The 115,343-nt window shown below is 66.5% G+C and carries 99 protein-coding genes (2 of these 99 only partly in view); 40 read left to right on the top strand and 59 right to left on the bottom strand.

Annotated features, from left to right (window positions below; all coding sequences use genetic code 11):
- On the top strand, positions 1–1,283 hold the 3' portion of the coding sequence (locus tag CFB47_RS33810) for a TolC family protein (RefSeq protein ID WP_089463820.1). It extends 118 nt beyond the left edge of the window; only the last 1,283 of its 1,401 coding nucleotides appear in the window; the start codon falls outside the window, past its left edge; it ends in the stop codon at positions 1,281–1,283.
- 100 nt (positions 1,284–1,383) lie between these two features.
- Here the strand turns inward: CFB47_RS33810 and CFB47_RS33805 are convergent, their stop codons facing one another.
- Positions 1,384–3,822, bottom strand: coding sequence for an AsmA family protein (locus CFB47_RS33805; protein WP_089463819.1), 2,439 nt, complete (start codon positions 3,820–3,822; stop codon positions 1,384–1,386).
- A gap of 253 nt (positions 3,823–4,075) precedes the next feature.
- Here CFB47_RS33805 and CFB47_RS33800 point away from each other — a divergent pair, with 253 nt between their 5' ends.
- Complete coding sequence (locus CFB47_RS33800) at positions 4,076–5,881, top strand: alkaline phosphatase (RefSeq protein ID WP_089463818.1); 1,806 nt, start codon at positions 4,076–4,078, stop codon at positions 5,879–5,881.
- A gap of 16 nt (positions 5,882–5,897) precedes the next feature.
- Here the strand turns inward: CFB47_RS33800 and CFB47_RS33795 are convergent, their stop codons facing one another.
- Complete coding sequence (locus CFB47_RS33795; RefSeq protein WP_076841491.1) at positions 5,898–6,044, bottom strand: DUF3096 domain-containing protein; 147 nt, start codon at positions 6,042–6,044, stop codon at positions 5,898–5,900.
- Between the two features lie 904 nt (positions 6,045–6,948).
- Here CFB47_RS33795 and CFB47_RS33790 point away from each other — a divergent pair.
- Complete coding sequence (locus CFB47_RS33790; RefSeq protein WP_089463817.1) at positions 6,949–7,824, top strand: phytanoyl-CoA dioxygenase family protein; 876 nt, start codon at positions 6,949–6,951, stop codon at positions 7,822–7,824.
- Positions 7,825–8,418: 594 nt separating this feature from the next.
- Positions 8,419–9,687, top strand: coding sequence for an aminotransferase class III-fold pyridoxal phosphate-dependent enzyme (locus CFB47_RS33785; RefSeq protein ID WP_089463816.1), 1,269 nt, complete (start codon positions 8,419–8,421; stop codon positions 9,685–9,687).
- Between the two features lie 305 nt (positions 9,688–9,992).
- Here the strand turns inward: CFB47_RS33785 and CFB47_RS33775 are convergent, their stop codons facing one another.
- The 5 genes from CFB47_RS33775 to CFB47_RS33755 all read right to left on the bottom strand — a co-directional run bounded on the left by CFB47_RS33775 (position 9,993) and on the right by CFB47_RS33755 (position 14,386).
- The gene (locus CFB47_RS33775; protein WP_089463815.1) at positions 9,993–10,289 is read right to left on the bottom strand and encodes an EthD family reductase; all 297 of its coding nucleotides are present in this window, start codon (positions 10,287–10,289) and stop codon (positions 9,993–9,995) included.
- 51 nt (positions 10,290–10,340) lie between these two features.
- Entirely contained in the window at positions 10,341–11,030 is a 690-nt protein-coding gene (locus tag CFB47_RS33770) for a hypothetical protein (protein WP_089463814.1), read from the bottom strand.
- Positions 11,031–11,234: 204 nt separating this feature from the next.
- Positions 11,235–12,383, bottom strand: a complete 1,149-nt coding sequence (locus CFB47_RS33765) for an MFS transporter (RefSeq protein WP_256946821.1) — start codon at positions 12,381–12,383, stop codon at positions 11,235–11,237.
- A 245-nt stretch (positions 12,384–12,628) separates the two neighbouring features.
- Positions 12,629–13,507 carry a phytanoyl-CoA dioxygenase family protein gene (locus tag CFB47_RS33760; RefSeq protein WP_089429440.1) on the bottom strand — a complete coding sequence of 293 codons (879 nt, stop codon included), beginning with the start codon at positions 13,505–13,507 and terminating at the stop codon, positions 12,629–12,631.
- A gap of 21 nt (positions 13,508–13,528) precedes the next feature.
- Positions 13,529–14,386: an NAD(P)-dependent oxidoreductase gene (locus CFB47_RS33755; protein WP_256946820.1), complete on the bottom strand. Its 858-nt coding sequence runs from the start codon at positions 14,384–14,386 to the stop codon at positions 13,529–13,531.
- 778 nt (positions 14,387–15,164) lie between these two features.
- Between CFB47_RS33755 and CFB47_RS33750 the strand changes: the two genes are divergently transcribed.
- Entirely contained in the window at positions 15,165–15,794 is a 630-nt protein-coding gene (locus CFB47_RS33750) for a TetR/AcrR family transcriptional regulator (RefSeq protein WP_089464282.1), read from the top strand.
- Between the two features lie 579 nt (positions 15,795–16,373).
- Complete coding sequence (locus CFB47_RS33745; RefSeq protein ID WP_089463811.1) at positions 16,374–16,973, top strand: TetR/AcrR family transcriptional regulator; 600 nt, start codon at positions 16,374–16,376, stop codon at positions 16,971–16,973.
- 142 nt (positions 16,974–17,115) lie between these two features.
- Here CFB47_RS33745 and CFB47_RS33740 read toward each other — a convergent pair whose 3' ends face one another.
- Positions 17,116–18,576 carry an aldehyde dehydrogenase family protein gene (locus CFB47_RS33740; RefSeq protein WP_089464281.1) on the bottom strand — a complete coding sequence of 487 codons (1,461 nt, stop codon included), beginning with the start codon at positions 18,574–18,576 and terminating at the stop codon, positions 17,116–17,118.
- Positions 18,577–19,105: 529 nt separating this feature from the next.
- Here CFB47_RS33740 and CFB47_RS33735 point away from each other — a divergent pair.
- The 5 genes from CFB47_RS33735 (at position 19,106) to CFB47_RS33715 (ending at position 26,926) form a co-directional block, all read left to right on the top strand.
- Positions 19,106–20,086, top strand: coding sequence for an aminotransferase class IV (locus CFB47_RS33735; RefSeq protein ID WP_089463810.1), 981 nt, complete (start codon positions 19,106–19,108; stop codon positions 20,084–20,086).
- Between the two features lie 399 nt (positions 20,087–20,485).
- Positions 20,486–21,805, top strand: a complete 1,320-nt coding sequence (locus CFB47_RS33730; RefSeq protein WP_046196886.1) for a DUF1329 domain-containing protein — start codon at positions 20,486–20,488, stop codon at positions 21,803–21,805.
- A gap of 16 nt (positions 21,806–21,821) precedes the next feature.
- The gene (locus CFB47_RS33725) at positions 21,822–23,528 is read left to right on the top strand and encodes a DUF1302 domain-containing protein (RefSeq protein ID WP_089463808.1); all 1,707 of its coding nucleotides are present in this window, start codon (positions 21,822–21,824) and stop codon (positions 23,526–23,528) included.
- 7 nt (positions 23,529–23,535) lie between these two features.
- Positions 23,536–25,935 carry an RND family transporter gene (locus CFB47_RS33720; protein ID WP_373453169.1) on the top strand — a complete coding sequence of 800 codons (2,400 nt, stop codon included), beginning with the start codon at positions 23,536–23,538 and terminating at the stop codon, positions 25,933–25,935.
- Between the two features lie 16 nt (positions 25,936–25,951).
- On the top strand, positions 25,952–26,926 hold the full coding sequence (locus CFB47_RS33715) for a YCF48-related protein (protein WP_179259034.1): 975 nt from the start codon (positions 25,952–25,954) through the stop codon (positions 26,924–26,926).
- A gap of 341 nt (positions 26,927–27,267) precedes the next feature.
- Here the strand turns inward: CFB47_RS33715 and CFB47_RS33710 are convergent, their stop codons facing one another.
- The 9 genes from CFB47_RS33710 to CFB47_RS33670 all read right to left on the bottom strand — a co-directional run bounded on the left by CFB47_RS33710 (position 27,268) and on the right by CFB47_RS33670 (position 39,609).
- Positions 27,268–27,957 carry a response regulator transcription factor gene (locus CFB47_RS33710; RefSeq protein WP_089463806.1) on the bottom strand — a complete coding sequence of 230 codons (690 nt, stop codon included), beginning with the start codon at positions 27,955–27,957 and terminating at the stop codon, positions 27,268–27,270.
- 560 nt (positions 27,958–28,517) lie between these two features.
- Complete coding sequence (locus CFB47_RS33705; RefSeq protein ID WP_089463805.1) at positions 28,518–30,146, bottom strand: GMC family oxidoreductase; 1,629 nt, start codon at positions 30,144–30,146, stop codon at positions 28,518–28,520.
- A 222-nt stretch (positions 30,147–30,368) separates the two neighbouring features.
- Positions 30,369–31,319: an alpha/beta hydrolase gene (locus tag CFB47_RS33700; RefSeq protein WP_089463804.1), complete on the bottom strand. Its 951-nt coding sequence runs from the start codon at positions 31,317–31,319 to the stop codon at positions 30,369–30,371.
- Positions 31,320–31,351: 32 nt separating this feature from the next.
- Entirely contained in the window at positions 31,352–32,842 is a 1,491-nt protein-coding gene (locus tag CFB47_RS33695; RefSeq protein ID WP_089463803.1) for an NAD(P)/FAD-dependent oxidoreductase, read from the bottom strand.
- Positions 32,843–33,173: 331 nt separating this feature from the next.
- Positions 33,174–34,157, bottom strand: a complete 984-nt coding sequence (locus CFB47_RS33690) for an alpha/beta hydrolase (RefSeq protein ID WP_089463802.1) — start codon at positions 34,155–34,157, stop codon at positions 33,174–33,176.
- 12 nt (positions 34,158–34,169) lie between these two features.
- Positions 34,170–35,633 carry an NAD(P)/FAD-dependent oxidoreductase gene (locus tag CFB47_RS33685; protein WP_089463801.1) on the bottom strand — a complete coding sequence of 488 codons (1,464 nt, stop codon included), beginning with the start codon at positions 35,631–35,633 and terminating at the stop codon, positions 34,170–34,172.
- A gap of 52 nt (positions 35,634–35,685) precedes the next feature.
- Positions 35,686–36,852 (bottom strand): iron-containing alcohol dehydrogenase, encoded by a 1,167-nt coding sequence (locus CFB47_RS33680; protein ID WP_089463800.1) that lies wholly within the window; start codon positions 36,850–36,852, stop codon positions 35,686–35,688.
- A 29-nt stretch (positions 36,853–36,881) separates the two neighbouring features.
- The gene (locus CFB47_RS33675) at positions 36,882–38,375 is read right to left on the bottom strand and encodes an NAD-dependent succinate-semialdehyde dehydrogenase (RefSeq protein WP_089464279.1); all 1,494 of its coding nucleotides are present in this window, start codon (positions 38,373–38,375) and stop codon (positions 36,882–36,884) included.
- An 838-nt stretch (positions 38,376–39,213) separates the two neighbouring features.
- On the bottom strand, positions 39,214–39,609 hold the full coding sequence (locus CFB47_RS33670) for a hypothetical protein (RefSeq protein ID WP_256946819.1): 396 nt from the start codon (positions 39,607–39,609) through the stop codon (positions 39,214–39,216).
- A 118-nt stretch (positions 39,610–39,727) separates the two neighbouring features.
- Between CFB47_RS33670 and CFB47_RS33665 the strand changes: the two genes are divergently transcribed.
- The 4 genes from CFB47_RS33665 to CFB47_RS33650 all read left to right on the top strand — a co-directional run bounded on the left by CFB47_RS33665 (position 39,728) and on the right by CFB47_RS33650 (position 44,336).
- A complete protein-coding gene (locus tag CFB47_RS33665) occupies positions 39,728–40,432 on the top strand; it encodes a hypothetical protein (RefSeq protein ID WP_089463799.1) in 705 nt (234 codons plus the stop codon).
- A gap of 577 nt (positions 40,433–41,009) precedes the next feature.
- Positions 41,010–42,416, top strand: a complete 1,407-nt coding sequence (locus CFB47_RS33660) for a zinc ribbon domain-containing protein (protein ID WP_089463798.1) — start codon at positions 41,010–41,012, stop codon at positions 42,414–42,416.
- 19 nt (positions 42,417–42,435) lie between these two features.
- The gene (locus CFB47_RS33655; RefSeq protein ID WP_256946818.1) at positions 42,436–43,119 is read left to right on the top strand and encodes a hypothetical protein; all 684 of its coding nucleotides are present in this window, start codon (positions 42,436–42,438) and stop codon (positions 43,117–43,119) included.
- A 29-nt stretch (positions 43,120–43,148) separates the two neighbouring features.
- Entirely contained in the window at positions 43,149–44,336 is a 1,188-nt protein-coding gene (locus CFB47_RS33650) for a zinc ribbon domain-containing protein (protein ID WP_089463796.1), read from the top strand.
- Between the two features lie 223 nt (positions 44,337–44,559).
- Here the strand turns inward: CFB47_RS33650 and CFB47_RS33645 are convergent, their stop codons facing one another.
- Both CFB47_RS33645 and CFB47_RS33640 read right to left on the bottom strand, forming a co-directional pair.
- Positions 44,560–45,174: a pyridoxamine 5'-phosphate oxidase family protein gene (locus CFB47_RS33645; RefSeq protein ID WP_256946817.1), complete on the bottom strand. Its 615-nt coding sequence runs from the start codon at positions 45,172–45,174 to the stop codon at positions 44,560–44,562.
- A gap of 93 nt (positions 45,175–45,267) precedes the next feature.
- Positions 45,268–46,575: an NtaA/DmoA family FMN-dependent monooxygenase gene (locus tag CFB47_RS33640; protein WP_089463794.1), complete on the bottom strand. Its 1,308-nt coding sequence runs from the start codon at positions 46,573–46,575 to the stop codon at positions 45,268–45,270.
- 326 nt (positions 46,576–46,901) lie between these two features.
- On the opposite strand from CFB47_RS33640, the gene CFB47_RS33630 reads away from it, so the two are divergent.
- The 7 genes from CFB47_RS33630 to CFB47_RS33600 all read left to right on the top strand — a co-directional run bounded on the left by CFB47_RS33630 (position 46,902) and on the right by CFB47_RS33600 (position 55,374).
- The gene (locus CFB47_RS33630; protein ID WP_089463793.1) at positions 46,902–48,053 is read left to right on the top strand and encodes an MsnO8 family LLM class oxidoreductase; all 1,152 of its coding nucleotides are present in this window, start codon (positions 46,902–46,904) and stop codon (positions 48,051–48,053) included.
- Positions 48,050–48,625, top strand: a complete 576-nt coding sequence (locus CFB47_RS33625; protein WP_089463792.1) for a GNAT family N-acetyltransferase — start codon at positions 48,050–48,052, stop codon at positions 48,623–48,625. The genes CFB47_RS33630 and CFB47_RS33625 overlap by 4 nt, the downstream gene beginning before the upstream one ends.
- 92 nt (positions 48,626–48,717) lie before the next feature.
- Positions 48,718–50,358, top strand: a complete 1,641-nt coding sequence (locus CFB47_RS33620; RefSeq protein ID WP_089463791.1) for an ABC transporter substrate-binding protein — start codon at positions 48,718–48,720, stop codon at positions 50,356–50,358.
- Positions 50,359–50,411: 53 nt separating this feature from the next.
- Positions 50,412–51,431, top strand: a complete 1,020-nt coding sequence (locus CFB47_RS33615) for an ABC transporter permease (RefSeq protein WP_089459963.1) — start codon at positions 50,412–50,414, stop codon at positions 51,429–51,431.
- Positions 51,432–51,444: 13 nt separating this feature from the next.
- Complete coding sequence (locus CFB47_RS33610; protein WP_089459962.1) at positions 51,445–52,314, top strand: ABC transporter permease; 870 nt, start codon at positions 51,445–51,447, stop codon at positions 52,312–52,314.
- Entirely contained in the window at positions 52,311–54,011 is a 1,701-nt protein-coding gene (locus CFB47_RS33605) for an ABC transporter ATP-binding protein (RefSeq protein WP_089463790.1), read from the top strand. The genes CFB47_RS33610 and CFB47_RS33605 overlap by 4 nt, the downstream gene beginning before the upstream one ends.
- 28 nt (positions 54,012–54,039) lie before the next feature.
- Positions 54,040–55,374, top strand: a complete 1,335-nt coding sequence (locus CFB47_RS33600) for an LLM class flavin-dependent oxidoreductase (RefSeq protein ID WP_089463789.1) — start codon at positions 54,040–54,042, stop codon at positions 55,372–55,374.
- A gap of 103 nt (positions 55,375–55,477) precedes the next feature.
- Here the strand turns inward: CFB47_RS33600 and hutC are convergent, their stop codons facing one another.
- The 9 genes from hutC to CFB47_RS33555 form a co-directional block, all read right to left on the bottom strand.
- Positions 55,478–56,233, bottom strand: coding sequence for a histidine utilization repressor (gene hutC, locus CFB47_RS33595; RefSeq protein WP_089443948.1), 756 nt, complete (start codon positions 56,231–56,233; stop codon positions 55,478–55,480).
- A 56-nt stretch (positions 56,234–56,289) separates the two neighbouring features.
- Entirely contained in the window at positions 56,290–57,783 is a 1,494-nt protein-coding gene (gene hutH, locus CFB47_RS33590; protein ID WP_089463788.1) for a histidine ammonia-lyase, read from the bottom strand.
- Positions 57,784–57,790: 7 nt separating this feature from the next.
- Positions 57,791–58,582, bottom strand: a complete 792-nt coding sequence (locus CFB47_RS33585) for an ABC transporter ATP-binding protein (RefSeq protein ID WP_089443946.1) — start codon at positions 58,580–58,582, stop codon at positions 57,791–57,793.
- A 27-nt stretch (positions 58,583–58,609) separates the two neighbouring features.
- Entirely contained in the window at positions 58,610–59,356 is a 747-nt protein-coding gene (locus CFB47_RS33580; RefSeq protein ID WP_039353366.1) for an ABC transporter permease, read from the bottom strand.
- A gap of 10 nt (positions 59,357–59,366) precedes the next feature.
- A complete protein-coding gene (locus CFB47_RS33575) occupies positions 59,367–60,089 on the bottom strand; it encodes an ABC transporter permease (RefSeq protein WP_039353368.1) in 723 nt (240 codons plus the stop codon).
- 92 nt (positions 60,090–60,181) lie between these two features.
- Positions 60,182–61,042, bottom strand: coding sequence for a transporter substrate-binding domain-containing protein (locus CFB47_RS33570; RefSeq protein WP_039353370.1), 861 nt, complete (start codon positions 61,040–61,042; stop codon positions 60,182–60,184).
- A gap of 358 nt (positions 61,043–61,400) precedes the next feature.
- Positions 61,401–62,537 (bottom strand): TIGR03364 family FAD-dependent oxidoreductase, encoded by a 1,137-nt coding sequence (locus CFB47_RS33565; RefSeq protein WP_373453175.1) that lies wholly within the window; start codon positions 62,535–62,537, stop codon positions 61,401–61,403.
- Between the two features lie 262 nt (positions 62,538–62,799).
- Entirely contained in the window at positions 62,800–64,713 is a 1,914-nt protein-coding gene (gene ftsH, locus CFB47_RS33560; RefSeq protein WP_089463787.1) for an ATP-dependent zinc metalloprotease FtsH, read from the bottom strand.
- Positions 64,714–64,756: 43 nt separating this feature from the next.
- Positions 64,757–65,404 carry a BON domain-containing protein gene (locus tag CFB47_RS33555; protein WP_089463786.1) on the bottom strand — a complete coding sequence of 216 codons (648 nt, stop codon included), beginning with the start codon at positions 65,402–65,404 and terminating at the stop codon, positions 64,757–64,759.
- Between the two features lie 279 nt (positions 65,405–65,683).
- Here CFB47_RS33555 and CFB47_RS33550 point away from each other — a divergent pair, with 279 nt between their 5' ends.
- Positions 65,684–65,872: a DUF2964 family protein gene (locus tag CFB47_RS33550; protein WP_089444038.1), complete on the top strand. Its 189-nt coding sequence runs from the start codon at positions 65,684–65,686 to the stop codon at positions 65,870–65,872.
- Positions 65,873–66,214: 342 nt separating this feature from the next.
- Positions 66,215–67,618 carry an MBL fold metallo-hydrolase RNA specificity domain-containing protein gene (locus tag CFB47_RS33545; RefSeq protein WP_089463785.1) on the top strand — a complete coding sequence of 468 codons (1,404 nt, stop codon included), beginning with the start codon at positions 66,215–66,217 and terminating at the stop codon, positions 67,616–67,618.
- Positions 67,619–67,689: 71 nt separating this feature from the next.
- Here CFB47_RS33545 and CFB47_RS33540 read toward each other — a convergent pair whose 3' ends face one another.
- From CFB47_RS33540 to CFB47_RS33520, 5 genes are read right to left on the bottom strand one after another with little or no spacing between them, the layout of a single operon-like run.
- Positions 67,690–68,730 (bottom strand): zinc-dependent alcohol dehydrogenase family protein, encoded by a 1,041-nt coding sequence (locus CFB47_RS33540; protein ID WP_089459955.1) that lies wholly within the window; start codon positions 68,728–68,730, stop codon positions 67,690–67,692.
- A 41-nt stretch (positions 68,731–68,771) separates the two neighbouring features.
- Positions 68,772–69,764, bottom strand: a complete 993-nt coding sequence (locus CFB47_RS33535) for a bifunctional enoyl-CoA hydratase/phosphate acetyltransferase (protein ID WP_089463784.1) — start codon at positions 69,762–69,764, stop codon at positions 68,772–68,774.
- Positions 69,761–71,575: an alpha/beta hydrolase gene (locus CFB47_RS33530; RefSeq protein WP_089463783.1), complete on the bottom strand. Its 1,815-nt coding sequence runs from the start codon at positions 71,573–71,575 to the stop codon at positions 69,761–69,763. Before CFB47_RS33530 ends, CFB47_RS33535 begins: the two co-directional genes overlap by 4 nt.
- The gene (locus CFB47_RS33525; protein WP_089463782.1) at positions 71,572–72,318 is read right to left on the bottom strand and encodes a beta-ketoacyl-ACP reductase; all 747 of its coding nucleotides are present in this window, start codon (positions 72,316–72,318) and stop codon (positions 71,572–71,574) included. Before CFB47_RS33525 ends, CFB47_RS33530 begins: the two co-directional genes overlap by 4 nt.
- Entirely contained in the window at positions 72,308–72,844 is a 537-nt protein-coding gene (locus tag CFB47_RS33520) for a hypothetical protein (RefSeq protein ID WP_089463781.1), read from the bottom strand. The genes CFB47_RS33525 and CFB47_RS33520 overlap by 11 nt, the downstream gene beginning before the upstream one ends.
- 153 nt (positions 72,845–72,997) lie before the next feature.
- On the opposite strand from CFB47_RS33520, the gene CFB47_RS33515 reads away from it, so the two are divergent.
- From CFB47_RS33515 to CFB47_RS33500, 4 genes are all read left to right on the top strand, one after another.
- Positions 72,998–73,837 carry a universal stress protein gene (locus tag CFB47_RS33515; RefSeq protein WP_089463780.1) on the top strand — a complete coding sequence of 280 codons (840 nt, stop codon included), beginning with the start codon at positions 72,998–73,000 and terminating at the stop codon, positions 73,835–73,837.
- An 8-nt stretch (positions 73,838–73,845) separates the two neighbouring features.
- A complete protein-coding gene (locus tag CFB47_RS33510; protein ID WP_089463779.1) occupies positions 73,846–75,045 on the top strand; it encodes an acetate/propionate family kinase in 1,200 nt (399 codons plus the stop codon).
- Positions 75,046–75,114: 69 nt separating this feature from the next.
- A complete protein-coding gene (locus CFB47_RS33505) occupies positions 75,115–75,618 on the top strand; it encodes a universal stress protein (RefSeq protein ID WP_089443932.1) in 504 nt (167 codons plus the stop codon).
- Positions 75,615–76,448: a universal stress protein gene (locus CFB47_RS33500; protein WP_089463778.1), complete on the top strand. Its 834-nt coding sequence runs from the start codon at positions 75,615–75,617 to the stop codon at positions 76,446–76,448. The genes CFB47_RS33505 and CFB47_RS33500 overlap by 4 nt, the downstream gene beginning before the upstream one ends.
- 48 nt (positions 76,449–76,496) lie before the next feature.
- On the opposite strand, the gene CFB47_RS33495 is transcribed toward CFB47_RS33500, so the two are convergent.
- A complete protein-coding gene (locus CFB47_RS33495) occupies positions 76,497–76,967 on the bottom strand; it encodes a universal stress protein (RefSeq protein WP_089463777.1) in 471 nt (156 codons plus the stop codon).
- 322 nt (positions 76,968–77,289) lie between these two features.
- Between CFB47_RS33495 and CFB47_RS33490 the strand changes: the two genes are divergently transcribed.
- Positions 77,290–77,937, top strand: a complete 648-nt coding sequence (locus CFB47_RS33490; protein WP_089459948.1) for a response regulator transcription factor — start codon at positions 77,290–77,292, stop codon at positions 77,935–77,937.
- 337 nt (positions 77,938–78,274) lie between these two features.
- Positions 78,275–79,048, top strand: a complete 774-nt coding sequence (gene fnr / locus CFB47_RS33485) for a fumarate/nitrate reduction transcriptional regulator Fnr (protein ID WP_089463776.1) — start codon at positions 78,275–78,277, stop codon at positions 79,046–79,048.
- A gap of 32 nt (positions 79,049–79,080) precedes the next feature.
- Here fnr and CFB47_RS33480 read toward each other — a convergent pair whose 3' ends face one another.
- Entirely contained in the window at positions 79,081–80,070 is a 990-nt protein-coding gene (locus CFB47_RS33480) for a zinc-dependent alcohol dehydrogenase family protein (protein WP_089463775.1), read from the bottom strand.
- A gap of 174 nt (positions 80,071–80,244) precedes the next feature.
- On the opposite strand from CFB47_RS33480, the gene CFB47_RS33475 reads away from it, so the two are divergent.
- Genes CFB47_RS33475 through CFB47_RS33465 form a run of 3 tightly spaced genes read left to right on the top strand, consistent with a single transcriptional unit; the run spans position 80,245 to position 82,669 of the window.
- A complete protein-coding gene (locus CFB47_RS33475) occupies positions 80,245–81,246 on the top strand; it encodes a nitroreductase family protein (RefSeq protein WP_089463774.1) in 1,002 nt (333 codons plus the stop codon).
- Between the two features lie 45 nt (positions 81,247–81,291).
- On the top strand, positions 81,292–81,627 hold the full coding sequence (locus tag CFB47_RS33470) for a c-type cytochrome (RefSeq protein WP_089443926.1): 336 nt from the start codon (positions 81,292–81,294) through the stop codon (positions 81,625–81,627).
- Positions 81,628–81,649: 22 nt separating this feature from the next.
- Positions 81,650–82,669, top strand: a complete 1,020-nt coding sequence (locus CFB47_RS33465) for an LOG family protein (RefSeq protein ID WP_089463773.1) — start codon at positions 81,650–81,652, stop codon at positions 82,667–82,669.
- Between the two features lie 110 nt (positions 82,670–82,779).
- On the opposite strand, the gene CFB47_RS33460 is transcribed toward CFB47_RS33465, so the two are convergent.
- The 7 genes from CFB47_RS33460 to CFB47_RS33430 all read right to left on the bottom strand — a co-directional run bounded on the left by CFB47_RS33460 (position 82,780) and on the right by CFB47_RS33430 (position 87,231).
- Positions 82,780–83,019 carry a hypothetical protein gene (locus tag CFB47_RS33460; protein WP_089459942.1) on the bottom strand — a complete coding sequence of 80 codons (240 nt, stop codon included), beginning with the start codon at positions 83,017–83,019 and terminating at the stop codon, positions 82,780–82,782.
- 50 nt (positions 83,020–83,069) lie between these two features.
- On the bottom strand, positions 83,070–83,720 hold the full coding sequence (locus CFB47_RS33455; protein ID WP_089443923.1) for a BON domain-containing protein: 651 nt from the start codon (positions 83,718–83,720) through the stop codon (positions 83,070–83,072).
- Between the two features lie 257 nt (positions 83,721–83,977).
- On the bottom strand, positions 83,978–84,412 hold the full coding sequence (locus tag CFB47_RS33450; protein WP_089443922.1) for an Hsp20/alpha crystallin family protein: 435 nt from the start codon (positions 84,410–84,412) through the stop codon (positions 83,978–83,980).
- 180 nt (positions 84,413–84,592) lie between these two features.
- Entirely contained in the window at positions 84,593–84,868 is a 276-nt protein-coding gene (locus CFB47_RS33445) for a DUF1488 domain-containing protein (RefSeq protein ID WP_089443921.1), read from the bottom strand.
- Positions 84,869–84,933: 65 nt separating this feature from the next.
- The gene (locus CFB47_RS33440) at positions 84,934–85,404 is read right to left on the bottom strand and encodes a universal stress protein (protein WP_089463772.1); all 471 of its coding nucleotides are present in this window, start codon (positions 85,402–85,404) and stop codon (positions 84,934–84,936) included.
- 143 nt (positions 85,405–85,547) lie between these two features.
- Positions 85,548–86,021 (bottom strand): hypothetical protein, encoded by a 474-nt coding sequence (locus CFB47_RS33435; protein ID WP_089463771.1) that lies wholly within the window; start codon positions 86,019–86,021, stop codon positions 85,548–85,550.
- A gap of 328 nt (positions 86,022–86,349) precedes the next feature.
- Positions 86,350–87,231 carry an endo alpha-1,4 polygalactosaminidase gene (locus CFB47_RS33430; protein ID WP_089463770.1) on the bottom strand — a complete coding sequence of 294 codons (882 nt, stop codon included), beginning with the start codon at positions 87,229–87,231 and terminating at the stop codon, positions 86,350–86,352.
- A 773-nt stretch (positions 87,232–88,004) separates the two neighbouring features.
- On the opposite strand from CFB47_RS33430, the gene CFB47_RS33425 reads away from it, so the two are divergent.
- Together CFB47_RS33425 and CFB47_RS33420 are read left to right on the top strand one after the other, a co-directional pair.
- Entirely contained in the window at positions 88,005–88,964 is a 960-nt protein-coding gene (locus CFB47_RS33425; RefSeq protein ID WP_256946815.1) for a GNAT family N-acetyltransferase, read from the top strand.
- Positions 88,965–89,020: 56 nt separating this feature from the next.
- A complete protein-coding gene (locus tag CFB47_RS33420) occupies positions 89,021–90,022 on the top strand; it encodes a fatty acid desaturase (RefSeq protein WP_089463768.1) in 1,002 nt (333 codons plus the stop codon).
- A gap of 163 nt (positions 90,023–90,185) precedes the next feature.
- On the opposite strand, the gene CFB47_RS33415 is transcribed toward CFB47_RS33420, so the two are convergent.
- The 4 genes from CFB47_RS33415 to CFB47_RS33395 form a co-directional block, all read right to left on the bottom strand.
- A complete protein-coding gene (locus CFB47_RS33415) occupies positions 90,186–91,316 on the bottom strand; it encodes a chitinase (protein ID WP_256946814.1) in 1,131 nt (376 codons plus the stop codon).
- 525 nt (positions 91,317–91,841) lie between these two features.
- Entirely contained in the window at positions 91,842–92,516 is a 675-nt protein-coding gene (locus CFB47_RS33405; protein WP_089460137.1) for a lytic polysaccharide monooxygenase, read from the bottom strand.
- Positions 92,517–93,031: 515 nt separating this feature from the next.
- A complete protein-coding gene (locus CFB47_RS33400) occupies positions 93,032–94,069 on the bottom strand; it encodes a LysR family transcriptional regulator (RefSeq protein ID WP_089459933.1) in 1,038 nt (345 codons plus the stop codon).
- Between the two features lie 80 nt (positions 94,070–94,149).
- Entirely contained in the window at positions 94,150–94,893 is a 744-nt protein-coding gene (locus CFB47_RS33395; RefSeq protein ID WP_089463767.1) for an SDR family oxidoreductase, read from the bottom strand.
- A gap of 205 nt (positions 94,894–95,098) precedes the next feature.
- Here CFB47_RS33395 and CFB47_RS33390 point away from each other — a divergent pair, with 205 nt between their 5' ends.
- The 5 genes from CFB47_RS33390 to CFB47_RS33370 all read left to right on the top strand — a co-directional run bounded on the left by CFB47_RS33390 (position 95,099) and on the right by CFB47_RS33370 (position 99,691).
- Positions 95,099–96,667 (top strand): PLP-dependent aminotransferase family protein, encoded by a 1,569-nt coding sequence (locus CFB47_RS33390; protein ID WP_089463766.1) that lies wholly within the window; start codon positions 95,099–95,101, stop codon positions 96,665–96,667.
- 304 nt (positions 96,668–96,971) lie between these two features.
- On the top strand, positions 96,972–97,472 hold the full coding sequence (locus CFB47_RS33385) for an Ohr family peroxiredoxin (protein WP_089463765.1): 501 nt from the start codon (positions 96,972–96,974) through the stop codon (positions 97,470–97,472).
- Between the two features lie 122 nt (positions 97,473–97,594).
- Positions 97,595–98,596, top strand: a complete 1,002-nt coding sequence (locus tag CFB47_RS33380) for a bestrophin family protein (protein WP_089463764.1) — start codon at positions 97,595–97,597, stop codon at positions 98,594–98,596.
- Between the two features lie 206 nt (positions 98,597–98,802).
- A complete protein-coding gene (locus tag CFB47_RS33375; RefSeq protein WP_089460136.1) occupies positions 98,803–99,282 on the top strand; it encodes a carboxymuconolactone decarboxylase family protein in 480 nt (159 codons plus the stop codon).
- 4 nt (positions 99,283–99,286) lie between these two features.
- On the top strand, positions 99,287–99,691 hold the full coding sequence (locus CFB47_RS33370) for a cupin domain-containing protein (protein WP_089463763.1): 405 nt from the start codon (positions 99,287–99,289) through the stop codon (positions 99,689–99,691).
- A gap of 70 nt (positions 99,692–99,761) precedes the next feature.
- On the opposite strand, the gene CFB47_RS33365 is transcribed toward CFB47_RS33370, so the two are convergent.
- The 13 genes from CFB47_RS33365 to CFB47_RS33300 form a co-directional block, all read right to left on the bottom strand.
- Positions 99,762–100,646 carry a GNAT family N-acetyltransferase gene (locus CFB47_RS33365; RefSeq protein WP_256946813.1) on the bottom strand — a complete coding sequence of 295 codons (885 nt, stop codon included), beginning with the start codon at positions 100,644–100,646 and terminating at the stop codon, positions 99,762–99,764.
- 81 nt (positions 100,647–100,727) lie between these two features.
- Positions 100,728–101,915 (bottom strand): M20 aminoacylase family protein, encoded by a 1,188-nt coding sequence (locus CFB47_RS33360; protein ID WP_089464275.1) that lies wholly within the window; start codon positions 101,913–101,915, stop codon positions 100,728–100,730.
- Between the two features lie 75 nt (positions 101,916–101,990).
- Positions 101,991–103,448, bottom strand: a complete 1,458-nt coding sequence (locus CFB47_RS33355) for an aldehyde dehydrogenase family protein (protein WP_089463761.1) — start codon at positions 103,446–103,448, stop codon at positions 101,991–101,993.
- The gene (locus CFB47_RS33350; RefSeq protein ID WP_089463760.1) at positions 103,445–104,722 is read right to left on the bottom strand and encodes an FAD-binding oxidoreductase; all 1,278 of its coding nucleotides are present in this window, start codon (positions 104,720–104,722) and stop codon (positions 103,445–103,447) included. The genes CFB47_RS33355 and CFB47_RS33350 overlap by 4 nt, the downstream gene beginning before the upstream one ends.
- A 133-nt stretch (positions 104,723–104,855) precedes the next feature.
- Positions 104,856–106,181: an FAD-binding oxidoreductase gene (locus CFB47_RS33345; RefSeq protein WP_089463759.1), complete on the bottom strand. Its 1,326-nt coding sequence runs from the start codon at positions 106,179–106,181 to the stop codon at positions 104,856–104,858.
- A gap of 2 nt (positions 106,182–106,183) precedes the next feature.
- The gene (locus CFB47_RS33340; protein WP_089463758.1) at positions 106,184–106,918 is read right to left on the bottom strand and encodes a cupin domain-containing protein; all 735 of its coding nucleotides are present in this window, start codon (positions 106,916–106,918) and stop codon (positions 106,184–106,186) included.
- A 120-nt stretch (positions 106,919–107,038) separates the two neighbouring features.
- Positions 107,039–107,479, bottom strand: coding sequence for a helix-turn-helix domain-containing protein (locus tag CFB47_RS33335; RefSeq protein ID WP_089463757.1), 441 nt, complete (start codon positions 107,477–107,479; stop codon positions 107,039–107,041).
- Between the two features lie 24 nt (positions 107,480–107,503).
- Positions 107,504–108,781, bottom strand: coding sequence for an FAD-binding oxidoreductase (locus CFB47_RS33330; protein WP_089463756.1), 1,278 nt, complete (start codon positions 108,779–108,781; stop codon positions 107,504–107,506).
- 199 nt (positions 108,782–108,980) lie between these two features.
- Positions 108,981–110,867, bottom strand: coding sequence for an ABC transporter ATP-binding protein (locus tag CFB47_RS33325; RefSeq protein WP_089463755.1), 1,887 nt, complete (start codon positions 110,865–110,867; stop codon positions 108,981–108,983).
- Positions 110,867–111,826, bottom strand: a complete 960-nt coding sequence (locus CFB47_RS33320; RefSeq protein ID WP_089463754.1) for an ABC transporter permease — start codon at positions 111,824–111,826, stop codon at positions 110,867–110,869. Before CFB47_RS33320 ends, CFB47_RS33325 begins: the two co-directional genes overlap by 1 nt.
- Positions 111,827–111,856: 30 nt before the next feature.
- A complete protein-coding gene (locus tag CFB47_RS33315) occupies positions 111,857–112,810 on the bottom strand; it encodes an ABC transporter permease (protein ID WP_089463753.1) in 954 nt (317 codons plus the stop codon).
- Positions 112,811–112,889: 79 nt separating this feature from the next.
- Positions 112,890–114,473 (bottom strand): ABC transporter substrate-binding protein, encoded by a 1,584-nt coding sequence (locus tag CFB47_RS33310; protein ID WP_089463752.1) that lies wholly within the window; start codon positions 114,471–114,473, stop codon positions 112,890–112,892.
- Between the two features lie 833 nt (positions 114,474–115,306).
- Positions 115,307–115,343, bottom strand: the 3' portion of a protein-coding gene (locus CFB47_RS33300; RefSeq protein WP_089463750.1) for a methyl-accepting chemotaxis protein. 1,502 nt of this gene lie beyond the right edge of the window; 37 of the gene's 1,539 nt are visible here — the last part of the coding sequence; its start codon lies off the right edge, out of view; the stop codon is at positions 115,307–115,309.

Genomic DNA, 115,343 nt, shown 5'->3' with positions numbered 1-115,343 from the left:
CGCCCGCCGTTACGGCGCCCTCGCAATGGGCCGAAACGTCCCCCGGGAACCAGGGCACCGTCGGCGACATGTGGTGGCGGGATTTTGGCGATCCGGTGCTCGATCGGCTCGTGGACAGCGCGCTCGATGCCAACCGCGACCTGAAGATCGCCGCGGCGCGCCTCGCGCAGGCGCGCGCGCTCGGCGACAGCGCCGAGGCGGAGCGCCGCCCGCGGCTGGATGCGATGGTGCGCGGCGAGCGCGGGCGCGAAAACAGCGTCGATCCGCGTGCGGAGCGCAGCGGCGTCGGCTTGCGTGCCGCGTGGGAAGTCGATCTGTTCGGGCGCGGTGCGTTGCTGGTGGACGCCGCACGGTCCGACAGCGCCGTCGCTCGCGATGCGCTCCGCGCGGCCCGCATCGCGCTGGCCGCGGACGTCAGTACCGCCTACTTCGAATTGCGCACGCTGGAGCGGCGCTCCGCGCTCAAGCGCGAGGCGCTCGAGGTTGCGCAAAGGCAGGCGGTCGTGGCAGCGCGCAAATTCGCCGCGGGCCAGGTGACGGCGCTGGATGTCGAGCGCTGGCGTGCCGAACTGGCGCAGGAACAGGCGTCGCTTGCCCAGCTCGATGGCGAACACCGGGTGCGCTTGCATCAGCTCGCGCTGCTCGTCGGCAGCCCCCAGGCGCCCGAGCTCGGCGCGCAAGCCGTGCCGGCCGCACTGCCCGCGCCGCCCGCGACGGTGTTGCCCGCCACGCTGCTCGAGCGCAGGCCCGACGTGCAGCGTCAGGCGCGTGCGCTCGACGCCGCGCTCGCCCGTGCCGGCGCTGCCCGGAAAGAGGTCTATCCGCGCCTCCAGATCGAGTGGGCCGGAACGAAGGAAAGACTGGCCGCGGTCGGCGACGGCGCCGCGCCTCGCGTGGCGGTCGGCTATGGCGTGTCGGTGACGCTGCCCATCCTCGATGGCGGCCGGATTCGCGCCAACGTCGCGGTGCACGATGCACGCGCGCAGGAAGCGATGGCCGAATACGAAAAGGCCATGCTGGCGGCGCTCGTCGACGTCGAGACGAGCCTGGCCCGATGGTCCGCATCGGATCGCTCGATGCAGGAGTGGCAGCGCGCCGAGGCAGCCGGCAAGGTCGCCGCCCGCAATGCAGCCAGACTGTATGACGCAGGCCAGGCCGACATGAGCGATGTGCTCGCCGCACGCCACGCGCACCTGCGGTCCCGCGACGCGCTGGAAACGGCAATCGGCGCGCAATGGGAGGCCGCGGTCGGCCTGCGCCGCACCTTTGCCGGGGCCGTCTAGGCGGCCTCGCCGATGCGTCCGCGACGCTTGCGTATCGACGACGCGCGCTGGCTGCACCCACGTCGGCGCGAAGCATCCGCGTTGCTATCGCACACCACACTCACTTCGCATGCCGAAGTTCGCCACCCACTGGCGCGGAAGCCGAGGAAGCCGCCGACGGCGCATTCATGTACGCCGGCGCGGCCTTCGTCTTCTGCCGGACACCCGGCGGTGGCGCCGTCGGGCGCCGCTCCATGTCGGCCAGCATCTGCCCGCACGGCAACGGACGGCTGCGGCCCGGCTGCAGCAGCGCGAGCAGACTGGCGAAGGGGTTCAGCAAGCCCAGCCCGACCGCGGCGCCGCCCCGCGCGATCAGCGGGCCCGCCTTCACCCCGACGTGCGGTTGCTTGAAGGATCCGGTGACGTACAGCGGCGAGCGGAGCGATATCACCCGGAATCCCTTGGTATGCGGATGGATCGTCAGATTCATGGTCTCGTCCCGCAGGTTCACGTTGCCGTCCATGCCGATCACCGCATCCTCAGTGTCGAGCGCGAATACGCGCGAGTCGAGCACGCCGTTGGTGGCCACGAAGTCGGCTACGCCGCAGTTGATCTTGACGTCACGTGTGCCGAACAGTTTCTCGTACACCACGTTGGCGACGTTCAGCCCCGCGGCTTCCATCAGCAAGAGGCTCACCGTGCCGTCGGTCACCAAGGTCTTCACCTCGCCGTTGGCAGTCGCGGCCAGCGCCGCCGGCGAATTGCCGGTGGCCGATAGCGCGGCATCGCCGTTGACCTCGCCGAGGGCCGTTTGCATCACCGTGAAGGTCGGGAACAGTTGCTTGAGTTTCAGATGCCGCGCCTGCAGCGAGAACCGCCCTTTGAGCGGTACGCCGCTGCCGTCCAGGTGGATGTTCGACGCCAGCGTCCCGCCCGCGACACCGAAGTTCAGCGGGTTGAGCGTCAGCACGCCGTCACGCATCACGAGATGGGTCGACAGGTCGGTGATCGGCAGGCTCGCGGTCTTGACGATGCGCCGACCGGTGAATCGAACGTCGGCGTCGATCTTCTTCCAGCGGTCCGTGCGAAATGTCTCGACCGGCAACGCCTTGTTCGTGGGCTGGGCGACCGCGGCGCCCCGCCGCGCCTTGCTGGCATTCGTGTCGGCGCCGATGAGCGGCGCGAGGTCGGAGAACTGCAGCAGCCTCGACTCCAGCGTGCCGGACAACAACGGCCTCGGTTCGCGCGACACGTACACCAGCGTGCCGCCGAGATCGCTACCGCCGACGCGTCCCGTGAAGTTCTCGTACTTGAAGACGTTCCCGGACGCCCGGAACTGGCCGACCAACCGGCCGTCGGTCGCATAGGGCGAGGTTTCGGGCAGCGTGATGCCCGTGACGTCGTACAGCTTCGCCATGCTGGTGCCCGCCAGCCACAGCCGGAGATCGACCGCGGCCAGGTGAGACGGGTCCGTCAGCGTGCCGACCAGCGCCAGGTGCGTATCGCCGAAGCGCAAATCGGCCTGAACGGGAAACGGACGTTGCGCGCCGCGCACGTCGAGCAAATTGCCGATCTTGCCCGTGCCGGCGACCTTGCCCTTCTTGTAGGTTCCCTTGACGGTCCAGCCGATCGTGTAAGTGCCGACGCCGGTGGTGGCCGCGGGCGCCGAGGCCGTCGAGGCCAACGACGACGCCGAGCCCGGTGCGGCGGTTGCGCGGGCGTTCGAACTCGCCACTGGGCCTGATGCAGCCGGCGCGATCGCGGTGCCGGATGTCGTCGCAACAGCATGCGAAGCCGCGGCCAGGGCTTGCGAAGCCGCTGCCGATGCGCGTGACGCCGCTTCGGCCCCCGATGCAGGCACCACCGGTTGCGCCGCACCCGCGTGTGCCTGGGCCGCGAGCTTCTTCTGACCTGCCGGGCCGACGGCCCGTGCCGATTCGTGGTGCGCCAGCGCCTCTTGCTGTTTCATTACCGCGTCGAACGGGATCGGCTGGCCAAGCGTGTCGATCACCGCGCTCAGGTCGAACTGCTTCTGCTGGTCGTAGTAGCCAAGATTGCCTTGGGCAAACGCGATCTCATGCAGGTCGAGCGCCCATCGGCCCGACTGGGCAGACTGCTTGAACTTGAACGTCCAGTTGGCTCGCCCATCCTTCAGGCGTTCGAGGTCGACGGACGGATTGACCAGATCGATTGCCGGAATCACGATGCGGCGTGCCAGCAGCGGCAGCGCCTCGACCTCGAAACTGATCGCGTCCAGCGTGACGAAATACTTCGTGCGCGCCCAATCGGGGTTGGCGATCGTGACATTGTGTGCGATGAATCGTGGCCAGGGCACCCACGCGCGCCATCCGTGCTCGCTCGCGGGCCGACGCCACCCGACCTGCAGGTCGCCGTTGATGGCGAACTGCCGTCCGATCGCGTCCGACACCTTGTCATCGATCCAGGGCCGGGCTCGATTCCAGTCGAACGTCACGATGACGATCACCAGTGCGGCAAGCGCCAGGGCGACGCTCACGGCAAGCCACGCGGCCGCCTTGCCGACGCTGTGGCCGATGTGCATTGCTCACTCCCCCAGTTTGCTGCCCGGTATCCAGCAAGACGCGTTCCTGCGGACAGGAGCCTTCCGCCAGATGACGTGCGGGCATTCGAAATGGGGTTCTCACGACTTTCCGGTCGTCGTGCTTCGCAGTAACGTTCCAGAGCGATTGCTCCCCTGCCGCGCGCGGCGGGAGCGGTGGCAAGCTGCCGGGCGCGAGAAGCAGGCGCCCGCCGCGGCGCTTCCCGCATCCACGGGATGTCGATCGGGAGGATCAATGGATCGTCGCCTTTTCCTCAAGTCGTCGGCTTTTTTTACCATTGCGGCCGCCGCCGCCGTCAAGCACGACGTTTCACCGGCGCCCCTGCGGGGCAGCCCCGTGCGCAAGCCCCTCCTTCGATTCCCGCAAGGTGTTGCCAGCGGTGATCCGCGCGATCGCTCCATCGTGTTCTGGACGCGATGCGTTCCGGTCTCCAGCGGCGTGCAGCACGATGCAAAAGGCGTTGCGCGCGCGATCCCGCTGCGACTCGAAGTGTCGACGCGGGCGGATTTCTCGACGCTCGTCGCCCGCGTCCCGTTGCGGGCGCTGGCCCTCTACGACTTCACCGTGCGCGCGAAGGTGACGGCCTTCTCGCCGAAGACCACCTACCACTACAGGTTCGTCGCCGGCGACGACGTCAGCATGACGGGTGTCGCGCGCACCGCGCCGGCGGCAAACGAGGCCAACGAACGGGTTCGCTTCGCGTGGCTCACCTGCCAGGACTGGAGCGTCAACCACTGGCAAGCGATGACGTTGCTGGCCGACGAGCGCGACCTCGATTTCATCGCGCACGTGGGCGACTACATCTATGAAACGGTCGGGACCGCTCCCCCCGGCCGTGCCGAACCGGCGCATCCTCCGCCGCACCTGAGCGGCGGCAAGGTGCTCGCGGACGGCCGCGCGTATGCCGACACGCTCGACGACTACCGGACGCTCTATCGCACCTATCGAACCGATCCGCGCCTGCAGACGCTGCACCAGCGCCTGCCGATGATTGCGATCTGGGACGACCACGAATTTTCCGACGACTGCTGGCAGGATCATCAGGTCTACACCAACGAAGAGCGGCAGGAAACGAAGCGGCGCCGCAACGCCAGTCGCGCGTGGGCGGAATACATGCCAGTGGATTGGGACGATGTGCGCTTCGAGCCGGACAATCCGTCGTACATGAACATTCGCATCTACCGCGATTTTCGTTTCGGCATGCTGATGCATCTGGTGATGACGGACGAGCGGCTCTATCGCGACGACCACGTCGTGAGCGAGGCCGCTGTCGCACGGGCGCACGGGCACGACCCGGTGCATGGGGACGACGCAGCCGGCTCGCGCTACTTCGTCAAGCAGGACGTACTGCAACGTGAAGAGGCGCGCGAAACGCGGCAGCTCGGCCGCCCGCCGTCGATGCTCGGCCCGGAGCAGACACGATGGTGGAAAACCTTGATGAAGGACTCGCCGGCCACCTGGAAAGTTTGGGGCAACGAAGTGATGTTGAACCGTCTGTGGTTCGTGATGCCGGGCGCACCCGCGGCGCCGGCGGCCCGCCTCGTGGTGGATTGCGACGCATGGGACGGCTATCCCGCGCACAAGCACGAACTGCTCGCATACCTGAGGGAGCACGGGATCCGTAACGTCGTCGCGATCACCGGCGACCTGCATGCCTTTCAGGGCGGCGTCGTGCGCGACGATCCCGATCCCGCGACGGGGGTGCCGGTCATCGTCGATTTCGTCTGCGCCGGCATCAGCAGCATGTCCTTCTATACGTACCTGAAAGCCGCATGGAACGGCACACCGCTCGCGTCGATCGTGGCGACCCCGGCCAGGCTCGACCGCTTCCTGACGGCGAACAACCCCGATCTGTGCCACGCCGACCACGACGCGCAGGGTTATGCATCGGCCACCGTCACGCCGGAATACTTTTCCGTCACGTTCAACAAGGTGAAGCCGTTGAACCCGGACGGCACCGCGCCCGCGGATGCACTGCTCGGCCGCACGCGCTTGACGGTGCCCAGGGATTCAGTCGAGGTACGCATCGAACGTATCTAGACGCCGACGCGGCGCGTCAGTGGAAATGTCCGCCGAACAGCCCAAGCAATCCAATGACGATCAGGTAGATCGCGACGATGTAGTTCAGCAGGCGCGGTACCACCAGAATGAGAATCCCGGCGATCAGCGAGACCAATGGGCTCCAGTTCGTGAATGTGTGCATGGCGTTGCCCTCATGACAATAGATCGCGAAATCGCTGGGTGAAGCGCCTCACCGAGACACGACGGGCATGTGTCGTGCAGCGTTTCATTGCGGGCCCGAGCGATTTCCGTGCCTGGCTCGGCGCGCGAGCCCCTGTGACGATACTGGCATGCCTTCAAGCCATGGCGTTCGCGCATCTCACGGCGCTTGGTCGTGCCAAAGCCGTCACGCGCCGCGGCGTCGGGACGGAATTGACAAGGGCTTGAAAAATCGTCCGCAGATCGCGTGCCGGGAAGGATGTCGATCGTGGCACCCGCAAGGGGACGGGAAACGGTCCCGTACAAGGACGCTTATGACGAGCGAGCAGCTTGCGTGCCCGGTTGTCTGGTTCGCGCCACACCGAGCCCGTATGGGCGGGCCGGAGCGTGATCCTAAACGTGTCGAGGAACGTCGTCATCGGCGTGGCCATTCGATCCCGAATCACGCCTCGTCACACCGCGCCACGCGTGATCACACCTTTCACATCCACGCTGGAACGATCGCTCTCCTTTCATCAGCAACACCCTTCAAAAGCGACGGGTTAACCATGATCGACCATCGAAAAACGCCATGTTAACTTCCTCGATCATACGACTTGGTCACTTGACCTGATTTGTCGCGAATACGCCAGTTCACCGGAAAAAACCGGCGAATACCTTCATGTCTGTCGCTTACGGGACCAGTACTGGAGCACCCGGAGGTGGCGACAACGTCGGGAACCACGTACGTGTTCCGTCAACTGGCGTAACAGGAACGAATGGCAGTAAGCGAAGGCATACGCAGTCAAATGACTCAGTCAGAAATTCGACTTGATGTTCGGATCATCACCCGAATCAGAACGTGACGCCGCGTCTGATTTACCCGTCCACGCAACTTCGAGGCAAACATGAACGCAACTATTCAGACCATTCAGGACGCGCTCCCCACCGTTCCCAAACAGACCAGCGCGCAAGAGATCGTTTCGCTCATGAACCAATATGGTGGAGTCCGAATCAAGCATTATCTGACCCAGGAGCAGGTCGCGAACATCAATCGCGAGGTCGATGCGCCGCTCGAGCGGCTTCGCGAAGGGTCGTCGCACGACAACGAACTGATCAAGGATTTCCACGGCACCTATACGAAGCGCCTGACGAACATGGTCACGCACAGCAAGACGTTCGGAGACGTGCTGGACGACGACCTCTTTCATGAACTCGGCGAGGTGCTGTACCGCGAAGAGTCCGGCGACTGGTGGCTTTCGACCGCGCAGGTCATCGACATCGGCCCGGGCAACACGGCACAGATGCTGCATCGCGACGTCGGCAATTTCCCTCCCCTGTGCGCGCTCGGCGTCAACGGGCCGACGGTATTCACCAACCTCATGATTGCGCTGACGCGCTTCACCGAGGAAAACGGTGCCACCCGAATCATTCCTGGAAGCCAGAACTGGGACGAGGATTACTTCGACAGCAAGGGCACGCCCGACATGACCATTGCCGCCGAGATGGATGCCGGCGACGCGTTGCTGTTCAGCGGAAAGGTGATCCACGGTGGCGGCGCGAACGTGACGAAGAACGAGCGCCGGCGCGGGCTCACGATTCCGATGCAACCGTCCTACCTGACGCCGGAGGAAGCGTATCCGTTCATTGTCGAGATGGACACCGTGCGGCGCCTGTCGAAACGCGTTCAGCGAATCATCGGCTTCCGCTCGCAATATCCGGCCGGCACGCCGGGCCTGTGGCAAGTCGACTACGACGATATCGCGACGCATCTCGGTCTCTGAGCCACGAACAGACACCTGCATCCATCCGGGAGGGGGATCCTCTTCCACGGATTCCGTAATGCACATGCACGGGCCACGACAGCATCACCGCCAGCGAAACACCCCATGAAGATCGACCTGACGAATCGCGTTGCGATCTTGAGAACGATGCGGGGATTGCGCGCTTTTCCAGGGATGGCCCTCAAGAATCGACTTTCTATTGCACCTCATCCAATTCAGGAGCGTGATCATGGTGAAGCGTTTATTCGTCGCAATCTCTCTCGTTATCGGGCTACTTCTTGTATTAAGTCCGGGATTCATGGTTCTCTACCATATCGAGCACTACGACTCGAGCCAATAGGCTTCCGCTGGCAAGATCGAACATGCCGGCGTAGCCTCGCGCGCGGATCGTGTCGAATGCGGTCCGCGTGACGCAGCAAGGCTGCATTCGCGCAGCGAGTTAGCCGGCACGTCGATCCAACGACGAGACGCGAGATTTCGGATGCGGCATTCCCCAACATCCCGGGGGTTCAAATATATGGTCACGTGACTCAGTCAAGAGAATTTATATCGGGTCTGACGTTCCCAGAACGAATTTTTCACAAGGAGTCGCACATGGACAGGCTGGCAAGGAAGAACGAGTGGTTCGCAAGAGCCGAAAAGGTCATCCCGGGCGGGATGTACGGTCACCAGAGCGTCAAGTATCTGACGGAAGATTTCCCGCTGTACTTCGCAAAAGCGAAAGGGTCCCATCTCTGGGACGTCGACGGCAACCAGTACATCGACTACGTGTGTGGCTACGGCACGAACCTGTTCGGCTACGGCAACGAGCGGATCGAGCAAGCCGCGGCCCTCCAGCTGCAGAAGATCGACACGGCGACAGGCCCCAGCGAGGTGATGGTTCAGCTTGCCGAGGCGCTCACCCAACAGGTCAGCCACGCCGACTGGGCGATGTTCTGCAAGAACGGCTCGGACGCCACGTCGATGGCCATGGTGATCTCGCGCGCGTATCGCGAGAAGCGGAAGATTCTCGTTGCGCGCGGCACGTACCATGGTGCATCCCCGTGGAACGTGCCCTATACGACGGGGATTACCAAGGAAGACCGCGCTCACGTCGTCTACTTCGAGTACAACGATATCGAGAGCCTCAATGCCGCCGTCAAGAGCGTCGACGGTGACGTAGCGGCCATCTACGCGACGCCGTTCCGGCACGAAGTGCTCTACGACCAGTTTTTCCCGTCGATCGAGTACGCGAAGGAATGCCGTCGCCTCGCGGACGAGCAGGAAGCGCTTCTGGTCGTCGACGAGGTCCGCACGGGGCTGCGCCTGTCGCGTGATTGCTCATGGTCGGACTGGGGCGTGCACCCGGACCTCAGCTGCTGGGGCAAGGCCATCGGCGGCGGCTATGCGATCGCGGCGGTGCTCGGTTCGGACAAGGCACGAGAGGCGGCGACGAACATTTTCGTCACGGGCTCCTACTGGCTCTCGGCCGTGCCGATGGCCGCGGCCATCGAAACGCTGCGCCTGGTACGTGAAACCGACTACCTCGAACACACCAGGCGGTTGGCGGACATGCTGCGCGCCGGCCTCGCCGAGCAAGCCGAGCGGCATGGCTTCGAACTCAAGCAGACCGGGCCGAGCGTCATGCCCCAGATGCTGTTCGCGGGTGACGACGAGCTCGTGTCGCGCGGCCGGGCGTGGACGTCGGAAGTCATCAAGAATGGCGCCTATCTCCACCCGTGGCACAACATGTTCTTCACGGCGAGCCATACCGACGAAGACATCGCGCGGACGCTCGAGGCGACGGAAACGGCGTTTGGCGCGATCAAGCAGAAGGCGGTGGCAGTGAGCCGCCTGGATATCCTGGACACCGTGCAGCGTTGATGCCGGATGCTGGATGAGCCTTCGGCCTGCGGCCGAAGGCTGTATTGCCGAGCGCATTCGCCCGGCGTCAAAAACCTGAGCGGCCGCGTGGGCAATCGACACGCCCGGCTTCAGGCCAGGCTCAATCCACTCCCGTACCGCGTCTTCGTCAAGTTCCAGTCGGTCTTCCCGCCCGCGGCCGACCGGCATTCTGCTTCGAAGGTCTTGTTTCTTCGTCGTCAAGGCACGAGTGCATGGGTCCACGCAGACACTTTGCCTCAGACCTTCTTGCCCTCGCAAACCAGGTTCGGTCGTCGACGACTCGGTCAGTCGCCGGCGCGGAAGATCGCCGGTTGGACGTGGGTGAAGTTCCGCACATCGCCGACCACCTCGGCTGTTCTGGCCGAAGCCAGCGCAGCGTCGATTCCAGCCTGATCGCTGAAACGCAACAGCGTGACGCAGGCAAAAGGCTGCGGGCCCGGAGCCGGAAACAGAACCTCCACCGACTGCAGGCCACATTCGCCCCACGCCGCCCGGACGAGCGACACGTGGGTGGCGAGATAGTACTCGCGATCAAATTCCATACCCTCTACAGCGGGATAACTCACGATCAAGGTAGCCATATCCGATCTCTCGCATGAAGATTCAAATACATTCCCGCAGGAACGCGACCATTACTGCGGCTTTCGCTCCAGGCGACCAAGGGTATAACCCCGAATCAGATTCCCTTCCTTTTCCTGCACCCGTTCCAGCGCACAATAGGCGTAATACAGCGAAACCGACATATAAGACCAGGAAAGCAATGCAAATATATAGAAGATCATATGATCGCTGTCGCCAGGGATATGAAAGAAGTCGTAGACGGTCGCAATGATCTGCGTGGATACGAGCGTCAGGATCACGCTTGCAGCATTACGATACTCTCCGGCATTCGCCAGTTTCTTGACAACGTAAATGAGGTAAAGCGAGAACAACGACCACATCACCAGATAGAAATACGGCTTGGGTCCAACCATGAAATCCGCGGTCCACAAAATGACCGTCCCCACCAGCGCCCCCACCGCATACAACACGTCGCCGACAATCGATGGTTTATATCGATGCGTAACCGACATCATGCCCGCAACGATGATGATCGGCACGCCGAAACCTCTTGAAAACGCGTCGCAGAAAAGCGAGATGCTGAAAAAGATCGCCTTGCCGGTCAAGGCATTGATCATCAAATTCGTTGCCGAGAACGTCACGACCAGCGACTCGAATCCGAGGAGGCCATTGCGCTTCCGGAAGTACTTCACGCCACAAATGAACGAAGTCACGATCAACGCGAGATCAGCCAGGCAATAAAGATAGAACTTGAGTTCCATGAAAAAACTCCGTGATCGTCGAGATATTTGTCTTCCGCCATGTTCGTCATCCACGTTCACGGCAGTCTCTTGCGCTGCCCGTCGGCGCGAGAGGACGCTTCCAAGCGATGTCTGCTCCGCACTGGCATGTCAGGCATGCCGGCGCCGCCCAGGTACCGGTGCGGTCAGTGCGGCCGCGCTCGGTTGATCGCTTCGCCGCGCACGTCAGGCGACCGCGGCTTCGGCGTGTTTTGCCTTGAACTGCCGGATCGCCACGCTGGTCAGAAACATCGGCACCACCAGCAACCCGACGGAGAGCCAGCCGACCGCATGCAAACCGGCCACGCTGAACACCGTGCCCGCAATCGCCGGGCCCACCGTCAGGCCAAGATTGATTGCCGACGCACAGGTCGCGGTGCTTCTTCCGCTGGCATCCATTTGCGAAAGTGCCGCCACCATATAAGGCGCCACCAGCGTGGCGCCGGCACTGACGAGCGCCGTCGACACGAGAAACGCCCACTTGCCGCCCACGCAATACATGCCCAGGCTGCATGCGATCAACAGCGCGAGTCCCAGGGCGATCGGCTTGAACAGACCCAGGCGATCGCCCAGCCAGTTGACCACCACTCCCACCGGCAACTGGAGCGCCGCATTGAGCATGAACAGCATGCCGAGTTGCTCCGCTTCGACGCCCCGGGTCGCAGCGACCTCAGCGGCAAATCCCATGAGGGCCGTCTGCGACACGTAGATGAAGAATGCGCTGACCAGAATCCCTCGGACGTCACTGGATTTGATGGCGTCCTTCGCGACCGCTTCCTCGCTTGCGTTGACGGCAGGATGCATGAACGCGCCGAAAAACAGCGCCGCCACGACCACGGCGAGCTGGACGGCATCCACCCCGATAGGACCCATCTTCACATTCAGGATCGGTACGACGTACATCGCACAGGAAAATATGACGGCCATCGCAACGGCGACTTGCGCCGCGATCTTCTCCGGGTGCTTGACGTGTGCAATCACCCCATACGCGCACACGCAGCTGACGCCCAACGCGGCGCCGAGAACCAGCTTCGCTGCGACGAATACATAGAAATTATGTGAAAACATCGCACACGTCGACAGGACGGCAAGCGCTGCCGCAGCGAGCGCGCCCGTTCTCTTGTTCAACGTCGCCGTGTGACGACCGAAAACGATGATGGAAAGCGAAAGACAGAGCAGCACCGCGGACGCGAGCCAACCGGCGGTGCTTTCGGACAGCCCGAACCGGGCCATCGATTCCTCGATGCTGAATGGGAGCAGGTAGGTGGGCGTCCAGACCACGGCTCCTGTATAAAGCAGCGCGATTTTTCGGATTCCCTTGATTTCGACACTCACGATCGACTCCTTGTCGTTTGCACGAATACGAGATCGCGACGAGGCATCGAATCGCCCGCTTGCTCGCGTTCATACCGGCACTGTTTCGAAGACTGCTGCATCCAACCGAAAAATCGCACGATCAGAACGGCTCGCTGTGCACCGATCCAGGCATCCCGTCGAGCGACCACGATGCCATCCAGATGATGGAATCGCCCGGTCTCCGCATGAGAACCGGGTCACGATTCCATCACCCAACCCGGGCGTTAATCGAAATGCCCGACCTCGAGGAAATCCTTCATCTTCAACAGGTCGTTCGGATCCGACATTTGGCCGTTACGCTCGACGAAGCCGGCGAAAGTCGTGCCGTACGTCCAGCCGAGCAGGCGCTGCAGCTCTTCCGGATAGCGCTTCACGCGTTCGATCGGCAGCGTGAGGTACTGGTTTTCTTCCTGCCGGAGGATCGCCAGGTCATACGACATCGTCAGGCCGGTGCGCGGGGCATCGCTGGTGTTCTTGCCGCCGCCGTGATACGTGGAGCCGATGAAGAACAGCGCATCGCCGGCCGACATGGTCGCGGGAATGGCTTCCTCCTGCGTGGGCATGCGCTCGTCGTCCCACTTGTGGCTACCCGGGATGACGAGCGTGGCGCCGTTTTCCGCCGTGAAGTCCGATACGGCCACCATCACCTGGAACCGGGCCTCGCGCCCATAGTTCGGGTGCCGCCAGAGCCACACGGAATCGTCACGATGCAACGGCTGAAGGCCCTGACCCGGCAGAATCTGGATGGCTTGCGTCACCCCCACCTGAATATCGGGCGCGACATCGACCTGGTTCTCGCCGCTCCAGATCTTGATCGGCGTCTGCAGGATGCTGCGCGCCGCACCCAGATAGAGCGGATGCAATGCAACCTCGGCCATCCAGTCGGTACGCGCGAAGAGGCGCGAGACACGACGCGTCTGTGTCCCTGCGAAGTAATCGTCGACTCCGTTCGGAGCGGATTCGAGCGTGTCAAAGAGCGTACGCTGGATTCGCGCAAGCAAATCGGAATCGAGAAAGTTCTTGACGATCGCTCCGCCATCCTGCCGAACCGCATTTGCGAGATCTTCAGGAGTGCTACCACTTGAAAGGCGCTGCAACGACATGATGAATCCTCCAACAAATTTTCAATGATTAAAAAGTGCAGCGTATCCTCGGTCGCCACTGCCTTCTGCAATGGATGACAGGATGCGCTCACGGAGCGCCTTCAGAATTCGCGGCGGCTGCCCGATATCTTCCTGCGCCTGCTGAAACAGTTCGGTTGCGCGTGCGTAGATGTCGAGGTCTGCGCCGCGCGGTTGATAGTCGGACGCCGCCACGGATTCGAACAGACCTTCGATGAAGTGAGTCTGACCGGCGAGATAGGTGGGAATCAGGTCGCGAATCTCGTCGATCGAAATGCCCGAGTTCACGACGAATCTGAGACCTTCCAGGAAGGCTGCGCCAGCACCAAAAACGAACGTGCCCGTCAACCCGGCATCGAGCACGTTCGGCACGTCGGGTCGTGCACTGACGTAGGTGGATTGCGGAGCAATCTTCCGGAGCAGAGGCACCACTTCGCTCCAGATCTTCTCGTCGCCCCCAAAAAGGATAACGGCGTTCTCGCGGCCGATATCCGGCGGGAAGCACTGGATCGTTCCGCTGATGAAGTTTGCTCCGGCGCCACGCACGATTTGATCCAGCTTCTGGACCTCGGACGGGCGCCCCGTGGCCAGGTTGACCACCGTTTTCCCTTTCAGGCGCTCGCCCAGCGCCTCGAAGTCCGCCGCGAGATCAACCGGTGTCGCCGTCACGACGACGATGACGTCCGCCTCGTCAAAGGCGGCGGTGGCACGCTCGGCCACCCGGGCCCCCAGTTCGCGCAGACGCTGCGCCTTTTCAGCCTTCCTGTTCCAGACGACGACTTCCGCACCATCGTCGATCAGCGTGGCGGCAATGGCGGACCCCATCACCCCAAGGCCCAAGACGGCAATCACATGGCTCATTCGTATTCCCTATCGTTGTCGTTGACCGCACTACCGAGAAATGTCCTTCGTTCAAGTCAACCACACGAGTCATTAGACTTGGTCATATGACTATCAAGCAAGCCGTATGCCAATCGGATCCGGGTGTTCGCCCTTCGTGAAGGGCGGCTGACGCGCACGGTGGTGATGCGCATGCCCCGGTGCGGGGAATTCGCCGCACCAGATGATGCTCGGCGTCACGATCGCGGTGCAGGCGGTTGACTTGATCAAATGACCACGAATCTACAGGCACGAGTCTTATGCTTCGACAGGACATTGGGAATACGGAGTTTCCATTAGCCTCGTCATGAAGGTGTCGTACGAGCCAATACAGTGGCGCCCGTTCCACGATCCGCACGGCTGCTTTACCGCGCACGTGCGAGAGCCACCGTACCTGCGCCGCTCTGCGACAGCCTCATCGAAACAGGCACGCAAGCGCCGCTCGATGAGCGGAGCCACGCTTGATGCGCCGGGTCGATCCCCGATGAGCGAATCCGCTTCCTGGTTCACGAAGCATGCCGCCGAACCGCACCACCATGGCGATGTTCGCCCGGCGTCGCGACGCATCGACGTCGCCACCATGACCGGCACGTGCCTGCGAACGGCACGTCTCACGTCGCCCTGGCGGCGCAACATCCGCGCAGGAACATGCCTTGTGTTGCTTGCGAAATGCCGCCCATCGTCATGCTAATATCCGAGGATTCGACTACCCTGCATGGGTAGCGCCTTTGGACGAAGACATAAAACGGAGCGCTGGCTTATGCAGCGAGTACGGGCTGAAGTCCGCCGCCAGGACCTCGTAGCGGCGACTGTCGCGGTGATTGCCGAGCACGGTGTGAAGGGTGCCACGACCCGTCGCATCGCCGAGGCTGCAGGATGCCCACTGGCTTCCCTGCACTACGTCTTTCACTCAAAAGACGAGCTGCTCTTCGCCGTCTACGAATCCCTGATCGACTTGATCCGCTCGGATAGCCCCGAGCCTCCTGAGCACGGCACTCTGTCCGACCTGGCGGAATTCAACCTGCGCTCCGTCATGACCTGGTTCGAAGCCAACCCGACGTACGCGAAGACCCAGTCGGAGTTGTATACGTGGGCGCTCAGACACCAGCCCGACATGGCTATTGGCGCCCTTCGCATCTCCCAGGAAGGCGCCCGCGCCAACCTGACCGCCGCCGAGCCGCGTGCCGATGCCAAGGCGCTGGACGCCATCGCGCGGCTGACCATCGTCCTGATCGACGGATTGCTCTTCTCGTGGTTTGCCCAGGAAGATTCGAAACGTCTGGCTGCCGATGTCGACCACGCCAGCAAGATGCTGGCCGCCTACGCGGCGACACTGGCGGACGCCCGCCCTGCCGCCAAGACCCCTCGCAAGTCGGTACGGAAGCACTAAGCCGCTGCCGCCTGACCGACGCACCGGCTCCCCCGGTGCTCACCAAGCGGTCGCGTCGCCGCTTCACATGACTGCTCGGCTCGCGGCGCATGGCGTTTGCAATTTCGCCCATGCGCCGCCCTGCGCGCACGCTCCGCTCGACGGTGCTTTCAGCAACCGTTGCCCGCATCCGATCGCGACACGTGCGACGTGAAGTCACCGGCACCGCCGGGAATCCACATTGGCTGCAGCCAAGCACCCTGCTTCCATTCGCCTGAAAACCTGACGCTCCCGGCAGACCGCCCGCGGTCGTGCGTTGCAGTGCTCGCGCTCACGGGTTTACCTCCATCGACAGCGCCTCTTTGTCTGCTTAACGTTGACCGATCAAATGATCAAGTCATTAGATCGGATTTCAGAAATCGACTTGAGCGGATGCACCGGATATTCAAGGCACCCGTGGCCAGCCCCGTCCATGGACAAACTTTCAAGATGCCGACATAATTCACGAGCGTTATGGTCGCTTGACCATGTATCACGAATAAACGCTACACGTCTGCATGACGTGGACGCAAGAGGATTTGCGGGTACCGGAGTTTACCAATGACAAGAGTTCGCGCTGCGTTGCGGCGACAAGATTTCGTTGACGCTGCCGTTGAAGTCATCGCCGCGCACGGTGTCGCTGGGGCCACCACGCGGCGAATCGCTGAAGCCGCGAGTTGCCCGCTGGCATCGCTGCATTATGTATTCCATACCAAAGACGATCTGTTCGATGCGGTCTACGAATCCCTGTTCGACCTGCTCGCGGCGAATGCTCTCGCCGACAGGGAATTTCATTCTTTCGGCGAACTCGCCGGATGGCAGCTGCGCAAGAATGTCGACTGGCTCGTGCAGCATCCGTCGTACGCCCGGGCACAGTCTGAACTGATCCAGTGGGCAGAGCGTCATCGCCCGGATTTCGCGTTGAGGACCTATGTGCAGACCATCGAGCGAACGATCGCTTACCTCGGCAAGTGCGCGCCACAAGTCAACCCTGACGCGATTGAATCCGTCGCCAGAATGAGCATCATCCTGATCGACGGATTGCTGAACAGTTGGCAAGGCGACACGAATATCCGCGAGCTCAGGGCGAACCTGGATAATGTAAGTTCAGCGTTGGAGACGTTTGCCACCTCTCTCTCGAGCTCGACGGCACAGGTTTGAGCGTCGCCGTGGCGTGTCATTGCACCATTGCCGGTAACCCGACGAGGCCCATCCACACGATGCTTCATGACAGGCTTCTGATCCTGCCACCTTTCCGTGGACGGACGTCCGCATACCGCCGGACGCCCATCGTCGCTTCCCGCTAGCTGACGGCGCCCGGCGCCGCACCGAACATCGACTTCGTCTCGAGGAACTCCTCGATGCCGGCGTAGCCCCACTCTCGTCCGTTGCCGGACTGCTTGTACCCACCGAACGGTGCCGCGATGTCGACGGGCGCACCGTTCAAATGCACCATCCCGGTCCGCAACTGTCTCGCGACGCGCTCCGCCTGTTCGATCGAATCTCCATAGACGTAGCCGGACAATCCGTACGGCGAATCGTTGGCAATGGCAACCGCATCCGATTCGTCCTGGTACGGGATGATCACCAGGACGGGGCCGAAAATCTCCTCGGTCGCGATCTTCATGCGATTGTTCACGCGGCTGAAGACCGTCGGCTTGACGTAGTAGCCTCGTTCAAGCCCCGACGGATTGCCGAGCCCACCCGACAGGAGCACCGCGCCCTCGTCGATGCCCGTCTGGATCATCTCCTGCACCTTGCGATGCTGGCGCTGGTTCGCCATCGGCCCCATGGTCGTACCGGGATCGCGCGGATCGCCGACGACGACCTGCCCGCATGCAGCGACTGCGATCTGCTCCGCCTCCGCGAGCCGATGCGCCGGCACCAGCATGCGCGAAGGCGCGGTGCACGTCTGGCCGGAGTTGGCCATCATCTGGAGCACGCCATGCGTGACGCCCTGTTGAAAGTTTTCGCTGTCCAGAATGATGTTCGCCGACTTTCCGCCCAGCTCCAGCGTCACCCGCTTGATCGTCGTCGCAGCGGCCTGAGCGACTTCCACGCCGGCGCTCGTCGAACCCGTCAGCGACACCATGTCAAAGAGCGGGCTGGACGCGATGGCTCGGCCCAGGCGCTGCCCGGAGCCCTGCACGAGATTGAAGACGCCGGGAGGGACGCCGGCCTTCTCGAGAATCTCGGCGAGCACGATGGCCGAGTACGGCGCATTCTGACTGGGCTTCAACACGATCGTGCAACCCGCCACCAGCGCCGGCGCCACCTTGCACATGACCTGGTTCATCGGCCAGTTCCACGGCGTGATCAGCCCGCACACCCCCACCGGCTCCTTCACGATCCGCGACGTGCCCTGGGTGCGTTCGAACGGATACTGCTTCGCCACTTCCAGCGTCGTATGGAGATGCCAGAGCCCCAGTGCCGCCTGAAGCGGGCGGGAAATGGCGTCCATCGGCGCGCCCATCTCGAGCGTGATGGCGTCCGCCATATCCTGCAACCGCTCGGTGTATTCACCGATCACGCGCTCGAGCAGCTTGAGCCGCTCGACGAGGGGCGTGTTCGAGAATGCCGCGAACGCGTCGCGCGCCGCCTGCGCGGCCAGGTTCACATCGGCTTCGTCAGAGAACAGCAACACGCCTGAGACTTCGCCCGTCGCCGGATTGATGATGTCGTGCTCCACGCCACCGTTCACCGGCTCGACCCAACGGCCGCCGATGAACGCCTGGCGGAGATGGTCTGCTTCGAAAATCGGCATCTGCTCGCTCCATGTCATTGGGTATCGAGGGCGAGTCTTCAGCCTTCTGGATCGCCCGGGAAGATCCATACTAACGTCTTTTTTGATCATTTGGCCAAGTCACATGACTCGGTAATAATCAGCATTGCCACCGGCAAGCCAACGTAAGACGCTTCATGGAACGAACGGTCATGCTGCTGCAAAGGACCTGCAGCGCGTGTGACCGGATGCGCGCAACACGCCGAAACCTCTTTGCTCACGCGGATCGGTTTGGTCTGCCGGAATGGACGTTCGACGATCACCGGCCGGCAAGCACGAGTCTGCTCGCCGCTCGCGTATCGCGGCACGCATCACAGAGGGTTAACCTTCATCGACAAGGAATTTTTCGAGCAATACTTTCTACTACACGGTCATTTGATCAAGTCATATGGCAGACTTCACGCCGGATAGCCAGGAAGCAAGCAATCCGCAAGGAAGCGCGCCGAGACCCGGTCGCTTTTGACGTCAACATCGAACGACAACTCTCCCTCGGGAGCGAAAGGTAACTACCATGGCAATCATTCAAGTCCAGCAGATCATGCACGAGAATCCGCTGCATGCTCGCGCTCCGCATGAACCCCGCTATGAAGATGGCAGCGCGTTCTGTGACGGCAAGTACGTTCCCATCACCGAAGCGACCGTCCCGCTCGTCGACGCCGGGTTCCTGCACGCCGATGCGGCCTACGATGTCGTCACCGTCTCGCGGGGCAACTTCTTCCGGCTCGACGATCACCTCGCGCGCATGGAAGAGTCGTCGGCGAAGTTCTTCCTCGAGAATCCATTCAATCGTGACCAGGTCCGGGAAATTCTCCATACGCTCGTGCGCAACTCGGGCCTGAAGGACGCGTACGTCTGGTGGTGCGTCACCCGCGGCCCGCTGAGCGTAGACCGCCGCGACCGCAGCGCAATGAAGAACGCGATGTTCGCGTTTGCCGTTCCGTTCTTCTTCCAGGCTGACGACGAGGTCCGCACGCGTGGCTCGAACCTGCTGATCAGCAAGCGGTACAACCGCATTTCCGCGAAGGCGGTCGACCCCACGGCGAAGAACTTCCACTGGATGGACATGAAGCTCGCGCTCTTCGAAGCCATGACGCAGGAGAAGGACTGGGCGGTGCTCGTCGACGAACACGACAACCTCACCGAAGCAGCCGGTGCGAACGTGTTTTTCGCCAAGAACGGAGAGCTCTACACGCCCGCCGAAGGCTGCCTGCTGGGCATCACGCGCCAGAGCGTGTTCGATATCGCCGCCGAGCTCGGCATCAAGGTGAATATCGGCACGTACACCGCGACCCAGCTGCGCGAGGCCGACGAAGCATTCACGTCGTCGTCGGCAGGCGGGATCATGCCCGTCAGCGCAGTGGACGACCAACCGCTCGGCAACCACAACGGCCCCGGCCCGATCTCCGAGAAGATTCACAACCTCTACTGGGAAAAGCGCTGGGCAGGATGGCACGCGCAGCCGGCCGAGTACTTCTCGTCGGTCCCGGCGTAAGCCGGAAGTCACTCAGAAGCGGCGCGCGTACGGAGCCGGCCCGGTCTAACGAGCCGCATCCGGCCCTGGTGGGCGCCGAATAGCTGCATGCATTGACGAACCGTCCGGCGCCCCACCCAGGCGCCGGTCGATACGAACTTCTACGTTATAGCGATGACCTGGAGTTCGGTGATTCAGTAAAACCAAGCACGAACACACCCCAATTCATTTCGCATAGCTAATAAACGGACGGGACTATCGGACCCTCATCCGTTTTCACCCATGCACAACCCTTTGGCGGGCGCACGTTACCTGGTCAAGGTCAAGGAGATAGCCGTGGTCAAGACTCATGCTTTCAAGAAATCCGCTTCGCTCATCCGATCGGCAGCGAAATTGTCCGTCATCGCTTCCGCCGTCGCGATGTCCTTGACCGGTGCGCTTGCGGAAGGGACGGATGCTTCACATACGCCGTCGGGCGCCGAAATCGCCGGCACCGCGAGCGGCATTCCCGCCTGGACCCCCGTGGGCAACGTCGGGGCGGGCTGGAGCTACGGCAAGCGCCGCGCGGATTTCTTCAAATACAAGTCCGACAAGCCGCTGTACACGATCGACGCCAGCAACGTCGACAAATACGCGGACAAGCTCAACCCGGGCCAGATCGCGCTGCTGAAGAACCTGAAGGGCTTCACGATGCCGGTCTATCCGTCCCGGCGCACGTGCGGCGTACCCGATTTCGTCGCGGAGAACACGAAGAACAACGCGGGCTTCGCCAAGATGTCGGCTGACGGATCGGAACTCGCCGATGCCCGCCTGCCGGGCTACCCGTTCCCTGCGCCCAAGACCGGCGCGGAAGTGATGTGGAACGCGAAGCTGCACTACCGCGGCGCCGGCGTCGAGATGCGCGACATCATCACTGTCGTCTCCCCGCGCAAGGGCGCGTCCGACTGGATCAAGAACGTGTCCGACGCGTGGATCTACCAGCCGTGGGGCGACAAGGCCGGCACGACGTTCGCGAAGGTCAACCAGATCGAAGGCAACGCCTACTACGCGTACAAGTCCCCGGCGGCCATTGCCGGCCAGGCCGCGATCTTTACGAACTATGCCGACAAGCCGACCGAAGTCTTCTACTACTTCCCGGGGCAGCGCCGCACCCGTCGCATGCCGTCGTATGCGTACGATGCGCCCCAGATCGGCTTCGACAACCAGTACAACATCGATGAAGCGCTGGTCTTCTCCGGACAGACGGACCGATTCTCGTGGAAGCTGCTCGGCAAGAAGGAAATGATCGTCACCTATAACGACCTGGGCATGTACGACTTCTCGGACAAATTTGAAGATGCGTACGGCCCCGACTTCGTGAACCCGGCGAAGCGTCGCTACGAACTCCATCGCGTGTGGGTCGTGGAAGCCACGGTCAAGCAGGGGATGCGCCATACCGCTCCGAAGCGCCTCTTCTACGTCGACGAAGACAGCTGGAGCTACCTCGGCGCGGTGGACTACGACGCGCAGGGCAACATCTCGAAGGTCCGCGAGGGCTACATCATTCCGGTGTACGAGACGGGCAGCTGCGACACGCTCGCATTCGCTCAATACAACCTCGTCGACGGCCGGTACCTCGTGGACGGTTCGATGCTCGCGGCCGGGCGGGACGCGAAGTGGTCGGTCGACTCGTCGGCGGACCAACACTACAAGCCGAGCTTCTACAACGCCGACAATCTCCGCGCGTTGAGCGAGCGTTGACAGGGGCCGAGACAAAATGGCTAGCACCTCCTCATTACAGCCCCGCTCCAGCGTGGTGTTCGTGCGCGCGGCGATCGCGGCGCTTGTCGCCGTCGGGTGCGGCAGCGCGCACGCGTTCACGTTCACGATCGGCAACGTCGAAGGCAGCTTCGATTCGACGATATCGGCGGGCGTCGGCATTCGCACGGCGTCGCCGAGCAGCAATCTCGTGTCGCCGACCTACAACGTGGCCACCGGTGCGCAGACAGGCGGCGGCCGACTCGGTCAGTTGAGCGGCCTCTCCGATCAGGGCGACATCAACTACGGCAAGGGAGATCCGTTCACGAGCTATCTCAAGGGCAACCACGAGCTGGTCCTGAAGATGCCGTCGCAAGGGCTCACGTTCATGGCGCGGGGCACCTGGCAATACGACTACTCCGGTACCCGAACGACAGGCGCAACCAGCGGACAGGACCTGTTCTACAACCCGTCGCCCAACCTGAGCGGCGGCCTCCCGTCCGATGCCGAGAAGAACATCCGCTTCAAGCCGCGCCTGCTCGACCTGTGGGTCAGCAAGCAGTTCAACGTAGGCGACCAGATTGCGCGCATCCGCGTGGGTAACCAGGTCGTCAGCTGGGGCGAAAGCATCTGGGAAACCGGCGGCGTCAATGCGACGAATGCGATCGACGTGAATCGCGCGTCCCAGCCCGGCGCGCAGGTCAAGGAGATCATCCTGCCCGCGCCGATCGTGAGCGTCGCATCCGGCGTGGGTCACGGCGTGAACGTCGAAGGGTACTACCAGAGCAACTGGAACCAGAACTACCTGCCGCCGGTTGGCAGCTATTGGTCGAACCAGATCGTCGGGCCCGGCAACAACACGTATGGCGCCTCGACCATCCATCCGAAGAACGGCGGGCAGTATGGTTTTTCCATTCGCTACCAGCCGGCGGGAACGGACCTGAATCTCGGTTTCTACACGATCGCGTACCACGACAAGTTCCCGCAACTCTCGCTGAGCTCGACGGGCGGGACGGTCTTCCGGTTTCCGGAAGACCGTCACATGATCGGTGTCAGCGCCAACTTCCCCGTGGGCGACTGGGCGATCGGCACCGAACTCTCGTACCGTCCGCGAGACGCCGTTCCGCTGAATCCGGCCAGTGGCTGCGTCGCGCAAGGGGGGAACTGCTGGGTCGACGAGAAGCGATTCCAGTGGCACCTGACGACCCTCTACTCGCTCCAGCCGGGCAATTCCGCGGCGTTCCTGAAGCTGCTCGGCGCCCAGACCGCCACGCTGACGACCGAGACGGTGATCATCGCGTATCCGGGGCTTCACAAGAGCTACGGCGGGTCGCCGATTTCGCCAGGCGCGCTTCTGTGGGGGAACGAATTCAACGACTTGTTCGCGACCGGCGCACTCAACACGCCGGGTAGTGCCCAGGGAACGAAGTACTCCGGCGGAATCGACGTCGATTTCAACTGGGTTTACGACGGCACCCTCATTCCCGGGTGGCAGGTCAATCCGGGGATCTTCGTCCGATACGGCCTCTTCGGCAATACGCCGAACGTGAATGCCCAGTTCATGCGCGGCGTGACGGCCATGAACCTGTATGTGAACTTCATACAGAACCCGGCGAACTGGCAGGTCGGCTTGAACTACACCCGTTTCATGGGCCCGACCAACCCGCTGGCCAACCCGCTACGTGACAGGGACTTCGTGGCAATCGTCGCATCTCGAAATTTCTGAGGTCAATATGAATCAACCGCCTGTTTCCGACGCAGCCCGACCCGGCAAGCTGCCAAGAATGCTTCATTCGCTGGAAAATATGCTGTTCGGTCACAGGCGTCTCGTGCTGGGGCTCCTGGTGCTGTTCACGGTCGTCATGGCCTGCTTCGCCGTCAAGCTGCGCATGGATGCCGGGTTCGAGAAGCAGCTGCCGCTGGGCCACGAATACACGCAGACGTTCAACGAGTATCGCGGTGACCTGCTCGGCGCCAACCGCCTGATCGTCGTCGTCAAGGCCCGCAAGGGCAGCATCTGGACGCCGGCTGCGTTGAAGCGCCTGTATGAAGTCACCCAGGCGGTCACCTTCCTGCCGAACGTGTCTCGCAGCAGCGTCCAGTCGCTCTGGACCCCGAATTCATTCGTCAACGAGATCACCGAGGACGGATTCCGGGCCGACCCGCTCATTCCCGGCACCGTGACGCCCGATCAGCTCGACGGCAACACGGTCGGCGCCATTTCGCGCTCGACCGCCCAGGGCGGCTTCGTCGGCAGCCTCGTGTCGCGCGACCAGAGCAGCGCAATGGTCACCGCCGATCTCAACGAGCTGGATGCGAAAGGCGAGCGGGTCGACTACGTGGCATTCGACAAGGCGCTCGAATCGCAATTGCGCGCCAAGTTCGAGGATGCGAACTATGAAATCCAGATCATCGGTTTCGCGAAGCAGATCGGCGACATTGCAAACGGCGCGTCGTCCGTCCTGAAGTTCTGCGCGATCGCGCTGCTCCTGACCGCGTTGGCCGTCTACTGGTACTGCCGCTCCGTTCGCCTGACGATCCTGCCGCTGACCTGCTCGCTCGTCTCGCTCGTCTGGCAGTTCGGCACGCTGCATCTGCTCGGCTACGGGCTCGACCCGTTGGGCGTGCTGGTTCCGTTCCTGGTGTTCGCGATCGGCGTGTCGCACGGCGTCCAGCAGATCAATTTCATCGTGCGTGAGATCTCCCACGGGAAGTCCGTGGAGCAAGCCGCCCGATCCAGCTTCAGCGGGCTGCTGATTCCCGGCACGCTCGCGCTGGTGACCGCGTTCGTGTCCTTCGTCACGCTGATCCTGATTCCGATCCCGATGGTGCGCGAGCTCGCGATCACCGCTTCGCTCGGCGTGGCGTACAAGATCGTCACGAACCTGGTGATGCTTCCGCTGGCCGCGTCGTTGCTCAAGGTCGACGGCAACTATGCAAAGAATGCGGAAGGGCATGCCGTTCGTCGTGGCCGCGTGCTCCGCGTGCTCGCGAAAGTCGCCATTCCGCGCAATGCGGCGATCGTCCTGCTGGCCGCCGTCGTGGTGTTCGCCGTGGCGGCCTGGGAAAGTCGGGACCGCGTGGTCGGCACGCTGCAGGCCGGCGCGCCCGAGCTGCGTGCCGATGCCCGGTTCAACAAGGATTCGGTTTCGATTGCGTCGAGCTACGACGTCGGCCTGGACTGGATTTCCATCGTCTTCGAAGCGCCGCCGCAGTCCTGCAACAACGTGGAGGTCGGCGCCTACCAGGATCGCTTCGTCTGGTCGATGCGTGCCGTTCCCGGCGTGTTGTCGGTCGTGTCGTTCTCGTCGTTGCTGCGCCAATACAACGAGGGATACAACGAAGGCAATCCGAAAATGTCCGCGATCCCCATCGATCCGGACAACTATTCATCGCTCGCCGGCGAGGTGGCCCGCACGCCCGGCGTCATGCGCAAGGATTGCAGCATGACCGCGGTGAACATCTATCTGGCCGACCACAAGGCGACCACGATCACCCAGGTGATCAACGCCGCGAAGCATTTCCGCGATACGAACAAGCTGCCGGGCGTGAAGATCCGGCTCGCGTCCGGCAACGCCGGCGTGCTGGCCGCGGTCAACGACGAAATCGAGCGCAGCGAATTGCCGATGATGCTTTACGTCTATACGACCATCGTCCTGCTCGTCCTCGTCACGTACCGTGACCTGCGCGCGGTTCTCGCCTGCTGCTTGCCGCTGACGATCGGCACGTTCATCGGATATTGGTTCATGAAGGAGCTGCAGATCGGCCTGACCGTCGCCACGTTGCCCGTGATGGTGCTGGCGGTGGGCATCGGCGTCGACTATGCGTTCTATATCTACAACCGGCTGCAGCTGCATCTCGCCAACGGCGTCGGCATCGTCAAGGCACTCGAACAATCGATCCTCGAGATCGGGACGGCCACCATCTTCACGGCGATCACGCTCGCGATCGGCGTCGCCACCTGGTCGTTCTCCGAGCTCAAGTTCCAGGCGGACATGGGCAAGCTCCTGGCGTTCATGTTCATCGTCAACATGGTCATGGCCATGACGGTTCTGCCCGCCTTCGCCGTCTGGCTCGAGCGCATCTTCCCGCGGCGCAAGCCCGCCCGTGCCCCCGGCCTGCTCGCCCATTGAAGAAGAAGAGGATTCCATGACCCTGTATCGCAAGGTTCTCTCCCTGTCGGCCGGCGCCGTCGTCTGTGGCGCGCTGCTGGGCAGCATGCCAGGCGCGGTATCCGCATCGGAACTCCGGCCCGTTCCGGCCGTCCAGTCCAGCATCGCGACCCAGTCCCCCGTGCTGGATGCGACCTGGGCCGGCCAGCGGGTCGTGAGTGTCGGCGCGAACGGCATCGTCCTGCTGTCCGACGACCGCGGTGCGACCTACCGTCAGGCCAAGTCCGTGCCCGTGAGCTCGACGCTGACGTCCGTCAGTTTCATCGACGCCAGGACAGGATGGGCGGTCGGCCACTGGGGCGCGATCCTGAAGACGACCGACGGCGGCGAGACGTGGGAGGTCCAACGTCTCGTGACGAGCGAGGATCGCCCGCTGTTCGGCGTGCACTTCATCGATGCGAACCACGGCGTGGCCGTCGGACTCTGGTCGCTCATCCTCGTCACCGATGACGGCGGCAAGACCTGGACCAAAAAGGAAGCCGTGCTCCCGAACGGCAAGAAGTCGGACCTGAATCTGTTCGGCCTCTTTTCGAACGGCAATGGCGAGATCTTTGCCACGGCCGAGAAGGGGCAACTCCTGATTTCCCGCGACAAGGGCAACACGTGGGAAAGCGTGGAGACCGGTTACAAGGGGTCGTTCTGGTGCGGCGTGGCGCTGCCCAACGGCGTGCTGCTGGTCGGCGGGCTGCGCGGCACGCTGATGCGCAGCGAGGACAACGGCCATACCTGGTCGCGCGCGACGCTCGACACCCGGAATTCCATTACCGCGCTTGCGTCCCGAGGCGCCACGGTATTGGCGGTCGGGGTCGACGGGCTGCAGGCTCAAAGTACCGATGATGGCAAGACGTTCCAGCGCCTGCGCACCCAGACCGGGACGACGTACACCGCGGCACTCCCGTCGACCGGCGACAAGTGGCTGATCTTTTCTCGCGACGGGATCGTCGCGCAGTAACGACCGGATGTCTGATGCGCGCGGCGGGCCGCGATCGTAAATCGCGGCCCGCTGTGTCGAAGTCTGCCTGGCCTCGGATGGAGGGTGCGCCAAACGGCAATCAGACTCTCCCACCCCGGGAGTACGGATCACTCGAAGAAGCAGCGGCTGACCGACGAACCGCCGTATCACGCAGGAAGCCCGGCGGTCAGGCGCTTACGGTCAATGATGCGCGCGGCCACCACACCAGCTCGGAGCCGACGATCTGCCCGCGTTGCCCCCAGCTCTGCTGCATGCATGTCAGCGTCGCATGCACACTCGACGAACAGCGGATCCCGTCCGCGAGCGATACCCACTTCCCGTCAGCCGGATTTTCGAAGGCGATAGCCGATGCCGTGCACGCTTTCCACAACGCCCGACGCACCGGCGGCCACCAGCTTTCTCCGTAACCGGCTCATGTGGCTGTCGACGGTGCGCGTGGATGCGCCGACGTCCGCCATGCACGCATCGAGCAGTTCGACGCGCGTAAATGCACGATTCGGCAGCCTGGCCATGTGAGCCAACAGGCGGAATTCGACGAGTGTCACGGAAACCGGCGTTTCGCCGGAGGACGTTCTCACGCACGCCATATAGCGCTCCGTATCGACTTCGAGCGCACCCAACCGGAGGCGACGTTCGGGCGCGAGCGCACCGGAGCGGCGAAGAATCGCGAGCAATCGCGCGACCACCACGTCCATGCTGAACGGCCTGGCGAGGTAGTCGTCGGCGCCGGCGTGCAGTGCGCGCAGCTGCTCCCCGTCCCGGTCACCCGCCGACATGACGACGATGGGGGTAGCGCTTTGCCGTCGAAGCCTGGCGAGCAGGTCCAGGGTATCCGCACGCAGTTCACGGACGTCGAGAATGACCAGATCCGGCTTCAGGTTCAGTTGCGCGGCCAGCACCGTCTGGGCGGGGTGGGTCTGGAATGTTCGAAAGCCATGGCGAGTCAGGCAGGTATCGAGCGTCGACGACATTTCCGGTGCGTCATCCGCGATGAGTATGAGCGAGTGCATGTTTGAATATCCGGGTCGTTGCCTTGCGTGCACGCGGACACCTACCGGACAGCGTTCAGGCGCCGCATAGGGGGCCCCGTTCACGGGCATCGCTCGTCGAATGGAAGACGGCGTTCGGCATGACACTCGCCGAAGCCATCGGGATAGTGGTCAGTGAAGAACATTTCCCGCCCCCGGACCGGGCCGGACGCCGCGCAAGATCGATCGGCCGGCGGCTTCGCTGGTTGCCGCGGCTCATCGCCGCGAAGCAGGCACCGGTCTTTCTTCGATTGCTGACGCACACCGGTGGCCACCCGGCATCCGCGCGTCGGGTGGCGACCGCTCGTCCCTCGTGCTCGCGTTGCCCTTCAACGAGCAAGGATGCGTTCATGATCGGCGGCTGGCGGCGTCAGCAGACCTCACCACTCGAGCGTGCGATGCCACCGCAGCGTCCAGCCTTGCCGCGACCGGCCGGCGAGCCGTTGCGTTCGGGTCGTGGACGTCGCTGCACACATCATGCTCGCGACGTTCACGTGCGGTTGAAACCTTCGTGCCGACGAACGTCGGCACGAGAGGGCCACTCACACCGCCGTTTCCGGCACCGCGGACGGGAATCGGGAGATCCTCCGGATCAGGTCCGAGGCTTTCTCGCCGATCATGATCGTCGGCGCGTTCGTGTTGGCGCCCACCAGCGTCGGCATGATCGATGCATCCACCACGCGCAAACCTTCCGTGCCCCGGACGCGCAACTGGGAATCGACGACGGCGAGCGCGTCGTTCCCCATGCGACAGGTTCCGACCGGGTGGTACACGGTGTCGGTCCGCTCGCGCAGCAACGCACGAATGTCGTCGTCCGATCGCGACCGGGACGCGAACACGTCCTCCGTCACGAACCGGGCCATCGCCGGCGCGGCCATCAACCGCCGGGTCAGCTTATATCCGTCGACCAGGACCTCGAGATCGTCGTCGTGTTCGAGGAACGCCGGGTCGATCAACGGCGCATCGAGCGGATCGGCGCTTCGCAGCTTGACCGACCCGCGGCTTTTCGGCCGCAGCAGGCACACGTGACAGGAAAGACCGTGTCCGAGGCGCACCTTCCTGCCGTGATCGCTGACGGGCCCGACGACGAAGTGCATCTGAACGTCCGGTCGATCGAGATCGGGACGCGTCTTCAGGAACGCGCCGCCTTCGGCGAAGTTGGTGGTCAGGGCACCAGTTCGCGAGTTCCGGTATTGCCGGATGTCGCCGAGCGTCTTGATCGCGCCGCGCACCGATACGCCGAGCGCATCCAGGCTGTTCGTCTTGTAGCTGACGACGAAGTCCGGATGATCCTGCAGGTTCTCGCCCACGCCCGGGAGATCGGCGACGACCGGGATCCCGAGACGCTCGAGTTCGTCCTTCGGCCCGACGCCGGACAACATCAGCAACTGCGGCGATTGAAGCGCGCCGGCGGAAAGGATCACCTCTTTCTTCGCCCAGACCGTCTCGACATTCCCCCCGCGCGTGACCTCGACACCCACGGCCCGCTTGCCGTCGAACACGATGCGCCGGACCTGCGCGCCCGTCTCCACCGTCAGGTTGCCGCGCGTCTTCAGGTGCGGAAAAAGATAGGCGCGTGCCGCGCTCCAGCGCTCGCCATTCTTCTGGGTCACCTGGTAAATGCCGACACCTTCCTGCTCCGCACCGTTGAAATCGTCCGTGACGGGCAGGCCGCACTCTCGTGCGGCGTCCAGCCAACGCGCCTGGAACGGATTGTCCGTCCTCAGGTCGCTGACCCACAGCGGGCCGCCGCGCCCGTGCCATTCATTGCCCAGCCGCTCGTTGTGCTCGCTTCGCTTGAAATACGGGAAGACGTCGTTCCAGCCCCAGCCTTCGTTGCCGAGCGCGGCCCAGTCATCGTAGTCGGCATGATGGCCGCGCGTGTACACCATCGCATTGATCGCGGACGATCCGCCCAACGCCTTGCCGCGCGGCTGGTAGCCGCGTCGCCCCTGCAGCCCCTTCTGGGGCACCGTCTCGAACGCCCAGTTGTTCAGCTTGGACGGGATCATCAGCACCAGCGCGGCCGGCACGGTGACGGGCCATCCATCGCCCGTGCCGCCGGCTTCGAAGAGGCACAGCGTCACGTCGGGATCTTCGGTCAAACGCGAAGCCAGCACGCTGCCGGCCGAGCCGCCGCCTACAACAAGGTAATCGAATGAGTTCTTCACGGGTCTGTGTCCTCGATAGATGCCTGCACGCGTCACAAGCAACTACCTGATGCATCGATTCCGCCATTCGCGTCGCGGCCTCAGCGAGCCGCCGCGCGATCGGCGTCATGCCGTCATGCATCAGCACTGCGCGGCCGCATCGGCAACGTTGGAGGTCATCCATCGAACCGCGTGCGGCCACGAAATGGCGAAAAGCGAAATCAGGTCGCTTCCGCCGACGTATCAATGGTGTTGGGCGGCGCCGAGTAACGTTCGAAAGCTCGCGATACCCTTCTCGATCCATGCCTGGGCGCCCGGGGAAATCGCCCCCATGTCGAAGAACCCGTGAATCATGCCGTCGCACCGGATCGTGTCGACCTTGACGCCGCTCGCGTGGAGCAAGCGGCCATAGGCCTCGCCCTCGTCGCGCAGCGGATCGAATTCGGCGGTCAGGATAACCGCCGGCGGCAACCCGGCCAGGTCCTTCGCACGGATCGGCGCCAGACGCGGATCCTCCCGGTTGGTCCCGTCGGGCACGTAATGTCGCTCGAACCAGGCGATCGTCTCGAGGTCGAGAAAGTAGCCTTCGCCGTTTTCCTTGAAAGAAGGAAAGCCGGCACGATCCTGCGCGACCGCCGGGTAGATCAGGAACTGCGCGGACAGCGCAATGCCGTCGGCGTGCAGTTGCTGGGTCACGACCGCGGCCAGATTGCCGCCGGCGCTGTCGCCGGCCACCGCCACGACGTCGCTGCCGCCCAGCTCGCCCGCGTTCGCGATCACCCATCGGGTGGCGGCAATCGCATCGTCCGCCGCGGCCGGATACGGATGCTCCGGCGCCAGCCGGTAATCCACCGAGACGACGACCGCGTTGGCGCCACGCGCCAGCTCCCGGCATATGTTGTCGTGGGTATCCAGATCGCCGATCACGAACCCGCCGCCATGGAGATAGACGACCGTCGGCAGATGGCGCTCCTGGGTCGGACGGTACAGCCGCGCCCGCAGCGATCCGGTCGCGCCGGGAACGGTCAGGTCTTCCACGCCGTGAACGTCGACCACGGCCTCCGGTGCGCGAACGGCGCGCGCCAGATGCTGCATCAATCCGCGCGCCTCTTCCGGGCTGGACTGCGACAGCGGTTTCGCGCCGGACCCGGCAAGGGATTCGAGAAAACCACCGAGGTGCAAATCGAGTGCCATAACTTCACCTTTATTCGAACGTTGCGCGGGGATCAGCGATACACGAGGACTTCGGCATCCGGGCTCAATTCCGGGATGGTCTGGCGCTCTTCCTCGTACTCGAAGTGGTGCTGCCACGGCATGCGATCACCGCGCAGGTGCATCTGGTGTTGCGAGCGCATCACGTATCCGGCATTGAAGTTGTTCGGGTCGGTCCACGGCAGCCGCTGCATGTCGGCGTCTTCGGCGCGCAGGCACGGCTCCACCGTCTTCGCACCTACCTTTTCCATATGCGCCAGGACGCGGCAGGTGAATTCGCACACGAGATCGGCGCGCAACGTCCAGCTCGACCGGTAATAGCCGTAGATGAACGCCATGTTCGGGATACCCTCGATCATCATTCCCCGATACGAGACGCGCTTGGTCATGTCGACCGGTTCGCCGTCGAGGTGGAACGCGATCTGGCCGAACGCGCTCATGTCGAAGCCCGTCGCCGTCACGACGATGTCCGCCTGCAGGTGCTCGCCCGACGCCAGCACGATGCCGCTTTCGTCGAACGATTCGATGGTGTCCGTCACGACGGACGCCTTGCCCTCCCGGATGGCCGTGAAGAGGTCGCCCTCGGGCACCGCCGCCACGCGCTGCTGCCACGGGCGATAGCTGGGATTGAAGTGCTTGTCGACGTCGAACCCTTCCGGCAACTGTTGCCGGGTCTCGTTGATCAGCCAGTCGCGAACGGCGTCCGGGTTCGCGGCGGACAGGTTGATCAGGTCGAACGTCTGCTTCAGGTGCGCACGCCGCAGAATCTCGGAACGCCACGCTTCGGGCAGGTTCAGTTCGCGAAGCGTCGCGTCCAGCTGGTGGGTCCACGGAACAGCCGTGAAGAACGTCGGCGACCGTTGCAGCATCGTCACATGCGCCGCGGTGCCGGCCATCGCGGGAATCAGCGTCGCGGCGGTCGCGCCCGAGCCGATCACGACCACCCGCTTGCCGGCATAGTCGAGGTCTTTCGGCCAGTGCTGCGGATGCACGACCGTTCCCTTGTAGCGGTCGAACCCGTTCCACTTCGGCGTAAAGCCCCTGCGATGGTCGTAGTACCCCGCCCCCAGCCACAGGAAGTCCGTGGTGATCGAGAAGTGTTCGCCCGTATCCTTGCGCGACACCTCGACCGTCCAGCGCTTCTGCTCGCTCGACCAGCTCACCGTTTGAACGCGGTGCCCGTAGTGGATCTTCGAACCGAGGTCGTATTCCTTGATGACATCGCCCAGATAGCTGTGGATCTCCTCCGCCGTGGCGATCGAGCGGCCCTGCCACGGGCGGAATCCGAATGCGTACGTGTACAGGTCGCTGTCGGAACGCGCACCGGGGTAGCGATGGGTCCACCACGTACCGCCGAAGCCATCCATCGCTTCCAGGATGGCGAACGAGCGGTTCGGCAAGTTCATGCGAAGATGACAGGCGGCATCGAGCCCCGAGATTCCCGCCCCGATGATTAGTACCTCTACGTGCTCAGGCAAACCCGAATCTGTGTGATTCCTAGTCATGAGATCCCTCCGATGACCCGTTATTGAAAATATCCGTAACGCCGCACGACTAGATCAACAGACTTGGTCATGTGACTACGAAAGAAAAGACACTCGCACGTGCATGCCGGCGACAACGTTTCAAACCAGTACGCGCCCCCTGCACCCGGCCGGGCATGCACGCGGGTCATTGAGGTGTGCATCTGGTTTGACCAGTCACCCCGAACATGATCAATTGACCAAGTTCCACGGTTCCCAGTCTATGCAGTCGAGGGACAATTTGAATCAGGAGTTTCCATTACCCGATCGGTCTCGAGGGCTGAATGCTACGGCCCGCGCGACGATCGACGCGTCAAGCTTCGAAGCCGTCCGGTTCGGCAAGCCGCCGGACAAAGGAAGCAGCGCGATCCAGCAGGTATCTCGCTGCCGGGATCGTGCGGGCTGCGGTGATGATGCCGTGATGATGCCCGGGTAGGTGGAGATGCTCGACCGTGCTCCCCGCGCGGGCCGCGCACGATGCGTAGGCAATGCCTTCGTCACACAGCGGATCCAGCCCCACAGTGGCAATGAACATCGGCGGCTGCCGCCGGCCTTCCGCATGCAGCAACGGGGACAGGCGTGGAAGATCGAACGGCGTGCCGGCCGGCACGTAATGTTCCCGGAACCAGCGCATCGACTCGGCGACCAGCGGAAATCCGCCTTGAATGCGCTGGTAGGACGGCAGCGACGCCGTCAGGTCCGTCACCGGATAGAACAGGATCTGCCCGATGACCGCGGGTCCCGCCGCCGGTGCCGCATTGGCGATGAGGGTCGCCATATTGCCGCCGGCGCTGTCGCCCGCCAGGATCACCCGGGACGCATCGATGGCGAGCGCGGAAGCGTTGGCCGCCAGGTAGTCCAATGCGCGCTCGCAGTCTTCGAGCGGGATCGGCCAGCGGTGCTCCGGCGCTCGCCGGTACTCCACGGAAGCGACTACACCCCCGCCATGCCGTGCGAGATGACGGCAGATGCCGTCATGCGTGTCCACGCTGCCGATCACCCACCCGCCGCCGTGAATGAAGACGACCAGCGGTTTGCCCTCGACGCGCTCCCCGCCGGGCGGACGATAGAGCCGTAGCCGAATGCTGCCGTCCGCGACGGGAACGTCGATATCGTCGTGGGCAACCGCTGCGTCGGCGGCGAGGCCGTTCAATTCGCAGGCCCGCACGAAGTTCACGCGCGACTGGTCGACGGAAAAGCTGCCGTAGTGTCGCCCGCCCAGTTCGCGGAACGCCCGAACGGCGTCCCGCGCATCGTCAGCCACCTCGGTCAGCGGCAACCAGTGCATCGATGTCATGGGCATCCCCGCTCAGATCGCAGCGAACACGCTTTGATCCCATTGCGTCACGGCGCGGTATTCGTCCACCGTGCCCGGCCAGTTGTTGATCACCTTGCCTTGCGCGTTCTTGTACCAGCTCGAGCAGCCCGCCGAAAACGCCGAGCCGACCATCGCCGATTGCAGCTTGCTGTTGTACTCGTCGAACACGGCCCGATCGACGTCGACCGCCTTCACGCCGGCCGAAGCCATGCCGCCGATCGCGTCGATGATGTAGTTCTGCTGGATCTCGAGCATCGACACGATGGAGTTGTGGTTCAGGTTCGTATTCGGCCCATACAGCATGAACATGTTCGGAAAGCCCGGCACCGTCATGCCGAGATACGCTTGCGGGCCGTCCTCCCACACCTGGGCCAACGTGCGGTCCGTGCCGCGCACCTGCAGGCTGCCCTGGAAAGCCTGACTCTCGAATCCGGTGCCGAACACGACCACGTCGAACGGAAGCAGGCGGCCGTCCCGGGTCACGATGCCCTCGTCGACGAACGATTCCACCCCCGCCGTCTCCAGCGCGACGTTGTCGCGCATGAGCGCCGGATAGTAGTCGTCCGATCGCAGAATCCGTTTGCACGCGTATTCATAGTCCGGCGTCAGTTTCTCGCGCAGTACCGGGTCGGGCACCTGGCGATGAAGATGCGCCAGCGCGAGACTCTTGCCTTCCTGCTGCGCGCTGGACCCCATCCGCGTGCGCTCGAACCCGGACTCGCGGAACGCGTGCAGCGATTTCCGGCTTTCTTCGAACAGATGGGGCTCGCGCTCGTAGGCATCGAGCTGCTCCGCCGAGAAGACGATCTGGTTGCGCGGCATGATCCAGTTCGCGCTTCGCTGGAATACCGTCAGGTGATCGACCTTCGGCGCGATGAGCGGCACATACTGCACGGCGCTGGCGGCGTTGCCGATGCTTGCCACCCGTTTGCCGGTCAAGTCCACGTCGTGCCGCCACTCGGCGGAGTGGAAATACTCGCCGTTGAAATCCGCCAGGCCGCGAACCGCGGGGATCATCGGACGGTTCAATTGCCCCCAGGCCGGCACGAAGAATCGTGAGGTCATCCGCGAGCCGTCACTCAGCGAGAACCGCCAGAGGCTGGCGCCGGCATCCCATTCGGCACTGCGAATCTCGAGGTTGAATCGCAGGTGTTCCGCCAGGTCGAACCGCGTGGCAAGCGATTTCAGATAGTGCAGCAGCTCGTTGCGGCCGGCATACATCGCGCTCACGCGCAAATGCGGATGGAAGCTGTAGCAGTACAGGTGCGATTCGGTATCGCATGCCGCGCCGGGATACGAATTGTCCAGCCACACGCCACCGAGATCGGGACGCTTCTCCAGCACGACGAAGTCGTCGATGCCCGCGATTTTCATGCGGGCGGCCATGCCGAGGCCTCCGAAGCCTGCACCCAGGATAACGATCTCGTGGTGCTCAATCCTTTCTACATTGTTCACGGTGCATTCTCTCTATTAACGTTACGGCGACTGCGGATTGGCCGGCGTCGGTTCAGTAGGCCTGTTCGTACAGGCGCAATGCGTCCGACTCCGTGACGACGACCGGATTGTTCAACAGCAAGCGCTGCTGCTTCATCGCATCGGCCGCGAGGGTCGGCAGGCTCGATTGCGTGACACCCACGTCGCGCAGACGTCGCGGCGCGCCGGATCGGTCCATCAGGTCTTCCAGGAAGGCAATGAACGCCGCCGTGCGCGCCGTGGCGTCGCCCGTTCCACCCGCGCCGACGACGTCCGCCAGTTCCGCGTAGTGCGACGCCGCCGCTTCGGCGTTGAAACGCAGCACGGGCGCCAGCATTAACGCGTTGGACAAGCCGTGCGGGATATGGAAATGGCCGCCCAACGGATACGCCAGCGCATGGACCGCGGCCACCGGGGCATTGGCGAACGCTTGACCCGCCAGCGTGGCGCCCAGCAGCATGGCCTCGCGGGCGCGCCGGTCCGCGCCGTTTTCGCAAGCCGGGATCAGGTGGCTCACCAGCATTCGCAGCGCCTCGCGCGCGAGCGCGTCGGAAATGGCATTCTTCTTGTGCTTGCTGGTATAGGCCTCGATGGCGTGGACCATCGCGTCGATGCCCGTCGCAGCGGTGTGACTGCGCGGCAGACCAACCGTCAGCTCGGCATCCAGGATCACCTTGTCGGCATACAGCTGACGTGCGACGATGCCCATCTTGGTTGTTTCGTTAACCGAAACGATGGAGATGTTGGTGACTTCCGACCCGGTACCCGCCGTTGTCGGGATCTGCACCAGCGGCAGGCGCGCACCCTGAACGTTGCCGATTCCGTACATTTCCGCGATCGATTGCCGCGACACTGTGAGCACGGCGGCCAGTTTTGCGATGTCCATCGACGAGCCGCCGCCCAGGCCAATCACGACATCCGCGTCGGCACCGCGTGCAAACTCGACGCAGCGCAACACCACGTTTTCCGGCGGGTCGGCCACGACCTCGTCGAACACCGCCACGCGGAATCCCGCGGCCGCCAGCGACGCTTTCGCCGGTTCCAGTACACCGGCCTCGTGCAGCGCGGCGTCGGTCACGATCAGGACATGGCGGCGCTCCGTCCATGCCGCCATCACCTGACCCAGGCGGCGCGCACAACCCCATTCCTGGAGAATGGACGGAACAGTTTCGAAGAGCATCGACTGCGGGAGCATTTCCATTGACGTTTCCTTGATGCGGACGGTGGCCGTTAGACCTGGGTGCACAGGTACTTGATTTCCAGGTATTCCTCGATGCCGTAACGGGAACCCTCACGGCCCAGGCCCGACTGCTTGACCCCGCCGAACGGCGCGACCTCGTTGGAAATCACGCCGGTATTCAGGCCGACCATGCCGTACTCGAGTGCCTCGCCCACACGCCAGATGCGGCCGTGGTCGCGTGTATAGAGATAGGCGGCGAGCCCGTACTCGGTGTCGTTGGCCATCGCGATCGCTTCCGCTTCATCCTCGAAACGGAACACCGGGCCGACGGGACCGAAGAGTTCCTCGCGCGCGAGACGCATGGCCGGCGTTGCATCGGCAATGACGGTCGGCTCGAAAAACGTGCCGCCAAGCGGATGGCCTTTTCCGCCCGTGACGATGCGCGCGCCCTTGCTGAGCGCATCGTCGATCAGCCGATTCAGGTGGTCGCAGGCGGACTGCTGGATCAGCGGCCCCTGCTGCACCCCCGGTTCGATACCGTTTCCGACCTTGAGCGCCTGGACTCGCCGGGTAAGCGCGTCGACGAAGCGGTCATGAATGCCGGCCTGGACGAGAAAGCGATTCGCGCATACACAGGTCTGGCCGCTGTTCCGGTACTTCGACGCCATCGCCCCTTCGACCGCCGCGTCGAGATCCGCGTCGTCGAACACGATGAAAGGTGCGTTGCCGCCGAGTTCGAGTGAGAGTCGCTTGATCGTCGCGGACGACTGGCTCATGAGCACGCGGCCGACTTCGGTCGAGCCGGTGAACGAAAGCTTGCGCACGACCGGGCTGGCCGTGAGCACCGCGCCGATCTCGCGTGACGGGCCGCACACCACTTGAAGGACACCGGCCGGAATGCCCGCGCGCTCGGCCAGCACGGCAAGCGCTAGCGCCGTGAGCGGCGTCAGGTCGGCGGGGCGCACGATGATGGAGCAGCCCGCGGCCAGTGCCGGCGCGACCTTGCGCGTGATCATCGCGGCAGGAAAATTCCACGGCGTGATCGCGGCACACACGCCGATCGGCTGACGAATGACGACGATGCGCTTGTCGCCTTGCGGGTGCGGCATGACGTCGCCGTAGACCCGCTTCGCTTCTTCGGCGAACCACTCGACGAAAGAAGCCGCATACATGATTTCGCCGCGCGCCTCCGCCAACGGCTTGCCCTGCTCCGACGTCATGATCAGTGCGAGATCGTCGGCATTCGCCACGATCAGGTCGTACCAGGCGCGCAGGAGCTTCGCGCGCTCGTGGCTGGCCCGCTTCTGCCAGCTTTGCTGTGCCAGCGCCGATGCGGCAATGGCTTGCTCGACCTCCGCGGCGCCGAGGCTGGCCACGCGGGCCAGGATGGCACCCGTGGCCGGATTCGTGACGGGAAACGAACGGCCATCCGTGCCCTCCGCCCATCCCGACGCCAGCCACGCACGCGTCTCAAGCAAGGAGCCGTCTCGCAGTTGGGCGCGTAGCGCCGAAGGGTCAATCGCTTGGTTCGTCCTGCTGTGCATTTCGTTCACGAGCACCGTCTCCAGAAATTCTTGTTTTTCAACCCTGGCGCTTTCAGCCGATGGGCGAAAGCTGCCCAGGCGTCGATATGCGGACGCCTGCTCCATCTCCCGGGATTTCGCCAAACTTCCGGTGGCCGATGCGCGTCAATCTCCGCGCCGCCCGGACGCCTTCGCAAAATGTTGCCCACGCCTGGACCATCCGCGATCGAGCAGCGGCTGCCAATTGGGGATGAAACAAACATATGGGTCACTTGACATGGTCATTTGACCATAAACCATTTTTCGCAGCAACTCAGTAGTTGCACGGGCTATCGGTGACTCGTTGGGAGATGACTATGCGAGGCCGGGGAGTCGCTCGGTGACTGCAATGCCAAGGAGAATCCGGCAGATGCACTCGGCGGCGTATCAAGCCAATGCGACGCCACGTGCCGTCAACGGCGCGGGGATATTTGCCCTACCTGACGGCAACCCGATGCGCAGATGAATCAGGTCGCGGAATGGCGGCTGCGGTTGCACGGTCGAGCGGCGCAACGACTGGCCTGAAAGTGGCGGCCAAGGGCATGACGCCAACGGCAATCGGGTTCCGAAGTGCGCGGGTGAGACCTGCGTTGCTGGCCGTACACTGCCTGCCGGCAAACCCGCTCATTCAATGTTGAATTCGCGGTTCACTCGACGTTGAACTATCTGCGTTGCCGTTCATTCAAGCTTGAACCTTCAAGGGCAGCCTGGCCCGTTCGCGCAGGGCCGACCGACTCTCATCGACCCGAATCGGACAATTTCGCCCCCCCCCCGGACGGAGCTTCGAATCAGGGCTCGTCGCCGCACGTCGAATGTCTGATTATTGGAGCGCTCGGTAGCCTTGATTCAGCAATCGCTGACATATCCAGGTGCTGCCATGGCGAGCACTGTAGATATTCTTTGCCACGAAGAGTATTAAAGCCGCAATCAAAAGGGCCGGACGGCCGGAGGAACAGAGGAGACCGGAGGCAGCATCGACAGCGGCCAATCGCCCTCCTTGAACAACCAATCCTTCAGAGTATGCCCAGATTGTGCCGAATAACAGGGCAGACCAGTTGAAACCGAGCTTCACGCGCTGCTCCGGCATGGTCGGATGGATCATTAAGGTTGACGGCATCGTAGATAGGGAATTGATTACGGCGATATGTCGATTATCGCCCTGGAAACGACGTTCTTTAGACGTCCAGTCGCGAGTGCTCCAATACTGGACGGACATTGTGGGCAATCCTGACCTCGCTGTCGACTGACCGCTCATGGCCGATTTTCGCCGACGTGATCCGGCTGAATCGTTACAATCGCCCAGATGCCCCCTTCGACAGCGTCGAATTCGAGACATGCTGACTTCCTATTTCTGGAGCGGCGACGCCATCCGCAGTCGACGCGTAAGTGACATCGTTCTATCAGGCACGGTCGACGTGCCCGTTCCCTCCGCACGCGTGCTTGCAGACTGGGAAAGAGAAACATCGTCGCGGCTCGTCCTGGAACCCGGGGACGTCGAGGCGATGCCTTTGGCGCGAACGCAAGCGCGCTGGCCGGACTATAAGCGCTGCGTGCAAGCAATGTCCGACTGGACGTGCGCACTAGGACTGCCCACCGTGCTTGCCTCCAGCGACGTAGCCCTCATGGCCTGTCGTGGCGCGAAGTACCATCATGACGGTGCGCAATATGGCGGTGCGGCCTTCTGCAATCTATTCCTGAGCGAGGACCGGGGGCTGGACTTGCATTTTCCCTCTACGGGCCATCGCATTCCCCTGACCCGGGGGATAGCTGTGATATTCGATACCGGCCAACCTCACGGCGTCATTCAGCGCCGCAGCAGCGGCTTTAATGCGGCCGACTTCGCGACGGACCAGGATTGCATCCAGATATTCCTGACTTGGGAGCTTCCCATCGAAGATGCCCATGTCGGGCAAGCACTGAAGGTAGTCTTCGACATCGCCCCTTCGACCTCGCTGCACCTGGATGAGGAGCAAGTCTGGTCGAACGGCGCACCAGCCGCTGTGTGTCCAGAATCTGGTCGCTGGTACCGGGTTGACTGATTGTTAGGGGCACACCTCGGCGTTGCCGTGGCACGCTGGACAGACTTCTGTTGAGCACGATAGACGCAAGCAGCGAGCGCCGTTGGGCTAACCGCCTGGTCACCGCGATGAATACACCACCAGGCTGGTAACGGTGCGCGCGGCGCATCCGGTCGGCTTTGCACGCGAATACACGCTCCGTCACGTGCCTGACGGATGGCAAAGCCGCGTAATTTCAGTGTAATATCCGCTGCAGAAGACCATTTGTATTATCAATCGAAATAATGAAAACAGTCAGCCGGATTCAATCTGGCGACTGATACGGGGAAAGCTTGAACTCGCCATTCAATACCGGTGCATCCGGATCCGTTGGGCTGCACGTTCCAATCACGTGGGCCGGATCTCTTCTTCTCTACGCCGACACTTTCTGCGCGGCCGCCCCCATTCCGACTGATATCGCGCGCTGAGCGGCCCGTTCCGCGTCGCTCGCCTTCGTAGCACGCGGCCGGTACGCCGCTATCCCGCGATTCGGACAAACGTGCGCATGCCCGCACGGCGTCGTCACGTTGATCGATCAAAAGAAGAGGATTACTGAATTATGACTGCGTGTACCCACTGCGGAACCGATCTGCCCGACGGTCTCAAGTTCTGCAAGCAATGCGGAACGCCGGTTGCGGCCATCCGGACCGAAGCGGCCTGCGCACCGTGCCGGAACTGCCACGCCGCGCTGACGCCGAACCAGCGTTTCTGCAACAAGTGCGGGACCCCCGTCGCATCGGTCAATGACGCCGGTGCGATCGAGGCGGAAGCGCCCGTGCCGCCGGCCGAGCCCGCACTGCAACCCGCACACGTGGCCGCTGGATACGCTCACGAATCTGCCTACGTCACCGTCGACGCGCAAGATACGCAAGCGGACATCAGCGTCGAATCGATGGCGGTGAACACTGCAGGGAACGACCTCGCGCACGTCGCGAACATCGCCGATCCGGTATCGGGGCGTGCGAACGCACCGCTGCAATCGCACGACGCCGCGGCCACTGCCACGCCCGTCGCAGCGGCAGACCAGCGGGGCGACGCGGTCGCTGCGTCGCAATCCTCGCCTGTCGGTACGGATGCGCAACCCGCGCCTGCGGGCGTATCGGCGAATACCGCAGCGGCACTCGCCGACGACGATACAGACGGTGCCGATGCGACTGCCAAGCTTCACGGCGTACCGGATGACGATGTGACGTCGGCGTCGGCCGAACCCATGCGTCCGCATTCCGGTGTCGTGCCCCCGCCGAAACCGCAGACCCCGACGACGAACGACGCTACGTCTGCAAGACTCAAGATCGTCGCAGCCGGCGTCGCGGTCGCCGTCGCCTGCGCGGGTGGTGCGTTCTGGTGGCACGGCCGCCAGGCGAGCGCACCTGCAACGCCCGAACCGGTTGCTGCATCCACGGTTCCTGCGTTCACGGCCAACGCCGCATCGGACATCACGGAACCGGGTTCCGCCTCCACCGGCGCGACTGTTGCGACGACACCGCCCGACGCACCGGCGTCCGCGCCGACCGATACGGCCGCCGCAGCGATGACCTCGCCCGCGTCGGGCCCGGCCGTCGTCACGAATGTCACGACGGCCCCGGTGCCCGCGACACCACCGGCGTCGAACGCGCCGCCGGCATCCGCGAACGCGCAGCAGTCGTCGCCCTTCGCGAAACTGCAGGACGACACGTCCACGCCGACCACCCCGGCCCCCGCCACCGTTGCAGAGGCGCCGCGCAACAAGCCGCACCCGACACCGCCGGCCCGCCCGTCCGCGGCGGCCCACCCTGCCGCGCCCGCCGTCGACGGCCTGCTGAAACGCGCGCAGGGCGACCTGTCGCGCGGCCAGTACGACAAGGCGATCGCGACAGCGGAAAGCGTCCTGGCGATCGAGCCGGGCAACCGTCCGGCGAAGACGTTGATCGCCAAGGCGAAGGCGCGGCAGATGGATGCACTGCGCAACAACAGCACACTTGAATGAAGCGCCGGAGAAAACCGACATGACAATCCAGAAGACCCTCGCCGCGGCCTGCGCGGTCACCTTGCTCGCCAGCGGCTGCGCCACCCAGAACGGCACCGGCGGGATTTCGTCCGAATCCGTGTTGCGCTGTACCGCGCTCGGCGCCGGCGGCGCGCTGGTCGGTGCGCTGATCGGCGGCACCAAGGGCGCGATCGGCGGCGCGGTTGCCGGGCTCGCCGCGTGCGCCGTGATCGAAGTCGCAACACGGCAGACGAAGACGGCGGCCGAAGTCGATCGCGATTACCGCGCGAACAACCGCAACAACCTGCCGCCGTACGCGAAGATCGACGCCTACACCACGGTTGTAACGCCGCGCTCGGCGGTCAAGGCCGGCGAGCCGATCAGGCTGGCCTCGCAGATTCGCGCGGTGTCCGGCACGAACGAGCCCGTCCAGGAAGTGAAGGAAGTCGTGACCGTCTACGCGCCGTCGGGCGAGCAGTTCAAGCGCGGCGAGAAGATCGTCAACGCGACGCCGGGCAGCGGCGAATTCGACAACAGCTTCACGCTGAAACTGCCGTCGGGTGCGCCGCAAGGCACGTACACGCTGAAAAGCCAGGTCTACCTGAACGGCAAGCCGGGGTCGACCCGGCAATCCAGCATCCAGCTCGCGCAGGTCGACGGCGTCACCGTCGTCGCGCTGCTCGACGCCCCCGCCGCTCACTGACCGGCCCGCACCTGCAAGGAGATTCAACGATGTCAACGCTCGATCAAGCCCCCGTGTCGGGAAAGTTCGGCCTGCTGCGCGCCGCCGAGGCCGTCACGAACTGGCGCGCACTCGCGATGTGCGCGTTCGCGCTGGTCGCCAGCATGCTGATGGTCATGCTCACGATCCAGGTGATCGGTCACAGCCCCGTGCTCGGCCTGCTGTTCGTCATCGCGACGCTCGCGATCTCGCTGATCGGCTATTCCGCGGTCGGCATCGTGCTGATGCGCGATGCACAGGGTGAGTCGGTCGGATTCGTCGATGCACTGCTGCAGGCGACGTTCAGCGTCCACCGCCTCGTCGGCATCGGCGTGCTGCTCGTGGTCGGCTGGATCCTGCTGCTGCTCGCACTCCTGATCGTGTTCCTGGTCTGCAAGCTCCCGGGCGTCGGCCCGCTGCTGTACGCGATCGCGTATCCGGTCGCGGCGATCGCCGCGGGCGCGATCTTCGCCGGCATGGGGTACGTCGGCTATCCGCTCGCCGCGCCCGCCATCTGGCAAGGCAACTCGACGCTGCAGACCGCCGCGCGCCTGCTGCAGATCGGCCGCCGCCAGCTGCTCGGCGTGATCGTCCGGATGTTCGGGCTGCTGCTGCTCGTCGGCGTGCTGTCCGCCATCGTGTTCGGCATTCTCGGCACCGGCGCCGCGATCGCGTCGTCGATCTCGGCGGCAACCGGCACCAGCCCGCTGGGCGGCCTGATGGGCATGAGCGGCCTCGGCCGGCACGCCGGCACCTACGGCCTTGGCATGGACGCGGCAGGAGGCGGATTCGACTACCGCAGCATGGCCTACCTGGGCGCGTACGGCTTCGGCAACGGCCTCCTGATCGCGATCGGTCTCGTGATTCCATTCCTGACGTTCGTCAACGGCACGTGCCTCATCTATCTGCAGACGGTCAGCGGCGTCGATTTCTCCGCAACGGAAGAGAAGCTGAGCCAGCACGTCGCGGACGCGAAACGCCATGCCGAACAGGCACGCGAACGCGCCGCCGATCACCTTGCGAAAGCACGCGACTCGCATGCTGCCAGCGCGGTGGGTGCAGCGGAGACGGCATCGCTGCCGGCGTCGGCTGCGGAATCGCCCGCCGCAGACGAGGCCACGGCCTGCGCGCAGTGCCACAAGCCGATGGCCGCCGACGACCTGTTCTGCGGCGAATGCGGTGCGCGCCGTCACGCTTGACGGCGGCATGATCGCGCATCAAGGCGCGGCCCACGGCCAGGTATCGCCGCGGGTCGCGGTTTCCGGGCAAACAACAGGCAGATGCCGGCGCGAGAAGTAGCCGTTCCCGGCCCCCGTCGCCGGGTCTCATCCGACTTCAGTCGTTCAATGCGATCGTGAAATGCGACGCCCGATCCGGGCGGACGATCCGCCCCGATGCGCGCGCGGATCGCCTCTCGCGCACTCAGTACAGCCCGGCGACCATGCGCGCCGGGAGGTCGCGATCGTAAGATTCGCCGTCGAACGTGCCGCCGCTCAGCCGCCGATGCATCGCACCCGCGCTCGGCAGCTGATCACGTTCGATCCGCGTGCCCGAATCCCAGAGCCGCGAACGTATGATCGCCTTCGAGCAATGGAAATAAGCCGCGTCGATGTGGATCAGCACCACCGTGCGCGGCGCTTTCCCGTCCACGGCAAAGCGCGCGAGCAGGCCGGGCTCGGCGCTGATCGTCGCGCGGCCGTTCACGCGCAACGTCTCGCCGACGCCGGGAATCAGGAACAGCAGCGACACGCGCGGATCGGCCACGATATTGCGCAGCGTATCGATCCGGTTGTTGCCCGGCCGATCCGGCAGCGCGAGCGTGTTCGGATCGACGATCGACACGAATCCCGCCACATCGCCGCGCGGTGAAACATCGGTGCCGTGCGGCCCGACCGACGACAGCGCAACGAACGGCGACGCGCGCACGAACGCCTGGTAGTCGTCGTTCAGGTGGTCGATTTCCTTCCACAGTGCCCGTTCGTGCGGCGTCCCGTAGATAGCCTCAAGTTGCGCGACAGTCGTGATCTCGTGAGTCACATCAGTATCCTTGCGTCGACGTTGCGGCGCGAGGATGAAGCGGAAGCGCCGTCTCGCCATCGTACACGCGCCGCCCGCTCGCCGTTTGCCCGTTCAAGCCGTCGCGGTCTCGCGCTGCAAGGCCGGTAACGCCAGATTCGTGCGGAAATCGTCGCCGAGGTAATCGGTATCGAGCAGGTTGCGCCGGCGCAATTCGGGCAGCAGCCCGTTGAGCAGCAGGTCCTCCTGGTCGGGCTGCCCGAGCCCGTGCAGCGACAGCACGTCGACGAGCCCCGCGCGATAACGCGCCTCGATCGCATCGGCGAGCTGTTCGGGGGTGCCCGCGACGAACCAGTGGCCGGTTTCCTGCGCGCGGATGATCAGTTCGCGCAACGTCAGGCGCTGCCGCGCATAGCCGACGAAGATCGCGACGCGGCCGCGCCGGCGATGCACGCTGTCGATCGCCGGCAGCAGCGATCCCGGCAACGGCTGGTCGAGCGGCAGGTCGCGCAAGTCGACGCCGCCGCCGAGCATGTCGGCGAGCTTGAGCCGCCCTTGCTCGTAATCGACGCGCTCATGCTTGTCGCGCAGCCGTCGCGCGACGTCGGCGTCGGATTCGCCGATCACCGAGTGAAACGAGTTCATCACGAGCGGCAGCCGCCCTGCCCGGCCGAATGCGGTCGCCTGCCGGTGCAGTTCGCCGACGAACGTGCGCGCATCCTCGAGCGTCGGCTGCGACGTGTAGACGACTTCCGCAAACCGCGCGCCGAGCGTCACGCCGCTCGCCGACTGCCCCGCCTGGAACAGCACGGGACGCCGCTGCGGCGAAGGCGGCACGTTCAACGGCCCCTGCACCTGGAAGTGCGCGCCTCGGTAATCGATCGGCCCGAGCTTGAGCGGATCGACCGATACGCCGCCGCTCGCCGTGCGTCGCACCGCGTCGGGAGCGTTCGCGTCGAACAGCGCGTTGACCACTTCGACGAATTCGGCGGCGCGCGCATAGCGCTGCTCCGGGTCGGGCAATGCGGCGTCGCCGAAATTCTCCTCGCCGACCGACGACGTCACCGCGTTCCACGCGGCGCGGCCGCCGCTCACGTGATCGAGCGTGCCGATCAGCCGCGCGAGGTTGTACGGATGGTGATACGTGGTCGACACCGTCGCGACGAGCCCGATCGACGACGTCGCCTGGCTCAGTGCGGCCAGCGCGACGATCGGCTCCTGGCTGCCGGTGCTGCCGGCGAGCCCGGCCGGATCGGCCTGCAACAGGTCGGCCGTGAAGAGGCCGGTGATCTTCTCGGCTTCCGCCTTGCGCGCGAGCGCCGCCGCGCGACGCATGCCTTGCGCGGGATCCGCATCGCCCGGCGCAACCAGCACGCTCGCGGCGCCGACGAGCGTCTTCAGGCGTCTACGTGTATCGCTCATGATGCGGCTCCGGCATGCGCCTCGGGTCGGCCGGTTGACATGATTCGCTCGTTCATTCGTATTCCCCACGATTGCGTTCGATCGGCGGACCCGCGCCGGCACCATGCTGCCGACGATCGCGCGCCGGGGCGTCCGGCAGGGTCCATGCGTGCGCCGCAAGGCGCGCAGCCATCGACCATAACGCAGGCCACCCGGTGGGCCGGAACGAATATTTTCGGCTTTCGATATTCTTCTTGATTGTTTGACCGGGCAAACGGCGTCGAAAAATAATCCGGCATGCCTAACCCGTTGATCGTGCCGCTTCGAACCGCGCCGGTCGCACCCTCATGACGTCCGACGCCCCTCATTCCGCCGCTGCATTGTCCGCCCTCCCGTTTCGCCTGAGCGTGCTCGACAAGAGCCCCGTCGCACCGGGCGAAACCGCCGCCGACGCACTCGCGCGCAGCGTGTCGCTCGCCCGCTTCGCCGACGACGCGGGTTATCACCGCTACTGGCTTGCCGAGCATCACAACACGGCTGCGCTCGCGTGCCCGTCGCCGGAAATCCTGATCGCGCATGTGCTCGCCCACACTCGCCGAATTCGTGTCGGATCGGGCGGCGTGATGCTGCAGCACTACAGCCCGTACAAGATCGCCGAGAACTTCAACCTGCTCGCGTCACTTGCACCCGATCGTGTCGATCTCGGCATCGGCAAGGCGCCGGGCGGGCTGCCGTTGTCGACGCGCGCGCTGCAGGCCGGCTACGACCCGGCGCGACGCGCGTCGTTCGCCGAACTCGCCGCCGAGCTGAAGCGCCATCTCGACGGCAACCACACGCCGCCGGGCGACGCGGGGAACGAAGCCGCCACGCTGCACGCGACACCGTTTCCGCCCGTCGCCGCCCAACCGTTCCTGCTCGGTGCGAGCGCCGAAAGCGCCGCGCTGGCCGCCCAGCTCGGCTGGGCGTTCGTCTATGCGTCGCACCTCAACGCATCCACCGCCGACCTCGAACGGAGCTTCGACGCATACCGCCACGCATCGGGCGGCCGCACACCGCTGCTCGCCGTATCCGTGATCGTCGCCGCCACACGCGAAGCGGCCGCGCGACTCGCGAGCGGGCATCAGGGCTTTCGCGTGCAAGTGGGCGACACGCCGGCGGTCAACGTCGGCAGTCTCGAGCAGGCGCACGCGTACATCCGGCAGGCGGGCAACGGGCCGCATCGGATCGACGCACGCGAGACGCGGATCGTGCACGGCACGCGCGACGACGTGCTGCGCGAACTCGATACGCTGCATCGCCGCCACGGGATCGCGGAATTCGTCGTCGACACACCGCTTGCCGATGCCGCACCGAGGATTGCGTCGCTGCGGCTGCTGGCCGGTGCGGAGGCGGACGGCAACGACCCGGCGGCGTCACGACGCGCGACCGAAGAAACGCCGCATGCACCGCACGCCGCCGCCGTCACCCGTCAACCCGACCTCGAAGGCGTCGCACGATGACCGATACGATCCGCATTGCCGGCGCCGACGACGTGCCGGCCCTTTATGCGTTGCTGCAGGACGCGTATGCGCCGCTCGTGCCGCAGGGCGTGCACTTCAACATCACTCGCTCGCCGATCGAGCACGTCGCGCAGACCGTTGCGCGCGAAACGACCTTCGTGCTCGAGCGCGCGGACGCCGACGGCCGCCGCGCGCCTGCCGCGACGCTGACCGTGCGGTTCCCGTGGGTATCCGGCGAGCGCCCCCGCACGCCGTATCCGTTCCTGCACTGGTTCGCGGTGGCGCCCGCGTTCAAGCGGCAGGGGCTCGGCCTCGCACTGCTCGGCCACGTGGAAGCGCAGTTCCTGACCGAACAGGTCAAGGCGCCCGCGACCTATCTCGCGACCGCGACCAATCATCCGTGGCTGCAGCCGTACTACGAGCGGCACGGCTATGTCGCGTTCGACCGCTCGACGAACACGCTCGGCACGCCGCTCGTCTGGCTGAGAAAGATCCTGATCCCGGATCTCTACCGGGAACCGCCGGCGGCGGATGCCGCTCCGGGCGCCGAGCGTCTTCGCGCCAGCGCATGACGTTCCATGCGCGCCGTTTCGACACTCGTCCCGCACCGCGCTTCGTCGCGCCCCGTTCCACCCGCCATGCCACTTGTAAAGGATTGCCCCGCATGACCTTCGCTTTTCCGGATTCCGCGCTCCGCGCGTCGCGCCGCACGGCATCGGCCGCGCTGCTGTTCGCCCTCGCCTTGCCGCCCGCGGCGTTCGCCCAGGGCACGCCCGTCACGGGCGGCACGCTGACCTGGGGCGTCGAATCCGAGCCGCGCACGCTGAATCCGCAATTGAACGGCCAGGACAAGGTCGAGCTGCTGCTGCGCAACGTGTATGAGAGCCTGCTCGCGCGCAAGCCGGACGGCAGCTTCGTGCCGTGGCTCGCAAGCGGCTACAAGGTGTCGCCCGACGGCAAGACCTACACGTTCACGCTGCGCGACGGCGTGAAGTTCAGCGACGGCGCGCCGCTCGACGCGCAGGCCGTCGCGCGCAACTTCCTGAACGCACGCAATCCGGCGTATTCGGGCGGCAGCCAGCTCGCGGCACAGATCCTGCACGTCGCGGACGTGAAGACGCCGGACGCGCGCACCGTCGTGATCACGCTCGACGCACCCTATGCGCCGTTCCTGACCTTCGCCGGCCGGTTCGCGCTGCTGTCGCCGAACGCGTTCGACCGGCCAAGCGTGAAAGCGGGCGGCGCCGACGTCGCCGGCACCGGCCCGTTCATCCTGCGCCGCTACGTGAAGGGGCAGGAAATCGAGTTCGCGAAGAATCCCGACTATCGCTGGGCGCCGCCGACGGCGGGCCATCAGGGCCCGGCTTACCTCGACCGGATCGTCTACCGGTTCCTGCCCGAATCGTCGGTGCGCACCGGCGCGCTGCTGTCCGGCCAGGTCGACGTGATCGAGGGCGTATCCGGCAACGACGCGGCGTTGATCCGCAAGAACCCGGACTTCACCTACCAGCACGCGCTGAACACCGGCACGCCGTACTCGCTGTTCCTGAACGTCGGCTACGGCCCCACGCAGGACGTGAAGGTGCGCCGCGCGCTGCTCGAAGGGCTCGACACGACCGGCATCGTGCAGTCGATCTATCGCGGCGAGCGCACGCGCGCATGGGGCATCACGTCGCCGATCGACCCGCTCTACGACGCACGCATCGAAAAGACCTACGGCAACAATCCGAGGCTTGCCAACCAGTTGCTCGACGAAGCGGGCTGGAGCGCACGCGACAGCGGCGGCTACCGCACGAAGAACGGCGAACGGCTGACGATCGCGGTGATCCAGGCGCAGGCGACCGTGCGCGACCAGCGCGACGTGCTGCTGCAGGCGCTGCAGGCGCAGGCGCGGCAGCGGCTCGGCGTCGACCTGAAGATCCAGTACGTCGACGACGGCACGTACGTCGAAGCACGCAAGACCGGCAAGTTCGGCTCGATCGCGAACTCGAACACGCCGCCGGACGGCATCGACATCGAAGGCCACTACCTGCCCGTCGATCGCGGCGGCGCGCTGAACTACAGCCGCGCGGCGGCACCGGAACTGACGCGCTGGCTGCAGGCGGCCGCGCGCACGCAGAACGTCGCGGAGCGCAAGACGTTGTACGGCGAACTGCAGCACTTCGCGATCAACGAGCAGGCGTACGCGGTGCCGCTGTACGAGCCGGAGGACCAGATCGCCGCCGCGAAGGCCGTCCAGGGCCTGCGCTTCCGCCCGTTCGCGCAGATGCCCGAGAACCCGTACGACGTGTGGGTGAAAAAGTAAGCGAGCAAGCCACACCGGTCCGCCGCGCGCGGCACCGGCAGGAGAAGCCGAGCATGAACCATCCGAGCGCCGTACCCGTTTCCGTCCAGGACACCGCAGCGCCCACGCCGCCCGCCTCGTCACCGGCCGCGTGGCGCCGCGTGCTGCGCTCGCCGGTGGCGACGCGGCTCGCCACCGGCGTACTGGTGCTGTGGGCCGCGATCACGCTGTCGTTCGCGGCCGTCCACGTCGCGCCCGGCGACATCGTCAGCATCCTGATCGGCGAGCAGCTGAGCACACCGCAGATCGAAGCCGCTATCCGCCGGGAATGGGGGCTCGACGAACCGCTGCCGCTGCAATACCTGCACTACCTGTGGCGGGTGCTGCACGGCGACTTCGGCCGCTCGTACATCCTGAACACCGACGTCGCGCCGCTCGTGATCGGCCAGCTGTGGCCGACGCTGAAGCTGACGGGCGCGGCGCTCGTCGTGACGCTCGTGTTCGCGGTCGGCCTCGCGGTGCTGACGGCCGGCCGCCGCTGGGCCGGGCGGGCGGCGTCCGGCGTCGAGCTGCTGCTCGCGTCGACGCCGTCGTTCTGGCTCGGGATCATGCTGCTGTTCGTGTTCAGCTTCACGCTGAAGCTGTTCCCGGTCGCCGGCGATCGCGGCTTCGCGTCGCTCGTGCTGCCGGCGCTGTCGCTCGGGCTCGCGCAGGGCGCGGTGATCGGCCGCGTGCTGCGCCAGGGCATCGAGCGCGCGCTCGACGAGCCGTATGCGCTGACGGTGCGCTCGTGGGGCATCGGCGGGCTCGCGCTGCGCGTGCGGCATGCGCTGCGCCACGCGGCGCTGCCGGCCGTCACGCTCGCCGGCTGGCTCGTCGGCGGGCTGCTGAGCGGCGCGGTGATCACCGAGCAGGTGTTCGGCCGGCCCGGCCTCGGCAAGATCACCGTCGACGCGGTGCTGTCGAAGGACATGCCGGTGATCCTCGCGATCGCGATCCTGTCGGCGGCGATCTATGTCGCGCTCAGCACCGCCGTCGACCTGCTCTACCTGCTGATCGACCCTCGCCTGCGCGACCGCCGCGCGCGGCATTGAACCGGAGACACCGATGTCCACGCCCCTCGACCTGCCGTGGCGCCCGCGCGCGCCGCTCGGCGCGGCCGGCTGGCTGCGCCGCCATCCGGGCCTCGCGCTCGCGGCCGTCTACCTGCTGCTGAACGCAGTGGCGGTGATCGCCCCCGGCTGGCTCACGCGCTACGACCCGCTGGCCGCCGATCCGCTGGCCGCGCAACTCGGCAGCAGCGCCGAACACTGGCTCGGCACCGACCAGCTCGGCCGCGACATCTTCTCGCGGGTCGTCTACGGCGCCCGCTACTCGCTGTCGATCAGCGCCGCGTCGATCGCGGTCGCGACGCTGTTCGGCACCGCGCTCGGGCTGTTCGCGGGCCTCGCGCGCGGCTGGCTCGACGAACTGATCTCGCGCTTTCTCGATGTGGTGTCCGCGTTCCCCGACCTGCTGCTCGCGCTGATGCTGATCTCGTTTACCGGCCCGGGCGCCACGAACCTCGTGTTCGCGCTCGGCGTCGCGTCGGTGCCGCGTTTCGCGCGCGTGGTGCGCGCGCAGACCTTCGTCGTCGCCGGCTCCGGCTACGTCGAGCAGGCACGCACGTTCGGCCTCGCGCCGGCGGTGCTGGTGTGGCGCCACGTGCTGCCGCACGCGATCGCGCAGGTGCCGGTGCTCGCGACGGTCGGGCTCGGCACCGCGATCATCGGCGCGTCGGGGCTGAGCTTCCTCGGCATGGGGCCGCAGCCGCCCGCCGCCGAGTGGGGGCTGATGCTCGCCGAGGGCCGCAACTACCTGTACAACGCGTGGTGGATCGCGGTCTGGCCCGGCCTCGCGATCACCGCGGCCGTCGTCGCCGTGAACGCGCTCGGCGGCTACTGGCAGGCACGCTTCGAACGCCGGGAGACGACATGACGACCCTCGCACCCGCACCGCACGCCGCGCCGCTCGTCCACGTCGAACGCCTGACGATCGGGTTCCGCGGCCCGCGCGGCACGCGCCCCGTCGTCGGGCCGCTCGACCTGGCCGTCCATGCCGGCGAATGCGTCGCGCTCGTCGGCGAGTCGGGTTCCGGCAAGTCGGTCACCGCACGCAGCCTCGTCGGGCTGAACGGCCCGCACGCCGTGGTGGACGCCGAACGCCTCGAGATCGCCGGCACCGATGCGCGGCGCCATCGCGAACGCGACTGGCGCGCCATTCGCGGCCGCCGGATCGGCTACGTGCTGCAGGACGCGCTCGTGTCGCTCGATCCGCTGTGGCGCGTGCGCGACCTCGTCGCCGAGGCACTGCACGATACGCGGCGGCGCGACGTTCACGCGCGCAGCGCCGACCTGCTGCGCTCGGTCGGCATCGACGAGCCCGAACGGCGCTTGCCGCAGTATCCGCACCAGTTGTCGGGCGGCTTGCGGCAGCGCGTGCTGATCGGCACCGCGCTCGCCGGCGGCGCATCGCTGCTGATCGCCGACGAGCCGACCACGGCGCTCGACATGACCGTGCAGCGGCAGATCCTGTCGCTGCTGCGCGCGCGCCGCGAGGCCGGCGATGCGCTGCTGCTGATCAGCCACGATCTCGCGGTCGTCGCCGAACTCGCCGATCGCGTGCTCGTGATGCGAGCCGGCCAGGTCGTCGAGCAGGGGCCGGCGCGCGATGTGCTGACCGCGCCCGCGCATCCGTACACGCGCCAGTTGCTCGCCGCGATTCCGACGCCCGCGTCGCGCGGGTTCCGGCTCGCGGCGGATCCGCAGGCCGATGGCGACGCCGACACCGCAGCCGCGGCCCCGCGCATCCCGCTGCCGCCCAAGCGGATCGACGCCCGCGAGAAAGTGCTCGCCGTCGACGCGGTGACGAAGCGCTACGGCAGCCACGACGCGCCGGTCGCGGTGGACGGCGTGTCGTTCGCGCTGGCGCGCGGCGAGACGCTCGGCATCGTCGGCGAATCCGGTTCCGGGAAATCGACGATCGCGCGGATCGTGCTCGGCCTGATCGAGCCGGACCACGGCACCGTCACGCTCGACGGCGAACCGTGGAGCGGCGTGCCCGAAGCCGCACGGCGGGCCCGCCGCGCGCGGCTGCAGCTGATCGCGCAGGATCCCTACAGTTCGTTCGACCCGCGCTATTCGGTGGGCCAGATCATCGGCGAAAGCCTCGATGCGATCGGCGTGCGCGGCGATGCGCGCCGCCGCCGCGTGCTGCAGTTGCTCGACGAAGTGCGGCTCGGCGCCGGCTGCATCGACCGCTATCCGCGCGAATTGTCCGGCGGCCAGCGGCAGCGCGTCGCGATCGCGCGCGCGTTCGCACCGAATCCGGCGCTGCTCGTCGCGGACGAACCCGTCAGCGCGCTCGACGTGTCGATCCAGGCGCAGGTGCTCGACCTGCTCGCCGACCTGCAGGCCGAGCACGGCACCGCGATGCTGTTCATTTCGCACGATCTCGGCGTCGTGCATCACGTCGCCGACCGCATTCTCGTGATGCGGCGCGGCCGCGTGGTCGAAAGCGGCCCGGTCGGCACGGTGTTCGCCGCGCCGTCGCATCCGTACACCGCGTCGCTGCTCGACGCGCTGCCCACGCTGCCCGACGCGCGCCCGTCGCCCGCGCGCGCCGCGTTCGCATGACACCCTCCCTCTCTCGTTCCTGCCCGTCATGAGCCAACCGACTTCCGCTACCTCCCGCCCGATCCATCTCGGCGCCATCATCCAGGGCGCGTCCGGCAACATGTCCGCGTGGCGGCATCCGGATGCGGTCGCCGACGCGAGCATCAACGTGGCCTTTGTGCGCGAGCTCGCGCGACAGGCCGAGGCCGCGAAGTTCGACCTGCTGTTCGTCGCCGACGGCCTGCACATCAACGCGAAATCGATCCCGCACTTCCTGAACCGCTTCGAGCCGCTCACGCTGCTGTCGGCGCTCGCGCTCGTCACCGAGCGGATCGGGCTGGTCGGCACGCTGTCGACGTCGTACAGCGATCCGTTCACCGTCGCGCGGCAGTTCTCGAGCCTCGACCATCTGAGCGACGGCCGGGCCGGCTGGAACGTCGTCACGTCGCCGCTCGAAGGCTCGGCGAAGAATTTCTCGCGCGACAAGCATCCGGAGCATGCGCTGCGCTACCGGATCGCATCGGAATTCCTGACCGTGACGAAGGGGCTGTGGGACTCGTGGGAAGACGACGCGTTCGTGCGCGACAAGGCGAGCGGCGTGTTCTTCGATCCGGACAAGCTGCACACGCTGAATCACGCCGGCGAATTCTTCTCGGTTGCCGGGCCGCTGAACATCGGCCGCTCGCGACAGGGGCGCCCGATCCTGTTCCAGGCCGGCGCGTCCGACGACGGCAAGGGGGTCGCGGTCGAGCATGCCGATGCGATCTACACGCGCCAGGAAACGATCCCGCTCGCGCAGGCGTTCTATGCGGACGTGCAGAAGCGGCTCGCGGCGCGCGGCCGGGCACCCGACAGCCTGAAGGTGTTCCAGGGCACGAGCGTGATCGTCGCGGCATCGGCCGCCGACGCGGAGGCGCAGTATCAGGACACGGCGCGGCTCGTGACGATCGACAACGCGCTCGACTATCTCGGCCGCTACTTCGATCACCACGACTTCACGCAATACGCGCTCGACGCGCCGTTCCCGGATCTCGGCGAACTCGGCGGCAACCAGTTCCGCAGCACCACCGACACGATCAAGCGCGACGCGGCCGAGCGCGGCCTGACGCTGCGCGAGGTCGCGCTCGAGGCGGCCACGCCGCGCCCCGCGTTCGCCGGCACGCCCGAGCAGGTGGCGGACGGATTACAGGCGTGGGTCGATGCGCGCGCCACCGACGGCTTCATCGTGCGCGGCGGCACGCCGACGGCGTTCACGGAATTCGCGACGAAGGTCGTGCCGATCCTGCAGGAACGCGGCGTCTACCGGCGCGATTACGAAGGCGCGACGCTGCGCGAGCATCTCGGGCTCGCGTACCCGGTCAACCGGCACGCGCAAGCGGCCTGAATGCCGGCCGCACGGGGCGGGCATCGGGCAGCCGGTGCGCGCCCCGCCCCGACGAGCGCCTTCGGGCGAAGACGTCGAACGGCGGCAGCGTCCCGCCCCTTGGCTACACCCGCCCCGCCAGATGAAACCGTGACGCCGGATGCCACAGCTGCACCGACGTCGCGACCTGCCCGCCGACCCACGTACGCCGCCGCAGCAGCAGGCACGGTTCGCCGATTTCCATCACGAGGTGCCGGCGCACCTGCGCATCGGGCTTCTGCGCGTAGATGCGGAATTCCGCGCGCTGGATCGGCGCGAGCCGCACCATGTAGTGGTTCGGCGTCTCGACCGTGAAATCCTGCTCGAGATACGCGGGAAACAGCGCCGGATTGACGTAACGATCCTCGAACTGGATCGGCTCGCCCTCCTCGCAATGCACGATGCGCGAATGAAACACCGGCCCCGTGCGCAGCCCGAGCGCTTCGACCGCTTCGGGATCCTCACTGCTTTCGAGCGTCATCACGCGCGCACTGTGCCGATGGCCGCGCTCGGCGATCTCGTCCGCGATGTTGCGGATCTCGAGCACCGTCGATTCGTAATGACGGCGCTCGACGAAAGTGCCCGCCCCCTGGATACGGGTCAGCACACGCTCGGCGGTCAGCTCGCGCAGCGCGCGCGACACCGTCATCCGCGCCACGCCGAACTCCTTGACCAGTTCGGCCTCGGTCGGAATCGCGCCGCCGGGCTTCCAGTCGCCGTTCGCGATCCGCTCGACCACGTAGCGCTTGATCTGCTGGTAGGCCGGCAGCGCGCGCGCCGGCACGTCGTCGCCCGGTACGGCCCCCGGCCGGGCCGCCGTGTATCGTTCCGCTTCGTTCATGCGCCCTCGATCGAATGAAGATGGGATGACCTGCCGAGCGTCGCCCCGCCGCTGCGTCACGCCAGCGACGGCGGTACGCCCGCGACGATGGCGGCCGCGCTCGCGATGTCATCGGCGAGCGGCCGGTCGTCGTGATACGCCGGCACGCGTTCGCGCACGTAACGCCGCAGCGCGTCGGTCGGCGCCGCCCGCGATGCTTCGTTTTCCTGCAAATCGTATGCCTGCGCGGCGGCCAGCAACTCGATCGCGAGCACACGCGTGGTGTTCTCGATGATGTCGAGCGCCTTCAGCGCGGCCGGCGTCGCATGGCACAGGTGATCCTCCTGCAGGCCCGACGTAATGCCGCCGTCGAGGCTCGCGGGCGCGGCGAGCCGCTGGTTCTGCGCCACCAGCGCGACCGCGGTGTACTGCGCGATCATGAACCCGGAACACGTGCCGCCCGGCGCCGCGAGAAAGGCCGGCAGCCCGCTCACGAGCGGATTGACGAGCCGGTCGAGCCGCCGCTCGGCAATCGCCGCGACCTGCGCCATCGCGGCCGCGAGGCTGTCCATCGCGAGCGCGATGCCCGCGCCGACCGCATGCGCCTGCGAATGGACGGTCGGGGCGTCGCGCGTGCCCGCGACGATCGGATTGTCGGTGACGGACGCGAGCTCGCGGTCGACGACTTCCGCCGTGACCGCCAGCACGTCGCGCGCCGCGCCGTGGACGTGCGGAATCGTGCGCAGGCTGAGCGGGTCCTGCGTATGCCGTCCGTTCGCCGCGGCGAGCATCGCGCTGTCGGCAAGCATCGCGCGCAGGCGTGCACCGACGTGCCCGATGCCGGGCGAAATGCGCAGCGCCAGCGAGGCCGGATCGAACGCGGCGAGCTGGCCGCCGAGATTCTCGAAGCTCGTCGCCGCGATCCAGTCGGCCCAGTCGAGCAGCCGCTCCGCGCGGGCGAGCGCGAGCGCGGCGAGCCCCGTTACGCACGGCGTGCCGTTGACGAGACTCAGCCCCTCCTTCGCACCGAGCGCCAGCGGCTCGCGGCCGATGCGGCGCAACGCTTCGTCGCCACGCACGCGTTCGCCGCGATGACGCGCGTGGCCGTGGCCGATACAGACGAGCGCGACGTGCGCCATGTGGGTCAGGTAGCCGACCGACCCGTGCGCCGGCACTTCCGGCAGGCAATCGTGTTCGAGCAAGGCGACCAGCTGGTCGACGATGTCGGCGCGCACGCCGGAATGCCCGTGCGCGTAGTTGTTGATCGCGGCCGCGATGATCGCGCGCGTTTCCGCCGCACCGAGCGGCGCGCCGACGCCGACCGCGTGGCTCATCAGGATGTTGCGCGACAGCGTGCCCTGCTGCTCGGGCGACACGATCACGTCGCACAGCGCACCGACGCCCGTGTTGACGCCGTACGCACGAATGCCGCGCGCGACGATTGCGTCGACGAGTTCGCGCGCCGCGACGACTCGCCCGCGCGCGTCATCGGTCAACGCGAGCGGCGCGCCAGCCGCCACCGCCGCGATCTGCCGCCAGTCGAGCGGCCGGGCCGAACGGAATACGGTCATGGCGGCCTCAGTTCGCGGCGCGGTCATGATGGCTCGACACGAACTGGCGGAAGCGTTCGGAGCACTGGCCGCCGAACAGTTCGCCCGGGGTGCCGTCCGCATCGACCTCACCCTGATGCAGGAACATCACGCGGTTCGACACATGTCGCGCGAAGCCCATTTCGTGCGTGACGACCAGCATCGTGCGCCCTTCCTCCGCGAGCGAGCGCATCACGCGCAGCACCTCGCCGACCAGCTCCGGATCGAGCGCGGAAGTCGGTTCGTCGAACAGCATCACCTTCGGGTGCATCGCGAGCGCCCGCGCGATCGCGACCCGCTGCTGCTGGCCGCCCGACAGATGGGCCGGATAGTAGCCGCGCTTGTCCGCGAGGCCGACGCGCGCGAGCAGCGCCTCCGCTTCCTCGACCGCCTCCGCGCGACTGCGCTTCTGCACGCGCAGCGGCCCTTCGACGAGATTGTCGAGCACGGTCATGTGCGACCACAGGTTGAAGTTCTGGAACACCATCCCGAGCTGCGAGCGGATGCGGTCGACCTGACGCCGGTCGCCCGGATGCAGCTTGCCGTCGCGCGCGCGTTTCATCTTCAGTTCCTCGCCGGCGAGCGCGACGGAGCCGTCGTCGGGCGTTTCGAGCAGGTTCAGGCAGCGCAGGAAGGTGCTCTTGCCCGAACCGCTCGCACCGAGGATCGAGATGACGTCGCCTTCGTGCGCGTCGAGCGAAATGCCCTTCAGCACGTGGTGATCGCCGAACGACTTGTGGATGTTCCTGACCGACAGGGCGACGGGAGCAGCAGAGTTCATCGATTTCTCCTGGAAGGAAGGACGCGGTCAGGATGCGACACGTCGCGCATTGCGTGCGTCGGCCGCGGGTGCACCGGACGGCTTCGGCGCGCGCAGGTGGCCCGACAGCCGCCATTCGAGCGCGCCGAGCAGGCGGACGACGATGAAGTTCAGGCCCAGGTAGATGAGGGCCGCACACACGAACACCTCGGTCGTCCGGTAGGTTTGCTGGATGATCTGCTGCGCGACGCCCGTCACCTCCCACACGGTCACGAGGCTGGCGAGCGCGGTGGACTTCACCAGCAGCACGGCTTCGGTCGAATACGCGGGCAGGCACTGACGCAGCGCGATCGGGCCGATCACGCGGCGCAGCAGCGCGAAGCCCGACAGGCCGATCGAATAGCCGGCCTCGATCTGCCCGACCGGCACGGCCATCAGCCCGCCGCGCAGGATCTCGGCGGTGTAGCCGGCCGTACACAGCGCGAGCGACAGCACCGCGCACACGTACGGCTCGCGCAGCAGCGGCCACATGAAGCTCTCGCGGATCACGCCGAACTGGCCGAGCCCGTAGTACACGAGAAACATCTGGATCAGCAGCGGCGAGCCGCGGAACACCAGGATGTAGGCACGCGCGAAGCGGTTCGGCAGCCAGCGCGGCGACACGCGCATCGTGACGATCACGAGCGACAGCAGGCCGCCGAGCACGAGCGACGCGAAGAACAGGCCGAGCGTGGTCGGTACTGCCGCGAGCAGCTGGCGCAGCGTGTCGAACAGGAAGTCGAAATCGAGTGACATGGGCGCTCCGTCAGTTGCGTGCGAAGTTGCGGCGGAACGACCGGCCGACGATCGCTTCGGCCCGGTTGAACACGCGGTTCGACAGCCCCGTCATGACCAGGTAGAGCGCACCGCCCGCGACGAAGAACACGAAATACTGGTGGGTCGAATTCGCCGCGATCTGGCTCGTGCGCAGCAGCTCGGCGAGCCCGGTGACCGAGATCAGCGCCGAATCCTTCAGGCTCAGCTGCCACACGTTGCCGATGCCGGGCAACGCGAAGCGCAGGACCTGCGGAATCAGGATGCGCCGCAGCACCATGCTGCGCGGCATGCCGATCGAGCGCGCCGCTTCGAGCTCGCCCTTCGACACCGCGAGCACGGCCGCGCGATACACCTCGGCCTGGTACGCACCGGAAATCATCCCCACCGCGAGCGCGCCGATCACGAACGGCGGCACGCCGATGAAGCCTTCCGCGCCGAACCACTGGCCCACGGCCGTGACGAGCGTCGAGCCGCCGAAATAGAACAGGTAGATGACGAGCAGTTCGGGCACGCCGCGAAACACCGTCGTGTACAGGTCGCCGAGCAGGCGGGCGCTGCGATAGCGCGACAGCTTCGCGGCCGCGATGCCCGCGCCGATCACGGCGCCGACCGCGAGCGCGGCCAGCGTGAGCGCCACCGTCATCAGCGCGGCGAGCAGCAGCACGCCGCCCCAGCCTTCGGTTCCGAAGCCCAGCATTTCAAGGATCGCCATGCGTGCCTCCCGGCAAGCGTTGATAGGATCGGCAGGATGCGCGCCGCCGCGCGCGGCTCATGTCGCTTGCGCGGCGGCGGCCGGACGTGTGCTTACGGCGTGACGTCGGTCTTGAACCACTTGTCGGCGAGCTTCTTCACGGTGCCGTCCGCGAGCGCGGCGCCGATCGCCGTATCGAATTTCGTCTTCAGGTCGGCATCCTGCTTGCGGAACGCGAGCCCTTCACCCGGCCCCCAGATCGGGCCGCCGAGCTTCGGGCCCGCGAGCACGATCGATGCGGTGTCCTTCTTCGTGTTGTTCGCCGCGTAGTACGTGACATCGTCGAACGACGCGTCGATACGGCCGGCGACGAGGTCGAGATCGCGCTCGGGCGAGGTCTTGTACACGCGGATCGACGCGATGTCCTTGAAGCTGTCGTTGATGAACTTCGTGTAGACGGTGCCCGACTGGATGCCGATCGTCTTGCCCTTCAGCTGCTTGCGCAGCGCGTCGACGGTCGACTTGTCGGCATTCGCATCGCCCGACAGCTTGACGATCGGCGCGCCCGGCGCTGCCTTCGGCAGGATCTTCGTATCGGTGACGGCGAAGGTCGCGGGCGTGGCCGCATACGGACGCGAGAACAGCAGGATCTTCTCGCGCTCCGGCGTGATCGAGATCGCATCCATCAGGACATCGAACTTGCCGGCCTGCAGCCCAGGGATCATCCCGTCCCAGTCCTGCGCGACCATGTTGCACTGCACCTTGATCCGCTCGCACACGTTGGCGAGCAGCTCGGGCTCGAAGCCGCCGAGCTTGCCGCCCGGCAGCGTGAGGTTCCACGGCGCGTAGCCGCCCTCGAGCGCCACCGTCACCGTCTTCCATTCCTTCGCCTGCACCGGCGCGGAAAGCGTGGCCGCTGCCGCCGCGATGATGCCGATCGTCCTGACTGCCCACTTGATGCGCTTGCCGTTCACGAGTTTTCTCCTTGCGTTGAAGATCGTCATCCCTTCGGTCATGCAAGCGGCCTCAGGAATTTGTCTATACAAGCATGCAAGAAGAAAAATGGAGCGACAAGCGTTGATCAAAAAAAACCGGAAAAACGCGGGAAATCCCCTAATTCCGGGGCTCCGACGTGCGTCGCGGTGGTGATCCGCAGCACGAACATGGTGCATTTCATCCGATCTTTCGGTCAGGATGACTAGACAAATTCATGATTCGACTGTTTCGCTAAACATACTAAAACTAACAATCGAATCCCGCGGTCATGCCGCAGGCGTATTGCTCGCGCGCCTCCCGCGAACCCGGCGACTGCGTGACGTGCATGCCCCGCCCTCACCACGCCGCAAACACGTCCTGCGCGATCCCGAAGCCCGTGCTCATCCCTGCACCGCTCGTCACGACGACGACGCGCGTGGCGTCATCCGGCGCTTCAATTACGCAATCGGCATCGGCTGCCGACGGATAACTGCCGGTCCAGCGTTCGACGATGTCCAGTTCCGGCACATCCAGCGTCTCGTGCAACAGGCGCAGGATCTGCGCATCGATCTCCTGCGTCGCGAACGGCAGCGGTGCCGCGCCGTATTCGTGCGAATCGCCCACCACGAGACTGCCGTCGGCGCTCTGCACCGCGATCAGGTGGATGCCGTAACCGAGGCACACCGGCTCCTCCGCCTGGAGGCGCGTGCGCAATGCGTCGGCGGCGGGCAGCACCGCGAAACCCGCGTAACGCAGCAGGCTCAGGTCGCTCATCACCGCGGCGCGCAGCGCCAGCGGGCGGTGCGGCCGCACGCGCAGCATCTGCAACTGGCACAGCCGCACCGCGTGCCGCGCAAACCAGTCGCCGTACAAGTGACGGCTGTCCGCATTGCCGCAGACGATCACGCGCTCCGCGTGCAACACGCCGCGCGACGTACGCACGGTTGGCGTGCGCACCTCGTGCACCATCTCGCCGTAACGAAATCGCACATCGAAGCGTTCCGCCAGCCAGGACGCCAGCAACGCGATCGCGGTACGCGGCTCGATGCGCAGTTCATGCGGGCTGTGCAGCACGCCTTGTGCACCGTCCAGCCGCAGTTCCGGCGCGACGGCCTTTGCCTCGCCGGGCATCATGACCCGGCAGCCCTCGGCCATGCCGGTCTGCATGAACGCATCGATCAGTTGCATCGCCTCGGGGCGACGCGCAATCAGGTGGAGGCCCCGGTGAAGCACGTCGATGCCGGCTTGCGGCGCGACGTCCGCCCAGACCTCGCGGCTCGCCCGCGCACGCCGCCAGCTGTGTTCGGCGTGCTGCCCGGTGACGGTGACGAAGCCGAAATTGCGGATCGACGCGCCCACGCATGCGGCATCGCGTTCGATCACGCAGACGCGCAGCCCCTTGAGCGCCGCCGTATAAGCATGGGCGAGGCCGACGATGCCGGCGCCGACGATGATCACGTCATAAGCGTTTGCCGCTGCGATGGCGTTCACGATTGCACGTTCCTTGTGTCGAGATGAGATGCGCCGCCCTTTCGTGGCGAGCGTATCGGTTGCTGTTTGCCGCGCCCCCTGGCCGTATTCCCGCGTGCGACGCGAACCGGCCGGCTCGCGTCGTTCGTTACCGGGACCGGCGCACGATTCCGCACTATCGCGACGCGGGATGACATTCGGATGAAAAGCCACACAAAGGCATGAATTGGCACATTTTGCCACTTGACGACACGACGATCGCCGGTAGACGGTAGCCGGTGGCGGATCAGGCCGACGTGTCCGTCGTCGCTACCGGCTCCGCATCGGCTCGCGCCGGCTCGGGCGCCGCGCCGCGATCATCCGGCGGCGTCATGAGCGCCACCAGCGTGTCGTGATCGATCGACTCGTGCTGCAGCAGGCTCCGCGCGATCCGTTCGAGCGCGTCACAATGCTCGCCGAGCGTCGCCGCGACTCGCACGTGCGCGTCTTCGAGCAGCGCGCGCACCTCCTCGTCGATCAACTGCGCGGTGTGTTCGCTGCACCGGCCGTCGCCCGGCGTCCACACGCCAGACGAACCGCCCTGCGGTGTCGCATCGTCGAGCGTCGCGAGCCCGAGCTTCGCGCTCATCCCGTACTGCATGACCATGTGCCGCGCCAGCGCGGTCGCTCGTTCCAGATCGTTCTGCGCGCCGGTCGACACGTCGCCGAACGAGATTTCCTCGGCCACCCGGCCGCCGAGCAGCACGTCTAGCCGGTCGAGCAGCTCGCTCCGGCGCAGCACGTAGCGATCCTCGGTCGGCACCTGCTGCGTGTAGCCGAGCGCCGCGATGCCGCGCGGGATGATCGACACCTTCTTCACCGGATCGCAATGCACGCGGCTTTGCGCGACGAGCGCGTGCCCGGCTTCGTGGTACGCGATGGTCCGCTTTTCCTCGTCGTTCATCACGCGGCTCTTGCGCTCCATGCCCGTCATCGCGCGGTCGATCGCTTCGTCGAAGTCGGCCATGCCGATCGCTTGCTTGCCGAGTTCGGCCGCATGCAGCGCGGCCTCGTTGACGACGTTCGCGAGATCCGCGCCGACGAAGCCCGGCGTGCGCTGCGCCAGCTCGGCGAGGTCGACTTCCGGGGCCAGCTTCACGCGCTTCGTGTGCACGGCCAGGATCTGCTTGCGGCCATTCAGGTCGGGCCGGTCGATCGCGATGTGGCGATCGAAGCGTCCGGGCCGCAGCAGCGCCGGATCGAGGATCTCCGGCCGGTTCGTCGCGGCCATGATGATCACGCCCGAATTGGCCTGGAAGCCGTCCATCTCGACGAGCAGCTGGTTGAGGGTCTGCTCGCGCTCGTCGTTGCCGGACATCAGGCCGACGCCGCGCGCCTTGCCGAGCGCATCGAGTTCGTCGATGAACACGATGCACGGCGCCTTCTGCTGCGCCTGTTCGAACAGGTCACGCACGCGTGCCGCGCCCACGCCGACGAACATCTCGACGAACGCCGAGCCGCTGATCGTGAAGAACGGCACGGCCGCCTCGCCGGCCACCGCGCGCGCGAGCAGCGTCTTGCCGGTGCCCGGCGCGCCGACGATCAGCACGCCTTTCGGGATCTTGCCGCCGAGCCGCTGGTAGCGTTCGGGGTTGCGCAGGAACGCGACGATCTGCTGCAGCTCGGCCTTCGCCTCGTCGATGCCGGCGATGTCGTCGAACGTGATGCCGGTTTCCTGCTGCACGTACACGCGCGCCTGGCTTTTGCCCATGCCGCTCAAGTCACGGACCCCGCCCGGCCGGCGCATCATGAAGCTCCAGAACGTCACGAGGACGATCACCGGCAATAGCCATCCGGCAAGCGTCTCGAGCCAGCCCGAATCCGGCGCGCCGCGATAGCGGATGCCGGCGGCCGTGAGGTCGGTGACGAGACGGGCGTCGGCAACCCGGTTCGTCGTGAAGCGCCACGGCGGGCCCGCCTGCTTCACGGCGGCCGCGTCGGATGCCGGCAGGTTCGCACCGGCCTGCGGCATGCGCAACACGCCCGAAATCGACGACGAGCCGATGTCCAGATCGTCGACGAGCCGCGCGTCGACGAGGCGGTGAAAATCGCTGTACGAGATCGACGTCGTGGCCGGCTGGGCCATCAGCAGTTGATACGCCACCAGCACGGCAAACGCGAACGGGATCAGCAGTGCGGAGTAATCGAATGTTTTTTTCATGGCATCAGGCCGACACGGCGGGCGCGGGCCCGCTCATGCATCGTCATGCAACGGTCAACCGGTCGACGACTTCGCGCACGCCCCTGACCGACGCGGCCGCACCGCACGCGGCGCGCCTTTCGGCGAGCGACGCGACCTTGCCCGTCAGCGTGATGATGCCGTCGTCGGCGGCAATCGAGATCCCGGAGGATTCGCGCTGCGCGCGACGCGCCAGCGCTTCGGCGATCCGCATGCCGACGTCCGGCACCGTGTGGTCGGCGCGCACCCGGATGCGATTCGCGACGCCGACGACGCCGATCATCCGGCTGACCATCTTTTCCGCCGCGCGGCTCTGGTATGCATGATCGACTTCGCCGTCGAGCGTCACGCAACCGTGGTCGACCTCGACGCGAATCCTGTGATCGCGCAGCGCCTCCTGCCAGCCGAGCGCGAACGTGATCGCGATCGCCAGTTCCTGATCCGCGCACGCATTCTCCGGCGGCGTGACGCTCAGTTCGAGCACGAGCGCGCGCGCATCCTCGACATGCAGCGCCGTTTTCTGCGCCTCGAGCTTCTGGGCCCAGCTGTCGACCGTGCCGCGCAACGTCACGACCCGGTCGCGCACGTCGACGTCGATCCGTCGCGCGTCGATCGCCGGATTCCAGAACAGCGCCTGCTCGACATCCTGCTTGAGTGCTGCATCGGACTTCATGTCGGTCTCCCGTCGCCCCGGACCGGTCGCGACATTCGCGATCGGCGATGGGGCTGCACCGGCTTCAGCATCGCGCACGGTGGCGGCAGTGGCTTGACGAGGATCAACCAACGACGTACCGGCGGCCGTGGCTGCCGGGCGCGCGAATGCCGGATGCGTCCGTTGATGCAGATCAACCGTGCGGCAACGCGCGACGCGATCATGACGCCAGACGCGGCGAAACCCGCGACAACCCGCGCGTTTCGCAACCGTACGGCAGCCACGCGCCAGGAGACCATCATGAACCGCAGGCAATACCGCATCGCGCTCGCGACGCTGAGCGTGTTCATCGCGCTCGCATCGCTGGCCGGCATCATCCACGGGATGCTGTTCGACGAACGGGTATTCAGGTACGCGATCGTCACGCTGATCCTGAGCATCCTCTCGTTCGTCGTCCTGCTGAATCTCGCCCCGGGCGACCGCCCGTGATACCGCCTGCATCGCCCTTCATGAACGGCATCCTTCGCCTCGCGTTCAAGCCGAACATGAACGACAGCGCGACGCTCCCCGCGCTGACCGCCGGCCTCGCGTTCCCGTGCTACTGACGATCGTCGCACTCGGCGGTCGGAGCGACGCGGGCTGACACGCGGCGGTGCCGCCGTCCTGCCCAGGCGTTGATTGACGTCAACCCGGAGCCGCAACGGCCGAAGAACGAACCTCGCCCGAGCCGGGCCGAGCACGGATACGGCAATCCCTGATTTCCATCAATCGCTTCGCACGCATCCGCGCTGTAATCGACTCACTGCTCCGTCCACTTCCGTGAGGCGATCCATGAAACTGACTTTTCTCGGCGCGACCGAAACCGTGACCGGCTCGAAATACCTGGTCGAGCACGGCAACCGGCGCGTGCTGGTCGACTGCGGCCTGTTCCAGGGCACCAAGAACTTGCGGCTGCGCAACTGGAGCCCGTTGCCGGTCGCGCCCGACACGCTCGACGCGGTCGTGCTCACGCACGCGCACATCGACCATACCGGCTATCTGCCGGTGCTGGCGCGCGAAGGATTTCGCGGCCCGGTGTACTGCACGGCGGCCACGGCCGAACTCTGCGACATCATGCTGCGCGACAGCGCGCGGCTGCAGGAGGAAGAAGCCGATTTCGCGAACCGCCACGGCTATTCGAAGCATCATCCGGCACAACCGCTCTACACGCTGGACGATGCGCAGCGCGCGCTGCACCTGCTGAAGCCGGTCGCGTTCGACGAATGCACGGCGCTCGGCGGCGGGCTCGCGTTCCGCCTGCTGCCGGCCGGGCACATTCTCGGCGCGGCGAGCGTCGTGATGCACTGGGATCACAAGGTGCTGGCCTTCTCGGGCGACCTCGGCCGCTATCACGACCCGATCATGCAGCCGCCGCTGGCGCCCGCGCATGCGGACTACCTGGTCGTCGAATCGACGTACGGCGACCGGCTGCATCCGCAATCGGACCCCGAGAGCGAGCTCGCCGCACTGTTCGACAAGACCTTCGCGCGCGGCGGCGTGGTCGTGATGCCGTGCTTCACCGTCGGCCGCGCGCAGGAGATCCTGCACACCATCGCGCGCCTGAAGGCATCCGGCCGGATGGCGCGCGTGCCGGTATTCGTCGACAGCCCGATGGCCACCGACGTGACCGAGATCTATCGTCACCATATCCTCGAACACCGGCTCACGCCTTCCGAAGCGAACGCGCTCGGCCACGCGGCCACGATGATCCGCTCGGTCGAGCAGTCGAAGGCGATTGCCGACCATCAGGGCCCGATGGTCATCATCGCCGGCAGCGGGATGGCCACCGGCGGCCGCGTGCTGCACCACCTGAGCCGCTACGCGCCCGATGCGCGCAACACGGTCGCGCTGGTCGGCTACCAGGCGGCCGGCACCCGCGGTGCGGCGCTGGCCGCGCACGAGCCGACGCTGAAGATCCACGGCGAGTACGTGCGCGTGCGTGCGCAGGTCGAGTCGATCACGACGCTCTCCGCGCATGCCGACTACGAGGAGATCCTCCGCTGGCTCGGCACGATGCAGCGCGCGCCCGTGCGAACCTTCGTCACGCATGGCGAGCCGGCCGCGGCCGACGCGATGCGGCGGCGCATCGCGGAGCGGCTGCACTGGCCGTGCGAGGTGCCGGTGTATGCGCAGTGCGTCGATCTCGATGCGGTCGCATCCGGCGACACATGCGAGCCGGCCGCGCTTTCGTCCTGACGGCGTGACCCACCGGACGGTGGCGGGAACCCGGTATTGCTTGCCGGTTCCCGCCTCGCGCTGCCCGGCCGTCAACCGACTTCGATGATGACCTTCAGCGCATGGGTTTGCGCCGCGCGGCCGAACGTGTCGTACGCGCGCTCGACGTCGTCGAGCGAAAACCGGTGCGTGATCAGGCGTTTCGGATCGAGGCGCCCGGCGCGCACGGTCTTCAGCAGCATCGGCGTGCTGACCGTGTCGACCAACCGGGTCGTGATCGAGATGTTGCGATCCCACAGCTTCTCGAGGTGCAGGTCGGCCTTGACCCCGTGCACGCCGACGTTCGCGACCACGCCGCCCGGCGCCACCAGTGACGTACACATTTCGAACGTCGCCGGAATCCCGACCGCCTCGATCGCGCAATCGACGCCGACGCCGTCGGTCAGCTTCATCACTTCCGCCACCGGGTCGCCGGTGCGGCCGTCGATGCAATCGGTCGCGCCGAAGCGCTGCGCCACGTCGAGCCGGTTGCTGTCGGGGTCGATCATGATGATCCGCGCGGGCGAGTAGAACTGCGCGGTCAGCAGCGCCGCCAGCCCGATCGGGCCCGCGCCGACGATCGCGACCGAACAGCCCGGCTGCACCTTGCCGTTCAGCACGCCGCATTCGAACCCGGTCGGCAGGATGTCCGACAGCATCACGAGCGCCTCCTCGTCCGCGCCCGGCGGAATCCGGTAGAGGCTCGTCTGCGCATGCGGGATGCGCACGTACTCGGCCTGCGTGCCGTCGATCCGGTTGCCGAGGATCCAGCCGCCGGTCGTGCAGTGCGAATACAGGCCGCGCCGGCAGTATTCGCAGCGGCCGCACGACGAGATGCAGGAGATCAGCACGTGATCGCCCGGCTTCAGCGCATCGACGGCGGCGCCGACCTGCTCGACGATCCCCACCCCTTCGTGGCCGAGAATGCGGCCGGGTTCGCAAGTCGGCACGTCGCCCTTGAGGATGTGCAGGTCGGTGCCGCAGATCGTCGTGCGCGTCACGCGCACGAGCGCGTCGGTGGGCGACTGAAGTTCCGGCATGGGCCGCTCTTCGAGCGCCTTGCGCCCGGGCCCGTGGTAGACGAGTGCTTTCATCGTGGTACCTCCATCGAAAGAAAGGGTTGCAGGTTCATCCATCAGGATGGCGACGCATGCCGCGCCTGTGCCAGCACCATCGCGAGTGCGCAGGACGCGACCCGGACGACGGCGCCATCGGCGCGGCTCGTCAGCACGATCGGCACGCGCGCGCCCACGACGATGCCCGCGCTGATGGCGCCGCTCAGGTATTCGAGCTGCTTCGCGAGCAGGTTGCCCGCTTCGATATCGGGCACGACCAGGATGTCGGCGCAGCCGGCGACCGGCGAATCGATTCCCTTGTCGTGCGCCGCCCGTAGCGAGATCGCGTTGTCGAGCGCGAGCGGCCCGTCGACGATCGCGCCCGTGAGCTGGCCGCGCTCGGCCATCTTCGCGAGCGCCGCCGCGTCGAGCGTCGAGCGCATCGCCGGATTGACGGTCTCGACCGCACACAGCACGGCCACGCGCGGGCACGCCACGCCCAGCGCATGGGCGACGTCGATCGCGTTCTGCGCGATGGCCGCCTTCTGCGCGAGGTCCGGCGCGATGTTCACCGCCGCGTCGGTCAGGATGAACGGACGCGGGTACGCCGGCGTCTCGATCAGGAAGCAGTGGGACATGCGCTTGTCGGTGCGCAGCCCCGATTCGGCGGCGACGACCGCGCCCATCAGCTCGTCCGTATGCAGGCTGCCCTTCATCAGCGCGCCGGCACGGCCGGCCGCCGCGAGTTCGACCGCGCGGGCCGCCGCCGCATGGCTGTGCGGCACGTCCTCGATCGTCCACGGCGACAGATCGACGCCCGCATCGTGCGCGACACGCAGCACCTTGTCGCGCGGCGCGACGATCAGCGGCTCGATCGCGGCCGCCAGCGGCGACTCGCCGAGTTCGGCCAGCGCAACGAGACTGGTTGCATCGCACGGATGCACGACGGCCACGACAAGCGGCGCTGCGTTGCGGGCCCGCTCGATCAGCCCGGGCCAGGCGCCGTCCGCGCGCGGCAGCAGGCCGGGCAGGTACGCGCCACCGCACGGCCCCGGATGCCGATGCCCGTTCATGTCTCGAGCACGTAGGCGCCGGGCGCCGCCGCGGGCCCGGCGGCCGGCGTGCGGGCCGGCACGTCACCCGACGAGCGCGCATGCAGCCAGTCGCGCCAGCAGGTCCACCACGATCCGTCCACCGCGGGCGTGTCGCGCATGAAGTCGCACGGGCTGCGGTAAGGCGCGCCGGGTTCGCGGGTCGCGCAGCGGTAATGGCGGCCCGGATGACCGGGTTCCGACACGATGCCCGCGTTGTGGCCGCCCGCCGTCAGCACGAAGGTCAATGCATGGTGCGTCAGCAGATGAAGCTTGTAGACCGAGCGCCACGGCGACACGTGATCGCGCTCGGTGCCGACCACGAACGTCGGCACGTCGAGATCCGACAGCGCGACCGGCCGCCCGTCGACGCAGTAGCGGCCGGCCGCGAGATCGTTGTCGAGGAACAGCCGGGTCAGGTATTCCGAATGCATCCGGTACGGCATGCGCGTGGTGTCCGCATTCCACGACATCAGGTCGTTGGGCTTCGTGCGCCTGCCGAGCAGGTATTCGCTCATCATCCGCGACCAGATCAGGTCGCGCGCGTTCAGCAGTTCGAACGCGGCGGACATCTGCGCGCCGTCCAGGTAGCCTTGCCGCCACATCAGCGCGTCGAGCGCGGACAGTTCGCTCGCATCGATGAACAGGCCGAGTTCGCCGGGTTCGCTGAAATCGGTCTCGGCCGCGAGCAGCGTGACGGATCGCAGGGCTTCATGTTGCCGCCCGTCGCGTGCGAGCGCCGCCGCGCCGATTGCCAGCAGCGTGCCGCCGAGGCAATAGCCGGCCGCATGGACCGCCTCGCCGCAGATCGACCGGACGACGTCGAGCGCGGCCAGGCACCCGTCGCGCAGGTAATCGTCGAGCCCGAGATCGCGCGCTTCCGCACCCGGGTTGCGCCACGACACCGCAAACACCGTGTAGCCCGCGTCGACCAGGAAGCGGATCAGCGAATCGTGCGGCTGCAGATCGAGGATGTAGTACTTCATGATCCACGACGGCACGATCAGGATCGGCTCGCGCGCGACGCGCGGTGTCGTCGGGTCGTATTGCAGCAGCTCGCACAATGCGTTGCGCCACACGACCCGGCCCGGCGTCATCGCCACGTCGCGCCCGGGCAGGTACGCCCGCGGGTCGCGGCCACGCGTGCCGCCGGCGCGATCGAGCCACGCGTTCGCATCGTCGAGCCAGTGCCGCGCACCCGCCACGAGGTTCGCGCCGCCGCTGCGCAGCGTCGCGTCGAGCGCGACGGGATTGGTCGCCAGGAAGTTGCCGGGCGAGCACGCGTCGAGCCATTGACGCGCGGCGAAACCGACCAGCGCCTCGTGGTGCCGTTCGACACCCGGCACGCCGCGCGTCGCGTCGCGCCACCAGCGCTGGACCGACAGGAAGCCGTCGCGATACGCACGAAACGGCCAGCCCGACCAGGCCGGCGCGGCGAAACGGGGATCGGCGCGCCCCGCATGCACGGCCGGGCCGTCCGTGTCGGCGTCGTCCGCCGCGCCTTTCTCCGTCGCCGCGGGCGCGGCCGCGAGCCACGCCTGCGTCGCGAGTTCGAAGCACTTGCCCGGCGACACCGCCAGGTGCGCGCCCCAGTCGAGCAGGGCCAGCGCCAGCGACACGGGCGACAGCCCGAACGTCATCGCGGCGACGTTGGCATGCGCGGCGCGGTTCCATTGTTCGGCGGGTGTCGCGTCGGCCGGCGCGCACTCGGGCGTGCCGGCGTTCCGGCGGTCCCGATCGGATTGCCGCCTCGATTCGCGCGGGCGCGGCACACGGACGACGGACGCTTTCATCGCATGTACATGCCGCCGTTGACGTCGAATTCCGCGCCGGTTGCGAACGCCCCCGCATCGGAACACAGGAAGGCGACGAGCGCGGCGATTTCGTCGGGGTCGCCGAGGCGGCCGGCCGGAATCTGCGGCAGGATCTTCGAGTCGAGCACTTCCTTCGGTACCGACTCGAGCATCGCGGTGGCCAGGTAGCCGGGGGCCACCGTGTTGACCGTGATGCCGTGCCGCGCAAGTTCGAGCGCCAGCGATTTCGTGAACCCGTGGATGCCGGCTTTCGCGGCCGCGTAGTTCACCTGCCCGTACGCGCCGCGCTCCCCGTTCACGGACCCGATGTTCACGATCCGGCCGAAGCCGGCATCGATCATCCCGGGCACGAACGGCTTCGTCATGTTGAACAGGCCGTCGAGATTGGTGCGCAGCACCGCATCCCACATGCTCTTGGTCATCTTCACGAAGGTGGCATCGTGCGTGATGCCCGCGTTGTTGACGAGCACGTCGACGCGCCCGAACTCGGCCAGCACGCGCGCCGCGCAGTGCTGGCACGAGTCGTAGTCGGCCACGTCGACCTCGTACGCATGAAACGTGCGGCCCGCGTCGCGTTCGTGCGTGAGCCACGTCGCGACGTGGTCGTTGCGTTCGGTGTGCGACACCGCCACCGTCATGCCGGCCTCGTGCAGGCGGCGGCTGATCGCGGCGCCGAGGCCGCCCATTCCGCCGGTGACGAAAGCGACGCGCTCAGCGGACATGATCGTGCTCCCGCACCGCACGGCTGCCGTCGAGACGCCGGACGGCCGCGGCCTCGTCGCCTGCATCGACGGCTTCCGTGATGCCGAGTTCAAACGCGGCCATCCAGTCGCGCCACGGCATGCTCGCCTCGTTGACCACGGCCAGCCGTCCGAGATCGGGCCACCAGTCGGTCTGGTAGCGCGACAGCGCGCCGGTGCCGTAATCGCGCAGCCACGTGCGCCACGCACTCGCGCTCTCGAACTGCCCGCGCATGCACAGCTCGGTGGCGTCCTGCCAGAGCGCGACGGTCGCGATCGTGTAGTCGCGCATCACCTGCCGGGCTGCTTCGCCGAACGCCGTCCACTCGGTCGTCACCGTGAGCGCCTGCTGCAGGCCGCGCACCGCGTCGCGGTCCCGCTCGATGCGCCGCCCTGCCAGCGCGTTCCATTCGTGCTGCCAGTCGCGGGCCAGCGCGGCCATGCGCAACGCGAGATCGCAGCCCGCGCGGCAAGCGTCGTTCGGTGTGGTCAAGGCATGGGGGCTCATCGCATTCGCTCCTTCGATCCGGTCGGTGAATTGGCGTCCACTTCACTGTGCGACCGTGGCGCACGGCACCCGTTGATCTGAGTCAAGCACGCGGAAACCCTGCTTCGTAGACTGGATTGCACTGGCGGATCACCCGTCGATGGAGCGATTCCGATGAGCTACAAAAGCCTGGTCGTGCACCTCGATACGAGCACCCGCGCGCATTCGCGCCTCGAGCTCGCGTTGCGTCTTGCCCGGCGCTTCGGTGCGCATCTCACCGGCCTGTTCGCGGTCTACACGCCGGAGCCGCATTCGTTCTACGTGATGGCCGGTTCCGCCGACTATTTCCGCGCGCACCGCGAGCAGCGCGACGAGCGGCTCGCCGCACTGGAGCGCCTGTTCCATGCGGAAACCGCGCGGGCCAAAGTGCCGGCCACCTGGATTCGCGCGGACGAGCGCGCGAATGTGGCCGTGCCGCGTGCCGCGCGTCTTGCCGACCTCGTGATTGCGGGCCAGAGCGACCCGAACGATCCCGAAACCTACATCGACGACCAGTTTCCGGAGAACCTCGTGTTGTCCGCCGGCCGCCCGGTGCTGTTCTGGCCGACCACCGGCGAATTCCCGTCGATCGGCGAACGGGTGTTCGTCGCGTGGGACGGCAGCCGCGAGGCCGCCCGTGCCGCGCACGACGCGCTCCCCTTCCTCGAGCACGCGAAGCGCACGACGGTCGTCGCCGTGGTCGACGGCGATTCCGAAGCGGCGACCACGCGCATTCCGGCCGCCGATGCCGCGTTGATGCTCGCGCGCCATGCGCGCGACGTGAACGTGCTCGATATCGACACCGGTACCGGCACGGCAATCGGCGACACGCTGTTGTCGCGTGCCTATGAAACGGGTTCCGACCTGCTGGTCATGGGCGCCTACGGGCATCCGCGCTGGCGTGAACTGATCATGGGGGGCGCCACGCGCACGGTGCTCGCGTCGATGACGCTCCCGGTGCTGATGTCGCACTGAGCCGGTCGATGCGTACGCTCGCGCTGCTCGTCGTCAATGCCGGTTCGTCGAGCGTGAAATTCGCGGTCTTCGCGTATCCGCCGCATGGGGACCCCGCGCGGCGGCCGCTGCACGAAGGCGAAGCGAGCGAAACCGGCAACGGCGTGTCGCTCCACTTCGACGCTGCGCCGGGCGGCACGCTGCCGTTGCACGCGGGAGATCCGTACCGTGCGGTGCTCGCGCAGGTCGCGATGTGGATCCGCGTGCAACTGCCGCATATCGCGCTGGGCGCCATTGCACATCGTGTCGTGCATGGCGGTGCCCGGTACGTCGACCCGGTCGTCGTCGACGACGCGGTGCTCGACGCGCTGCGCACGCTGACGCCGCTCGCGCCGTTGCATCAACCGCACAGCCTCGATGCGATCGACGCGCTGCGCGACGCGTTTCCCGACGTGCCGCAGGTCGCCGTGTTCGATACCGCGTTTCATCGCTCACTGCCGCGCGCCGAGCAATTGCTGCCGCTGCCGCACGGATGGTTCGACCAGGGCGTGCGCCGTTACGGGTTCCATGGTCTGTCGTACGAATACCTGGCCGTCGTGCTCGACGAGCAGTTCGGCCCACGTGCGCACGGCCGCGTGATCGCCGCCCATCTCGGCAGCGGCGCCAGCCTGTGCGCGATGCGCGACTGCCGCAGCGTCGCGACGACGATGGGCTTCTCGGCGCTCGACGGGCTGATGATGAGCACGCGCTGCGGGACACTCGATCCCGGCGTGGTCCTGCACCTGCTCGCGGCCGGCAAGCTGTCCGCCGAAGCATTGGGTCACATGCTGTATCACGAGTCGGGGCTCAAGGGCGTGTCGGGCGCTTCCGGCGATCCGCGTGTGCTGCTCGCATGCGAAGCCGCCGGTGACGCACTGGCCGGCGATGCGCTGACACTCTACGTCCACCGCATCGTGCGCGAAGCCGGTGCGCTCGTCGCGCTGCTCGGCGGCCTCGACATGCTGGTCTTCACCGCCGGCATCGGCGAGCACTCGGCCGTGTTGCGCGAGCGGATCTGCGCGGCGCTCGGCTGGCTCGGCATCGACATCGACGCGGGCGCGAACGCGGACCATGCGCAGGTCGTGTCGTCCGCGTCGAGCGCGGTCACGGTTGTCGTCGAGCCGGCCAACGAAGCGTGGATCGCCGCGCGCGCCGCGGTCGGGGTGCTGCGCGCCAACCGCGACGCTTGATCCAGATCAGCGCGAGCGGCGCGCACGCGCCGATGATGATTTCATCCACCTCCGTTCAAGGGACATGCCATGTACTCGAACATTCTGGTTGCGCTCGACGGCAGCGACACGTCGTCCCGTGCCCTCGACGCCGCGCTGGCCATCGCGTCGGAGACGGGTGCGCGGCTGACGCCCGTCTACGTCGTCGATTTCCTGGTGCCGGCCTACGACATGTACGGCTACGATCCGTCGATCCTGGTCGACGCCTTTCGTGAAGAAGGGCTGCGCGTCACCGAAGACGCGGCGCGACGCCTGAAGGCGCGCGACGTCGCCGGCACGCCGCAGATCTCCAACGTCGCGCCGGCGGGCGAAGACATCCCGCACCGGATCGTCAGTCTTGCCAACGAAATCGAGGCCGACCTGATCATCATGGGCACGCACGGCCGGCGCGGCGTTCAGCGCCTCTTCCTCGGCAGCGTGGCCGAGCGCGTGCTGCGGCTGGCCACGTGCCCGGTGCTGATGATTCCGGCGGGCTGCCCGTCCGGCAAACCCGCCGAGACCGTCGCGGCCTCCACCGAAAAGGAGCCGTCATGAGCTACAAGACCCTGCTCGTCCACCTCGACGACAGCGCGCGCTGCGCGACCCGCGTCGACCTCGCACTCGAACTCGCGGCGCGCTGGAATGCGCATCTGATCGGCCTCTACGCGGTTTGCCAGGATCTCTTCGAACCGCTGCGGCGGCCCGACGAACCGCTGAAGCTGGCCGTCTACGAACGCCTGTGCGACCAGCGGCGCAAGGAGGCCGAAGAAAGATTCCTGACGGCCGCCGAGCGCGCGGGGCGCAGCGTCGAGTGGCAGGCGCCGGCCGGCGACGCAACTGCCGCCGCGATTCTGCACGCGCGCCACGCCGACCTGCTGATCCTCGGCCAGGAAGACCCGGACGATCGCATGACCTACGTCGCGCGCCATTTCGTCGAGGATGTCGTGATGGGCAGCGGCCGTCCGGCGATCGTCGTGCCCTACGCGGGCGACGTGCGAACGATCGGCGAGAACGTGCTGATCGGCTGGGACGGCGGGCGCGAGGCCGCCCGCGTGATGGCCGATGCGCTGCCGCTGCTGGCCCGCGCGCGCTTCGTCAACGTCGAGACGGTCGTGCACGGTCAACCCGATCCGGACAAGACGCCGCCGGGCGTCGACGTCGCCGCGTATCTCGAACGGCACGGCGTGCGCGCGTCGTTCTCGACGACGCCGCGCGACCGGTCGGTCGGCGTCGGCGCGACGCTGCTGAACCGGGTGACCGACCTGCATGCCGATCTGCTGGTGATGGGCCTGTACAGCCATGCGCGCATGCACGAACGCGTGCTGGGCGGTGCGACGCGCACCGTCCTCGAGACGATGACAGTGCCGGTACTGCTGTCGCACTGACGCCGCACGCATGACGAAGGGGTAGCCGCCTGCGGTTGCCCTCTTCCGTCACAAGACGGCCGCGCACGCGCCCCGCCCCTCACGCACGACCAGCACCGGCCGGTCGGCGGTGCGCACCAGCGATTCGGCGACGCTGCCGAGCACCGCGCGGCGCATGCCGCGGCGCCCGTGCGTGCCCATCACGATCAAGTCCGCGTCGCATTCCGCAGCAGCGCGCGCCAGCACGGACGACACCGCGTCGCCGCACGCGTCGATCGTGTGCGCGATGCCGCGCACGCCGCACAGGCGAAACGCGGCCTCTGCATCCGCCACCGCGATCGCGGCCCTGTCCGCATCCAGCCACGCCGGATCGCGCGGGTCGAGATAGCCGCGGTCGACGTCCGTCCGTCGTGGCGCGTCCGATACCACGCACACGGCGACGATCAGGCCGCCTGAATGGCCGGCGAGCGCGATCGCCTCGTCGAGCGCGAGCCGCGCACCGCGGCTGCCGTCCAGTGCTGCGAAGATCCGTGCGTACATGACGCCTCCCTGTCGTTGCCCGGCATCGACCGGCTTGCCGAACCAGTCTGGGGCCGGCCGACGCGATCCGGTTGATGCCGGTCAAGCCCACGCGACGGCGGCAGTCCGCATCGATCCCGATTGGCGAACGCCGGCGACCGGCGCACAATTTCGGGGCATCGACGAACCGGACCCCGTGCCGATCCGGCCCCGACGACGATGGACATCGTCCGGTCATCGGCGTCGGCCACCATCGAACGATCGAGCGCGCCGGTCCGCGACGATGATCGACGCATGCCGCCGCGTGGCCCGCGCCAGGTGATCCGGCAAGGAAGGGATAGCCATGATCCGGGTACTCATCGCCGACGACCACGCCCTCGTCCGGGACGGTCTGCGGCACATCCTGCAGAATGCCAGCGGCTTCGAGGTCGCGGGTGAAGCGTGCGACAGCACGTCCACGATCGCGCGCGTGCGGGATACCCCCGCGAACGTGCTGGTGCTCGACCTGTCGATGCCCGGCCGCAACGGCGTCGAACTCATCAGGCAGATCAAGGACGAGAAGCCGGCATTGCAGATCCTCGTGCTGACGATGCACGCCGAGCAGCAATACGCGGTGCGCGCGTTCCGCGCCGGCGCATCCGGCTACATGACCAAGGAGAGCGCGAGCGCCGAGCTGATCGCGGCGCTGACCAAGATCGCGGCGGGCGGCGTCTACGTCAGCCTGACCATGGCCGAGCAGTTCGCGCAAAGCCTGAACGAGCCGACCGATCTGCTGCCGCACCAGCGGCTGTCCGACCGTGAATTCGACGTGTTCCGGCGCGTCACCATCGGCGAGTCGATCTCCGAAATCGCGGAAGCGCTCTGTGTCAGCGTCAAGACGGTCAGCACCTACAAGACGCGGATTCTCGAGAAGATGCAAATGCCGAACGACACGGCGCTCGTGCGCTATGCGATGCGCCACAAGCTGTTCGACGACCCGGACGAGCTCTGACGGCGGCGCGGGCGCCCGACCGGTGCGCCCGCGCGTCGCGCCCGGACAGAATGCCGCACCCGTGTAGGAAACCGCCTACATCACTTCCATGTGACCTACTGCATCTTCAATGGCGGCTGATTTCCTTGACGCCGCGCAACATCCATACTCCAGATCAAGAAAAACAAGCACGCGCGTCGCGGAGCAAAGGCGGCACTCGCCGTCGGGACAGGTCTCCCGGCTCGTCCGGCGCGGTTCTTCACCATGAGTGCGACAACCGTCAGGGCCGCGGGCGCTACCACCCGCGCGATCCCGCCCACGGCGGCTCGTCGCCGTCCTGAACGTACTGGAGCCGATCATGCAGCGCCCTGCCGAAGTTTCGCCGACCACGCCGTTACGCCCGTTCATCCCGCTGCATTCCGTCGACCGGGCGGACCAACCGAAGCGCGCCGCGTCCCGTTGCTCGACGTGCGCGTTGCGGACCGTCTGCATGCCGGCCGACCTTTCTCCTGACGAATTCGCGCGCGTCGACGCGATGATCTGCACGACGCGGCACGTCAAGCGCGGCGAAACGCTGTTTCGCGCGGGGGATGCGTTCAACAGCATCTATGCAGTCCGAACCGGATCGTTCAAGACCATCGTGATGCATCGCGACGGCGACGAGCAGATCACGGGCTTCCAGATCGTCGGCGAATCGCTCGGGCTCGACGGCGTGCACACCGGGCACCACAACGGCGATGCGATCGCGCTCGAGGACAGCACCGTCTGCATCATTCCGTTCGGCCAGCTCGAGCAGATGTGCCGCGAAGTCCGGCCGATGCAGCATCACGTGTACCAGATGATGAGCGGCGAAATCGTGCGCGAATCCGCGCTGATGCTGCTGCTCGGCACGATGACCGCCGAACAGCGCGTGGCCGCGTTCCTGCTGAACCTGTCCACGCGCTTCAAGGCGCGCGGCTACTCGGCCGCCGAATTCGTGCTGCGGATGACGCGCGACGAGATCGGCGAATATCTCGGGATGAAGCTCGAAACGGTCAGCCGCATGATGTCGAAGTTCCAGCACAAGGGGCTCGTCGCCGCACAAGGCAAGCAGATCCGCATCGTCGACCCGGAAGGCCTCGGGCGAATCTGACGTCGCTGCGGGCCACGCGCGCGGCCCGCGCATCAGCCGCGCACGGCGAGTACCGCCGCCCCGGACAAACGGCCCGTGCGCAGATCGTCGAGCGCGCGGTTCGCATCGGTCAGCGCGTAGCGCACGGCCTCGACCCGCAGCGGCATTGCCTCGGCGACCCGCATGAATTCGACCGCGTCCGCACGTGTCAGGTTGGCGACCGACACGATGCGGCGCTCGCCCCACAGCCACGCGTACGGAAAGCCCGGGATATCGCTCATGTGAATGCCGCCGCACACGACGGTCCCGCCTTTGTCGACGGCGCGGAGCGCGGCCGGCACCAGGGCGCCCACCGGCGCGAAGATCAGCGCGGCGTCGAGCGCCTCGGGCGGCGCTTCGTCGCTGCCGCCGGCCCACGCGGCACCGAGCGAACGCGCCAGCTGCTGCGCCACGGTATCGCCGGGCTTCGTCAGCGCAAACACCTTGCGCCCCTCCGCATGCGCGACCTGCGCGACGAGATGCGCCGCCGCGCCGAAGCCGTAGATGCCGATGCGGCGCGCATCGCCCGCCATGCGCAAGGTTCGATAGCCGATCAGGCCCGCGCACAGCAGCGGCGCGGCTTCGAGATCGGTGTAGCGCCGCGGCAGATGCACGCAATAGCGGTGGTCGGCGACGGTGCGCTCTGCGTAGCCGCCGTCGATCGTATAGCCGGTGAATCCCGGGCTGTCGCACAGATTCTCGCGGCCGGCCGCGCAGTACGCGCAATGGCCGCAGGTCGAGCCGAGCCATGGCACACCGACGCGCTCGCCCACCGCGAAGCCCGTCACGCCCGCGCCGAGCGCGCGCACCGTGCCGACGATTTCGTGCCCCGGGATCAGCGGCAGTTTCGGATGCGCGAGCTCGCCGTCGACGACGTGGAGATCCGTCCGGCACACGCCGCATGCGTGTACGTCGATCAGCAACTGGCCCGCCGCCGGCAACGGGTCCGGCACGCGCGCCTCGCGCAAATGCGGTGTCGTGCCGTCAAACATCATCGCAAGCATGCTCGCCTCCTCGCGCGCGCCGGTGCGTGCGCTTCACCTCTCCACGCTAGTCGCTCCGCGTCGCGAACGCACGGCCCGGTGACGCGCGCTTGATGTGGGTCAACGGCGGACGGGCGGTTGCTGACACGATGAAGTGGCATCACGCCCGACGTGTGGCGACCAGGAGATGATCGAATGGTATCCGTTCCCCCACTAGCCGCAAGCGCCCACCCTGAAGCGCATCTGAGGTCGCTGCTGGCCTACGCGGTGCTGGCCCCGTCCAGCCACAATTCGCAGCCGTGGCGGTTCATCGTCGACGGCCCCACGATCGCGGTCTGCGCGGATCGTGTGCGCGCATTGCCCGTCATCGATCCGTTCGATCGCGAGCTGATCATCAGCTGCGGCGCGGCCCTGCTCAACCTGCGCGTCGCGCTCGATCACGCCGGGCTCGCCCACACGATCAGCACGTTTCCGTCCGACATCGATCCCGATCTGCTCGCGCTGGTCCGGGTGTGCGACGACGGCTATTCCGACGCGTCGCTCAGCGCGCTGTTCGATGCGATTCCGAAGCGCGTCACGACGCGCGCGCCGTTCGACTCGACGGCCGTGCCGGACGACCTTCAGCAGGCGCTGATCGCGGCCGGCGTCGCGGAAGGCGCCGAGATCACCTGCGTCGACTCGATCGCGCACCGCGCACGGGTGGCCGAGCTGGTCGCGGAGGCCGATCAGCAGCAGTTCGCCGACCCGCGCTTCAGGCGCGAACTGGCGAGCTGGATCGATCCGCGCCGGCACGCTGACGGCATGCCGGCGTTCGCGGCCGGCGTGCCGACGCTGCTGGATTTCGCGGCGCCCGTCGTGACGATGGCGGTGCGGACCTTCGATCTCGGCAACGGGTTGGCCGCGCTGCATCACCAGCTCGTCGGCGCATCGCCGCTGGTCGTCTGCATCTCGACCGTGCGCGACGATCGCGACGCGTGGCTCGCCGCCGGACAGGCGCTGGAGCGCGTCCTGCTCGTCGCGACGCGTGCAGGCTATACCGCGTCGTACCTGAACCAGCCGATCGAGACGGCCGGGCTGCGCGCCCATCTGCGCCACATGCTCGGGCTGCACGGCGAGCCGCAGTTGCTGCTGCGGGTCGGGCGCGGCCCGCATACGCCGCACTCGCCGCGCCGCCCGCTCGACGAAGTCGTTTCGTGAGCGCGCCCGGCGGCGCTGCCTTTCCGATCCGGACGAGGAAAAATCATGAGCTTTCTGCGTTACGCCGCCTTCTGCGTGACCGTCACGGCGGCGCACCTTGCCGCCGCGCAAACGGCCGTGCCCGAGCCGACCGATCTCGTCAATGCGCAGCACTGCATGTTCTGCCATACGTCCGACATGACGTTCCTCGGGCCGTCGTTCCACGACATCGCGCAGCGCTACCGCGGCGATCCGGCGGCCGCGCCTGAACTGGAACGCAAGCTGCGCGTCGGCGGCCGCGTGCACTGGGGCGACACGCCGATGCCGTCCGCCGAGGATCGCGGCGGCCCGCTGTCCGCCGACGACGCGCACCAGCTGGTGCAATGGGTGCTGAGCCAGTAACCGGCCCGCCAGCCAGCCGCTCATGTCGACCGTCGTCAAACGGGTTCCCGCCGGTATCGCTCGTCGAGGCGGAGTGCGCCGCCGTACCGCCGCCGGCCCGACGGCGGTGGACACGCGCGGCAAACGCGCACGCACGCGGCCCGATGCGATCGTCGGCGACGACCGCGACCAGCGCATCCTGCAGCGCGCGCCGCGTCTCGCCAACCGCCCGACCCGCACGCCCGCCGACGACGATGCCACCGTCCTGCAGCGCACGGACATGCGCGGCATCCGGCTGCAACTCGACTACTGGAAGGCGGAGGAACGCCTGCAGAACGAACGCATCGGCCATGCCGTCGTGATCTACGGCAGCACGCGCATCGTTGCCCCGACCGTCGCGAACGCGCGGCTGAACGAGGCCAATCGCCTGCTGGCAGCGCGTCCGCACGATGCGGGCCGGCGTCACGCCGTCGCGGCGGCGAGCCGGCTCGTCGAGCACAGCGTGTATTACCGCGTCGCGCGCGAATTCGGGCGCATCGTCGGCCACGCCGACCGGTGCACGCGCGCCGCGCGGCTCGCCGTCGTCACCGGCGGCGGCCCCGGCATCATGGAGGCCGCGAATCGCGGCGCATACGAGCGCGGCGCGCCGAGCATCGGCTTCAACATCGAGCTGCCGCGCGAACAGGCGCCGAATCCGTACATCACGCCCGGTCTCTGCTTCCGGTTTCACTATTTCGCGATCCGCAAGCTGCACTTGCTCGAACGCGCGAAGGCGGCGGTATTCTTCCCCGGCGGCTACGGCACGTTCGACGAGCTGTTCGAAGTCCTGACGCTGCTGCAGACGCGCAAGATCCCGCCGCTGCCGGTCATCCTCGTCGGCGAAGCGTACTGGCGCCGCGCGGTGGACCTGGCCTTCCTCGCGGACGAAGGGATGATCGACCGCCGCGATCTCGACCTGTTCACGTACTGCGAATCCGCTCCCGACATCTGGCGCGCGATCGGCGGCTGGTATGCGCGGCGGCGCACCCGTCGCTCGCGCCGCGCTGCCGCACGCCGCCCGTGATCGCGGTCGGACGGTCAGGCCGGTCGATGCACACACGATGCGGCATCGACTGCATCGGATGACGAACGAAACATCGCCACTCAGGCAACGCGTTCACGACCGCCGCGGCTTCAGACCGTGAACATGTTCGACTTCCTCATCTCGACCCACGTCATCCCGGCGCGCAGCCCGTCGATCGCGGCTTCGCGCTCGGTGTCGTGGGTCCGGCTGTGCGCGAACGTACGCTCGCACGCGCCGTCCGCCGACACCAGCGTCACGTGGATCCTGCAACGGTAGCCGCCCGTTCCGGCGGCGATCGTCTCGACCGCCACCGACCAGTCCGCATCGTGTACCTCGCCTGACAGTGTCATTTGACTCCCCCTTCCGCGCGGATTGCGCATCCGGTCGCCGCTTGCCGGCGTTACTCGACGACCAGGTCGTCGACGACGGCGCGCACGCCGCGCGCCGACCATGCCGCCCCGCGCACGGCCTTGCGCTCGGAGAACGAGCCGACCTTGCCGGACAGTCGCACCGTGCCGTCGCGCACCTCGATCGCGATGTGCTTCGCCTCGCGCTCCGCATGGCGCATGATTGCGCGCTTGATGTTGCCGCCGATGTCGGCCGAGCCGATCGCCCCCTGCACCGCGATATGGTCGGTCACGCCGGTCACGCTGCGCATCTGCGAGATCGCCCGCACGGCCAGGTGGCTCTGATAGGCCCATTCGACCCTGCCGGACAGCGTGATCCAGCCGTGTTCGACCTGCACCTTCACCGCGTCGTCGTGCAACCCGACCGTCCAGTGCAGCACCGAACGCACCGCGTTCGCGATGTCCTCGTCGGTGCGGACGTCGTCGTCCGGCAGATGCACGGTCATGTCGACGACGAGCGCCTTGACGCCGGCCACGCGGTTCGCCGCCCGCTCGATCGCCAGTTTCTCCGCATAGCTCGGCGGATGACCCGAGAGCGTCACGATCCGGTTGACGACCTCGACACCGATACGTGTCGCGTCGATCGCCGGGTCGGATTCCAGTTCGTCCTGAACGTCCTGCTTCAACTGCTTGTCGGTCTTCATCGCCTGCACTCCCGTGAGCCGCGGCGCGCCTGTGCGCCGCACGTCTCCAGATTTGCACACGTGCGGCGAGGGAGCGCTGACGCAGGTCAACGGACGCCGCCCGACGCGCAGACGGAGCGCGCCCGCGCCGGCAGCACCGGATCGAATGCGCAGGCGTTCGGGCGATTGCCTCAATGAAACGGCGCGCGGATCGCTCCACGCGCCGATAGCTCCGTTCGGACGACGCGTGCCCGCATCGCCCGCTGCCGGCCGGCCGATCAGCTGATGGCCAGTTTCTTCTGCGCGACCGGCGCCTTCTTCGGCAGCGTCAGCGACAGCACGCCGTCCTGGTAAGTCGCCGTTGCGTTCGCGTCGTCGATCTCGCCCGACAGCGAGAACGAACGGCTGATCGCGCCGCTGTAGCGCTCGCGGCGGATTACGCGTTCGCCCTCCTTCTGTTCCTGGTTGCGCTCGACTTTCGCGTGGATCGAGACGGTGCTGCCCGTCACCTGGACGTCGATGTCGTCCTTGGCGACGCCCGGCAGTTCCGCGTTGACCGTGTACGCCTTGTCGCTTTCCGTCACGTCGATCTTCATCGAGGCCAGGTCGGGCTCGTCCGTCAGCGTCATCCCGCGCAGCGGCCTGAACAGCCCCTGAAACAGGTCGGCGACGGGTTCGATCGAAAACGGATCGTAACGCGTGACATTGCTCATGGTTCGTACTCCTTGAACGATAGACAGGCGGGCCGCGCGTTCGTCCCGCCCGCGCGACGCCGTGACGAAGACCGGATTGGCGCGGCACCGTGTGCCGCGCAACGGACGAACGATCATCAGGATTCCAGCGTAACTGCCCGTATCGGCACGTGCTTGATGCGCGTCAACGGCCGCGGGCGCTCACGTGCAGAACCGGAAATAGCCGCTATGAAGCAGGATCGGCCGGCCGCCCATCTCCTCGAGCAGGCAGCGTGCGGCGCGCTCGATCGCGGGACGGTGGCGGGCGAACGCCTCCACCAGATCCTGTTCGCGCGGCGACGCCGCGCGGAAGTGATCCTCCAGCGCCGCAGCGGTGATCGCGCAATGCACGCGGCGGCCTTCGACCAGCGCCGGAAAGGTCAGCGCCGGATCGAGGCCGCAATACGTCGGATGTTCGGAAGGAAAGGAGATCTGCATGATGGGCACCTCGGCAGGTTGTGCACGGGCAGGCGCCGGCTGGCGGCGCCCCGTGCATGGCGGCCCTAAGCTGCCGCCGCGGCCGGTGCGGCGTCGCTGCCGCGCACGAGCAGGACCGGGCAGCTCGATCCGCGCAGGAACCGTTCGGCGACGCTGCCGAGGAACAGCCGCCGGACCCCGCGCCGCCCGTGGGTGCCGACCACCGCGAGATCGATCGACCGCTCGACGACGTAGCGCTGCAGCCGTTCGGCGACACTCTCGCCGATCTCGGTCTCCAGGAGTTCCGTCTCGCCATTGACTGCCGCGTGCGCGATGGTTCGTTCCACGTGTCGCAGGACCGACGCACCGTCGCGCCGGATCTCGTCCAGCAATGCATCCGGGTCCATCCGTCCGCCGAACGTGATCATCAGCGACTTGTCGACGACGAAAACGGCGAACAGGCGCGCACCGTACGAGCGCGCCACCTTCAGGCCCTCGTCGAGCGCGCGTTGCGATGAAGGGCTGCCGTCCACGGCGACCATGATGTTCGTATACATACCGACCTCGCTGGATGAACCGATGCGCCGGCGGCGTTCGGCCTGACTTTCATCATCGGCGTTCGCCGGAAGCAGGCGTTGACGGAGGTCAACGGTTCGAAATCATGCGGAAACCGGCACGCGAGTGGGCGCGCGACGCCGGATCATCGCGGCACGACGGGCGCCGTCGGCGCGTCCGACGAACGCGCGGGGTTCCCGTACGACCGGAAGCCGCGCTCGATGTCGAGGATCTTCGTCGCGCACGCGTCGTACCGCCAGCCCGGGCCGCCGTCGCTGTCGTACATGCCCTTGCACATCGCCTTGAGCCGGATCACCGAAGTGCCGCCCGATGCCGTGCGGGAGGCCCACAGATACACTTCTCCGGCCAGAAACGGCGCCGCCGTTTCGATCGTCTCCGCATCGGCGCGCGTGATCCTGGTCGACGAATGCGCTTCGACATAGCCGCGTGCGAAGTGCCACGCACGGTCACATTCGGCAGGCGTCGAACACTGCAGCACCGCGGCCTGGCGCGTCGCGAACAATTGCGTTTCCGTCGCGCGGAAGGCCGCGTTCCGTTCCGCGCCGGCGCACGCGCTCAATGCAAGCAGCACGCCGAGCGCCCATAACCGTTGGTTCATCACCCTGCCCCGCAACGCATCGCGTTCCGCCCGCCAGCGGGCGGCATGAACACGCCCGGCGCGAATCCGGCCCCGTCGCCGCCGCCATCCTGCATGCGGCGCGCAGTCGCGTGCGGCATCGCGCGAGCGTTCGACTCGACTGTATGGCTTGCATGAGGAATGGGGTTGACCTGGGTCAATGGCCGGCCCGGGCGACGCGGGCCGCGAACCGGAATGCCGTCGATGCCGCACCGACGCCTGCGCGCACGCCCCCGTCCGTGCGCGCAGCCGCGATGCCCGTGTCGTCATCGCGGCTGATGCGATCGCACGCGGCGACGCGCGCCGCCGTTCACTCGAACCGGCACGCCGCACGCGGCAGCGCCGCGAGCGTGTCGCTCGACAGTTTCAGAATGCCGTCGAAATTGGCCTGGTTGTCCGCCGGGCAGAACGCCGCGAGCGTCATGCCGTCGGGGAGCGTGTACTCGACATTGAACACGGCCTTGTTCAGCGCGATGAAGCTCGCATAGTCGCCGCACTCGTGGAACCTGTTGCACTGCTCGTTGAGCGCCCAGTCGGCCACTTTCGCCATCGCGGCGGCGATTCCCGAACCGTTCTTGAGGCCCATCGACATCCCGCGATCGTGCGCGGCGGCGATCAGCGCCGTGTTGTATCGCAGCTGATCGTCGCGCGTCAGCGGAAAGCCGGTTTCCTGGCGATAGCTGTCGTCGAGGTCCGGCTCGATGCCGTCGCAGCCCTTTTTCTTCGCCTGGTCGAGGCGTGCCAGCATCAGCGGCATCAGGATCGTGGTCTGGCGAATGTCCAGCCAGCGTTCGTGATCCTCGTATCCTTCGACGGGATTGCCGAGCACGCTGTCCGGAAACTTGCCGGCGTCGCCACGGGTGTCCTCGCGCCCGCCCACCTCCATGTAGCAGACAACATAGATGCCCTTCGCCTTCAGGCGCTGGATCGTGCCGGCATCGGTCAGCTCCATGTCGACGTCGAACATCTTGCGCGGGTTGTTCACGCCGTCCAGCACCGTCTCGTTGATCCGGTTGCCGTCGATCTGCCATTGCCAGCTCGTGCCCGGCACGAGCGGTTTCCACGCGGCGGCCTGCGATGCGCGCGCCGAGGAAGCCGCGAACGCGCTGCCGGGCGCGGACGAATCCGAGTCGCCGCCGCACGCCGCGAGCAGCAGCATCAGCACGAATGACGCGAACGATCTGGTGGACATGGCGAATCCTTTGCCTGTTGGGCGGCTTGTCAGGATGCGAGGGTGCGGAGAGACGTGTGCAGCGGAACGCGGGCGATGCCTCTGCCGATACGGCGGTGGTGCGCGAATGCGCGAGGTACGTGCGGATGGTAGGCGGGAACACTGCGCCCATCTGTTCCGATTTGTCGATTTTTGTGGGCATGGTGGGCGCCGGCAAGCCGTCAACTTCGTGATGGTCGAGCACCGCCGATGCGCGGCGACCGCAGCCGGCAAAAATCGGATTTTTTACATTGAACACCGATAACGCATCAAAAGAAAAAATAAAACATCTTTGTTTTCCAAAACTAAAAAATGGAACCGATGTCACGATATTTTTGTTTACAGCACCTCAACCACTCCAATGAATTATTCAATTTACGAAGGTAATTCTCGGATACCACATTCATCTCGTCAAACCAGTTTATGACGACGCGCAAAACCCTCTCCGAGCCCCGCCACACAAGCCGACACCAGCCATTCGCTTCATGACTTCACGCTCATTTTCGACAACCATCACCCTCATCATTCAAATGAAATAAACAATGAATAAATCGCTTGAATTTGTTTGACAATCAAACGTAAGGATAATTAAAGTCGTCGCCGACGATGCGCGGGTCGCCTCCCGATTCGCGCAACCATCCATCCTCACCAGGGCAAGCAAGGCGATGAATTCAATTGATGTCAGCACTGCAGGCGGGAACCGCGTCGAGCCCAACGGCGCCCGCCACCGGCCACTCCGGATACGCCGCGGAACGGTGTCGGACACATCGGGAATCTGCGCGCTGTTCGAACGGGAATACGGCGACTCGTCGCACCCCTGTCTCGATGCGGGCTACGTGAGGCGCGCCGTCTCGAACAAATCGGAACTGTGGTTCGTCGCCGAAGAGGAGACGCACGCGACGATCGGTTGCATGAGCGTCAGCTACAACGCGCAGAATCGCTCGTGGGAATACGGCCGCGCGATGATTTCCCGGGACCATCGTCACCTGGGTGTCCTGTCGGCGCTGATGCAATCCGCGATCGACACGTTGCCGGCCGCGGATCACGACCTGGCGTTCGCGATTGCCCGCACCGATATCGCGCTGCGTGCGTTGCTGCGTCATCTCGATGGCGTCGTGGTCGGACACGACGGGTCACCCGACAGCGCGCATGGCGTGCGTGAACATCACGTCATCGCGCTCGAGACATTCCGCTCGCCGCGCTTCAAACATTGCCTGCCGCTCTCGCCGATCTTCCGCGAATCCGACGTTCTGCGCAGCGCGATCTTCGAACCGCTCGGTGTCGCCGGAACGCCGGCACCGTATCCCGATACCTGTTTCTGGGGGCACGGGTACGAGTGCGCGGACGACTTCACGTTTCGTGTCGACGAGCGGGCCGATGCGATCTATCTCTGCCAGCATGCCGGCGGCCCGTACATGACCGAGCGCGACGTCACGGCCGATCTGCTGCGTTTCCTGAAACGGCGCGGCACGACGACCTATGTCGGCGCGATCGTGCTCGCCGACAAGCTGACCCTGGTCAAGGCGATGCTCGACGCCGGATTCCGCATCACGGCCTATTTGCCGGCGTGGCACTGGAGCCGCGGCGCGCGCTACGACTGCCTGCTGCTCGCCCGGCGGGACCACGGCTTCGCGAGCAAGAACGGACTCGACGCACACATCGACGTGCTCGATGCCGCCTACCGCGAGATCGGCCAACGCATCCTGTCCACCTGACATCCGTGCCGGCCACGCGCCGCGCTCCCCATCAATCCACTCAATCGAGGTAGCACATGACCCAAGACGAATGGCGCTCGGTCAAGGCGACATTGCCGAACGGACCCACGGGACACCTGACGCTCGCGCTCTGGTGCGCCGATGTCGCATTGCTTGCCGCTGCATGGGTGCTCTGGCTCGCCGGCGGGCCCGGACGCATCGCCGCGCTCGTCCTCGCCATGCTCGCGCTGATTCACCTCTACCTGATCATGCACGAGGCACTGCACAACGCCGCATCGCGTTCGCGCGCGTGCAACGAGGCCATCGGCCATCTCTGCGGATGGATCATCGGGTTGCCGTACCTGCCGCGGCGCAGATCGCATCTGGGCCATCACGCGTGGACCGCGCACCCGACACGGGATCCGGAGAACCGCAAGATGATCCAGAAGTTTTCCGTGATGACGGAAAGCGGCGCGCGTACGCTCGAATTCATCTGGCGGCACTGGATCCCGATGATGGCGTTCAATCATTTCCTCAGCCACTGGATCGCACCGTTCCTGCACCGCGACACGCCCGCGCATCGCGCGAAATCGAATACCGAGATCGCGTTCGGCGCGCTCTACCTGGCCGGTTACGCGGCGGTCGGCGCGCTGGCGTATCGTGCGGGCGTGCTCGGCAGCCTCATCGCGTTCTCGACGATCCTGTGGGTCGTGTTGCTGATGGCCGTCGAACTGCTCAACCTTCCGCATCACGCCGAGATCCCGCTGCTGGCCGACGACGCGGCACGCCCGCCGCTCTGGGAGCAGGACGTGGTGTCGCACAGCTGCGCCAACGTTCCGCTCTGGTCACGCTGGGTGATCCTGAATTTCAACCTTCACGTCGCCCATCATGCGTACCCCTGGTTGCCATGGTACGACCTGCCGCGCGCACAACGTCTGCTCGATGCCGTCTCGACGGCCGAGGCGCCGCGCCAGACCCACGAGTGGGCATTCGCCGTGACCAAGCGACGCCGGCCGCTGCTCGAACTGATGGGGCACTTCTTCGACAAGCGTGGCGCGTCGTCCCAGGGCGGACGCTGACGCGCCGCCCCGGCGAGCGCATCCGCCGAGTGCCGGCGGCCCGGCTCTCGACACCGGCGATGCCTCCGGTTGCCGGTCGCGGCAATCGGAGACCACGGGAAACGTCGTCGCAATGATGCTGATGCAGACGGCCCGCATGGTCTCCTCCGCTGTGGGGCTTCGTTCACCGGCCGGACGACAGGCGGTTGGCAAACCGGTTCGCATAACCAAGCGTACCGACACCGCCGATCGAATTGCACGTCGACGAGGCGGCGCCGGGCGGACAATCGACGTCGCGGTCGAACGACCAGAAGTGGACACCCGCGAGACCGTTCTGTTTCACGAACTGCGCCACGGTGTCCGCGTCCGCCGGCGTAAAGGTTTCGCCGACCACATCGTTGCCGCCGATCATCGGCGTCAGCTCGATCTGGCTGTACGGGACGCCCCAGTGATCGTGCAGGTTCATCGCCGCCTGGACCGCCGACTGTCCCATCTGGCAGGTGCCGTTCGCGACCACGCAGTTCCCCGCGCTAGCCGACCCGTAGTCCATCGTCATCAGGTCGATGGTGTAGTTCTTCAGGCCAGCCGCCTGGATCGCCTGCATGACCCAGTCACCGTAGATGTTGAAGCTGTCGGGGGCGCTGGCACCCCACGAGCTGGCCGTGGTCGCGCCTTGCTGGGAAGGGGCCAGCGTCGCGAGCGTAAAGCTGAAGCGCAGGCCGGGATACTTCTGCTGGGCGACGGCCACGCGCTGGACGAGATCGTTGATCACCTGTTGCGTCTGCCCGCCCTCGATATCGAAATCGATCCCGATCAGGTTGCTCGATGCATAACGATCGATGAAGGCCGCCATCCCCGCATCCGTCCCGCACGTGAACATGCCGGCCGCGCCGCCGGTCGAAATCACGTAATTCACGTTGGCCGCGGTGAACAGCGGCACATTGGCTGCCGCCATCGCGCCGCCGTCGACGCCCGCCCAGTTCTCGCTGCCGCATTCACCGGTCGCGAACGCGAGCGTCAGCGTACGGACACCGGTTGGCAGCACCGACAGCACCGGGCTCAGCTGACCCGTGACGTTCGTCGAGATGACGTTGGTGTTCCAGTTCATCGAAATCGTCGCGTCCTTGTACGGGCTATAGACGAATGCCGGCGCCGTGCCGGTAACCGTCCCGCCCGCCGTAGCAGCGCCGGTGCCGGCGCCTAACAACGACCCTGCCAGCAGAAGCGCCAGCGCGCCCTTCAAGGTCGATCGCCGCATGATTCCGGTTGGCTGGTTGCGCTTCATTTTCATGCCCTCGATTCCGGTCTGGCTCATGATTTCCCCTTTCGATTGACAACGCTCCGCCGAGGTCGAATTCAAAAGAAATCAACCTGACAAAATTGCCACTTGAAGACAAATTCCGATATTGATTCCGCCTTTATCTCGACGACGTAAAACAATTCGACGGACGATGTAGTGATCCTTCAGCTCAGCGCCAGCACTTCGATTTGTTATACTACATAATCATCATGCATCAACCCTGAAATCGATTATTTCCATCCATATCCAAACCCGAAATATTCACGTGATCGCATCGCCCTATTGCAATTGTCGCGATGCGATAATTCAAACGGATAGCTCGCAGCCATCCGACTGATTGTTCAAATCGATGAAATTCAGGCGATGCGATCCGGTCGTACGACGGCGTCGCGCGGGTGGGCGGAGGGGCAATGATGGGGCTGCTTCGGCAAGCCGAGCGGGACACGGCCCGGTCGGTCGACGAGCGCATCCGCGCGCTTGAGCGGTGTTCTTCCGTTCATGACGCCCGGGCATCGCCGGGCGTGTCATGTCGCCGCCGTATCAGAACGGGCTGCGTGTCGTATCGCCGTTGGTGAACGTCGCGTCGACGACCTGATAGAACGCCATCGCCGTATCCGCGACTTCCCACACCGCGAGGATGACGTGGTAACCGCTACGCACCGGCAACCGGCATTGATGAATGGTCGGCTGCTGGGGCACCAGGTTCGCGTTCGGATCCCAGTAAGGCTGGCCGGGATTCTGGATCGTGCAGAACGGCGTGGGCTCGAACTGCGCGCGCGTGAGCTTTTGCGACGGGTTCCAGTCGGCGCGAGTAATGAAGTAGTTCCAGCGACGCGTCTTGTGCACGGCGCTGAATTCCCATTTGAAATTCTGCAACGCACCCGGCCGCAGCGGGATCTTCTGCCAGCGGCTCGGCGACTGCTCGTTCAGCACGGGCAGCGGGCCGTTCGTGCTGGCGCCGGCGATTTCGCCGTCCGGCGGCGGTGCGGCATTCTTCGCGTCGGCCGGCGCGAACGGATCGGACAGGCCGCTTTGCGTCGCGGGGAAGAACTTGCCGTTCTCCATCGCGTTCGCGTGCCAGGCGTCGACATGACAGTTCGGATTCTGCCCTTGCGTGCACAGCACGATACGCGAAGGCGGTTCGGTCAAACGGCCGTGCGCGTGAGCACCGGCCGCGGCGACCAGCAGTGCCAGGCCGGTCAACGAGCGTGGCATCACGGAAGCAACGTATCTGCGGATGATCTTGTTCATGGGCCCTCATGACATCGATGTCGGAACGGATAGATGCGTGACGGGCCTGCCGCAGGATCCCCGGCAGGGGGTTCCTGTCGACACGGCGTCGCGCACACTGATCGGCAAAAGCGGCCACCCGATGAAACCGCGGCACGCGATGATGAATCGCCGCGTTTTCTGACAAATCACTTTCACCGAACCGAACCTTATCCGCAAAAACCGGAAAAATAAACGTTCCGTATCGATCGTTTTTTAATTTTGATCAAACGTCCGATTCGTTTTGAATTTCAGCCGGTTTTGTCTCGACTTTAATTGCGTGACATTGAATAAACCGCCCATTCATTAAAACACCGTTATCGATCATTCGGCAGGCGGTTTTACGCACTCGACTTGCCCTGCGTGGTTCGTCGCTGCTTCGACCGATGAAAGAATTGTGACCAGTGGAAGAATTCGATGGAAACCGGCGGGCCGCCCGCTTCCCCCAAGCCCTGAATGCTTCAAGCAGCCAATCCCGTCGATGCCGCAACCGTGAGCTCCCGGTTGAACTGCGTCATGCAGTTCAGGTCGAGCGCGCGAATCTGCTCGGTCATGAAGTCGACGAAGATGCGGATGCGCGTCGGCAGGTGTTGCCGGCTCAGATAGCAGATGTAGTGGCCGCGATCTTCCGGCACATGCTTCGCCAGCGCGACGACGAGCGCCTTCGATGCGAGATGGTCGCGGATCTGGTAGCCCGCCAACTGTGCAATGCCCGCGCCGTTCAACACTGCGCGCAGTACCAGGTCCGTGTCGTTGAACGTGAGGCGCGAGGTCGGCAGGTACTTCTGCGGGCGGCCGTCGACATTGAACTCCCATTCGAACAGGCGTCCGCTCGCGAACCTGAAATTGATGCACGTGTGCCGGTCGAGGTCTTCCAGGCGCTGCGGAAGCCCGTGCGTCGCCACGTACGACGGCGCCGCGCAGAGCGCCATCTGCATCGGAATCAATTGGCGCGCGATGATGCTGGAATCCTCGATGCGCCCGTTGCGGAACGACACGTCGATCCGCTCGGACACCAGGTCGATCGGCCGGTCGTCGAGCAGCAGGTCGATGTCGATGTCCGGGTACGCGTCCGTGAATTTTGCCAGCAGCGGCGCCACGATCTTCCTGCCGAAGCCCACGGCCGAGCTGATGCGAATGAGGCCGCGCGGCGGCCCCTGCCGCAACTCGAGCATGTCGTTCATGGCTTCGACGATCTGCGCCACGCCCTGATGGCAGTTCTCGTAGAAGCGCCGGCCCTCGCACGTCAGTTCGGTCGTGCGCGTGGTCCGCTGGAACAGCCGCGTGCTCAGTTGCGCCTCGAGCTTCTGGACGTTCCGGCTCACGGCCGGCCGCCCGACGCCGAGCCGTTCGGCCGCCTTGGTGAAGCTGCCCTCGCTCGCCACGGCAACGAATGCCAGGATGCCCGCATAGCTCGCGCCAAAGCTCGCCGACAGGGCAGCGGCACGACCGGCCAGGTCGCGCCGCACGCCGTACTCCGATGGTTCCGAATGATTCATTTCCCGCTGCCCCCATACCAATCATTCCGATTGCCCGCGATCCGCGGGCGCCTGCGAACCGTCACCCGTGCGAACGCGAATCAGTTTCGCGCCAGCCATGCGTCGAGGCCGATGCGGCCGAGTCGCGCATTCCCGAGCGGCACCAGCGAGGTTTCCTCGACGCGCCCGCCGTAGTAGCGAGCGTCGCGGTCGGTCACCACCGCGCGCGGATCGCCGACCGACTTCAGGTAGCGCGCGACGATCTCCGCGAACGGCGCGCGATCCGGGCCCGCGATCTCGACCGTGCCGTTCTGCGGCGCGGCCAGCGCGACCTGCGCGACGAGCGCCGACACGTCTTCCGCGGCGATCGGCTGAAACAGGCCGTCACCGATGCGGACCGTGCCGTCTTGCGTGCTGAAATCCGCAATCCCGCCGATGAATTCCATGAATTGCGTCGCGCGCACGATCGTGTACGGCACGCCCGCCGCTTCGATCGCCTGCTCCTGCGCGACCTTGGCCAGGAAATAGCCGTTCTCCGGCATCCGGTCGCAGCCGACGATCGACAGCGCGACGTGATGGCGCACGCCCGCAGCCACTTCGGCCTTGCCGAGATTGCGTGCGGCCGTGCGGAAGAAATCCAGTACCGCCTGCGGCTCCCACGACGGCGCGTTCACCACGTCCACCACGACATCCGCGTCCGTCAATACATCGGCCAGGCCCTCTCCCGTGACGGTATTGACGCCGGTGCTCGGCGAGGCGGCCAGCGCCTGATGACCTGCTTCGGCGAGCAGCGTGACGACACGTGAGCCGATCCGGCCCGAACCACCGATGACAACGATTTTCATCGCACAATCTCCTGACGATTGGATTTGACGGGAATGCGACTGGGCATGACGGGTGCCGGATCCGGAGAAGGCGGCCATGTCCGTCGCATCGCGTGACGCAATTGTGGAAGAATCATGTCCTATCCATCAGTGCCAAGAATCGGCGATCGGACTAGTCCAAGCTGGATCCGATCCTGTCCCTGCGTGCGTGACCTGAGAAGCCGTGATGTCCGAGCCCACCCTTCCGCTGACCATCGAAATCGACCGGCAGCACCAGTTGCCGCTTTATCTGCAGATTTGCGAGCGGTTCAGGGCCGCGATCGCCGCCGGCCACCTGCGCCCCGGCGACCGGGTACCCGCGCTGCGCGGCCTGGCGACGCAACTGAACACGGCGCGCGGCACCGTCGAACAGGCCTATACGATCCTGGTCGACGAGGGCTATCTGCAGATGCGCGGCGCGGCAGGCACGTTCGTCTCGCCGTCCCTGCCGCTCTCGCTGACCCGGGCGTCGCCGCCACGCACCGGTACGCCGCCGAACCGGCCCGGCGAACCGGCGAGTCCGCCTCGGGCGTCGGCCCCGGCGGCCCCGGCGGCCCCGGCGGCCCCGCCCGCCCCGTCGGTCGCGCCCGCCGACCTCCTGCCGCCGCCGCGCCCGCAGCCGATCGCCGTCGCGATGAGCGGCGAGCCGAGCCCGCTGCAACCCGGGCTCCCGGCGCTCGACGCGTTTCCGCGCAAGGTCTGGCACCGGCTCGTGTCGTTGCGCGCGCGCAGCGGCGAACGTGCGCTGCTCGGCTATCCGAATCCGGCCGGCTACCGGCCGCTGCGCGAACACATCGCCACCTATCTGACGCTGTCGCGCGGCGTGACCTGCGTGCCGGACCAGGTCTTCGTCACCGGCGGCTACCGCGCCACGCTGGAACTCATGCTGCGCAGCCTCGCACGGGCGAACGACCGCGTGTGGTTCGAGGATCCCGGCTATCTGCTCGCCCGCGGCTTCCTGTCCGAGACCGGCGTGCAGCTCGTCCCCGTGCCGGTGGACGACGAAGGGATCGACGTCGCGCGCGGCATGCAACTGGACCCGCAAGCCCGCTTCGCGCTGGTGACGCCGTCGCATCAGAGCCCGCTCGGGCATACGCTGTCGCTGTCCCGCCGCATCGCACTGCTGGACTGGGCCGCCAGGACGTCGGGGTGGATCGTCGAGGACGACTACGACAGCGAGTTTCGTTATCTCGGCCGCCCGCTGCCGGCGCTGAAGAGCCTTGACCGACGCGATCACGTGATCTATTGCAGCACCTTCAGCAAGGCGATGTATCCCGGCCTGCGGCTCGCCTACGCGGTCGTGCCCGAGCGCGCGGTAGAGCGCGTCGAGCGCGTGGCGTGCAGCATGAATGCCGGTTCGCCGCCCCTCCTGCAGGCCGCCCTCGCCGACTTCATCGAGCAGGGTCACTTCGCGCGGCACCTGAAGCGGATGCGCGCGCTGTACGGCGAGCGCCGCATGCTGATCGTGCACGCGCTGCGGCAGGCGTTCGGCGAGCGGCTGATCGTCGAATTGCCGGCGGGCGGCATCCAGTTCGCGGTGCAGTTCACCGACGGGCCCGACGGACCGGTCGACGACGTCGCCGTCGCTGCCCGCGCGCGCGACGCCGGCCTGGCAGTCCTGCCGCTGTCGATCTGGTACACGAACAGCCACACGCGGCAAACGCCGCGCGGCCTCGTCATCGGGTTCGCGAACATCGTCGACGCGGACGACGCGCAGCGTCACGCGCGAACGCTGCGCGCCTGCCTGGACCGCTGACGCGCGGCGCGCAACGCCCGGGCGTCGCGTCACGATCCCGATTGGTGCCCGAAGGGCAACATTGAATCGCCCGGGACGGCCGTACCGCCGCCGATCGTGCTCCTCTAGCATGGAGGCGTCTTTTCCCGGAGACCCGCCAGGGATCGCGCCGCACCGGAAGATCGCCGCAACGCTCGTGCGATCGTTCGTCGCGCCACGCGTCCCTCGCGACACTATCTGCCCGGGGCCGCGCCGCCCCGTTCGCCACACGCTTCGACACACGACTGACCGGGAATCGAAGCGGCGCTGAACTCGAGCACGCATCATGGACGACAAGAAGCTCCAGGCCCCTCCGCTTTCCCTCCTCGACCGGTATCGGGGCCACGCGTTTCAGCCGCTCTATACGACGAGCGTCACCGTGACCGGCGGCGAGACGGGACACGGCCGCGCGTCGGGCGTCGTTCGCTCCGACGACGGCAGCCTCGCCCTCGAGCTGCGCCTGCCCGCCGAACTCGGCGGCCCGGGCGGCGGCACCAATCCCGAACAGCTGCTCGCCGCCGGCTACGCCGCGTGCTTTCACGGCGCGCTGAACCTGCTCGAGCAACGCGCCGGCACGGCGCCGGCCGAGACCGTCGTGGAGGTGCGGGTTGCGTTCGGCCGTGATCCGATGGACGGCGGTCATGCATTGATCTTCGAGGTTCGCGTCCGGATGCCCGGCGTCGAGCGCAGCATCGCCGAAGAGCGGGTACGCGCCGCGGAGCGCCTGTGTCCGTACGCCAAGATGGCCAGGCAGGGCGCCGTCAATCTCGTGACCGTCGTCGACTGACCCGACGCGCGCCGTGCGGCGGCGCCGCCCGGTCCGCCGCCTGCCTTCGCCGCCGTCGCCTCGTGCGTGGCCGACCCGCTGCGCGTCTCGCGCCCCGCTGAGTCCTCGATGAGGCCAACGACATGCATCTCGGAAAATCCTACAAGCTGGCGGAATTCCTGATCTGGACGCGCTGGAAAGTTTACGAGCTCGTCGTTTTCGGGGCCGTCCCGGTCGTCCTGTACACGTTCTTTTCGGTCAGATGGTTGTCGATCCCGCTGACGATCGTGGCGCTGCTCGGCACCGCGACGTCGTTCATCGTCGGCTTCAAGAATGTCCAGACGTACAACCGCGCCGCGGACGCGCTGGACATCTGGATCGGTGTCCTGAGCAAAAGCCGTCGCTGGGGCCAGGTCGTGCAGGACTTCGTCGGCGACGAAGAGGTCGCGCGAACCCTCGTCTATCGCCACCTTGCGTGGCTCACCGCGCTGCGCTACGACTTGCGCCGCCCGCGCGTCTGGGAAAGCACGAACAAGCGCTACAACGCGGAGTACCGCCGGTCCTATCGCGTGCCGGAGTGGGAGAAGGACATCCGGGAGCTGCTCCCGGCGTACCTGTCACCGTCCGAAGCGGCACAGGCGTGCGCGTCCGCGTCGATCGCGACGTTCATACTGAGCCTGCAACGCCGTACGCTCACGATGCTGCACACGGCCGGCCGCCTCGAGACGAGCTTCTACATGGACCTGCACAAGACGATCGGAGATTTCACCGACCTCCAGTCGCGCGCGGAGCGTTTCAAGAATTTCCCGTATCCGCGCCAGTACGCGACCGTCAGCTCGCTGTTCGTCCGGTTCTTCTGCCTGTCCCTTCCGTTCGGTTTGCTGAACGAGTTCAACCGGCTGAACGACGGCGTGAGCGGTTTCATGCACGGCTACATGGTCTGGCTGGTGGTGCCGTGCAGTGTCGCGGTGTCGTGGATGTACACCTCGCTCGACCAGGTCGGCGAGAGTACCGAGAACCCGTTCGAGGGTGGCGCGAACGACGTGCCAATTTCGACGCTGTGCGGCACGATCGAACGCGATCTCAGGGCGATGCTCGGGGAACATGCGGGCGCGCCGTGCGGCGAAACGATCATCGCGCTGTAGCGAACCGTGCGCCTTCCCGCTGCGGTTGAGATCGACCGCGCCCCCGACATGGATTGGTGCCGAAGCGGCAACAGAATGCGCACCTGCCGGGCACTACTGGCCCGCGGGGCCCGCGATTACGATGTCGTCAGGCAGGCCGTGCGTGGGGCGCCACATGCAGGGCCGGCAGTCACGATTCCACATTCCACATTTCAGGAGAACTGATCATGACGCAACGTATCAACTACTTCCAGCAATCGCCGGAGCTGACCAAGAAGCTCGTCGAACTCGACGGACTGTTTCAGAAGACGACGATCGAGACGCCGATCCGTGAGCTCGTCGAGATTCGCGCGTCGCAGCTCAACGGCTGCGCGTTCTGCGTCGACATGCACACCAAGATGGCAAAGATCCACGGCGAGCGCGAACTGCGCCTGCATCACGTCTCGATCTGGCGCGAGTCGACGCTGTTCTCGCCGCGCGAGCGCGCCGCGCTCGCCTGGACCGAAGCGCTGACGCAGATCCCGTCGCACGGCGTGCCCGACGAGCTCTACGAACGCGTGCGGGGCCACTATTCCGAGAAGGAACTGTCGGATCTCACCTTCCTTGTGGGCGCCATCAACTGCTGGAACCGGCTGAACGTCGCCTTCCGCGTCGTGCCCGGCTCGTTCGACAAGATGTTCGGGCTCGACAAGGCCAACCTGGAGTAACGACATGAAACGCCTCATGCTCGCGCTTGCTCCGCTCGCGCTGTCGCTCCTGGCCGCCGTTCAGCCGGCCGCCGCCGCCCCGCACGCCACGGTGACGCAACTGACCACGGAGCCGTTACCCGAGTACCCGGGCAAGGAAGTGGAAATGATCGTCGTGGACTATCCGCCCGGGGCCGTCGATCCCGTGCATCGCCACGATGCTCATGCCTTCGTCTACGTGCTCGACGGCAGCATCGTGATGGGCCTGAACGGCGGGAAAACGGTCACGCTCCATGCCGGCGACACGTACCATGAAGGACCGGACGACGTGCACACGGTTGGACGAAACGCCAGCAGCACGAAGCCGGCAAAATTCGTCGTGATGCTGCTCAAGAACAAGGGCGCGCCGGTTCTCACGCCGGTGAGGTAAAGCGATCGCCGCCTGGGCCCGGCAACGCCGGGCCGGGCGCGCGAGGCGAACCCGCGGGCGTCGCCGCGGACTACAACATCGCCTGACTGACGAGCGCGTACTGCCCGCAGGCCGGATCGGCCGGCCCTTCGTGCGCTGCGGCGGGCGCGTTGCGCACCATCTTCGAACACGTATCGACCCGCGCCAAACCTTGTTCGGCCAGCCAGTCCGGCAGACTGGTCCCGTCCGGCACGTCGATGCGGACGAATTCGCCTTCCCGTTGCGTCAGCCAATGGCTGACGAGCGCCTTCGCATACGCATCGTCGCTCGCGCGCGGTGCAGCCACCGGGCCGATCACGTCGCCGCGCCCGAAGCGCCGCAGCACCGAAAACCCGACCACCTCGCCATCGCGTTCGAGCACGACGCTTTCACCGCGCTGGAACAGCGCGGCCATCAACGCATCGCGCTGGAGGCCGGACGCGCGCGCGTCCAGCTCGACGAGGCGCGGCCAGTCGGCCGGCGTTCCGGCGCGCAGCCGCACGCCTTCGGGCAGGACCACGGCGGCCGGCCGCACCACGTTCCCCTGATACTGGCCCAGCGAGCCGCACACGTTGAAACCCAGCTTCTCGTACAGCGGCCGACCGGCCGGCGTCGCATGCAGGAACGTGACGCGCGGCCCCAGTTCGTCGATGAGCAGCTCCATCAGCTTGCGGCCGATGCCCCGCCCCTGATGCGCGTCGGCCACGATCACATGCCCGATTGCCGCGCGATCGGCACCGTACTTCCAGCACATCGCCGTGCCGATCACCACGCCGTTTTCCTCGGCCGCGAATGCGGTCGACGTGTCCGCGGAAAACTGCCAGTCTTCCGCCCTGAACGGCCAGCGAAGCGCGACGGTCAGCGCATGGGCCGCGGGGACGTCCGCGGCTGTGAAGCGCCGGTAGCGAAGCGCCGGCATCGTGTCGGAATCGTTCATTTCGTTGTCCTGTTTCATCAAGCAGTCTTTATAAAAGTGTCGTCGTGCACCATGGCCCGACTTCAATGTCGGCTGCGCGCATCATCGCGATCGCGCGAAGTAGTGCTGCGCCAACGCGACCCAATAGCGGACGCCAGCCGGAATGATCTCGTCGTTGAAGTCGTATTTCGGGTGATGCAGCGCCGGTGCGCTCGCGCCGTCCTGCGCATTGCCGATCAGCACGTAAGCGCCCGGCCGCTCCTCCAGCATGAAACCGAAATCCTCGGACGTCATGTTCGGCGGCACGTCGCGGTCGACGCGCGCGTCGCCGAACGTGTCGCGAATCACCGCTTCGCACAGCGCCGTCTCGGCCGGCGTGTTGACCGTCGCCGGGTAGTACTGGAAAAACTCCACGTCGACCTGCGCGCCATAGGCACTCGCCAGCGCCTCGCACGCGAGCCGCACGTCGTGCTGCAGCTTCTGCTGCAAGGCCGACGACAGCGTGCGGATCGTGCCGCGCAACTCGGCGGTGTCGGGAATCACGTTGTCCGTCGTGCCCGCATGGAACATGCAGACGGAGATGACCGCGGGATCCACCGGATCCTTGTGCCGCGCGGCGATGGTCTGACATTGCAGCACCATCGAGCAGGCGAGCGGCACCGGATCGATGCCCAGGTGCGGCTGCGCCGCGTGCGCGCCCTTGCCCGTCACCGTGATCCTGAAGCGCGAGCCGGCGGCCATGATCGGGCCCGTGCGCAACCCGAAATGCCCGGCCGGCAACCCGGGCCAGTTGTGCATGCCGAATACCGCCTCCGTCGGGAACTGCTCGAACAGCCCGTCGTCGATCATCCTGCGTGCGCCCGCGCCGCCCTCTTCGCCCGGCTGGAACACGAAATGGACGGTGCCGGGCAACTGCGGCAGCTCCTTCAGCACGCGTGCGGCGCCGAGCAGCATCACGGTATGGCCGTCATGGCCGCACGCATGCATGATCCCGTGCGTACACGACGCATGCGCGAAATCATTGGCTTCGTGGATCGGCAGTGCGTCCAGATCGGCGCGCAGCACGATCCCGCGCGCCGGATCGGCGCCCGGCAGGCTCGCGACGACGCCCGTGCCGCCCAGCCCGCGCGACACCGCATAGCCGAGCGCTTCGAGCTCGCTCGCGACGACGTCGGCCGTCCGGTGTTCTTCGAATCGCAATTCGGGATGCGCATGCAGGTCGCGGCGCAGCTTCGCCCAGTGCGCGTGATGCGCTTGCAGCAACGGGGCGGGAATGACGGGGTTATCCAGTTCCAATTTCGGCACCTTCGGAAAGTAGCGGGCTTCCAACTGTACCGCCGGCGCGAACCGCGCGCGGCGGCCGGGTCAGTCGTAAAAGCCGACGATCGACTTGATCTCCATATACTCCTCCATCCCTTCGATCCCGTACTCGCGGCCGTTGCCCGACTGCTTGTAGCCGCCGAACGGCGCCTGAGGGTCCCATGCCGGATAGTTCAGATGCACCTGCCCCGCGCGGATGCGGGCAGCCACCGCGCGGGCCTGCGCCTTGTCGGTGCCTTGCACGTGCGCACCGAGCCCGTAGACCGTGTCGTTCGCGATCGCGACCGCTTCGTCGACGGTGTCGTACGGCAGGATCGCCAGCACCGGGCCGAAGATCTCCTGCTGCGCGATCGTCATGTCGGTGCGCACGTCGGAGAAAATCGTCGGCCGCGCATAAAAGCCGCGCTCGAGCCCCGCCGGCCGGCCGGGGCCGCCGGCGATCAGCTTCGCGCGTTCGTCGATGCCCGCGTCGATCATCTGCGCGACCCGCCCGAACTGCGCGCGGTTGGCGAGCGGCCCGTGCGTCGTGGCCTCGGCGAACGGATCGCCGACGACCAGCGTGCGCGCCGCCGCAGCAGCCAGCTCCTCGACCGCGCCGAGCAAGGCGCGCGGCACGATCATGCGGGTCGGCGCGCTGCACGACTGCCCCATGTTGCGGAACGCGGCGGCCACGCCCGGCGCGATCGCGCGCGACAGGTCCGCATCCGGCAACACGATATTCGGCGACTTGCCGCCGAGCTCCTGCGCGACGCGCTTGACGGTCGGCGCCGCCGCCTGCGCGACCAGCACGCCGGCACGCGTCGATCCGGTGATCGACACCATGTCGACCTCCGGGTGCGACGACAGCGCGGCGCCGACCGTCTCGCCGCTGCCGCTCACGAGGTTGAATACGCCGGCGGGCACGCCCGCATCGGCGATCACTTCAGCGAACAGCAGCGCGCTGAGCGGCGACAGCTCGCTCGGCTTCAGCACGACCGTGCAGCCGGCCGCGAGCGCGGGCCCGACCTTCGCGGTGATCTGGTAGATCGGCCAGTTCCACGGCGTGATCAGCGCGCAGACGCCGATCGGCTCGCGCACGACCGCGGTCGTGCCGCGTTGCCTGACGAACGCGTAGTTCGCCAGGTTGTCGCGTGCGACGCGGATATGTTCGGCCGCGAGCGGCACGTGCGCACCGCGGGCATAGCCGATCGGCGCGCCCATTTCCATCGCGAGCGCCGTGGCGAACAGTTCGGCACGCTCCAGCATCAGCGCATGCACGCGGTCGAGCAACGCGGCGCGTTCCTGCGGTGAAGTCGCGGACCAGCGCTCGAACGCGCGGCGCGCGGCCTGCACCGCGCGGTCGGCGTCGCGCGCGCTGCCGAGCGGGATCTCGCCCAGCGTGTCTTCGGTGGACGGGCTGACGACCGCGAACCGGTCACTGCCGTCGGGCAACACCCAGTCGCCGTCGATGAAGAAGCGATCGAGCCTGCCGGCTTGCATCAGGTGAACAACAGGGGAATTCATTGCAGAGTGTCCTTCAGTCGATACCAGGCGCCGACGAACGGCAGGAACCACGGTTTGCCGAAATGCCCGGGAATGGCCGGCCAGTCGAAACCTTGCCACGGGTTAAGCTCCGCGCGCCCGTCCATGATCTCGGCCATCAACGTGCCCATCAGCGTGGCCATGTGGGTGCCGTGGCCGCTATAGCCCATCGAGTAGTAAACGCCGTCGCGCTCGCCCGCGCGCGGCAGCCGGTTGGCCGTCATGTCGACCATCCCGCCCCAGCAATAGTCGATGCGCACGCTGGCCAGCTCGGGAAACACGGCGGCGAGTTGATGCCGCAGGATCGCGCCGCTCTTTTCGTCCGAACGCGGGTTCGACGTGGCGAACCGCGCGCGCCCGCCGAACAGCAGCCGATTATCGGGCGTCGTGCGGAAGAAGTTGACGAAGTTCTTCGTGTCAGTGGCCATCCGGCGCGTCGGCAACAGGCGATCGAGCCACTCGCGCGGCAACGGCTCGGTGACGATGATGAAGGCGCCCACCGGCACGACCCTGCGGCGAATCCAGCCGAACGGCCCGACGTGCGAAATGCCGCTCGCGAGCAGCACCTGGCGCGCACGAATCTCGCCGCGCGGTGTGCGGACCGCATACGCGCCGCCCGCTTGCCGCTTCAGGCCCAGCACCGGCGCCTGCTCGACGATGTGCGCGCCGCGCGCCTGGGCCGCGCGCGCCAGGCCGCGCACATATCGACCGACATGCATCCCCGCGCTCTTGCCGAACAGCAACCCGCCGTGATAACGATCCGAGCCGATCTCGTCGCGCAGTTCGGCCTTCGTCACGAGGCGCGTGTCGGGGTCCACGCTCGCCGCGAGCAATGCGTGGCTGCGCGCGAGCTTGTCGTAGTGCTCGGGTTTCGCCGCGAGCTTCAGCTTGCCGGTGCGGGCGAAATTGCAATCGATCGACTCTTCGTTGACGAGCCGCTCGACCGTGTCGACGCCCGCGTCGAACGCGAGATACAGGCGGTTCGCCAGTTCCGTGCCGAGACGTTGCGACAGCGACGCATAATCCTGCGCGAAGCCGTTGTTGCACATGCCACCGTTGCGCCCCGACGCCGCCTGGCCGACGGTGCCCGCCTCGCAGACGACCACGCGCGCACCTTTCTTGGCCAGCGCCAGCGCGGCGGCCGAACCCGTGATCCCGCCGCCCACCACCACCACGTCGCAACTGCCGTCGGGCAACTCCGGCGAGTGGCTCACGAATGGCTCCGACGTATCGAGCCAGTACGAACTGAAACGCATCAGGCACTCCCAAGCTGTCGCATCGCACTGCCGGGCCGGCGAACGTTCACCGCACCGATCCGGCCGCTCGCGGGCGGCCCGGCGCGATGCGCGTCGGATACGAGCGGACTCTCATCCATGTGACGGCGTTGCATCAGAAATCGGCGACCTTGCCCCACGCGGACTCGCTGAACCGGCCGGGCCGGTACGGCGCCGGGTCCACGAACGGTTGCGCACCGGACGCGAGATCGGCGATCAGGTGCCCGGCGCCCGGGCCGATGCCGAAGCCATGCCCCGAAAACCCCGCCGCGAGGATCAGCCCCGGCACGCCCGGCACTTCGCCGATGCCCGGCACGCCGTCCGGCGTGCTGTCGACGAACCCGGCCCACGCGTGCGTGATCTTCGCGTCGCGCAGTTCGGGCAACAGTTCGGCCGCGCGGCGGTACGTTTCGGTGACGGTCGGCATGTCCGGCTTCGGATCGAGAATGCGCACGGCCTCCATCGGCGTCGGCGCGTCGAGGCGCCAGTGCTTCAGCGTTTCATGGCCGCCGCGCACGCCTTCGAGGCCGCCCGGCAGCAGGTTGCGCCAGCGCTTCGCGAACATCGGCACGAATTGCGGCGCGAAGCGCAGGAACTGCGGCGTCAGGTCCACGCGCGCGCGGCCGCTGATCGCGAGTGCATAGCGTCCATCGCTGCGGCGCGTGATGGACACGCCGGACGTGTACATCGCATCGGGCAGCGGCGTGTCGACGGGCGATACGCTCAGGATCGACTGACGGATCGACGCCTGCGGAAACCGGATGCCGAGCTGGCGGCAGAACGACGACGCCCAGGCGCCGCCGGCCATCACGACCGTTCGGGTCTTGATGACGCCGGCCTCGGTGACGACGCCCGCGACGCGGCCGCCTTCGAGTTCGATGCCGCGCGCCGCGCAGTGCTGGTGGACGCTGCCGCCCAGCTTCATCAGTGCGGCGGCCACGGCCGGCGCGGCCTTGCCCGGATCGGCCGTGCCGTCGGTCGGCGAGAACACGCCGCCCTTCCACTGCCGCCCGGTCGCCCGTCCGCGTTCGGCGGCCTGCTTGCTGTCGAGCATGTAGGTGGTCACGCCTGCCGTCTTCGCGAATTCGCCCCAGCTCGCCCAGCGGGACAATTCGGCTTCGTCATTGCTGAGATACAGCAGCCCGCAGCGATGAAAGCCGGTGTCTTCGCCGGATTCGGCCGCGAATCGTTCCCACAGATCGATGCTCTTGCTCGCCATCGGTAACTCGCGCGCATCGCGGTTCTGCTGGCGGCACCAGCCCCAGTTCCGGCTCGACTGTTCGGCGCCGATGCGCCCCTTCTCGACGAGCGCGACCGAGATGCCGCGGCGGGCCAGGTAGTAGGCGGTGAAGACGCCGATGATGCCGCCGCCGATCACGACGACGTCGGCCGCGGCCGGCGGCGTGGACAAGGTTTCGATATGGCGCAGCGGAGGGGACATGCTCAGTCTCGTTCGGTGGAAGGTTTGACGTTCTGCATCACGTAGAACTTCGCCACGCGCTCGCTGCTTTCCCACCCGATCGACGCGCCGCGCGGCACGAACAGCGCATCGCCGGTGCCGAGCGACTGCACGCTGCCGTCGGGCGCCGCGAACCGCACGCCGCCGTCCAGCAGGAACATGAACTCGTTCGCGCGATGCGGCCGGACGATCCGGTGATACGGCGTCGAATCCCACGTGCCCGCGCAGTAGCCGGCGCCGTCGTCGGTGAACACGTTGTCGCTGCGGCATTGCGGCGCGGGGCCGAGCAGCGCCTCGGCCGGCAGCGTGGCGGACGGCTTGAAGTCGGCGTCGGCGCGCAGCGCGAAGACGCCGCATTTCGTCGGTTGCGCGCACGCGGCCGCGCAGAACGTCAGGAGTACCGGCGATTGCGCGGCGATGCGCAGTGCGGTGCCGCCGCCGATGACGGCGCCTTGTCCCGGGCCGACCACCAGCGGCGCGGCCCCGACCGCTTCGAGCGTCAGCTCGCCCTGGATGACGGCCAGGGTTTCGATGTGCGGAAAGCTCGCCACGTCCAGTTCGCCGTCGAAAACGATCCGCCCCGCGGCCATCGCGTCGGGGCCTTCCCACGCAATCTCGCGATGCGACGCGAACGGATCGCTCGCGCCGAACGCCTGCTTGCGGAATGCGGTGGAAGACGGTGCGCCGTCGGCCCGGTGCAACACGAAAACTGCGGTCATTTCTGCTCCTGTGCAGTGCGTGACGGATTCGTTCGAAAGCGGTCACGCGATATCGGAAATCGTCGTTTGCCGGCGCTTTAGCCGGACATCCTCAGCGGGGCGTGTCGTCCATGCGTGCGCCTACGCCGCGTGACACGACGCTTCGCGGTGTGCGGCGCGCTGGCGCGTCGATGGCGTTCGCACCGGCGCGCCGCCCGTGCGGGCGACTACGTAATCGCGCGGCGTGATCCCGAGTACGCGCCGGAAATGCCGGCACAGATGGCTCTGGTCGAAGAAGCCGACGTCGGTCGCGACGACCGACGGCGCGAGACCGGCGCGCAACAGGTCCTGCGCCCGCCGTATCCGCACGAGACACAGATAGCGGTGCGGCGACAGCCCGGTTTCGCTGCGAAAACGCGCGGTGAAACGCGACACGCTCAGCCCGGCCACCGCCGCGAGCGTATCGAGGTTCAGCGGCTGCGCGAACGATGCATCGATCGTGCGCAGCACGTCGCCGATCGCGGGCGACACGGGCTGTGCGCCACGCGGCGAGCCCACCGAGCCAATGAATTGCACTGTCATATCGAATTCTCCCGGGCGCTCGCTTCAGTGCAGGAAATCCTGCATCCGGTAATACGCGCCGACGACCGGCAGGAACCACGCGTGCCCGAAATGGCCCGGGATCGCCGGCCAGTCGAGCTCGCGCCATGGGTTGGACGCGGCCGCGCCATACAGCACGTCGGCCATCACGCGGCCCATGTGCACCGACATCTGCACGCCGTGGCCGCTGTAGCCCATCGAGTAATAGAGCCCGTCATGCTGGCCCGCGCGCGGCAGCCGGTCAGCGGTGATGTCGACCAGCCCGCCCCAGCAGTAGTCGAGCCGCACGTTCGCCAGTTCCGGGAAATAGCCGGCCATGCCCGCACGCAGGACGTCGCCGCTTTTTGCATCGGAGCGCGGGCTCGACATCGCGAAGCGCGCGCGGCCGCCGAACAGCAGCCGGTTGTCGGGCGTCACGCGAAAGTAGTTGCCGATCTGGCGCGACGTCACGTATGCGCGGCGATGCGGGAACAGCCGGTTCAACTGCGCATCCGGCAGCGGCTCGGTCACGACGATGAAGCTCCCGACCGGCGCGATGCGCCGCCGGAACCACGCGAACGGCCCGTGCTGCGAGGCGCCGGTCGCGACCAGCACGCGATCGGCGACGATCGTCCCGCGGGCGGAGGTGATCCGGTGCCGCTCGCCGTCCAGCCGGTCGAGCTGCGTGACGGCCGCGTGCTCGTACACGCGTGCGCCCGCACGCACGGCCGCCTGCGCGAGCCCGACGCCGAACTTGCCCATGTGCATCTGTGCGCCGTTGCGCTGCAGGAGTCCGCCGTAAAAGCCGTCGGACGCGATTTCATCGCGGATGCGCGACGGCTCGATCAGTTCGATGTCCGGATCGACGTCGCGCCGCAACGCGTCAAAGGTCTTTTCGAGCCCCGCGAAATGCTGCGGCTTCGCGGCGAGCTTGAGCTTGCCCGCGCGCCGGAAATCGCAGTCGATCGCCTGCTCGGCGACGATCGTCTCGACGCTCTTCACCGCGCTTGCGTAAGCACGATAGAACGCCTTCGCCTGCTCGACGCCGATGCGCGCGGCCAGCGACGCATAGTCCTGCGCGACACCGGTATTGCACTGGCCGCCGTTGCGGCCCGATGCTTCGCCGGCGACCTGCGCGGCTTCGAGCACGACCACCGACACGCCGCGCTGCGCGAGCGCGAGCGCCGCCGACAAGCCGGTGAAACCGCCGCCGATCACGACCACGTCCGCACGCCCTTCGACCGGCCCTTCGCTGCCGGCGCGAAACGCGGGACGAGTATCCAGCCAGTACGATTCCAGTTTCATCGAATTTTCTCGAGCATTCCGGCGACGACGATCGGCGACCGTCCAATGAGAATCATTTAATCACCATCAAAAAGCGCAGTTGCCGCGTATTCGCGCGCGCCACACGCGTCATTTGCCGTTTTGCGCGCCTGCCGCAGCACACTATGCGCAACGTCGATCGCCGGCGCGGGCAGAGACGATGCACGAACGACGGCGCGCATCACAGCCGTACCGGCTGCACCGTCGCGCCGCCTGCCGGCACCGGCTCCGCCTGGAAGCGCGCGAGATCTTCCTCGCTGCGATGGCACAGCACCTGCGCACCGTTCCCGAGCGTGCGCAGCGACGGAGCCGTGCGGTTGCACACGCCGTCCACGCGCATCGCGCAGCGCGACAGGAACGGACACAGCTCGGCCTCGTGCTCGCGCGCGCCGATCGGCACCAGCGGCCGGTGACAACGCTCGGCCGCATCGTCGAGCCAGCCCGCACGCAACTCCGGCGCGGACGACACCAGCAGATGCGAATACGGGTGATAAGGCGGCGCGCACAGCGCGTCGCGGCTGCCGGTTTCGACGCGACGGCCCGCGTACAGCACGACGATGTCGTCGCTGATCGCGCGCACCTTCGCGATGTCGTGCGTGATGAACACGTACGACACGCCGAGCTTCGCCTGCAGGTCGCGCAGCAGGTCCATGATCGCCGCGCCCACCACCGTATCGAGCGCCGACGTGACTTCGTCGCACAGGATCAGGTCGGGCTCGGCCGCGAGCGCGCGCGCGAGGTTCACGCGCTGCTTCTGCCCGCCGGACAATTCTCCGGTGCGCCGCCCGGCCACCGCCTGCGGCAGCCGCACGAGCTCGAGCAGCTCCGCGACGCGCTGCCGCGCCCGCGCACCACGGATCCCGTGATAGAACGCGAGCGGCCGCGCCAGCGTGCGCTCGACGGTATGCACGGGGTTGAGCGCGGTATCGGCGTTCTGGAACACGATCTGCACGCGGCGGTGCTGCTCCTTCGAGCGCTTGCCGATATCGAGCGCGAGCGGCTCGCCGTCGAGCAGGATCTGCCCGGCCGTCGCCGGCACGAGGCCCGCGATCACTTTCGCGAGCGTGGTCTTGCCCGACCCCGATTCGCCGATCACGCCGACCGTCTGCCCGCGCCCGATGCGCAGGTCGACTTCGTGCAGGATCAGCTTCGCGGGCCAGCCCTTCGCGGTCCGGCCGCCGTAGCCGGCGACCGCGCCGCGCACCTCGAGCAGGGGCGCCGGCGCGGCGCTCGCCGCTTTCGCGTCGCGTTCGGCATCGTTCGGCGTGACCGCCGCGATCAGGCTCTGCGTGTACGGATGCGCCGGCGCATGCAGGATCTGTTCGGTCGCGCCCGTCTCGCGGATCACGCCGTCGCTCAGCACGACGATGCGATCGGCCATCTGCGCGACCACGGCCAGATCGTGCGACACGTACACCGCGCTCATCCCGCAGCGCCGGATCACGCTCTTGAACGCCTGCAACACGTCGATCTGCGTGGTCACGTCGAGCGCGGTGGTCGGCTCGTCGAGGATCACCAGTTCCGGATCGGTGATCAGCGCCATCGCGGCCATCAGCCGCTGCAACTGCCCGCCGGACACCTGGTGCGGATAGCGCCTGCCGATCGTCTCCGGCTCGGGCAGCGCGAGCGCGCGGAACAGCTCGACCGCCTTCGCCTGCGCATCGCGCCTGGTCATCGTCTTGTGGATCAGCGCGCTCTCGATCACCTGGTCGAGAATCGTGCGCGACGGATTGAACGCGGCGGCCGCGCTCTGCGCGATGTACGCGACCTTGCGGCCGCGCAGCGCGGTCAGCGCCTGCGCGCTCAGCGTGCACACGTCCGTGCCGCCGAGCTTCACCGAGCCGCCGGCGATCCGGCAGCCGGCGCGCGCGTGGCCCATCAGCGACAGCGCGATCGTCGTCTTGCCGGAGCCCGATTCGCCGATCAACGCGAGCACCTCGCCGCGCCCGATGTCGAAGTCGACGTCGTGGACGATCGTCGTTTCCGCGCCGCCCGGACGGCCGCCGACCACGCGCAGCCCGCGCACCTCGACGAGCGGCGTCGATTCCGGAGTCGATTCATCCCGCATCAGTGTTCTCCCGCGGCGGCAGCCGCGCCCTTGCGGCGGCCGCGATGCGGCAAACCGTCGATCATCAGGTTGACGCCCACCGTCAGGATCGCGATCGCGACCGCGGGCATGATCGCGACGGCCGAGCCGTCGCCGAGGCTCGCGATGTTCTCGCGCACGAGCGAGCCGAGATCCGCATACGGCGGCTGCACGCCGAGCCCGAGAAAGCTCAGGCCGCTCAGCAGCAGCACGACGAACGTGAAGCGCAGCCCGGTGTCCGCCAGCATCGGATGGATCATGTTGGGCAGCATCTCGACGCACGCAATGTACAGCGCGCTTTCACCGCGCGCTTTCGCCACCTGCACGAATTCGAGCGTGCTGATGTTGACCGCCAGCGCACGCGCGATGCGGTACGAGCCCGGCATGTAGCTGACCGCGGCGGTGAGCACCAGCAGCGGCAGCGACGAGCCGAACGCGGCGACGAACATCAGCGCGAACATCTTCGACGGAATCGACGTGAGCGCGTCGAGCAGCCGGCTCATCGTCTCGTCCACCGCGCGGCCGGACACGGTCGCGAGCAGCCCGAGCGTCGTGCCGGTCACCGCGGCGAGCAGCACCGCGGCGAGCGCGAGCAGCACCGTCAACCGCGTGCCGTACAGGATCCGGCTCAACATGTCGCGGCCGAGGAAGTCGGAGCCGAACGGCAGCTTCGCGCTGAACGACGCGAACACGTCCGGCGTGACGATCGTGCCGACGTCGTGCGGCGCGAGCAGCGGCGCGAACACGGCGATGAACAGCATCAGCGCGACCATCGCGAAGCCGACGCGGCCGCCGGTCGTCAGTGGCACGCGGGCGCGGCGGCGCTTGCGCGGATGCTCGGGAGCGGGCGCGGCGGGCGGCGTCGGCGCGCCCCACGGCGGATGCGGATCGCCGGGCGGCGGCAGCGCGCTGCTGCGTTGAACGGGTTCGGTCGGGTGCATGGGCGGCATCTCGGAAGGTGGACGGAACGCTCAGGTGCGCAGTCGCGGGTTCGACACGATCGAGCAGAGGTCGGCGAACAGCACGAGCGTCAGGTACGCGACGCAGAAGATCAGCGTGCACGCCTGGACCAGCGGGAAATCGCGGTTGCTGACGGCGTCGACCATCAGGCTCGCCAGGCCCGGATAGTTGAAGATCGTCTCGACGACGATCACGCCGCCGAGCAGGTACGACAGGCTCAGCGCGATCGCATTGGCGATCGGGCCGATCGCGTTCGGCAGCGCGTGGCGCAGTACGACGCGAGCGGGGCTCGCGCCCTTGAGCACGGCCATCTCGACATACGACGCGCTCAGTTGCTCGATCACCGCGGCGCGCGTCATGCGCGCCATCTGCGCGATCACGACCGCGCACAGCGTCAGCACCGGCATCGCATACGCGCGCAGGAAGTCGTGCAGGCTTTCGATCGGGCCGCTGTACGACAACGCGGACAGCCAGCGCAGCTTCACCGCGAACACGAGCACGGCGACCGTCGCGATCAGGAACTCCGGCGTCGCGACGAGCGACAGCGTGCCGAGGCTGATCACGCGGTCGACCACCGACTCGCGCTTGACCGCCGCGAGGATGCCGAGCAGCAGCGCGATCGGCACCGACACGGCGGTCGTGATCGCCGCGAGCGCGAGCGACTTCGGCAGGCGCCCGCCGATCAGCTCCGACACCGGCATGTCGCCGGACAGCGACCGGCCGAAATCGCCGTGCAGGAGGCCCGCGAGCCAGTGCACGTAACGCACGTGCGCCGGCATGTCGAGACCGAACTGCTGGCGCAGTGCGGCGACCGTCTCCGGCGTCGCCGACTGGCCGAGCGCGGCCTGCGCGGCGTCGCCCGGCAGCAGGTTCGTGATCGTGAAGATGATCGCGGACACGATCAGCAGCGTCAGCGCGGTGACCGCGATGCGCCGGCCGATCAGCCCGATGAGAATTCGGTTCATGGTGCGGCACTCCAGAAAAAACCGCGCGTGGCCGGCACGGTGGCCCGCACCGGCCGCGCGACGGCGGCCAGCCACGACGTCATGCGTTCCACCACACGTTCTCGGCGAACGTGAAGCCCATCATCGGCCCGGTGGGGATCGAGCCGAGGCCCGCGAGCCGCTTGTCGTAGCCGTCGAGGAAGCTGATGAACGCCGGAATGCCGACCCGGCCCTGCTGCGCGACGATCACCTGCATGTCGCCGTACATCTGCTTGCGCTTCGCGTCGTCGGTTTCCGAGCGCGCGGCGAGCAGCAGCTGGTCGAACTTCGCGTTCTTCCAGCCCGACTCGTTCCACGGCGCATCCGACTTGAAGAACTGCGTGAACAGCACGTCGGCGCTCGAGCGCGGGTTGATGTTGCCGAAGGTGAGCGGGTGCTTCATCCAGTGGTTCGACCAGTAGCCGTCGGGCGACGCGCGGTTGACCTGCAGGTTCAGCCCGATCTTCTGGCCGGCCTGCTGCAGCAGCACGGCCATTTCGATCGACCCGTTCGCGTCGGACGTCGCATAGATCGGCGGCAGCGCGGCGCCGAGCGCACCGGCCTTCTGCAGCAGGAACTTCGCCTTGTCCGGATCGTGCGCCCGCTGCGGCAGCGACGCGTTGAAGTAGCGGTGCCCCGGCGGAATCGGCTGGTCGTTACCGATCACCGAGTAGCCGCGGAATACCGCCGTGCGAAGCTGCTCGCGATCGAACAGGTACTTCATCCCTTCGACGAAATCGGGACTCGAGACGATCGGGTTGTCGCTGCGCATGATCAGGTCGGTATAGAGGCCCGACTTGGTTTCCTTCAGCGCGTAGCCGGCCGTCGACGAGACCCGCTGCGTCGAGCGCGGATCGATCGCGTTGATCAGGTGCACGTCGCCCGACAGCAGCGCGTTCAGGCGCGCGGCGCTGTCGCTGATGCCGATCAGCTCGATCTCGTCGAGATACGGCTTGCCCGGCTTGAAGTAGCTGTCGTTGCGCACGCCGACGGTCGACACGCCCGGCTTGAACGACTTCAGCTTGTACGGGCCGCAGCCGATACCGGTCGAGAAGTCGGTCGTGCCGTCCTTGACGATCACGAGCTGCGGCGTCGCGAGGATCACCGGCAGATCGGCGTTCGCGCTGGCGAGCGTCAACGTGACTTCGTCGGGGCCGCTCGCCTTCGCATCCGTGAACTGTTCGGCAAGCGTCTTGACCTTCGACGCGGTGGCCGGGTTCTTGTGGCGCATCAGCGAGAACACTACGTCGGCCGGGCCGACCGGCTTGCCGTCGTGGAACGTGACGCCCTTGCGCAGCTTGATGATCCAGGTCTTCGCATCGGTGGTCTGCAGCGATTCGGCGAGGTTCATCTGCGGCGTGAGGCTCGCATCGAGCTGCGTGAGGCCGCTGTAGAACATGAAGAAGCGCGTGTAGTCCGCGCCCGTCGAGCCCTTGGCCGGGTCGAGCGTATCGGCCGTCGAGCCGGCTTCGTTCGCGACCCGGATCTTGCCGCCGCGCTTCGGCGCGGGCGCGGCGAACGCAGCGCCGGGGGTCATCAGCAGTCCGCCGGCGCCGGCGGCCATCATGCCGCCCGCCGCCATGACCTTCATCATGTCGCGGCGCGTGAAGCCGCCCTTGCCGCCATTGTCGATATCGTCGCTCATCCGAACTGCTCCTGACTGTGGAAAGTGGGGTCTTGGGTCCAGCGTGTTCTCGAATCCCGCCGCGCCCGCGTGCTGGTGGCGGTCGCAACGTCGTCATGCAATTCATTTAAGCATCGCCAAAATGCGGTTTGTCGCGATTCGGGCGGCCCGCACGATACGAATCGACCGTTTTGGGTGGCCTGCGCAGCATGATTTGCTGCGTGCGCATCCGGGGCGCCGTGTGCCCGGCGGCGTGTCGCGGCGGCTGCCGAACCCGTGTCGATGCAGGAAATCGTAAGGCCGCAGCCGCCGCAGATTGCGCCGACAAAATTGCCCGTTCGGCATCCGGCGCGCGTTTGGCTCACGCAAACCGCATGTTTGTATCGAACGCGTGCGCGCCTGCCGACGACGGCTGAAACGAGCGGTACGTCACGGCGAATCGCCGCACGCACGGGCGTCGGCAGCGGGGATCGCGACGGTACGTCGCGCAGGAAAGTTCAGAAGAATGCCGCCCGATCGGAACGGCTTCGGGGGAAGGCGGGAAGATGACGGGACTGCCCCTGAACCGGGCCCGTGCAGCCGTCAGGAACCGCGCCACCAGGCGGCGACGCGTCCATCACCGGCATGTCGGCGCGCACGCAGGGCGTGTGCCGGCGCGGCGCACCGCAGGTGGTCAGGCAGTCAGACGGTCAGACGGTCAGACGGTCAGACGGTCAGGCAGTCAGGCAGTCAGGCAGTCAGGCAGTCAGGCAGTCAGGCAGTCAGGCAGTCAGGCAGTCAGGCAGTCAGGCAGTCAGTCAGGCAGGCAGTCAGGCAGGACGATGCGCCGGCCGTGGGCGGACGGCGCGCAGCCGTCACGCGGCCAGGCGGAATACCGATACGGCGGCCCGC

Origin of the sequence: Burkholderia sp. AU27893, from assembly GCF_002223205.1 — a bacterium.
GTDB lineage: Bacteria > Pseudomonadota > Gammaproteobacteria > Burkholderiales > Burkholderiaceae > Burkholderia.
Note: the sequence above shows the minus strand (reverse complement) of the source record. Positions and strands in the feature narration are given on the sequence as shown.

Bases quoted from the DNA above. Each gene is read 5' to 3' on its own strand.
- CFB47_RS33510 (WP_089463779.1), top strand. From the start codon at position 73,846: ATGCGTACGCTCGCGCTGCTCGTCGTCAATGCCGGTTCGTCGAGCGTG.
- CFB47_RS33575 (WP_039353368.1), bottom strand. From the start codon at position 60,089: ATGGCGATCCTTGAAATGCTGGGCTTCGGAACCGAAGGCTGGGGCGGC.
- CFB47_RS33365 (WP_256946813.1), bottom strand. From the start codon at position 100,646: ATGAACGATTCCGACACGATGCCGGCGCTTCGCTACCGGCGCTTCACA.
- CFB47_RS33710 (WP_089463806.1), bottom strand. From the start codon at position 27,957: ATGCACTCGCTCATACTCATCGCGGATGACGCACCGGAAATGTCGTCG.
- CFB47_RS33470 (WP_089443926.1), top strand. From the start codon at position 81,292: ATGAGCTTTCTGCGTTACGCCGCCTTCTGCGTGACCGTCACGGCGGCG.
- CFB47_RS33740 (WP_089464281.1), bottom strand. From the start codon at position 18,576: ATGCCGATTTTCGAAGCAGACCATCTCCGCCAGGCGTTCATCGGCGGC.
- CFB47_RS33330 (WP_089463756.1), bottom strand. From the start codon at position 108,781: ATGAAACTGGAATCGTACTGGCTGGATACTCGTCCCGCGTTTCGCGCC.
- CFB47_RS33700 (WP_089463804.1), bottom strand. From the start codon at position 31,319: ATGGCACTCGATTTGCACCTCGGTGGTTTTCTCGAATCCCTTGCCGGG.
- CFB47_RS33580 (WP_039353366.1), bottom strand. From the start codon at position 59,356: ATGTCACTCGATTTCGACTTCCTGTTCGACACGCTGCGCCAGCTGCTC.
- CFB47_RS33380 (WP_089463764.1), top strand. From the start codon at position 97,595: ATGCATCTCGGAAAATCCTACAAGCTGGCGGAATTCCTGATCTGGACG.
- CFB47_RS33665 (WP_089463799.1), top strand. From the start codon at position 39,728: ATGCTGACTTCCTATTTCTGGAGCGGCGACGCCATCCGCAGTCGACGC.
- CFB47_RS33475 (WP_089463774.1), top strand. From the start codon at position 80,245: ATGGTATCCGTTCCCCCACTAGCCGCAAGCGCCCACCCTGAAGCGCAT.
- CFB47_RS33400 (WP_089459933.1), bottom strand. From the start codon at position 94,069: ATGAATCATTCGGAACCATCGGAGTACGGCGTGCGGCGCGACCTGGCC.
- CFB47_RS33745 (WP_089463811.1), top strand. From the start codon at position 16,374: ATGACAAGAGTTCGCGCTGCGTTGCGGCGACAAGATTTCGTTGACGCT.
- CFB47_RS33585 (WP_089443946.1), bottom strand. From the start codon at position 58,582: ATGAACTCTGCTGCTCCCGTCGCCCTGTCGGTCAGGAACATCCACAAG.
- CFB47_RS33420 (WP_089463768.1), top strand. From the start codon at position 89,021: ATGACCCAAGACGAATGGCGCTCGGTCAAGGCGACATTGCCGAACGGA.
- CFB47_RS33490 (WP_089459948.1), top strand. From the start codon at position 77,290: ATGATCCGGGTACTCATCGCCGACGACCACGCCCTCGTCCGGGACGGT.
- CFB47_RS33335 (WP_089463757.1), bottom strand. From the start codon at position 107,479: ATGACAGTGCAATTCATTGGCTCGGTGGGCTCGCCGCGTGGCGCACAG.
- CFB47_RS33650 (WP_089463796.1), top strand. From the start codon at position 43,149: ATGTCAACGCTCGATCAAGCCCCCGTGTCGGGAAAGTTCGGCCTGCTG.
- CFB47_RS33680 (WP_089463800.1), bottom strand. From the start codon at position 36,852: ATGGAAATGCTCCCGCAGTCGATGCTCTTCGAAACTGTTCCGTCCATT.
- CFB47_RS33755 (WP_256946820.1), bottom strand. From the start codon at position 14,386: ATGAGCCATGTGATTGCCGTCTTGGGCCTTGGGGTGATGGGGTCCGCC.
- CFB47_RS33730 (WP_046196886.1), top strand. From the start codon at position 20,486: ATGTCCTTGACCGGTGCGCTTGCGGAAGGGACGGATGCTTCACATACG.
- hutC (WP_089443948.1), bottom strand. From the start codon at position 56,233: ATGAACGAAGCGGAACGATACACGGCGGCCCGGCCGGGGGCCGTACCG.
- CFB47_RS33355 (WP_089463761.1), bottom strand. From the start codon at position 103,448: ATGAATTCCCCTGTTGTTCACCTGATGCAAGCCGGCAGGCTCGATCGC.
- CFB47_RS33800 (WP_089463818.1), top strand. From the start codon at position 4,076: ATGGATCGTCGCCTTTTCCTCAAGTCGTCGGCTTTTTTTACCATTGCG.
- CFB47_RS33405 (WP_089460137.1), bottom strand. From the start codon at position 92,516: ATGCCACGCTCGTTGACCGGCCTGGCACTGCTGGTCGCCGCGGCCGGT.
- CFB47_RS33750 (WP_089464282.1), top strand. From the start codon at position 15,165: ATGCAGCGAGTACGGGCTGAAGTCCGCCGCCAGGACCTCGTAGCGGCG.
- CFB47_RS33600 (WP_089463789.1), top strand. From the start codon at position 54,040: ATGAGCCAACCGACTTCCGCTACCTCCCGCCCGATCCATCTCGGCGCC.
- CFB47_RS33375 (WP_089460136.1), top strand. From the start codon at position 98,803: ATGACGCAACGTATCAACTACTTCCAGCAATCGCCGGAGCTGACCAAG.
- CFB47_RS33385 (WP_089463765.1), top strand. From the start codon at position 96,972: ATGGACGACAAGAAGCTCCAGGCCCCTCCGCTTTCCCTCCTCGACCGG.
- CFB47_RS33525 (WP_089463782.1), bottom strand. From the start codon at position 72,318: ATGTCCGCTGAGCGCGTCGCTTTCGTCACCGGCGGAATGGGCGGCCTC.
- CFB47_RS33785 (WP_089463816.1), top strand. From the start codon at position 8,419: ATGGACAGGCTGGCAAGGAAGAACGAGTGGTTCGCAAGAGCCGAAAAG.
- ftsH (WP_089463787.1), bottom strand. From the start codon at position 64,713: ATGAAAAAAACATTCGATTACTCCGCACTGCTGATCCCGTTCGCGTTT.
- CFB47_RS33450 (WP_089443922.1), bottom strand. From the start codon at position 84,412: ATGAGCAATGTCACGCGTTACGATCCGTTTTCGATCGAACCCGTCGCC.
- CFB47_RS33790 (WP_089463817.1), top strand. From the start codon at position 6,949: ATGAACGCAACTATTCAGACCATTCAGGACGCGCTCCCCACCGTTCCC.
- CFB47_RS33415 (WP_256946814.1), bottom strand. From the start codon at position 91,316: ATGAGCCAGACCGGAATCGAGGGCATGAAAATGAAGCGCAACCAGCCA.
- CFB47_RS33690 (WP_089463802.1), bottom strand. From the start codon at position 34,157: ATGACATCGATGCACTGGTTGCCGCTGACCGAGGTGGCTGACGATGCG.
- fnr (WP_089463776.1), top strand. From the start codon at position 78,275: ATGCAGCGCCCTGCCGAAGTTTCGCCGACCACGCCGTTACGCCCGTTC.
- CFB47_RS33520 (WP_089463781.1), bottom strand. From the start codon at position 72,844: ATGAGCCCCCATGCCTTGACCACACCGAACGACGCTTGCCGCGCGGGC.
- CFB47_RS33320 (WP_089463754.1), bottom strand. From the start codon at position 111,826: ATGCACCCGACCGAACCCGTTCAACGCAGCAGCGCGCTGCCGCCGCCC.
- CFB47_RS33540 (WP_089459955.1), bottom strand. From the start codon at position 68,730: ATGAAAGCACTCGTCTACCACGGGCCCGGGCGCAAGGCGCTCGAAGAG.
- CFB47_RS33605 (WP_089463790.1), top strand. From the start codon at position 52,311: ATGACGACCCTCGCACCCGCACCGCACGCCGCGCCGCTCGTCCACGTC.
- CFB47_RS33465 (WP_089463773.1), top strand. From the start codon at position 81,650: ATGTCGACCGTCGTCAAACGGGTTCCCGCCGGTATCGCTCGTCGAGGC.
- CFB47_RS33655 (WP_256946818.1), top strand. From the start codon at position 42,436: ATGACAATCCAGAAGACCCTCGCCGCGGCCTGCGCGGTCACCTTGCTC.
- CFB47_RS33630 (WP_089463793.1), top strand. From the start codon at position 46,902: ATGACGTCCGACGCCCCTCATTCCGCCGCTGCATTGTCCGCCCTCCCG.
- CFB47_RS33670 (WP_256946819.1), bottom strand. From the start codon at position 39,609: ATGTCCGTCCAGTATTGGAGCACTCGCGACTGGACGTCTAAAGAACGT.
- CFB47_RS33505 (WP_089443932.1), top strand. From the start codon at position 75,115: ATGTACTCGAACATTCTGGTTGCGCTCGACGGCAGCGACACGTCGTCC.
- hutH (WP_089463788.1), bottom strand. From the start codon at position 57,783: ATGACCGTATTCCGTTCGGCCCGGCCGCTCGACTGGCGGCAGATCGCG.
- CFB47_RS33445 (WP_089443921.1), bottom strand. From the start codon at position 84,868: ATGCAGATCTCCTTTCCTTCCGAACATCCGACGTATTGCGGCCTCGAT.
- CFB47_RS33430 (WP_089463770.1), bottom strand. From the start codon at position 87,231: ATGTCCACCAGATCGTTCGCGTCATTCGTGCTGATGCTGCTGCTCGCG.
- CFB47_RS33550 (WP_089444038.1), top strand. From the start codon at position 65,684: ATGAACCGCAGGCAATACCGCATCGCGCTCGCGACGCTGAGCGTGTTC.
- CFB47_RS33370 (WP_089463763.1), top strand. From the start codon at position 99,287: ATGAAACGCCTCATGCTCGCGCTTGCTCCGCTCGCGCTGTCGCTCCTG.
- CFB47_RS33530 (WP_089463783.1), bottom strand. From the start codon at position 71,575: ATGAAAGCGTCCGTCGTCCGTGTGCCGCGCCCGCGCGAATCGAGGCGG.
- CFB47_RS33555 (WP_089463786.1), bottom strand. From the start codon at position 65,404: ATGAAGTCCGATGCAGCACTCAAGCAGGATGTCGAGCAGGCGCTGTTC.
- CFB47_RS33440 (WP_089463772.1), bottom strand. From the start codon at position 85,404: ATGTATACGAACATCATGGTCGCCGTGGACGGCAGCCCTTCATCGCAA.
- CFB47_RS33500 (WP_089463778.1), top strand. From the start codon at position 75,615: ATGAGCTACAAGACCCTGCTCGTCCACCTCGACGACAGCGCGCGCTGC.
- CFB47_RS33545 (WP_089463785.1), top strand. From the start codon at position 66,215: ATGAAACTGACTTTTCTCGGCGCGACCGAAACCGTGACCGGCTCGAAA.
- CFB47_RS33395 (WP_089463767.1), bottom strand. From the start codon at position 94,893: ATGAAAATCGTTGTCATCGGTGGTTCGGGCCGGATCGGCTCACGTGTC.
- CFB47_RS33805 (WP_089463819.1), bottom strand. From the start codon at position 3,822: ATGCACATCGGCCACAGCGTCGGCAAGGCGGCCGCGTGGCTTGCCGTG.
- CFB47_RS33325 (WP_089463755.1), bottom strand. From the start codon at position 110,867: ATGCGGGATGAATCGACTCCGGAATCGACGCCGCTCGTCGAGGTGCGC.
- CFB47_RS33620 (WP_089463791.1), top strand. From the start codon at position 48,718: ATGACCTTCGCTTTTCCGGATTCCGCGCTCCGCGCGTCGCGCCGCACG.
- CFB47_RS33495 (WP_089463777.1), bottom strand. From the start codon at position 76,967: ATGTACGCACGGATCTTCGCAGCACTGGACGGCAGCCGCGGTGCGCGG.
- CFB47_RS33715 (WP_179259034.1), top strand. From the start codon at position 25,952: ATGACCCTGTATCGCAAGGTTCTCTCCCTGTCGGCCGGCGCCGTCGTC.
- CFB47_RS33720 (WP_373453169.1), top strand. From the start codon at position 23,536: ATGAATCAACCGCCTGTTTCCGACGCAGCCCGACCCGGCAAGCTGCCA.
- CFB47_RS33455 (WP_089443923.1), bottom strand. From the start codon at position 83,720: ATGAAGACCGACAAGCAGTTGAAGCAGGACGTTCAGGACGAACTGGAA.
- CFB47_RS33435 (WP_089463771.1), bottom strand. From the start codon at position 86,021: ATGAACCAACGGTTATGGGCGCTCGGCGTGCTGCTTGCATTGAGCGCG.
- CFB47_RS33770 (WP_089463814.1), bottom strand. From the start codon at position 11,030: ATGGAACTCAAGTTCTATCTTTATTGCCTGGCTGATCTCGCGTTGATC.
- CFB47_RS33315 (WP_089463753.1), bottom strand. From the start codon at position 112,810: ATGAACCGAATTCTCATCGGGCTGATCGGCCGGCGCATCGCGGTCACC.
- CFB47_RS33725 (WP_089463808.1), top strand. From the start codon at position 21,822: ATGGCTAGCACCTCCTCATTACAGCCCCGCTCCAGCGTGGTGTTCGTG.
- CFB47_RS33460 (WP_089459942.1), bottom strand. From the start codon at position 83,019: ATGACACTGTCAGGCGAGGTACACGATGCGGACTGGTCGGTGGCGGTC.
- CFB47_RS33660 (WP_089463798.1), top strand. From the start codon at position 41,010: ATGACTGCGTGTACCCACTGCGGAACCGATCTGCCCGACGGTCTCAAG.
- CFB47_RS33675 (WP_089464279.1), bottom strand. From the start codon at position 38,375: ATGCACAGCAGGACGAACCAAGCGATTGACCCTTCGGCGCTACGCGCC.
- CFB47_RS33625 (WP_089463792.1), top strand. From the start codon at position 48,050: ATGACCGATACGATCCGCATTGCCGGCGCCGACGACGTGCCGGCCCTT.
- CFB47_RS33775 (WP_089463815.1), bottom strand. From the start codon at position 10,289: ATGGCTACCTTGATCGTGAGTTATCCCGCTGTAGAGGGTATGGAATTT.
- CFB47_RS33760 (WP_089429440.1), bottom strand. From the start codon at position 13,507: ATGTCGTTGCAGCGCCTTTCAAGTGGTAGCACTCCTGAAGATCTCGCA.
- CFB47_RS33350 (WP_089463760.1), bottom strand. From the start codon at position 104,722: ATGCGTTTCAGTTCGTACTGGCTCGATACGTCGGAGCCATTCGTGAGC.
- CFB47_RS33480 (WP_089463775.1), bottom strand. From the start codon at position 80,070: ATGCTTGCGATGATGTTTGACGGCACGACACCGCATTTGCGCGAGGCG.
- CFB47_RS33640 (WP_089463794.1), bottom strand. From the start codon at position 46,575: ATGAGCGATACACGTAGACGCCTGAAGACGCTCGTCGGCGCCGCGAGC.
- CFB47_RS33610 (WP_089459962.1), top strand. From the start codon at position 51,445: ATGTCCACGCCCCTCGACCTGCCGTGGCGCCCGCGCGCGCCGCTCGGC.
- CFB47_RS33695 (WP_089463803.1), bottom strand. From the start codon at position 32,842: ATGACTAGGAATCACACAGATTCGGGTTTGCCTGAGCACGTAGAGGTA.
- CFB47_RS33515 (WP_089463780.1), top strand. From the start codon at position 72,998: ATGAGCTACAAAAGCCTGGTCGTGCACCTCGATACGAGCACCCGCGCG.
- CFB47_RS33535 (WP_089463784.1), bottom strand. From the start codon at position 69,764: ATGAACGGGCATCGGCATCCGGGGCCGTGCGGTGGCGCGTACCTGCCC.
- CFB47_RS33735 (WP_089463810.1), top strand. From the start codon at position 19,106: ATGGCAATCATTCAAGTCCAGCAGATCATGCACGAGAATCCGCTGCAT.
- CFB47_RS33795 (WP_076841491.1), bottom strand. From the start codon at position 6,044: ATGCACACATTCACGAACTGGAGCCCATTGGTCTCGCTGATCGCCGGG.
- CFB47_RS33345 (WP_089463759.1), bottom strand. From the start codon at position 106,181: ATGTCCCCTCCGCTGCGCCATATCGAAACCTTGTCCACGCCGCCGGCC.
- CFB47_RS33390 (WP_089463766.1), top strand. From the start codon at position 95,099: ATGTCCGAGCCCACCCTTCCGCTGACCATCGAAATCGACCGGCAGCAC.
- CFB47_RS33340 (WP_089463758.1), bottom strand. From the start codon at position 106,918: ATGACCGCAGTTTTCGTGTTGCACCGGGCCGACGGCGCACCGTCTTCC.
- CFB47_RS33310 (WP_089463752.1), bottom strand. From the start codon at position 114,473: ATGAGCGACGATATCGACAATGGCGGCAAGGGCGGCTTCACGCGCCGC.
- CFB47_RS33615 (WP_089459963.1), top strand. From the start codon at position 50,412: ATGAACCATCCGAGCGCCGTACCCGTTTCCGTCCAGGACACCGCAGCG.